The following is a 114788-nucleotide window of genomic DNA, read 5'->3' on the forward strand; positions in this document are numbered from 1 at the left end:
CGTAGGTTCCGCACTTGAGGCCCGTCCGGGTCGAGCCGCCGATAGGTTCCAAGGACACCCCGGTCTCTCGCACAGCACCATTCTGCGAGGGAACCCGTGTCCGCAAAATCGACCATCGTCCACGTCCGCGTCAAGGACGACGAGCGAGCCGCCATCGACGAGATCCAGGACTTCTACAGCGCCGACAGCGCCTCGTCGGCGATCCGCCATGCGATCGGCATGACGCACCGCTACGTCAAGAAGCAGCAAGCCAAGGGTGAGGTCGGCAAGCCTGTCCGTGAGGAGCCCAGGAGCCGTCCTGTGCGGTCGGAGACCGCACGGTGGGCGTCGATCCTGACCCAGAGCACCGCCGCAATCAACAGGCTCGGCAACAACGCGAACCAGATCGCGAGGCGGGTCAACAGCGGCGAAGCCGTAGAGCTCCAGCAGCTCGTGGCGGAACTCCGCCAGCTGGTGGCCGAGATCCAGGAGCAGGTCCATGAGCATCTGCCTGGCTGAGTCCGCGATTGGCATCCGCGGGCCGATCATGTACGTGATCGTCGGCCGCGTGAAGAAGTCCGATCAGGTGTTTCGACCTGTCGCCTTCAGGAGCGATTTCACGTTGCTGCCGCCCGGCATCGCGGCGGGAGAGGCAACGGTGGTCGCTGCGGAGGAAATGTTCGCACCATACGACAAGCGGCGTCCGCGCAAAGGAGCCTTGCTTACTCTGAGCTTCCCGCCCGACGAGTTCGACGTGAACAATCCCGAGCACCAGCAACGGGTCCTCGAACTGGCCTACGAACTCGCCAAGCGCGTCGCGCCGAACAGCCCGTGCGTGGTCGGCGTCCATGCCGACAAGGCTCACCTCCACGCGCACGTCTTCATCCTTAATCACGACATGACGACCCTGAAAGCGCTCCGCAAAGGCTTCGTCTACAGCGATGTGAAGTCGATCAACGACGAGTTGATGGAAGAGAACGGCCTGCGGGTCGCCGAGCCCGGCGAGGTGTCGAAGACCAAGGAGAGCGTCTGGCTCCGACGACGCGGGGTCGAGATCCCCGAGCACACAGGTCTCGATCACCTCGGGGTCACCGAAGAGAACTGGCAAGCCTGGGTTCGGGATGAGGTCGACCGTGTCCTCGACGACGACGGCGTCGACTCGATGGCCGTCTTCAAGAAGCAGATGCGCGCACGCGGCGTCGACGTCCGCTACAAGAAGCCGAACAAGACGAACCCGAACCACGCCGTCAGCTTCGCAGTCCTCGACGACGCGGGCCGAGTTCGCCGGTTCGAGTCGAGCGGCGGCAAGACCTACAAGATGTCACGGGCCGGCAGTGTGCTCGGCACCGACTACACCTATCAGGCGATCGAGGGGTCGATCACCGACCGACAGAAGGAGATTCAAAATGGGCCGAGCCGAGCGACAGAAGAAGTTGCGAGAGCAAGCATCGCGGCGGCCGGCACCGGAACCGGAGCTGACGCCGGTCGCGGCGGCACAGCTGTCCCTGGAGTGGATGCAGGAGCGACGGCGGTCGTCGGCACGGGCCGCGGCGGCGCAGACGTCGATGCGGCAGCGGGAGAAGGATCGGCTGCGGCAGGCGAAGCGCGACGAGGCGGCTCTGCGGGCCCAGACGGAGCAGCGGGCGAAGGAACGGGCCCAGGCGGCGCGGGAGCGGGTCGAGGAGCAGCGAGCGGCCGAGGCCGCGAAGCGGGATCGCCTGCAGGGGTGGACACTCGGGGCGCGCTGAACGCGAGCATCGAGCGGAAGGCCGCCCGACACCGCACCAAGACGGACCAGTGGATCGACACCGTTGCCGAGCGGGTCGAGGACCGTCTCGACCGCGACGTCGAGGTGGCGGCACGGCGGATCTCCCAGTCGCAGAGCGTCATGGAGGGACTCGCATGGTTGCTGGTCCTGTACATGGAGCAGCGGCAGCAGACCGCCGAACTGCGCGAGTGGGCGTCGGCGAAGCGCGACGCGATGGATGCGCCGGTCGAGCGGCCGACCAGCGGGCCGCTGGCCGCGCTGTCCGACGATGCACTGAGGTTCCTGTCGACGCACGAGGAGGGTGCAGCCCGCGGCTACGAGCAGTTCGCTGAGGAGAAGTACAGCGCCTACGTCGATCGGAAACGCGCCAGGGGCGAGGAGCCGCGGTCGATGGCCGACTACTACGGCGTTTCGTGGGGCGACGCGGTGCAGGCAGCGCGTGGAGAGGCCGCCGTCGGTGGGTCCCTACCGGTGCCAGCGCGGGACTTCCTACTCGACACCGGGCACTTCGACCGCTTCATCGCGTGGCGTGCGTCCACAGATCGCAGGGCTTGGTCGCAGCCGCTCAAGGCCGAGGACATCGCGGAGATGGAAGCGCCGGTCGCGGCGGCGGCCCAGGGGTGCCCGGAGTTCGTGCGGTACATCGCTACGCACGGTCAGCTCGACGCCTACGCGCAGCGGGCGAAGGTGCTCCGCGACGTACGACATGCCACGGACGACTTCTACGCCCGCACCGGCGACGAGGCGGCGGAGCAGCGTGCGCGTGACCAGCGGCTAGTCGGCGAGTCGGTGCCGAAGACGACGAAGACGACGACGACGGGGTTCGTCGACTAAGGCCAGTCGCGCCACATGTCCCACAAGATCGCGCGGTTCGCCACATCCTGTCGATGTTGCAGATTCTGCCGGTGGCGGCGGTCGGCAGCGGCCTGCGCCTGGCGGTATTGGCCCTGCGCTTCCTCTTGTTGGAGGAGGAAGCGCAGGGCTTCACCCACCGAGTCCGCACGATGCTGGGCGATGAGCGTCGCGACCTGGGTGATCGCGTAGCCGTTGAGGTAGTCGACAGGGTAGAACTCCGGGCCACCGATGCCGAAGTAGAACTGTCGAAACTTGGCGATTGCTCCCTGTTCGATCTGTCGAGTGTGCTGGATCTCGGCGTTGACCGGCTCATCCCAATCAAGGGTGTAGTCGGGCCTTGGCCTTCGGACGTGGGCAGTCTCCTGGCGATGTGCTTGGTGAGAATGCGAGACCCGAGCGCGCTCGCGCGGAGGTGCTCGAGCCGACCACTGATCGCCTTTGACGACCCGTTCGACGTGCCGCGGCGCGCGGTGACGCGGCCGCTCAGACGACTCGTGGGCCAAGCCCATCGGGTCGCGGCGTTGCGCAGGGCACCCTCAGCCATACCGGCGGGACCAGTGGTTGCGGGCGCGGGGTTCGGCAATGTTAGACGAGGACTGCGTGGTCGAGTTCGAGGTGCCAGCCAGTCGAACAGCTGGGCCCCGTCCGTCGCCTAACGTGGCAGCAGATCGGCTGCAGGAAGACATACCGGCGGCATGCGGTACACTTTTTCCGTGCATCTGTACTTCCTGTGACGGCTGAGTAGGCCCACCGCGCTCGTTGAGTATTCCGAGTCTGCGGCGGCCGCTCGTTCTGACCCTTCTGGGTCGCCGTCAGTTGCGTACCTATCTGCCTGTTCGTGGCCGGTGGTGCGTCGTCTCGAAGGACTTCAATGCTCACCCCGACAAACCGTCATCCGGCGCGCCAGCGCGCGCAGCTCATCGCTTCCGACGTGTCTTTAATGCGCGGAGCCACGCCCGTTCTCCATCATGTCGACCTCACCCTCACTTTCTCATCGCGTGTCGCGATCGTGGGCGAGAACGGGCGGGGGAAATCGACGCTCCTGCAGGTGCTCGCTGGCGTCCTGGCCCCGGACTCCGGAACAGTCCAGTGCATCGGCACGATCGGTGTTGCCGAGCAAGAGATGACCGCCACTGACAGTCGAACTGTTGGACAGGCGGTCACGGAGGCGATCGCCGAACCTCTGGCCGCGTTGGAGGCACTCGACGCCGCCGCTCTCGCTCTCGCGGACAACACGGACCGGGCGGAGGAGCAGTACGCGGCCGCGTTGGAACATGCCGAAGCGCTCGATGCGTGGGATGCCGAACGGCGCGTGCAGATCGCGCTCGAAGCGCTCGACGCGGAGACGGACACGACCAGGCTTCTCGCAGACCTCTCGGTGGGACAGCGTTATCGGGTACGGCTGGCGTGCCTTCTGGGCGCCGATCACGACTTTCTCCTGCTTGATGAGCCCACCAACCACCTCGACCGAAGCGGGCTCGGGTTCTTGGCCACGCAGCTCCGAGCGCGGAGCGGGGGTGTTGTCGTCGTCAGCCACGATCGTGCGCTGCTGTCCGACATCGCGGAGACCATCGTCGACCTCGACCCGACGCCGGACGATCGGCCGCGCGTGTACGGGAATGGCTATGCCGGCTACCGGGAGGGGCGCCTGGCCGAGCGGGAACGCTGGGAACAGGACTACGACCGCCAGCAGGCCGAGCATGCTCGACTGCAGGACAGTCTCAGCGCCGCGCAGAACCGATTGGTCTCGGGATGGAGACCAGAGAAGGGCACCAACAAGCATGGGCGCGCCACCCGGGCCAGCGGGCTCGTGCAGAACGTGCACCGACGCCAGGAAGCACTGGAAGCCCACGCCGTCACCGTGCCGGAACCGCCTCAGCTCTTCCGGTTCCCCGACCTCCCCACACGCACTGGGGCGGTTCTCCTCAGCGTCGATCAGGTCAGCGTCGCTGGGCGGTTGACCCGGCCAGTGTCGTTCTCACTCTCCCACCGCGGCCGTCTCGTCGTGACCGGCCCGAACGGTGCCGGCAAGTCCACACTGCTGAGCGTGGTCGGCGGTGAGCTGGCGCCGGACACGGGAGCGGTTCGAACGCCTCGGAGCACGCGCTTGGGCTTTCTCCATCAGGAGACGACCCTGCCGCCTGAGCGGAGAGCGAGCGAGGTGTACGCCACGCACGTCGGCGCGCTGGTGTCCGAAGGCACTTTGCTGGAGTCGGATGCGATCGGGCTCTCTCAGCTTGGTCTGCTGCGCCCGCGCGAGGCGGGCAAACGAGTGGGTGAGCTCTCGATGGGGCAGCAGCGCCGGCTCGATCTGGCGCTCGTGCTCGCGATGCGCCCGCATGTGCTGCTCCTGGACGAACCCACCAACCACCTTTCCATCGCGCTCGTTGACGAACTCACCGACGCGCTCGGAGCAACCACGGCGGCGGTCGTCCTGTCAACGCACGATCGGCAGCTGCTCCGTGACGTTGACGAATGGCCGAGCCTCGAACTGACTTCGATGGTCGAAGGCGAGGCCCTGGTATGAGCGAAATGAACCTCAACCGGATACGTGCCCTGCGGCCACTGGCTTCGCGGGACTATCGCCTCCTGTTCGCCGCGGTCGGCATCGAGGTCTTCGGCACCGGGATGTGGACCATCGTGATGGTCTTCCAAGTGCTCGCGCTCGATGACAGCCCGCTCGCGCTCTCAGCGGTCGCAACAGGGATGAGCTTGGGCCTGTTCACCTTCTCGATCCTTGGTGGCGTTGTCGCCGATCGGTTCTCCAAACGCCGCATCATCATCACCGTGCAGGGATGCACCGCGGCTGTGATGATCGTGGTGGCAGTCCTGTCCCTCACCGAGACGATCGAACTGTGTCACGTCGGCGTTGCCTCATTCGCGATGGGCGCAGGAAGCGCGTTCTTCTACCCCGCCTACAGCGCGTATTTACCTCAGGTGCTTCCGCCTGAGCAGCTCCTCGCAGCGAACGGGCTCGAAGGCGCTCTCCGCCCCTCATTGGGGCAGGGCCTCGGTCCCGCCCTCGGCGGAGTCATCGTCGGCATATTCTTCCCCGCCATCGGGGCCGTCATCGTCGCAGCCTCGTACGCAATCGCGTTCATCCTCACCCTGTTCCTCAGCCGACGCGACGAGCCGACCACGGCCACGTCTCCGGAGCAGCACACGAGCGTGTGGGGCGACCTTCGAGCAGGCGTGAACTATGTGGTTCACACCCGCTGGTTGCTCTGGACCCTGATTTTCGGATCCTCGCTCGCTCTCATCATCCAGGGACCGATCGAAGTGCTGCTGCCCTTCATCACTCGCGACAGGTTCGAGGACGCCGAATCCACGTTCGGCTTCCTTCTCGCCGCATTCGGCATCGGTGGGGCTATCGGCTCACTCGTTGTGTCGTCGCTGAAACTCCCGCGTCGCTACCTCACGTTCATGATCGCCTGTTGGGGCGGCGGAACCCTCCCCCTCGCGGTCATCGGCGTCGCCGACAATCTGATCCTGATGCTCGCAGCCCTGTTCATCGTCGGCGCAGCGACCGGAGCCGGTGTCGTCATCTGGGGAACCCTGCTGCAACGCTTGGTGCCGCTCGACATGATCGGCCGAGTCGCGAGCCTCGACTTCTTCGTCTCGATAACCTTCATGCCGGTCTCGATCGCGGTCGCAGGACCGCTCTCGCTGCTCGTACCCATCCCGGTGATTTTCACCATCGCCGGCATCGCTCCACCCGTACTTGCGCTGATCGCGTTGCTGGCAGGACGTATGCGCGAAAGCGAGATAGAACGCCTTCTGGACGAACGGTGAGAGGCGACTGTCGACATGCCCAACGCTTCCGTCCGGGCGGGCTTCACCTGCCCGGACTTGACCACATTCTGCCGACTCGACGAGCTTGACCTCGTCGTCACCGGCCAACGCCTCGAGCCCGGCCGAGCGGTGCTGGCCTGCCGGGTTCTCACATCGGACGAGTGGTGTCGGCGCTGCGGCGCCGAAGGGACTCCTCGTGACACCGTCGTCCGGCGTCTTGCACATGAGCCGCTGGGCTGGCGACCCACCGTCCTCGAGGTCGCGGTGCGTCGCTACCGCTGCATTGGCTGCGGGCACGTCTGGCGCCAAGACACTACCCGGGCGGCCGAGCCGCGGGCGAGGCTCTCGCGCCGCGGGCTGCGGTGGGCACTCGAAGCGCTGGTCGTGCAGCACCTGACGATCGCCCGGATCGCCGAGGCGCTCGACGTCGCGTGGGACACCGCCAACGACGCCGTTCTCGCCGAGGGCAAGCGTGTTCTTATCGATGACGAGCACCGTCTCAACGGTGTGAAGGTCGTCGGGGTCGACGAGCACGCCTGGAGGCACACCCGGCGCGGTGACAAGTACGTCACCGTGATTGTCGACCTCACTCCGGTCCGTGACGGCACTGGGCCTGCGCGGCTGCTCGACATGGTCGAAGGCCGTTCCAAGCAGGCGTTCAAGACCTGGCTGACTGAGCGTGACGAGGCCTGGCGTGAGGGGATCGAGGTGATCGCGATGGACGGGTTCACCGGCTTCAAGACCGCTGCGGTTGAGGAACTCCCGGACGTAGTGACCGTGATGGATCCGTTCCACGTCACGCGCCTGGCTGGCGAGGCGCTCGATGAGTGTCGCCGCCGGGTGCAGCAGTCCATCCACGGCCACCGCGGCCGCAAGGACGACCCTCTCTACTCCGCACGGCGGACCCTGGCCACCGGCGCTGGCCTGCTCACCGACAAGCAGATCGACCGACTACAGCGACTGTTCGACCCCGCCATCCACGGCGATGCCCATGTCGAGGTCGAGGCGACCTGGGGCATCTACCAGCGCATGATCGCCGCCTACCGCCATGAAGACCGCCGCTGCGGCCGCCAGCTGATGACCGCGCTGATCGACTCCGTCAGCACCGGCGTCCCGCCGGCCCTGGTCGAGGTCGCCAAACTCGGACGGACGTTGAAGAAGCGGGCCGACGACGTGCTCGCCTACTTCGACCGGCCCGGCACTAGCAACGGACCGACCGAGGCCATCAACGGACGACTCGAGCACCTCCGAGGCTCCGCACTCGGGTTCCGCAACCTCACCAATTACATCGCCAGGTCCCTGCTCGAGGCCGGCGGATTCAGACCACGACTACACCCTCGATTGGGATGAGCCCGTTGACCGCCGCCACGCGGTCTTCGGCCTTCTTGCGCGAACCCGGGACCAGCTTGTTGTACTCACTGACCTCGTCGCGCTGGCGAGTCAGATAGTTGAGTCTCGCCGTGCATTGGGACAGCTGGTTGACGTGCTGTGAGAGTCGCTGGAGCGTTGCGACGTAGTCGGCGCGAGTCCAGTTCACGTTCACGAGAGCCCCCTGTGTTAGTGCTGACGGCTATCAATCTAGCTGGCAGCACCGACAACTCAGGGTCCCGTGCGGTTAGCCGGGTCGTTTATCCGGCTGACTTCGCTCCCACGCATCGACGGTCTCGGCGGTCCATCCGCGCACTGGGCGCTTCGAGTCGGCGCCAATGATCACGTCGGGCTCGGGGAACTGCCCTCGCCGCACCCGCGTCCGCAGCCGCTCCAGCGGCATGTCGAGGCGGTCGGCCACCTCGGCGATGGACAGGGCATCAAGTGTCATGCGTTTGATCGTACAGCCCGAAACCGGGTTGAATCACGACCAAAACGCCTGGTCAGCTTGACATGTGACCCGGTTCCGGGTCATACTGGAGGCATAGCGTATACCGCTCGAATGAAGTCGACGGACAGGAAATGTCGGACCCGGCCGGTATACAGGCATACGGCCGATACGCGAACGACCATCGAGGGGAACGACATGACGCAGCCACCGAATGACCCGACGGATCTGTATGGGGTGATCGCTGGGATTAACCCGTCGATGTCGCCGGAGGCTCTCTACGGCAGGCTGAACGGCCAGATCCTGTTGCTCGACGATATGCAGACGAAGGGCCAGTCGGTCAATCCGAACTACCGCGCGCGGGTCGCACTCGCACGCGACGTGCTCGGAACCGCAGGCCCCAAGCAGCAGTACGACGCGGCACGCGCGTCTGGTGGCAGACCGACCGACGATGAGCTGGTCGCCATGGTCGGCACCCGTGCGTCGATGCGCGCAACACACAAGCAGTCGACCTGGAAGAGCCCCGGCATGATCGTCGGCTACGCGATCTTCGGCGTCATCGCGGTGGTCCTCGTCCTGGTGCTTGCGACGTCGTGCGGCGACGACGGCGAGCCAGCAGCGACGAGGGGTACGGCGAGCACCGCAGCAGGCGCGACCAGCACGGGGTCGGGCGACGGCAAGACGTACACGCTCGACGACATGCGTGACGGGCGCGCCACGTGGAAGACTGTGCGGACGATCGAACTCGGCGACGTCAATCCGATCGGGGCGACGTTCACAGGCGCCAACGACACGGCGACGAACGGCTGGCAGGGTAGCCAGTCCAAGATCATCGCGATGCCTGACGGCACTGTGGCACTGCTGTGGCAGCGCCACACGCCCACGGACGCTCTCGACCCTCACTGGCTGCAGCTTCGCATCGACGGCGACGACGTCACTGTCGTGGACCAGTCGGCGAACGCGACGACAGTGATGGGTCCGGGCGGCAAGGTGATCGGCAAGGCCGCGACCGGTATCGAGGGTGAGCAGATCGGCGCGGGCGTCACGGCAGTCACTACGACGGACGGTCGAATCTTCGGATTCGCTGACACGCGGCCGGGCAAGCTCTTCGAACTCAAGGGCGTGGCCAAGTAACGGACTGGCCCTCGATCAACGAACAGAACCCCGGGAACCGATGTTCCCGGGGTTCTTTCATGTCTGTGCGATTCGCTCCCGACTATTGCCACATAATGCCTGATCCGGTACGATAAACACCGTCAGTCACCATCGTCGGCCGTCCCCCGCACACGGGATCGCCTCCGACCAGCGGACCGGGCCAGGTGCCCCGGACCCCGCCCGGAGCGTCCGCGGGCTCCCCGACACCGGTGCGTATGAGGTCCCTGATCACAGGGGTATCAGCGGCAAACACACTCCTCGCCGAGGTTCTTTGGCGAGGAGTTTTTCATGTCTCATGACATTCCCCCACCGCCCGGCTCTGCGCCGGACGACGCGCGCCTGAGGGGTGCGCTGTCGCCGGCCGAGGCGGGTCGGTACATCGGTGACTTCAAGGTCACGACCTTGGAGCGCTGGCGCAAGCGCGGCATCGGTCCCGCATACGTGCAGGTCAACGGCAAGTCGATCGTGTATCGAGTGTCTGATCTCGACGAGTGGTTGGCGGCCAACGTCGTGCGCCCGGGCGAGTCCGGCGGTGCAGTATGAACACCCGGACCCGCACCCGCACTCGCGTGGGCGCCCTGATCGCTGCTGTGGCCGTTGCAGGCGGCGTCGTATTTGGCGCTGGGCCGGCCTCCGCCGCCCCGCCCGACTCGCTGGTGTCCAAGGTCGGCAAGGGCTTTGCCGAGCTCGTGGACCAGGAGATTTCCTCGTTGTGCATGGGCAAGGAGGACACCGGCCGCGAAGACGACACCTCGAACTCGACCACCACCCCTGCTCCCAGCACGTCGCCGGCACCCGACGTCCCCTCCGCCGGCTGCGACACCAACGACACCGAACTCCAGAAGGCTGCGGAGAAGTGCCTGCCGTCCGGTGGCAAGACCAAGGCCACCGCCGAGGAGGTCTCGGCGGACAAGGACGAGTTCCTCAAGTGCATGGCCGAAGAGGGCTTCGGCGAGACTGAGAAGGAAGAGGAAGCCGACACCGAGACCAAGGACGCCGTCCAGGACCTGTCCCTGGCGCGTGCTGGTGAATCGCTGAGCGCCTTCTATGTGAACGGCCTGTCCCCGGACGGCGGCGATGATGACCGTGGTGGCGACGAGGCGCCTGCGACTGAGTCGCAGGCCCCCACCACGACGGACGACGCCGAGGCTACAGGGCTGGCGGCATGGGCGTCGTTGCTGTCGTCGGGCGCGACCGCCGGTGGTTTCATCGCGGCCCCGAACAAGGAGAAGGGCGAGTCGTCGTCGTGGATCTTCGGTGCCGGCGACGCACGGAACGACGCGACTCTGGATGTGAGGTCGCTGGATCGTTCGACGGCGGCAGACGCCGCTGACAAGGGAGCCGAACAGTACATTTTGTATGGCGCGACCCTCAATGCGCTCGGCCTCGACTCGTCGGCGGCCAAGGACGAGGGATCGTCGGGCTTCCGCTACATGAGTGGCACGGCGCTCATGGCGGCGTACACCGCCGCCGGTGCCGTCGATGCCGTGTTCGACGCTGTGCTGGGCGTCCTCCAGAAGCTGAATCCCTTCAGCTGGATGGCCGATGCGTTGCGCGACGCCGGCACACCGGCTTCGTACACCGAGGGCATGAAAGGCAACGCGTCGTACAGCGACGACAGCGGCACCCTCGACGAGATCAAGGACTTCTTGTCGAAGTTCTTCGTGCTGCTGCTCGATTTCAGCTGGACCGTGACGGTTCCCGGCCTCATCGGCTTCACGGTCATCGCCCTGCTCTTGAGCAGGAAGAAGAGCCCCGGTTCCCGACTCAAGACGTTGGGCATCCGCGTCGCCTTCGTTGCGATCGGTCTCCCCCTGATCGGCGGCCTGTACACCGGCATCCTGAGCGGTCTGGCTGGCGGCGCGGACAACGCTGCGTCGTCGAACGCGACCAAGGTGGCCTTGTCGACGGTCGTCGATTTCCAAGCGTGGGCGGATCAGCGTCTCGGCCTGCCCGAGACCGCGCCTGACCTGGTCTGGGACCGCGCGATCGACGGGCCGACTGCTCGAACGGTGGCCGACGGTCGACGCGCCGCATTGGCGATCAACGCGCAGATCAGGCCGGAGTGGAAGAAGTTCGGTCCGAAGTCGGGCGATGAGGACGTCGAGTGGAACGAGAGCATGATGGATTCGGAGCTCGCCGCTCCGAATCCGCAGGAGAGCCGCAATCCGTTCGGATCGACGTTGGACCTGCTCAAGAGGTACACCAGCGGTGAGCAGATCTCGGCCGGCGCATACGAGACCGGCGTGAAGCGCGGCCTCACCGAGGCAGCGGCGAACGGTCGTGGCGCGACGGTGCTCAAGTGGGTCACTGATCTCACGGACCCGTCGAAGTTGTCGAAGATGACGGCCGAGGATGTGTCCAAGATGCAGAACCCGCTGATCGGGGTCCTCCCCGACCGCGGACTGGCCGGCGAGCCGGGCGCGAACGCCCTCGACATGAAGTTCAAGAGCGGCACCGATGCGTATTGCCCCTCGTGGAAGGTCGTCGCCGATGGGTGGGACGGCAAGGCCGATCCGCTGACCGGGTGCAACATGAGCCCGATGTCGATGTTCAACTACTTGAACACGAGTTGGGATGGCAGCACCGGCGTGAAGCTCTTCTCGCCGCGCGATTCGTCGTCGGCGTACGCCCGTGACCAGCACATGTCGGCGAACTTGCACGGCGGCGGAGCGATGACGTTCGTCTACTGGTTCTCGGCGATGACTCTGCTCGTATCGTTCGCCTTGATCGGCTTCCTCTACGCCTTCGGCCTGATGACGGCCATGGTTCGCAGGGTCGTGACGATCCTCGGCGCCGCGCCGTTTGCGCTCCTCGGCTTCACCGGCGGCATCGCCAAGGTCATCGTCGCGGCGACCAGCGCCCTCGTCGAGATCATCGGCACGCTCGTCATTTACAGGCTGATGACGATGCTCATGATGATCGTCCCGACGCTCCTCGAACGCCCGCTCTCGGCGCGTGCGAGCGACGTCGACGGCGACGAGGCGGTGGGCTTGGCCGGCGCCGGCATGGGCCTGGCGATCGAAGCGTTCGACAACCCGAAGACGGCGGTCATGGTGATCGCCTTGGTCGCGTCGATCGGCGTCATCATCTTCACGATGGTCGCGGTGAAGGTCCGGTCGCACCTGATCGCGGGCTTCGACGCCGCGATGTCGCGGGTGCTCAACAAGTTCCTGGAGACTGACGTGAGCAGCGGAGCCGACGCGCAGCCTGGTGCGCTGCGTCAGGGTCTGACCCGCGGCGCCGGCATGGCTGCGACCAGCGCGATCATGCGCGGCGGCAGCGGTGGAGGTGACGAGACCGGTGGTGCTCCTGGTGGAGAAGGCGGCGAGGGTGGCGTCGAGCAGGGAACCGGTGAGGGCGTACCTGGTGCTGGGGACGGCTCGATGAGCGTGGATGCCGACGGCGGCCTGCTGGACCGCGCCGGCAACCCGGTCAAGAACGCCGACGGGTCGGCGGCCACGGCCGCCGGATTCCTCGGCGGCGACGGTCCGCTCACCGACGGCAGCGGAGGCGAGATCATCGGCGCCAGTGGTTCCCCGCTGACGGCCGACGACGTGACCGGCTTCGGGCCCGGCGGCGAGCTGCTGGGAGCCGACGGTGCGCCGATCACCGACGGCAACGGCAACCCGCTGACCAACGCCAACGCGGCGAAGGCCGCCGGCGACCTCGCTGGTCAGAAGGCGATGGCCGACCGGGTGATGGCCAACGGCCTGTCGAACCAGGAGGGTTCGGCCGGCGTGCCGGTCGGGGCCCTGGGCAACTTCGGCGGGGTCTCTCCGACGGCGGCACCGGTGGAGACCTCGGCGGCTCCGCGGCCGGGCAACCTGCGGGCGGACGGCGACGGCGACTCCGGTGTCGTGCGTCAGGCGGCCAGCATGGCCGCCGTCCAGGCAGCGCAGCAACGGCTGTCGGGCGCGGGACGTGGTCAGGGCACCTTGGCACGGACCGTGCGGGAGTCGATGAGCGGCAAGAGCGCCGGCGGCCAGAGCGGCGGCGGAGGCACCGGCATGACCGGCCTGCCGCGAGCGCAGCGACCGGCCGGCTCGGGCCTGGGCACCACGGCGATCACCGCCGCGACCGCGGGCATGATGCCGAAGCGAGGCGGTGGTAGCGGCGACTGACTCGCCGGACTAGGAAAAGAAACCCCCTCACCTGGACAATTCCAGGTGAGGGGGTTTCTGCTATCAGTCGGCAGGAAGGACGTAGACCGGCACCACACCCAACTCGTCGAGCAGGTCCGGCCAGCCAATGCCGTTGTAGGACGGGAACACTTCGTCGAGCTGCTGGCCGGCGCTCAGCGCCCGCCAGTCGGCGTCGTCCTCGCGCTCGGCGAAATGACGTTGCACCCGCTCGATCGTCGCGATGCGCAGGCCGCCGGACGCGGCGGTGTAGCCGACCCGGCAGCCCTGTGAGGCCGCATCGTTGGCGATGTCGTCGTGCCACGCCTCGGGGACGAGGTCGACGGCCAGGTCGAGCGGTGTCAGGTCGGTCATCACAGGCTCCTGAAGATGTGCAGATTGCCGTCGGCGTCCCGCTCAGTCATGTAGTCGTACGCGAGGTCTCGGGCCCAGGCGCGCATGTCGAAGTACGCCTGGAGGCTCTCGGGCACATCGGACAGTAGGCCGATGTCCTCGGCAAGGTCCTCGGCGAAGTCCTGGAAGCTGTCCCAGCCGGACCCGCAGTACGCCTCCTCGAAGTCGGACAGGACAGGGAAGTCGGTGTCACCCTCGGCGATGTAGCTGCCGCTACGGACCCAGGCGCACAGGGCCGGCCACTGCTCGGCACCGACCCCCTCGTAGATCTCGCCCCACTTCGCGGCTTCGGTCGGGTCCATCTCACGGCGCACCGGCCAGTCCCCGTCCAGATCGAGAACGTAAAGCTCGTCATCGTCGTCATACGGCACGCCGGTGCCCTTGTGCAGGTCGGCGACGGTAACGCTGCCCGCGTCGGTCGCGTCGTACCACTCGCCGATCAGGCGCGGCACGCCGTCGTGCGACCCGTTGTACGCGGCGAGGGAGCCGATCCAAACGCGAGGGCGGTCGGGTTCGGTGATGGCGACAGAAGGCTTCATGCCCATGGGAGTGCCCTTTCGAGTGCGTCGGAGTTGATCGATTCACCTGTGACGAGTCGGTGTTGCTCGCAGGCGTTTTCGAGTTGGCTCGGCTCGACGAGGAAGGTCCAACACCTCGCCCCACCGTCGCCGTCGGTGAGCATTACGCGGGCACCGTCGGGGATCTCGACACCAATGTCGCCCAGCAACTCGCGGGCGACTTCAGCGGCTTGGGTCGGTGTGTAGAGGTGGTCGACATCGCTCGGCACCAGGCCGTTTGCGCTGTTGTATGCCTCGGCGGCAGCCTCGCGGCTCATGCCGCGGGCTCCCGGCGATAGCCGGCCGGCGGTGATGTGTCGCTCGATCCAGGGATCGCAGAGAATAGTGGTCATGACGGGCCCTCCCTCGGTGTGATCGTTCGAGGTGGAGGCCGTCGACGGCTCTGCCGGCGTGCTACCCGTAGGAATCGACTTTCAGGCCGATGAGGTGCTCGAAGTCGATTGGCGCACTGAGGATCTCGACTTCATACGCAGCAGGAACGTTCGCGTATTGCGACCCCTCGCCGGTGTACTGCCACAAGTGGTCGTAGCACCAGTCGTCGGCGTACTCGTCATCGCGGGGCGCAGGCACGGTGACGTCGTAGACGTGGGTGAAGGTCGCATCCGGGTACGAGTTCGTGACCCGGATCTTCACAGCGATCTCGGTCGTGGCGGCACGGGCGAGCATCCGGGCGAGGTCCAGCGCCGTCGCCGGGGTAAAAGCCATGATATCGGCACTGTCGCTCATCACGGAGACGATCGGCTCGGCGCCGTCGCGGACGTCGTCGGTGCGTGTGACGACAACCTTCGCACCGGACCTGGTTGTGGTGCTTGTTGCGGGGGACGCATTGGGAGTGGACATGTGAGAAGCCTCCTCGACGGTGATCGGTCGAGGAGGCTCTCGTGGACGGCTGCGCCGTCAATGACTGCCAGGCGGCTTAGTTCAGATCCGGCAACGCCATGAACTCGACGGATGTCAGCACCGGCACATTAAGCTCCCGAGCCTTGGACTGCACAGCTTCGTCATCGGAGACGACAACCCACGTCGGACCGAACAGCTTGTCCGCGTTCTTGCTCTCTCCGTCGAGTGCGCACGCGATGATCAACGGGTCGGCATTGCCCTGGTTCGCGTAGAGGTTCAAGAGCTTGCTGTCTTCGCTCGGCACGGTAGCCAACACCGTGACCAGCTGCCTCAGCACGCCCGGGCTCGTTCGGTACTCCCGCTTCGCCAGTATCGGGTAGTCGGGGTAGTCGCGGGCCTCGTGCAGCACCTCGGTCGGGATGTGGCACCGCGCGGTGAAGAAGGTTCCTGCTCGAATCTCAGCGGTCAGCTTCGTCAGGACGTTGTTGTCGATGAGGTACTGCGGGTCGTCGTCCACTACCCGACCTCTGCTCTCAACTCGCCGAGCTGAGCCGGTTTCAGCATTCCGCAGCACACGACCCGGCAGAAGTGCGCCGGCTTGACCTTGCCGGCGTCGAGAGCATCGAGCATGCGGCTCACCAGTTCGCGTCCGGCGTACTTCTTCACGGCTCTCGGCGGGAGCGGGCTCCGGCCCCCACGCTTCGATCGATTCGCGTGGCGCTGCCGCAGCTCAGTCAGGTGCGCATCAGCGGTCTCGAAGTCCAGCAGTTTCAAGTGCAGTGCACGAACGGTGATCGCGCTCGGGGTGACTTTCAACAGCGTCGCGGCGGCCTCGATCTCGTCGAGGGTCGCCAGGGGCAGCAGCCTCATCTCGTCGACGGGCATCAGCATCTGCTCGACGATCTGGTACTCGCGGCCAGGAGCGGCCCCGGTTACCGTCGAGCTGTACTTGACCGGCATGAACTTCTTGTGCGCGATCAGGACCGTCAGCAGTGCGAGGGTGAAGACCTGTCGGCCATAGAGTTCCTCCGCGTCCGGCTCGTTCGCCAAGAAGATGTAAGGCACCTTCTTGTCCTTGATCGCCATACCACTGAACTTCACCTTGAGCCGCTGAGGCATATAGTTCTGCACGCTGCGTGCCACCAGGATCTGGTTGGACTCCAGCAGTTCGATCAGTAGGTCCAGTGCGGCCTCCTTGTTCTTGGCGGCCAGGACGTCGACGCGCGTCAACCCGACCGCCTCCATGAGCGTGGCGGCGTCCTCTTCGACCGTTGTTCCCGGCCGTCCGAGCAACCCGACCAACTTGTTCTGGGTCAAGGTGGTGTCGTGCTGCTTCAGCAGCGCCTGCTTGCGTAGCAGGTCCTTGACAATGAGTTCGATCCGGCGAAGCTCGACTGTCTCCCGAGAGTTCACGGAGAACGTGTCCTTGCTGATCCCCTCCAGGAGCTTCCTCGTCTTGGTCGCGACCTGGGCGCGAACGAGATCGATCGGAGCGAAGAACAACGAGTACGGGATCTCTCCCTTGCGCGCGAGCCACACGAGCTTCTCGAACTTGATCGACCCTTTGTCCAGCGCGCGCTGGTAGTCCACGTACTCACTGGCGACTGAGTTCTCCAGCAGCACGACGAAGACGTCGTGGTCGATCGGAACACTGTCCCCGTCGATGAGGACGTTGATGTTCACGCGGTCTGCCCTCTGGTGGCACTGTCCCCGGCGAGCGCCTTGTGCACTGTGCCGACCGACACCGCGACGCCACGGGCGATCTCGCGCACGGACTCGCCCTTCTCCCGTCGAGCGAGGATGGCCGCGCGCTTGTCGTCGTCGAGGACCGTCGGTCGGCCGCCGACCTTGCCGCGGCGCCGTGCCGCCTCCAGACCGTTCTTCGTCTTTCGGCTGATGTCTCGGCGGCGGTCCTCGGCGAGGGCGAGCGCCAGGTCCAGAACGAGACTGCGCTCGGTGTGCTCGCCGGCTGCGATGCCGTCGAGGACCTTCACGCCGACGCCGCGCTCGAAAAGCGCGTTGAGCGTGATGAGGCCCTCCAGCAGATTGCGGCCGAGGCGGTCGACCTCCTGCACGGTGAGCAGGTCGTCGGCGCGGACGTACTCCAGCGCTGCCTCCAGGCCGGGGCGGTCGTCGACGGAGAGCTTGCCCGAGACCTTCTCCTCGAAGACCTTGATGCAGATGGGGTCGAGCGCGTCGTGCTGACGACGAGTCTCCTGCTTGTCGGTGCTGACGCGCACCAGTCCTACGAGCGCCACGAGGCCTCCTTGTTCAACAATGGTGTTCACACAGTCGCCCTGCCGTTGATCCCAGCCTACCGTAAATGAACGGGTTGTTGAACAGTGATCGGACGCCGGGCGCGGCGAATCACGTTGGCGTTGCCGAGCGTTCACGATGTTCGCGCAACGACCGTTTGTTGAACGGTCGTTTGCCGATGTCTACGGGCCGGTCAAGTGGTCGGTGTCATTTGCCGCCAGCAACGCGGATTTCGGCAAGTACCGCTTGTTCTGCACGAACGCCGACCCTCGCCCGGTCTTCCGGTGCAGAATCGGCGCGGACCGCTTGAGTGTGTCGGGCGAGTCCTTAGTCGAGAGAAGGAAGACTTGGTGCTGGTCGCCAGCGTCCCAGCCGTTGGCGAGGCCGTAACCCATCGCTCGGGCCACATGTTTGTCTACGGAATCCGAGGATTTCTTCAACGCTTGCTGCTCGTCTGGCGTCCACCTGGTGGGGACGACGATGTCGAGGATCTTGGGAAAGAAGGGGTCGATCTTCTTGTCGTGGTAGAAGCCCATGTACTCGACAGGGGCGAATGATCTACCAGCGGGGCAGACGTAGGCGGCAACGTGTTCGTACATCGCGACGGCCATATCCGCGCTCGCGCCCACGATGACGACGTCATCGCGGGGTGATACGGGTCGGGTGGCGGCAATCTTCGAAACGCTCTCGATGCTCTCCAGCCACGTCCTCGCGGCCGGGTCTATCCACTCGACGAGGGACAGTAGCTTCTTCAGTTCTATGGCTGGGTCGAAGTCAAGAAGAGAGTCCTGGTGCGCGCACCGATTGCGGAGTCTGTGCATGTCTGCGACCGCTTTGTGCACGGCCGGTCTCGTTCCTGGGGATTTTGGGAATGCGTTATGTAGGCAGGTTCGCCAGAGCTCGTCGTTCTCTGCCCCCTTGTCGAGCAGGTTGAGCCAGAAACCGAGCGTTAGTTCAGAGATGATCGAGTCCGGGCTGGCGATCTTGGTTTCGCTTTGGCGACGCTTCTTGGCGGCTTCGACAACCGTTGGCAATTCTTGCTGCCACGGGTAGCTGAGGGGGTGGGTCTTCTCCAACTGAGTCATCATCGCGTTTCGGAGAAGGACTTCAGTGTGGTGGAAGCACTCAACCAGTGCAGACGCGACGTGCGCGTTCCATTCGTAGAGCGACCACGCCAAATCCTCGTCGTCGTCGCAAGCGGCCAAGAACGGTTTGAATCGAGCAGTTGAGACCCAGGACACTTTACGGAGCATGCCGCCGATGTTATCGTTAGATCCATGCCGCCTCTGACTGCATAGTCAAGCGGTGGGGTCCGGAAGTTGCCTCTGTCGCAGACACGCATGCCGGACCCCTTCTGGTTCTGCGTCACGGCTGGCTCACGACCGCGACGATCCCGAAGTTTGTCGCGGTGCCCGGATAGTCTGCGGGCATGACGAACTACAGCAGACCTCCGACCGACGAGCAGATCGTCGAGACGTTCAACGAGTGGGTGCGTGAGCGGGCCGACGCCGGGGTCATGCTCGCGCAGTCCGTGACGTCGGTGTCGTTCGCCGATGGCCGGTTGACGGTGGTTCTCGATCCGGCGAAGTCGAGTGCTCAGTACTGGGCGCTGTTGGAGTGCTCGCCGTACGACAACCACGCAGAGTTGTTCGGCGTACCCGCAGCATTCGATGACGAGGATGGAATCTGGCTGCGCGGACGGGTGGCCGAGGTCGAGGTCGTCGATGTCGACGGACGCCCGCTGGGCACGCTTACCACAGCTGAACTGAACGACAAGGCGGTCGGGCGGTAGCTGTCTGGCGATAGAGAACGAGACCCCGTCGGCCGATGGCGGGGTCTGTTGCTGTCTGGATCAGTTCTTGTCGCACCGCTTGATCCAGGCGGCCGCGTGGTCGACAGCGTCGTTCAGACTGTCGGCGGAGCCGGCGCCGTCGAACAGCGGCGGGTCGCTCTGCACGAGCCAGTGGGCGCGGCCGGTGGTGATGTTGACGTCGATGGTGACGATGAGCTGTGGGTGGCGCCCGCGATGGACCCACCCTGGAGCTTCAGGACAGACGAAGACGACGATCTCCCCACAACCGCGCTGGGTTGGGAGTGCTTCATCTCCGAGTTGTCGCACCTGACCGCCGGACGACGGTCACTCCTCGGAGGCGGGGCGTGGGAGTCCAAGCGAGGCACGCTCGGCGCCAAGATGGAGCGTGTGGCCTGGTCCCGCTTGCAGCAGGTGCTGAAGTACGGCAAGTGAGTAGGTGGCGTCCGGGTCGAGAGGCCCGGACGCCACCACGCTGCTGAGGCGACCGGATCTCTCACGCGCGGTATGTACGTTAGAGGTACCTTCAAATGCGACTCCCTGCGTACAGGCTTTACGTACGCTCTCTGGCCCAGGTGGCGGCGATGGCCGCCGGGTGTACGGTCACCGACCGGCTTGCGGACAGTGCGGGTCGGTCGAATTGTCGGACCTCGGTCATATGGTTGAAGCATGAGCGAGAAGAAGCCTTACAAGGTGCCGAGCACAGGCATGGAGTACAACGAGTTCGCCGGGTCGCTCGGGCCCTACGGCAACGGCAACCCGATCAACACCGAGCTGCACGTGCGGTACGGGGTCCGGGGCGGGCGGTACTACGACTGGACGATCGAGGTGGTCGGGCGCGAGGGCGACGTCGACTCGTTCCGAGAGACCGGCGAGCGCCCGGTGCGGTACGTGATGGACTCGTTCTCGGTGGAGGACGGCGCAGTCGTGCACCGTGTGCGGACCGGCGGCGGACCTGACGACTTCGAGACGACCGTGGCCAGGAAGCTCTACGCCGGTGACGGCGCGCTGGTGGACACCGGGTACGACTTCTTCTTGAAGCAGCTGGCGGACACCTGGGAGCAGCGGCACGAGGTGCGTGACCCGCGCACGGTGGCCACGTTCGGGTTCGCGGCCCAGAACCGCAACCCGGAGTTCCGCGACGGCGATCACTCGTGGGTGCGCAACACCATCGTGTGCATCGACGACGACTCGGCCGACGATGTGGTGGTCGAGCGCCTCAAGCACTACTTCCCCGACGGCGGGACCGTGGGCGTGCACCTGCGCAGCGCCAGCCGGATGAAGTTCCTGAAGGTCGGGCGCGGGGTGGACGCTGAGGAGAACTCGTTCGAGCTGGACGACGACGAGGCGGGGTCGTTGAAGGCGACCGGCTACGCCTCGATGGGGATGATGGTCGACACGATCTACCGCGGGGACGACTGGATCGACGACACGTTCATGTCGTGAGCCGGGGACCGCGAGCTACTGCGCCTGCTGGGCGTCGGCGTACTGGTCGCGCAGCGAGTCCAGCACGGGGCCGGTCGGGCTCCCGATGTGCCAGGTGATCCAGCCGTTCGAGGAGAGCACCTGCGCCGTCTCGTCGCGACTGCTGTTGAGGGCGGTCTGAGCGGCTTTGCTGACCGAGCTGTAGGCGACGCCGCCGACGACGATCTCGCCCTGTGTGGACACGGTGCCGGTCGCGGTGGTGCCGGCCTGGCTCAGGTGCAGTTCAGTGCCCGCGCTGATCAGCCCGGCGGCCACCAGCTCGGGCAGCTTGGCCTTCTTGGTGCGGCGCCCGCGCCGCGGGGAGGTGGCCGGCGGCACGGCGGTATCGGCAGCCGCGTCGGCAGGCCCCTCGGCGTCCTCGTCCTCGTCGGGCAGGTCTGCGGGCTTGTGCACGTCGAGCCCTGCCAGTCGGACCGCCGACAGGATGGAGCCGAGCAGCTCGTCCAGGCTGAGCTCCATGTGCCGAGGCAGGGTGTCATCGCGGTCTTCCTTGCCGCGGTGGACGGTGATTCCGGGTATCGCGGCCAGCTCGGCGGCCAGGCGGCCTTCCAGGTAGCCGACGTCGGCACTGGTGAAACCGTGGCTGGTGTCCCGTTTGACCACTAAAGCGCGCTGCCAGTCGATCTGAGGGTCGCTGTTGTGCGTGCTGATCCGTCCGCGGAGCTTGACCGATTTGCCGACATAGACGATGCCCGAGCCGTCGGTGGTCATCAGGACGTAGACGCCGGGCACGGTCCAGTCGTCCGTCGGGAGGTTCTGCCAGTCCCGGCGGTGGAAGTAGCCCACGCGCAATGCGTGGGTGGTGAAGTCGGCGACGACCGGGGCGGTGGTTGACGCGGGGATCTGGACGTTGACCGCGATGACCTGAGCGCTCACGAAGGGCTTCCCGTCTCGACGGTGTCCCACAGACCGATCTGCTCGTGGGCGTGGCGATGCTCGCGCTCCTCGGGCGTCAGGGCGTAGTCCAGGCTCGCGGACTCGAAGCGCTTGAACTGGTAGATCGCGTGGTTGAGGTGCTGGGTGTTGAAGAGCCCGATGTCGTTGAGCGTCTTGAAGTCTTCGACGGTCAGGCCAGTGACGCGTTCGAACAGCGTTGAGTCGAGGGACTCGATGACGTCCTTGAGGGCTTCCTCGCGGTAGTCGGTGACGTACATGAAAACCGGGATCTTGGCGAGGAACTTCTGCAGCTTCTCGCGGATCTCCTTGCGCCGGTTGGCGGTCTCGGTCTGCTTCTTCTTCTGGTCCGGGTCCAGCTTGCCGCCCTGGTCGCGCTTGGCCTTCTTGAGGTCCTTGGTATTGGTGATGACCTGCTCAGCGTTGTCTACCAGCGCTCGGAAGTCCTCGATGTTCTCCAGGGTCTCGATCAGGTCCGGACGGTCGAGCACCGCGGCCAGGGTGCGTTCGTTTACGTCGACGAGCAACGGCGAGTTCCATCGACTCGCCAGAGCCGTGGCCCCGACGCCGGCGGTGGCCCAGTCGAGCACGGCGCTGGCATCGAGCGGGCGCATGGAGCCGCCGGAGAAGCCGTAGATCGGCAGGTAATTGATCAGCTCGCCGATCGCCTGCGACGGAGTGGTGTCGCCGGTCGCCGCCAGCTTGCTGCCGTACTCGGCGACCAGGCTCAGCGCGCGGTTGGGGTCGAACTCGAAGACGTAGCAAGTCGGCTTCAGCACATCGATGCCACCCTCGGGGTCGCGATAGGCCCAGGGTGACTGCACACGGAATGCGGCCTGGAAGTAGGACTCGGGGCTCTTGAGCGAGCGCAGCATGAGGATCGCGCCCCACTCGCGCACGGTCACGCCGGTCATCAGCTTGCCGCAGGACAGCGTGATCGAGCCGACGCCGTCGCCACGCTTGACGTCGGCGATCGCGCGCTCGACCGGCGGCAGCGCCGCGGCGCCCAGGCCGGCCTTGTTGCCTGCCGCGACGACGATCTCGAACTGGGAGAAGTACGGGTGGGCAACGAGCATGTCGGCCATCGCGAAGCACGCGGCGACGTTCGGCAGGTACCAGACAGAGTGCTTGATCGCGTCCTTGAAGCGGTACGACTCGTACGGGAATGGCGGCTTGTCTTGGACCTGCACCTGGAGCTTCATCTGGTCGCTGAGCTTGCCGCGAAGCATCTCGAGGAACTCGGCGACCTCGTCGGGCCGATCGAAGACCGACTCGCTGCCGACCTTCTTAGCGGCGAAGGTGGCGTTGAGGCTAAACCCATCGAACTCCCCGTCCTCGGCGTACTCGGCGGCGCCGGTACCCATGTCGTATGCGTACATCTCCATGCCCGGCAGCGACAGGTAGGGGTTCGGAAGATCGGGGTCGGCCCAGTGCGCCTTCTCGCGCTGCTCGTCGACGTAGGTCCAGTTGAAGATCGCGTCCTCAGTGAACTCGCCGTCGGTGATCGCCCGGAACGGAGTGCCCGACAGGTACAGGTAGTGGCCCGCGGTGACGTCGAGCTCGTCGTCGATCTCCTCGGTGGTGACTTCGTCTTCGGGTTCCTCCGCGCTGGTCTCGGCGTCGGCCTTGGTCTCGCCGGTGGCCTCGTACAACGAGCGCGCCGAGTCGCGCCACGCGCCGAAGTGGTACTCGTCGAGAATGATCGCGTCCCAGTCGATGAGGTGGATGACCTCGTTGCGGACCTTGATGTTGCCGTTGGCGTCGCGTCCGCCCAGGTCCTGGAGGGAGGCGAACCACACCACTGGCCCGTCGTAGTCGGCGGCGGCGTAGCGATCGGCCTCGTCGGTGGTCTTGTCGATGTACAGCCACCCGTCGAAGTCGACGTGCGAGAGCAGGTCATCATGCCAGGCGGTGGCGACCGCGGGCTTGAAGGTCAGCACCAGAACGCGCTTCCAGCCCATCTCCTTGGCCAGCTGGTAGGTCGCGAAGGTCTTGCCGAACCGCATCTTCGCGTTCCAGAGGAACTTCTGGGCCCGGCCGTCGGCGTGGTCGCGGAAGTAGGCAGAGGTCACCTCGACCGCGGCGCGCTGCTCCGGGCGCATGGCGAAGGTCTGGTTGCGCCTGGCCTGGAAGGCGATGCCGGAGCGCACGACGGCGATGGCGGCCTTCACCTCGTCGAGGGTGGCCTCGAACCATTCGCCTCCGGTGCGGGTGATACCGGCGGCGACCAGCGCAGCATGCACGTCGTGGTCGGAGAACTCGGTGCCGTCAACGCGGACCGCGGGCTCGTCGAGGAGGATATCCACGCCCTTGAGACCGGGGTAAGCGGTGTTGAGCTGCTGCCTGATCCGGGCCCGGGCCGTAGTCTTGGTGGTCTCGCCGACCTTGATGAGGCCGTGGCCGGCCACCAGCGCCGATCCCTCGGCGCGCTCCCAGGGCTCGTCGTCCTTGCCAACGACGGTGTAGGCGTAGATGCGGTTGGTCATGCACCGGCCCCGTTGTCGAGCGGGCGGACCATACTCTCGACGAAGGCGATCTCCTCATCGGTCAGGCCGTACTTGGTGTAGAGATCGGCGTCTGTCCAGATTCGGTCCCAGGTCTGAGTCGGAACGAACCCGTACACCTTGCTCGTCACGTGCTGAGATGCCTTGCGGAGCTGGATCAGGAATCGAGGCAAGCGGCAAGCCAGGTACGAAAGCACGCTATCGGCCTCGCCCTCGGTGCGGAGGGGAGCGATGCAGAGGTAGGTCTCGGATGAGACAGAATCGGGTTCGCCCTTGAACGGGGTGCTGATGACGCGGTGTGGGTAGGTGTCCTTGTTGCCCGTGCCGGGCGCGGCGTAGCTTACATAGACCTTCCAGACATCAATGAGGTTATTGCCGGAGGTGATCTCGTCGCGATGGACGAAGCCGGTTCCACCGTTCCGGTAGAGCTTGACGTCCCCCGGTTTCTCTCTGGAGTGACCTTTGAATGTGGTGTCGAACCCGAATCGCTTTCGGGGACCGACCAGCTTCGCGAAAGACCGGACCTCAGGCAAGGACAGCGTGTCGGTCTGTCCGGTTTCGATCTGCATGACCTTCTTGAGGATGGAGACGCCCTCGTTGAATCGGATGAATACATCGGCACCGGGCTCAACTAGCGGCCTAGTGGCCGTCGAGACCGGCCAGTCCTTGTACCGGGTGGTTACCGTGCATGCACCGGGATGATCGCGGTCCCACAAGAAGAACGAGACGCCACCTTTCAGCCCGATTCCAGGGAACGGATCAGATGCGCTCAGGTAGTCGGTGAGAGATCGGATGCGTCCGTCGTTCAGGAAGGTGTCCCGGAACTTATCGAGGCCCTTCCCACCGGAGAACCAGCGCGAGGGGATGATCATGGTGATGTAGCGAGGGTTCAGGCGTACAGCAGACTGCACGAAGAGGTGGTACAGGTTCGTGGCGCTCTTACCGTGCCCACCGTCTTCGAGGTGGTAGGGCGGATTGCCGACGATGACGTCGAACTTCATGTTGGCCATCTCCTGCGTGGGGTAGGCGTCGTGGATGAACGAGTAGGCGTACTTCTCGCGTGAAGCGCCGCGGTCAAGGCTCTTGGGCGCACGGCAGATCCTGCACTTGTCGTCGCTGTCGAAGTCGTGCTCGGCCGGGACAAACGGGATGTTGCCTGCGGGGTCGTCGAAGCGGACAACGCTGTAGTCTCCGGAGGCGTCTGCGGCGCAGTACACGCTGCGGCGCGCGATGATGCCCGTCATCTCGGTGACCGAGGTGCCGAACAGCATGTTTCGGAAGATGTGCTCGCGGCGGGCGACGAAGTCCGGCTCCCAGTCGGCAAGACCGTTCATCAGCCGCACTGCGATCTCGCGCAAGAAGACGCCCGACTTGCTGAACGGGTCGAGCCAGCGGCATTCCGGGTTGCTCCAGACCTCGCCGGGCAAGAGGTCCAGCATCGCGTTGACCAGCTTCGGCGGGGTCGGGACCTCGTCATTGGACAGCTGGGCCAGGCAGTCGAGGATGTCGGGAATGTGCTGGCGACTGGGTACGACGCTCATGCACTGATCCGTTTGGGCTCGGTGACAACAGGCTCAGGATTGGCCAGCAACAGCGCGTAATGGACCGGCTTGCTGTCGACCTTCGGCACGGCGAACAGGTCGAGTTGGTCCTGCTCTGCGGCGACGGTCGACCACTCGCGAGTGAAGGTTCCGTTGGGGCTGGCGTGGTAGTCAACCCATTCGATGGTGTCCAGGTCCGTCAGGGTATCGGCAAGAACGACGTTGGTGCGCAGGATGGCCTCGACGGCGCCGACGAAGCCAGCGGTCGCCTCACAGGTGTTCAGGTCGTTGTCCAGGTGCGAGATGATGACACTGCGCAGCCGGTCTTTCGACTCGGCGACGTTCTCTGCGTCGATGTCGATTGCATAGATCGACGCCAGTGCGCGCAGGATTCGGTGCTCGTACTGCTGGCCGGTCTGGTAGCGCTCGCGCGTGACGAAGGCAAGCTTGCGGACCAGGATTTCTTCGAGGAAGTTGCCGGACCCCGCCGCGGGCTCGAAGAACTTTCGGTCGGTGTTGCGCGGGTCCTCGGCGTTGGGAAACATGTCGGGGACCAGATCGAGCATGGCGTTGACTTCGCGCGAGTGGGTGTAGACCTCGGCGAGGTCGCGAACTCGTTGGCGCGTCTTGATCTGCATGGCCTCATCTTTCCAGGTGCGGGTGACAATCCGGGATAGGCTCGGTCAAGAGTCCCCTTCAGCCGAGGGCTTCGCGCTGGATCTGCTCCAGCCGTGCAGCGACAGCCGGGTCAAGCTCATCGACGGCGGCGACGGCCAGCTCGGCCTGTGCAAGCGCGTTGATCGCGTTGCCGATCGGCTGCGTCCGCTCGAACAGCTCGTCGATCTCGGCCTCGGTCATCTGCTCGTCGTCGTCCACGCCTACCAGTAGATCGTGGACGGCACCAAGCAGGCGGCAGAATCAGAGAACGGTCCTGCCGAAGCACCCGACTGAAGCGAAGCCCTACCCGAGCAGTCGGCGGCGCATGATGTCGGCGTGCTTGGCGGAGAGCCGGGGTAGCCCACGAATGGATTGCTGGGCTGAGCGTCCCTAGCCGTCCCTCCAATCGCATTAGAGGGTTCATTAAAGGGTTCAGGCCCCTACCGGATTCTGCCGGTAGGGGCCTGACCTGCTGTTATTGTGCGCCATCAGGGACTCGAACCCCGAACCCGCTGATTAAGAGTCAGCTGCTCTGCCAATTGAGCTAATGGCGCTTGGCCTTGCGAGAAGAAACATTAACAGGCATGCCGCCGAGATAAAAATCGGCTGGTCAGCGCCGTTTCCGCGCTTCCGCAAGCGACCGGAGACGTCAGTGCTTGACGACCTTGCGGACCACCAGCACCACCACGAGGCCGCCGGCACCGATCAGGCCGAACTTCACCGGGGGCCGGTTCAGGAAGGCGAGCACCTTGGTCTTGGCGTCGTTGGCCAGGTGCTGCGGGTTCGCCCGCTCGGCGAGCTGGTCCAGGGTCGTCGCCAGTTCCTCGCGCGCCTGCGCGATCTGCTGCTCGATCTTGTCGGTGTCGTCGGCCACGCGGTCCTCCACGGTTCGTGTCGTTCACCCGCCCATGGCGGGATCGCTGCATCGATGTCACTCACGGGCTGCGCACCCGCGATGTGTCGAGAGTACCCAGCGCGGCTGCTCCGTGGTCGTCGTGGCACGGCTGGAGCGCCGCGCGACGACGGCGCCGACCCTCTCGATGCGCCGGTCGACATCGATAGGCTGCGCGGAGTGCACGCGCACGGCCGGCGCCCTACCACCGTGCGACGCTCCGTCACCGGGGTGCGGTGAGGGGCTCGGGCGTCTGATCCGGCGCCGGCATCGGCGCCGGCGCGAGCCGGTTCTGATATTCGTCGAGCACGCGGTACCCGTGGTAGTACGTCACCAGCATGAGCGCCCACACGCTCATCGCGATGCTGTAGAAGAGCGTGTGGTCGGCGTCGTCGCCGGGAATCCGGATGAAGTCGTACGACACGGCGATGAGGGCGCCGAGAACAGTCGCCACCGACACCCAGACGCCGTGGCGGCGCTCGCCGATGCGGAACAGGCGAGCGGCGACGTACAGCATGAACACCGCGACGCCGAGGTTCGCGACGGTGTAGAACGCGGTCCAGCTCAGACTGACCGGACGGACGTCGAGGGTGCGGTCGAGGCCGACTGCGACGCCCGCGAGAATGGCGATGGCCTCGACGATCCAGGTGGGACGGTATCGGTGAGTGACGGCCATCATGCCGAGGACGAAGATCACCGTCATGCCGAACGACCGGGAGAAGGCGTCGAAGAAGATCATCAGGTGGTAGCTGAGGCTGTCGTGCGACACGCCGGTCGCGGCCAGCAGCAGCACGTTGGTGCCGGACACCGCGATCACGATCCACTCGAAGCCGAGCAGAAAGTTGTGATGGCGTCGCAGCAGCCGAACGCCGTAGACGTAGCCGGCGCCCAGCATTGCGAGGTTGGCGATCAACACCAACGTCATATGGATCATGGACATGGCGGGTTCCTTCGGTGGTGAGGAGTCAGGCGAGGGCGGAGGCGATGGCGTCGGCGACTCGGTCGACGGCGGCGCGGGCCGTGGGACTGATCCGGGTCATCGAGAGGTAGCCGTGCACCAGGCCGCTCTCGCGCATCACGCGAGTCGGGACTCCGGCGTCGATCAGCCGGCCGGCGTAGGCGAGCGCCTCGTCGCGGAGCGGATCGAAACCGGCGACGGTGATCAGCGTGGCGGGTGCGCCCGTCAGGTCGTCGAGGTGGATCGGCGACACCCGCGGATCGGTCATCGCGGAGGCGTCGGGTACGTAGTGTCCACCCAGCCACGCGATCTGCTTGGCCGACAGCGCCGGATTGGTGGCGAACTCCTCCCGCGACGGGTACTCGCCCTCGGCGTCGACGACCGGATACATCAACACCTGCAGTCGGGGGCGGACCTGCGCCGCGCGGAGCTCGTTGCTCGCGACGGCGCAGAGATTGCCGCCCGCGCTGTCGCCCAGCAGCGCCATCCGTGCCGGGTCGACTCCCCACTCCTCGGCGTGGGCGACGGCGAATCGCCAGGCTTCGAGCGTGTCGTCGATCGCTGCCGGAAACGGTGCGTCCGGCGCGAGCCGGTATTCCAGGGACAGCACGGCGACGCCGGCACGGTCGGCGATGAGCCGAACCGGTGCGTCGTACCCTTCGCGGCTGCCGAGGACGAAGCCGCCTCCGTGTACGAACACGACCAGACCCGGCGAGCGTTCCGCAGGCCGGTACAGGCTGGCGTGAATCCCGCTCGGAAGGACGACGTCGTCGACGGTCATCGTCGGGGCGTCGTCAGCGAACACCACGCAGTCGGTGTCCATCGAGGCGCGGGCGTCGGCGACGCTGCCGTCGCTGAAATCGGGTGCCGAGGCGGATGCCTTCATGAGCACCGCGATCTCCGGGGCCATGATGTCGCCGTCGGAGTTCACGACCGGCGGGACGACGCGGTTCAGCAGTGACGGGCGAACGCGGCCGATCGTCGTGAACAGGACGCGCTGCATGCGTTCGGCACCCGTCAGCGCGCGGGCCGGCATCGTTGCGGAAGCGGAAGCGGTGCCGATCATCGCCGGACCTCTTCGGTCGCGGGAGCCGCGGTCAGCTCACGTTCCAGGCGTGAACTGAAGTGGAGAGCGTCGGTGATCACCGGGCCGCGGAACATCTTCCGGTCCTCGAGGAACACCTGCTTCATCTGCCACGGCATCTCGTCGCCCTGACGCGGAAGCGTGTGCTTGGCGCGCAGCATGTAGCCGGCGTCGAGGTCGATGACCGGGCGGGTGCCGGTGCCGTCGGGGGCCTCGGCGACGGCGGTGTCGTATCCGTGGGTGTCCATGTGACGCAGCAGCTCGATGAAGCTCTTGCCGAGCAGTCCGATCTTCAGCGTCCACGACGATTTGGTGTAGCCGAGAGCCATCACCCAGTTCGGCACGCCTGACAGCATCATTCCGCGGTAGACCACCGACTCGGAGAGGTCGATGGTCTTTCCGTCGACGGACACGTCGATGCCGCCGAACAGCCTCATGTTGAGGCCCGTCGCGGTGACGATCAGATCGGCGTCCAGGTGCTCGCCCGATTCCAGCTCGATGCCGGTCTCGGTGAAGCGCCGGACGCGATCGGTGACCACGTCGGCGTCGCCTCTGCTGATCGAGGAGAAGAAGTCGCCGTCGGGGGCAAGGCAGAGACGCTGGTCCCACGGCTCGTACGGCGGGTTGAAGTGCTTGTCGACGTCGAAGCCCTTGGGCAGTTCCTGCTGATTGACCCAGCGGATGAACCGGCGGGACGCCTTCGGGAAGGTGGTGAGGGCCTTGACCAGTGCCCAGTCGCTCCACACGTTCTTCCACCGGGTGGCGAGGTAGCCGCGGCGTTCGCCGAGCAGCTTGGTCAGCTTCAGGTTCAGCGAGTCCACGCGCGGCAACGTCAGGATGTACGTCGGAGTCCGCTGCAACATGGTGACGTGCGACGCTGCGCCGTCGCCGAGGAGCATCGACGGGATGAGGGTGATCGCGGTGGCGCCGCTGCCGATCACCACGACCTTCTTGCCGGAGTAGTCGTAGTCCTCGGGCCAGTGCTGCGGGTGAATGATGTCGCCCCGGAAGTCCGCACGCCCTTCGAACTCGGGAGTGAAGCCCTGGTCGTATCGGTAGTAGCCGGTGGCGCCGAAGACCCAGCCGGCCTTGATGACCTCGTGCCGGACGGTGCCGTCGGGGTCGGTGACGTCGACCGACAGCACCCACTGCGCGTCGTCGCTCATCCACGCCGCCGAGGTGACCTGGTGCCGGTACCGGACGATCTCGTCCAGCCCGTACTCGTCGACCGTCTCCTTCAGATAGTCGAGGATGAGCGGAGCGTCGGCGATCGCCTTCTCGTCCTTCCAGCTCTTGAACTCGTAGGCGAACGTGTGCAGATCGGAGTCGGAACGGATTCCGGGGTAGCGGAACAGATCCCAAGTTCCGCCGACGGAGTCGCGGCCTTCCAGGAGCGCGACCGTCTTCTTCGGGAACTCCTGCGTGACGTAGACGGCCGCGCCGATTCCCGAGATGCCGCCGCCGATGATGACGACGTCGAAATACTCCGGCTGGGTTGCTGAGCTGCTCATCTTCTCTTCTCTCATTCCGCGCCGGGACCGGCGCCTGGAAGGTGGATGTGACTGTGTGATGCGGCCCAGCCTGCCGAAATCGCTGTAACGCACGCCACATCGAATCTCAGCGTCTTGCCTGGCGGGAGTGTGGAAACCTCACACACTTCGCCGGCGAAGGATCCGGCGCCGCAGCCGCGAATCGCCCGGACCTGCGGCGAAGGTGCGATGTGCACCGCCTGCGGGCGACAGACGTACAAACGTGCGGATAGGCAGCGGGTCACGAGATGCCGATAGTGAGAGCTGCGCCACAGCACATCGATCCGGATTCCTGGGCACTCCGTTCTCTGAGTGGTCGGCGAACCCGGATCCTGACAGATTGGAAATCCCATGACCAGCGTCGAAACAGCCATCCAGCGAGTCCCGAGCTCGACGTCCGCGGCCGACATCCTCGCGATCGTCGCCCGCGACGGCGGCGTCGTCATCGAAGGACTGCTCTCCGCAGAGCAGGTCGCGCGTTTCAACTCCGAGATCGATCCGTCGCTCGCGGCGCTCGCCCCGGGCAGCACCCACGAGAACGAGCTCGTCCAGGAGTTCCACGGCGTGAACACGAAGCGCCTGACCAACCTGGTGAATCGCAGCGACGTGTTCCGCGACGAGATCATCGACCTCGACCTGGTGCACGAACTGTGTGATGCGCGATTCCTGGGGGAGTCGGGCACCTACTGGATGACGACCGCTCAGGTGATCGAGATCGGGCCGGGCAACCGCGCCCAGATGCTCCACCGCGATCTCGAGAACTGGTATCCCTTCGTCGGAATGGGCCCTGCCGGACCGGAGATCACACTCAACTTCCTCATCGCTCTCACCGACTTCACCGAGGAGAACGGTGCGACGCGGGTGATTCCGGGCAGCCATCTCTGGCCCGACTTCGAGGACCGCGGCGCTCCGGAGAAGACGATTCCCGCCACCATGAAGGCTGGCGACGCCCTGTTCATCAGCGGCAAGACCGTTCACGGGGGCGGAGCGAACGTCACGACGGACGAGTATCGGCGCGCGGTGTCGTTCGCCTTCAACCCCGGCTACCTGGTCGGGGAGGAGGCCTACCCGTTCCTGGTGTCCCGGGAGACCGCGGCCAAGCTCCCCGAGCGCGTCCAGCGGATCCTCGGCTTCCGCTCGCAGTACCCGCTCGGTTCACCGGGCCTCTGGCAGGTCGACTACTCCGAGCTCGCCGACTACCTCGGCCTCTAGCCCGGGTACCGCATGACACCGGTCTTGCCGGAACCGCCGAGGGCCGTCGCCGACGCGAGGAGACTGGCAGGTATGACGAGTCCGGATCAGCCGTGGCCCGAACCCTCCGAGTCGGTGGCACGGCTGATCCGGGGTCTGGCCGAGGATCTGCTCGCACGGTCGGACGAGGTGATCGCCGATGTCACTGCGGCGTCCGTCGAAGATCCGCGGTACCGGGTGATCGCCGACGATCCGGTGCTCGCCGAAGCCGATGCCCGTCTGGTCGTCTCGCTCCTCAAGCACTGGCTGACCTCCAACATCGCCCACCCCGGCCGGAGAGTGCCGGTCCTCGGCGGGAGTGAGATGCGGACGTTCGCGCGGGACGTGGTGCTGCGCGGTCTCGTCGTCGACGACGTCGGGGCGTGGAGATCGGCGGAGCGAGTCTGCTGGAAGTGGTGGCTCGCGGCCTGTTTCGAGGCCACCGACGATCCTGCGCAGCTCCGCGAACTCGTGGAGGTCTCGGGGAACACTCTGACCACGGCGACCGACGACGCGATGGTCGAGCTCGGCGACTACGTGCAGCGGACCCGGGAGGAGCTGGCGGCCGGATCTCAGTTGCAGCGGTACGCGACCGTCGAGCTGTTGCTGCAGGGGGCGGACATCGCCGTCTCCCGGGCGGAGGCGCAGCTCGGCTACGCACTCACCGGTTCGCATGTCGGTGTGGTGGTCTGGGTCGACTCCGAGGAGGACGTTGGCCTGCTCGAACGCGCTGCCGAACAGGTGATGAGGGCGTGCGGGGCCGATCGCCGGCTCACCGTGGTCGCGGGGACGGTGGCGCTGTGGCTGTGGATTCCGGCGGCCGCCACACCGGCGGTCTCGACACTCGCGGATCGGCTGCGTGGTCAGCGGCGCGTTCGGGTGGCTCTCGGACGACCGGCGAAAGACGTCGCAGGCTTCCGGCGTACCCATATGGATGCCGCTGCGGCGCAACGTCTTCTGGCCCGCCTCGACTCGCAGCTGTCCATCGTTCGCTACGAGGACGTTCAACTCGTCGACCTGATCACTGCCGATGTCGCCGCGGCGGATCGTTTCGTGGCCGACGTACTCGGCGATTTCCTCGACGCGAGTCCGGTGCTTCATCAGACGGTGCTCGTCTACGTCGAGGAAGGGCTCAACCGGACCAGCACGGCCGAGAAGTTGTACACCCATCGCAACACCATCGACCGGCGCCTGGCCCGCGTCGATGAGCTCTTGCCGAAGCCGTTCTCGGCCAATCCCACTGAAGTGGCGGCGGCACTGACATTGCTGCTGGTGCGCCGAGGGCCGGCGTGACCCGCGATCGGTGACTCCGCACATACTCTCGACGACTGAGACGGCACTCGGAGTGTTGACAGTGATTACTTCCGGTCCGTAGCGTGATGTTATCACCGCATACATTACGAAGGGCGAGCATGCAGACGATTCTGGGAGCCAACGGGCAGATCGCGGTCGAGCTGGCGCGCGATCTCGCACGGAACCACACCACCGACCTCCGGCTGGTCAGTCGCACGCCGAAGAAGGTGAACGAGACCGACGAGACCGTCAGTGCGAACCTCCTCGACGCCGAGGGGACGGCCGCGGCGGTCGCCGGCAGTGAGATCGTCTACTTCACCGCGGGTCTGCCGGGGAAGACGGAGCTGTGGGAACGCGACTTCCCCGTCATGCTGCGGAATGCGCTGGATGCCGCGCGGGCCGCGGGCTCGAAGTTCGCCTATTTCGACAACACCTACATGTATCCGCAGGACGATCGTGTGCAGACCGAGAACACCCGGTTCCAGCCCGTCGGCCGCAAGGGCCGCGTCCGCGCCCAGATGGCGTCGATGGTGCTCGACGAGATGGCCCGCGGCGACATCGAGGTCCTGATCGGCCGCGCGCCCGAGTTCTACGGCCCGGGACGGACCCAGAGCTTCACCAACTCGCTCATCATCGACCGGATGAAGGCCGGGAAGCGGCCGGTCGTCCCGGTCAGCGCCGACCGTCGCCGCACGCTCATCTGGACTCCGGACGCCAGCCGGGCGCTGGCGGTTCTCGGCAACACCGACGACGCCTTCGGGCAGACCTGGCACCTGCCGGTCGACGCCGACCGGCCCACCTATCAGCAGTTGGTGCACCTCGCCGCGGAGGTCTTCGGCACCGGCGACGGGTACACCGTCGCGCCCGGCTGGCTGCTGACCGCCGCCGGTGTGGTGCGGCCGGAGTTGCGGGTGATCCGTGAACTCCTTCCGCGCTACGCGCACGACAACGTCTTCGACTCCTCGAAGTTCGAGGCACGTTTCCAGGACTTCGCGATCACCACTTTCGCGGAGGGGCTGAGCGTCATCCGCGCGTCGTAGCCGAGCGGTTCCTGCGGCCGGAGACTCGGCATCGCATCGGGACGGGGCAGGGAGCGTCCGCGCTGCCTACCCTGGCGGTCGTGCTGATCTGGATCAACGGACCGTTCGGGGTGGGGAAGACGCAGGCGGCGTTCGAGCTGCGCCGGCGGCTGCCGGGAAGCATCGTCTGCGATCCCGAACTCGTCGGCTACGGACTCAACCGCATGCTGCCGGCCGAATTGCGCGGCGACTTCCAGGACTTCCCGGCGTGGCGGCAGGGCGTCTACGAGGCGCTCGACCGGGTGCTGACGCATCGCCGCGGCGTCGTCATCGTGCCGATGACGATCATCGAACCGGGTCGTCTCGCCGAGATCGTCGGCCGGCTTCGCGGTGCCGGGCACGACGTCCGGCACTTCTCGCTACTCGCCGAGCCGGAGACGGTCCGGGCTCGTCTCCGGTCCCGCCGCCTGCCGTTTCGCGGGCCCGACCGGTTCGCCCTCGACAGGCTCGATCTGTGCCTGGAACGACTCTCCGGACCCGGGTTCGCCGAGCAGATCCGCACGGACGGCCTCACCGTGCCGCGGGTCGCGGAGCGGATCGCCGAGCGCGCCGGACTCCTCCTGACGTCGAACGACGACGCGCCGCTCCGCGGCCGGGTACGACGAATGCTGGTGTCGATCCGGCACATCCGGATCGGCTGACAGTGCGCCGCGGGGCCGGACCACTAAGGGCATCCTGTGTTTGGGTACCCTAATCAAAGTAGTTCTGCTCGGCCGTCGTCGCCCGTTCCGCACCGGAGGATTGTGTACTCGCATGTCTGCTGAACCGATAGTCCTGACCGCGCACGACACGCCGCTCGGCGCGGGGACGCTGACCGACGCGCAGACCGCGCTCTGGTTCGGGCAGCAGCAGGTGCCCGGATCGGTCGCCTACCAGTGCGCCGAGCGGATCGATATCGCCGGTGAGCTGGACCCCGCGCTGTTCGCGGAGGTCCTCGCGGGGTGCCTCGCACGGATACCGGCGCTGCAGGCGCGGTACGCGGTCGGCGGCGACGGCCGGCCGGCGGCGGAGCCGGTCACCCGCGCCCACGACCTGCCGTTGATCGACGTCAGCGGCGAGGGCGACCCCGACGCCGCGTGCGATCGGGAGATCGCCGCCTTCATGGACCTGCCGCCCGCGGGCGACGGCTCGGCGGTGATCGCCGATGACCGGCTCAGCGGCCAGGTGCTGATCCGGCTGTCGCCCACCCGCCATGTCTGGGCCCAGCGGATCCACCACCTCTGCGTCGACGGCTACTCGTTCGCGGCGCTGCTGCGCTGGGTCGCCGCGTCGTACACGTCCGCCGCGGCCGGCGAGGGCTCGCCGGTCGATCCGCCGTTCGTGCCCGCGGACACCGGTACGACGGCCGATGCCGCGGCGGACGCCGCGTTCTGGCACGACTACTGCGCCGGTGCGGCCCGGCCGCCGAGCCTGACCGACCTGCCACCCGCCGTCGCCCACGACCGTCCGCATCGCACCTCCCGCCGGCTGGGGCCGCGGTCGGTGAACGGCCGTCACGGCTGGACCGAGACCACCCTCGCCGCCGTCGCGATGTACACCGCGACGCTGTCGGCCGATCCGAACGTGGTCCTCGGCATGCCGTGGGCGGCACGGCGTCTCGGTGCGCCGCCGACCATGGAGCCGACCGTCAACATCTTGCTGCTGCGGCTGACCGTGTCACCGCTGCCGACGGTCGGGGAGTTCCTCGACGCCGTCACCGCCGAGATCGGCGTCGTGCGCCCGCACGCGGGCTACCGGGCCGAGCAGCTGCGGCGCGACCTCGGGGCGGTCGGCACCGACGCGGTGGTCTACGGGCCGGTGGTGAACGTCAAGTTCTTCACGCCCGAGCTCGCCTTCGGCGGCGCGACCGGCCGCGTCGGCAACATCGCGATGGGACCGGTCGACGATCTCACCTTCACCGCCTCGCCCCAGCCGGACGGCGGCGTGGTGCTCGAGGTGGAGGCCAATCCGGCGCGGTACACGGCGCAGACGGCGGCGCGCCACGCCGATCGCGTCGCCGCCCTGATGGATCACCTCACCACGGCGGATCCGCGGACCCGGCTGGGCTCGCTGCCGGTCGCCGACGCCGGCGACGTGACCGCGCAGATCGTCACCTACAACCAGACCGGTCACCCCGTCGAGGACGCGACCCTGGCCGGACTGCTCGCCGACGCGGGGCGGCAGCACTCCAGCCGCACCGCCCTGGTGTGGACGGCCGCCGGTGGCGAGCAGCGGACGCTGACGTACGCGCAGCTGCGTGCCGCCGTCGACGATCTCGCCGCGATGCTCATCGATCTCGGTGCCGGGCCCGACGCGGTGGTGGCGCTGCGGATGGATCGCTGCCCGGAGATGGTGATCGCGATCCACGCGGTGATCGCGGCCGGCGCCGCCTATCTGCCGATCGACCCGGAGACCCCGGACGCGCGCATCGCATCGATCCTGTCCGACGCCCGGCCGGTCGCCGAACTCTCCGCGGCCGACCCCGGTCACGCCGACTGGCGTCACGACGGCCTCTCGCTCACCGTCAGCGCGCGAGACGGCGCCCGCAGCGGTGCGCCGGGTAGCGCCCCGGGCGGCCGCAACGCCGCGTACCTCATCTTCACCTCCGGCTCCACCGGCACCCCCAAGGGCACCATCATCGAGCACGCGAGCATCGTCAACCGGCTGCGGTGGATGGACGACGTCTTCGCGCTGACCACGCACGACCGGGTGCTGCAGAAGACGCCGTACTCCTTCGACGTGTCGGTCTGGGAGTTCTTCTGGCCGCTGATCGCCGGTGCCGCGCTGGTCGTCGCACCGGCGGGTGCGCACCGCGACTCGGCCGCGCTGGCGGCCGAGATCACCCGGCACGGCGTCACCGTCTGCCACTTCGTGCCGTCGGCCCTGGCCGCGTTCCTGCACGAGCCCGCGGCCGCCGCCACCGACTCGCTGCGGCTCGTCGTCTGCTCGGGGGAGGCCCTGGCACCGGAGACGCTGACCGCCGCCGGCCGTATCCTGCCGCGCAGCGCCGCCACCGGCGTCAACATCGTCGCCAACCTCTACGGGCCTACCGAGGCCGCGGTCGACATCACCTGGTGGCGGCCGGGGCCGGACTGGGACGGCGCGAGCGTGCCGATCGGCCTGCCCGTCTACAACAGCGCGGTCTACGTGCTCGACGACGCCCTGCGCCCGCTGCCGATCGGCAGCGTCGGCGAGCTGTATCTGGCCGGTGTCCAGCTGGCCCGCGGGTATCTGAAACGCAGCGGGCTGACCGCGACGCGCTTCGTCGCCGATCCGTTCGCGCCGGGTGAGCGCATGTACGCGACCGGCGATCTGGCCCGCCGCGAGGCGGACGGTGCCATCACCTACATCGGCCGCGTCGACGATCAGGTGAAGATCCGCGGCCGGCGCATCGAACTCGGCGAGGTCGGCGCGGCGCTGAGCGACGCGGCCGGCGTCGCGCACGGCATCGCGATCGCCCGCGGCAGCGGGTCGTCGGCGACGCTGCTGGGTTACGTGGTGCCCGAACCGGGGACCACGGTCGACCTGTTCGAGCTGCGGGCCGTGCTGTCGCGGCGGCTGCCGTCGTACATGGTCCCCGACGCGCTCGTGGTGATCGACGAGATCCCGATGACCCGCAACGGCAAACTCGATCGCAAGCGGCTGCCCGATCCGGTGCTCGGCGGCGCTGAGATCGCGCCGCCGGAGTCTCCGCTGGAGATCGCCCTGGCCGCGGTCTTCGCCGAGGTCCTCGAGCGCGACGCGGTGTCGGTGACCGACAGCTTCTTCGACCTGGGCGGCAACTCGCTGTCGGCCGCACGACTGGCCGCCCGCATCCGGGAGGTGACCGGGCGCGATGCGGCCGTCGCCGACCTGTTCGCCGCCCCGTCGGTCACCGCCCTCGCGCGGCGCCTCGACGGAGGCGACGGCGCCGATCCCTTCGGGCGGCTCCTCACCCTGCGCGCCGCCGACCCGGGCAGCGGGCGCGCGCCGCTGTTCTGCGTCCACCCGGCCGGCGGCCTGGGCTGGTGCTACGCCGGGCTGCTCGGCGCCCTCGACCGATCGATCGGCGTCTACGCCCTCCAGGCGGACGGTCTGCGTGGTGAGCCGCTGCCGGTCAGCCTCGCCGAGGTCGCGCGAACCTATCTGGACGCGATCGAGGAGGCGGTGCCCGACGGGCCGATCCAGCTGCTCGGCTGGTCGGTCGGCGGCGTCATCGCCCACGAGATGGCGGTCGCCGCCGCGGCGCGCGGCCGCGCGGTGACCGGGCTGTACCTGATGGACGCCTACCCGAGCGAGCAGTGGGCCGCCCAGCCGCCGCCGTCGGACGCCGAGGTGCGGCGCGCCTTCCTCATCATGGCCGGTGTCGAGAAGGAGGCCATCGACTCCGACGCCGACCTGCTCGACGCACTCCGCGGGGAACACACCGCGTTCGGGGCGCTGACCGCCGCGCAGGTGCGGGCGATCGCCGACGTCGTGGCGCATTTCGCGAGCCTCATGCGCGAGCACACCACCGGCGAGTTCGGTGGGGACGCGACGCTGTTCCGGGCCACCGAGGGGGCCGAGGACTTCCTCGACCCGCGGGGCTGGTCCGCCCATGTCGGCGGCACCCTGACCCGCCACGACCTCGCGACGACACATCCCGGGATGGTCCGCCAGCCCGCACTGGGGAGTATCGCCGCGGCGATCGACGGCAGCGGGGTGACGCATGTCTGACACCGACCCGCGGCGGCCCGGACCGGAAGAACCCGGGCCGGAAGAACTCCGGGCGCTGGTGCTGGACCCGTCGGCCGCCCTCCCGCACGACGTGCTCGTCGGCGCCGCGACCCCGGTGATCACCGATCACCCCGGCGACCCGGACCGCCAGCGCATCCTCTTCCTCTGGCAGCCGACCGGCGGCGACCCGGATCCGGCCGGGGTGTACGTCTGGGTCAACCGGCTCACCGACAAGAATCACGCCGACGCCGGCCTGATGCGCCGCAAGCCGGGGACGCGGCTGTGGTTCACCGAGATCACGGCCCCGCGCGGCACGATGGCCGGGTACCGGATCTATCCGTTCGCCGCGGATTCGCCGGGCGTCGTCGACGGGCGGATCGTGTACTCGCGCGAGGTGGTGCGGGGCGCGCGGATCGACACCCGGAACACCGAGTTCCGCGCCGGCTCGCCGTTCGGTTCGGTGCTGCGGTGCGCCGGCGCGCCCCCTCTCGGCGACTGGGTCGATCCGGTCGCGGCGCCGGGCGTCACCGAGACCCTGACGCTGACCGCCGACGGCCGGGTGCTCCGCTGCCCGTTGAGCGTTCCCGGCCGCCCGGCCGACGGCGCCCCCGTCGACCTGCTCGTGGTGTTCGACGCGGAGAAGTGGTTCGGCCGCTACCGGCTGCCCGCGGTGCTCGCCCGCGCCGCGAGCGCCGGCCGGGTGGCGCGCCGGTTCGCGGTGGTCGGCATCGAGTCGCCCGCGGCACCGGGCGACCGGCTCGCGGTGCTGGGCGGCAACCGTGCCGTCCTCGACGCCGTGGCCACCGAGCTGATACCGCGGGTGCGCGCCCAGCTGCCGGGACCGCCGTCGCGCGTGATCGTCGCGGGGCAGAGTCTCGGCGGCCTCGCGGCGCTCAGTCTCGCGGCCTGGCATCCGGGCGTCGTCGAGGAGGTGCTGGCCTACTCGCCGTCGGTGTGGTGCCGGCCGGGTCTGACCGCCCGCCCGGCGCAGGTCCACGACCGGCAGGAATGGATTCACGACCAGCTCCGCGCCGCCACCGGCCGGTTGCCGCGGCTGCGACTGGCGGTGGGGGAGTTCGAGGAGGAACTCGAGCCCACGGTGCGTGCGGCGGCGGACACGGCGGTGGCGCACGGCTTCGCGACGGAACTGCGGACCTACCCGGGTGGTCACGACGACTGCTGGTGGGCGGCGTATCTGCTCGACGATCTGATGTGACCTGACCGACACCTTCCGATTTGTCCGCTCCGCGGACCTGCAAGTTAGGATTGCCTAATGAAATACTCAGGTACTCGTGCTCGCTCCCGCGCCGTTCGCCGCGGGCTCGCCCCCGCCGCCGTCGTCGGCACCGCTCTCGCCGTCGGTCTCGCGGCCGCCCCGCCGGCGTTCGCCGCCCCGGCCCGGTCGGGCCTGCCCGCCGGCTGGACGGTGACGCAGTCGACCATTCCGGCCGGGGTGACCGACGGCGCCCAGCTCGCCATCGACTCCGGGCGCCGGCTGGTCTACATCGCCGACGGCGACGACTACAAGTACAAGGAGCCGACGACCGGTCAGGTCCTGACCTACCCGCACCCGCTCGACCCGAAGGTCTCGGTGGTGAACGTCGACAGCCGCAAGGTGGTGCGCGGGATCAGCTACGCCAAGCTGCCCACCGCTCCCTACCGGCTCGGCCCGGCCGTGATCCAGATGCAGCAGATCCCGACCGGTCTGGCGGTGGACACCACGCGCGGCCTGGTGATGACCACCAACTCGGAGACCTCGGCGTCGACCATCGTGAATCAGGCCGCGCGGGTCGCCACGCCCCGTGACATGGTCTCCGCGAAGCTCGCGCATCCGATGGGCATCGCCGCCGACAGCGCGACCGGGCAGGCCTACATCGCCAACGTGGGTCTCGACTCGGTGGCCGTGATCGACAGCAAGACCCGCAAGCAGAAGGGCTCCATCACCGGCCTGTTCCGGCCGTCGATGCTCGCCGTCGACTCCGCCCGCCACCGCCTGTACATCGGCAACGCCGACACGCAGACCAAGAAGCGCAACTTCCTGACCGTGGTCGACACCACCACCAACCGGGTGATCACCAAGATCCCGACCGCGCCGAACTCCCGCCCGACCGTCGATCCGGCGACCGGCAACGTGTACGCGGTCAGTTTCCAGACCGGCGAGATCGCGGTGATCGACGGCGGCAGCTACGCGGTCACCACGCGCATCGCGACCAAGACCTCGCCGAACAACCTGGCGATCGACGCGCAGCGCCGGATCGGCTACACCTCGAATCTGTTCCGCAAGTCGATCACCGTCATCGACCTGACCAAGAACACGGTCATCGGCACCATCCCCACCAAGGCGGCGACCCACACGATCGCCGTCGACCAGCGCACCGGCACCGCGTTCGCGTCGCAGTTCCAGAGCCCGAACTTGACGGTGGTCCGTGCCGCGCGTAAGTGATCTGGAGTATGCCGACGCTCAGTGACGAAGCCCTGTCCCGACTCCGCGGCATCCGCCGGGACATTCATGCCCATCCCGAGCTCGCCTTCGCCGAGGTCCGCACCGCGGCGCTCGTCGCCGGCCGGCTGCGCGACCTCGGCCTGGAGGTGACCGAGGGCATCGGCGGCACCGGGGTGGTCGGCGTGGTGCGCGGCCGGGCCGGCGGACCGGTGATCGGCCTGCGGGCCGACATGGATGCGCTGCCGATCGTCGAGGCCGGGGACCGGCCGTACCGGTCCACCGTCGAGGGCGTGATGCACGCCTGCGGGCACGACGGTCACGTCACCATGCTGCTCGGGGCCGCCGAACTGCTGGCCGCCGGCCCGGCTCTCGACGGGACCGTGGTGCTGGTGTTCCAGCCCGCCGAGGAGGGCGCGGCCGGTGCGCCGGCGATGATCGACGACGGTGTGCTGGAACGCTTCGGCATCCAGGAGATCTACGGGATCCACAACATCCCGGGCATCGCCGAGGGCCACTTCGGAGTCCGGCCCGGCGTGCAGCTCGCCTCGTTCGACGATCTCGACATCATCGTGTCCGCGGCGGGCGCCCACGCCATGGCACCCCACGCCACCGGCGACGTGATCGTGGCGGGTTCGGCGCTGGTGACCGCGCTGCAGACGATCGTCTCCCGGCGCCTCGATCCGCTGGTGCCCGCGGTCGTGTCGATCACCCAGTTCACCGCGGGGGAGACCAACAACGTGCTGCCGACCACGGCCCGGCTGCGCGGCACCGCCCGGTGTCTGTCCGCGCAGGCCCGCGATCGGATCGAGGAGCTGGTCACCGGCATGTGCGCCTCCGTCGCGGCCGCGCACGGGGTGACGATCGACCTGCGCTACGAGCGGCGCTACCCGTGCACCGTCAACGATCCGGACTGCGCGGCCCGCGCGGCCCGGGTGGCCGCCGAGGTGGCCGGCGCGTCGCGGGTCGACCCGCGCACGCCCGGCATCCTCGCCGCCGAGGACTTCTCGTTCTTCCTGGAGCGGATCCCCGGCGCGTACGCGTTCCTCGGGAACGGGCCGATCACCCCGGATCGCGGTCCGGTTCACAACGACAGCTACGACTTCAACGACGACATCATCGGCGTCGGCGCGGAATACCTGGCCGCGGTGGCGGTGGCCGCCATCGCCGATCGCCACCTGTGACCGATCTCAGCAGCACCGTCATCCACATCGGGCCCGCGCTGGGGGTCGCGCTGGTGCTGCTCACCGTCGTCGCCGCCGTGGTCAACCGGCTGTCCGGCAGCGGGGAGGGGGCCGCCACCGTGTGGTCGGTGGCCCGGGCGGTGGTTCAGCTCGGCATCCTGGCGGCGCTGATCGCCCTGGTGATGCACCGGCTCTGGGCATCGGCGCTGTTCATGGTCGTCATGGGCGTGGTGGCCGGCACCACGTCGGCCCGCCGGATCGCCCGGCACGACCGGCGCGACGTACGACGACGGGTCCGCGAGACCGCATGCTGCGTGGTGGCCGTCGCGGTGCCCGCGCTGGTGATCGTCGCGGTCCTGATCCCGGCGGGCGTGCTGCCGCCGAACGGGCTGGCCGTGATCCCGACCGCGGGCATCATGTTCGGCGGCGCGATGAACACCGCGTCGCTGGCCGGGCGGCGCGCCCTGGACGAGTTGCGGCTCCGGGCGGGGGAGGTGGAAGCGGCGCTGTCGCTCGGCTTCTCACCGCGCGACGCCCGTTCGGAGATCTGCCGGCCGGCCGCGGCCAGCGCCCTGATGCCCGCTCTCGACCAGACCAAGTCCGTCGGGCTGGTGACGATCCCCGGTTCGTTCGTCGGCATGATCCTGGGCGGCGCGTCGCCGCTGGTGGCCGGCATCATGCAGCTGTTCGTGCTGATCGGGATCCTCGCGGTGAGTTCGATCGCGATGGCGCTGACCGTCGAGTTCGTCGCTCGCGGCGAACTGGCCTGACGCGAAAGCCCCGGATCGCGCGGGTGCGCGGTCCGGGGCTTTCGGCGGTGGGTCGTTACTTCTTGGTCACCGAGACGATGGTCAGCTTGCCGCCCTGGTGGTTGGTGCTGAACACGGTGCCGGTCTTCTGATCGACCACCAGCGAGTGCTCCGCGGCACCGGTGCGCAGCGTGGTGATGACGGCGCCGGTGTCGGCGTTCAGCACGGTGATGGTCTTGCGCTGCAGGTTGGCCGTGTAGACCAGGCGGCGCTGCCCGTCGATCGCGAGCTTGTCCGGGGTGGTGCCGGTGACGATGGTCTTGACGACGGTCAGCGAGTTCGGGTCGATGACCACGATCTTGCCGGTGTCGAAGCTCGCCGCGAAGACCTTGCCGGTGGCCGGGTCGACCTGCGGGCGGGTGTTGGACGGAGTCGGGATCTTCTTGATCACGGCGTTGGTCCGGGTGTCGACGACCGTCAGGTAGTTGGTCTTCTTGGCGTTGTAGTCGGCGTTGCCGACGTACAGCCGGTTCCGGCTGGTGTCGATGTCCAGGAACGACGGCATGTAGATGTTGCTGATCTTGGCGACCTCGCGGCGCTTGACCGTGTCGATCACCGACACGTAGTTCTTGGCGTTCATCGCGACGTAGGCGAGCTGGCTGCGCTCGTCGACGGCGACGCCCATCGGGTGCGCCTGCGGGAAGCTCAGCAGGTTCGAGGCGTTGGTGGTGGTCGCGTTCTGGCTGACGATGGTCACGCCGTTCGCGTGCGACGCGGTGCTCACGATGCGGCTGTGGGCGTTGTCGACGCCGATCCCGTCGGGCACCTGCGGGGTCGGGACCACCGGTGCCGGGCCGAACGGCATGAGGCCCCACGGCATGGGGGCGTAGTCGATCTTGCCGACCGGCTTGCGCTTGGTGATGCTGAACTTGGACACACCCGGCTGCAGTGCGCGGAAATCGAAGCTGACGTTCGAGCCGCCCTTGGTCTGCATGGTGAAGAACGAATCGGTGATGAAGAGCTTGCGGGTCTTATCGTTGATGGCCAGCTCGGCGCCGGACTTCACGCCGGCGGGGGCGGAGGAGACGCGGAAGTTCCAGTCGCCGCCGGGGGCCGCGTTGGCCTGGGGAGCGACGCTCACGGCGGGCGCGAGCACGGCCAGCAGGCCGGCGCCGGCCACCGCGAGAGTGGTGCGCTTGACGGGACGGGGACGTCGTGAGACCGGCACTGGAAGAGACATGAACCAGAGATTAGCATAGCCTTATCTACCCGATCGGGCTCGCGTTCGGCGTTCGGCCGCCGGTATGGCACGCGCGGGCCGCGCGGTCGTGAAGCATCTCTCACCCGGACGGTATGAATCGGTCGAATCGGCCGTGACCTGTACTGATGCGAATGACATGCCGGTGATTCGCCACGGCGCGCGTCTGGCGGGATGGCCGCGGCGTCCTGTATCCTCGCCGGTGAGGGGGTGTACAGCGCCGTGTCCGTCCCTCATCGCGGGGACGTGCAAATGCGCGCAGGTATCCCTACAATAGACCTAACCGGGACACCGGTCCGCTTAGGTGGGCGTCGAGGATCGTTCGACGCTGGCAGGTTCAGTTTGGAGCATCATGGGGTTCAGTCGTCTGCGACGTCGTCGCACTTTCCGCACGGCCGCCGTGCTGGGCACGCTCGCCGCGTCCGCGGTCGCGCTCACCGCATGCAGCAGCTACAGCGACAAGGTGCACGCGTCGGGTGAGTTCGCCGACATGATCAGGCCGGCCATCTCGGTGACCGACCAGGGCGGCGCTCCGCTCGCCAAGGACGCGGTCGGCGTGCAGCCCGGCAAGAAGGTCGTCGTCAAGGCCACCGAGGGTGCGCTGAGCGATGTCACCATCACCAGCTCCAGCGGCACCCGGGTGAAGGGCGCGCTGAGCGAGGACGGCGGCACCTGGACCAGCGCCGAGGACTTCGGGTACGACAAGAAGTACACCGTGAAGGCCGCGGCCGTCGGCGTCGGCGGCAAGACGTCGACCAGCCAGACGTTCACCACGCAGGCCCCGGACAAGCTGACGCAGGCGTACATCTCGCCCAACGAGAAGACGGTCGGCGTCGCGACCACGATCGGCGTGCGCTTCGACGAGTCGATCCCGGACCGCAAGGCGGCCCAGGACGCCATCAAGATCACCACCGACCCGCAGGTGCAGGGCGCGTTCTACTGGATCAGCGACACCGAGGTCCGCTGGCGGCCGGAGCACTTCTGGAAGCCGGGCACCAAGGTCAAGGTCGAGGTGAACACCTACGGCATCGACCTGGGCGACGGCATGTTCGGCCAGGAGAACGTCTCGCAGAGCTTCACCATCGGCCGCGCCATGGAGCTGTACGCCGACGACCACACCAAGGAGGTCGTCGTGAAGAAGAACGGCCAGGTGATCCGCACCATGCCGACGTCGATGGGCAAGGACTCCACGCCCACCAACAACGGCATCTACATCATCGGCGACCGCCTGGACAGCATCATCATGGACTCGTCCACCTACGGTGTGCCGAGCAACTCGCCCGAGGGCTACCGCACGCCGGTCGACTTCGCCACCCAGATGTCCTACAGCGGCATCTACCTGCACTCGGCTCCCTGGTCGGTGTGGGCGCAGGGCAACACCAACACCAGCCACGGCTGCCTCAACCTGAGCCCGGCCGATGCGCAGTGGGTGGTGCAGAACACCCTGCGCGGCGATCCGGTCACCGTGAAGAACACGGTCGGCGACACCCTCCCGGGCACCGACGGTCTGGGTGACTGGAACATCCCGTGGTCGACGTGGTCGAAGGGCAACGCCTGACCGGCCCCGGCCGCACGACGAAATGATCCGACCGCTCCCGACACCCGGGGGCGGTCGGATCTTTACATCGGCCGTTGTTAGTATCGCGGAGACCGCATACACGCATGAGTTAGGTGGCAACACGCAATGGTTAAGCCGTCCTGGGAGACCGAGGAACTGAGCGCGCTCCGCGAGATGACGCGCGCTTTCATGGAGAAGGAGGTCACCCCGAACGTCGAACGCTACCGGGAGCAGCACCACGTCGACCGCGACCTGTGGAACAAGGCCGGTGAGATCGGCCTGCTGTGCATGTCCATCCCGGAGGAGTACGGCGGTGGTGGAGGCACCTTCGCCCACGAGGCCGTGCTGATCGAGGAGCAGGCCCGCACGGCCGACACCTCGTGGGGTGTCAGCCTGCACAACGGGATCGTCGCGCACTATGTCCTCGCCTACGGCACGGAGGAGCAGAAGCGGGCGTGGCTGCCCAAGCTGGCGTCCGGCGAGTGGGTCGGGGCCATCGCGATGACCGAGCCGGGCACCGGGTCGGATCTGCAGAACGTCAAGACCAAGGCGGTCAAGGACGGCGACGACTACGTCATCACCGGGAACAAGACCTTCATCACCAACGGCGGACAGGCCGACTTCGTCATCGTCGTGGTCAAGACCGACGCCGGCGAGGGCGCCAAGGGTATCTCGCTGATCGGTGTCGAGACCGAGCGCGAGGGCTTCAGCCGCGGCCGCATCCTGGACAAGATCGGCATGAAGGGCCAGGACACCGCGGAGCTCAACTTCGACGGTGTGCGCGTGCCGCAGTCGAATCTGCTCGGCGACGCCGAGGGTCTCGGCTTCATCCAGCTCATGCAGCAGCTTCCGCAGGAGCGGCTGATCATCGCCGTGGGTGCGGTGGCCGGCATGGAGGTCGCGCTGGCGAAGACGCTGGAATACACCAAGGACCGCACCGCCTTCGGACGGCCGATCTTCGGCTTCCAGAACACCAAGTTCAAGCTGGCCGAGGTCGCCACCGAGGCGCACATCGCACGCGTCTTCGTCGACGACTGCATGGAGAAGCATCTCCGCGGCGAGCTGGACATCCCGACCGTCGCGATGGCCAAGTGGTGGACCACCGAGAAGGCCATGGAGATCGCCGACACCTGTCTCCAGCTCTTCGGCGGCTACGGCTACATGAACGAGTACCCGATCGCCCGGATGTGGGCCGATGCCCGCGTCCAGATGATCTACGGCGGCACCAACGAGATCATGAAGGAGATCATCTCGCGGTCGCTGTGAGCGCCTGAACGACGACGGCCCGCCCGCTCCGATCCGGAGCAGGCGGGCCGTTCGCGTTCGCGGCGGAGGTCAGACGTCGCCGCGGCGCAGCAGCCGGCCCTTCGGGGTGGTCAGGTCGACCTTCTCGCCGCGCAGCCAGGTGCCGGTCACCACGCCGGCGAGCGCCCGGCCGTCGTACGGGCTCACCGGATTCTTGTGGTGCAGCCGGTGCACGTCGACGACGTACGCGGACTCCGGCTCGAAGATCGCGAAGTCGGCGTCGTAGCCGAGAGCGATCCGGCCCTTGCTCTTCAGCCCGGCCAGATCGGCCGGGCGGGCGGCCATCCATTCCAGCACCTGGGGGAGGCCGATGCCGCGCTGGCGAGCCTCCGACCAGATGAGCGACAGTCCGAGCTGCAGCGAGGCGACGCCGCCCCAGGCGACGCCGAAGTCGCCGTTCTCCACGTCCTTCAGGTCCGCGGTCGACGGCGAGTGGTCGCTCACGATGCAATCGATGACACCGTCGAGCAGTCCCTGCCAGAGCAATTCGCGGTTGGCCGCCTCCCGGATCGGCGGGCAGCACTTGAACGCGGTGCCGCCGGCCGGAACCTCCTCGGCGAGCAGCGTCAGGTAGTGCGGGCAGGTCTCGACGGTGATGCGGACCCCGTCGCGCTTGGCCGTGGCCAGCATCGGCAGGGCGTCCGACGACGACAGGTGCAGCACGTGCGCGCGGGCGCCGGTCCAGCGGGCCCGCTCGATGACCTCGGCGATCGCCACGTTCTCGGCGCCGCGCGGCCGCGAGGCGAGGAACCGCGCGTACTGGTCGCCCTCGGCGGTCGGGGCGTGGTCGATGGCGCGGGAGTCCTCGGCGTGCACGATCATCAGCGAGTCGTAGGTGACCAGCTTGCGCATGTCCGCCTCCATCTCGTCGGCGGTCAAGTGCGGGAACTCGTCGACGCCGGAGTGGAGCAGGAAGCATTTGAAGCCGAAGACGCCGTCGTCGTGCAGGGCGCGCAGATCGCCTTCGTTGCCCGGGATCGCGCCGCCCCAGAAGCCCACGTCGATGTGGGTCTTGCCGCGGGCGCTGGCGCGCTTGATCTCGAGGGCCTCGACCGTCGTGGTCGGCGGGATCGAGTTCAGCGGCATGTCGATCAGTGTCGTGACGCCGCCGGCGGCCGCGGCGCGGGTGGCCGATTCGAAGCCCTCCCACTCGGTGCGGCCGGGCTCGTTGACGTGCACGTGGGTGTCGACCAGGCCGGGGATCATCACCTGGTCGTCGTTCAGCGTGATCACCTCGTCACCGGCGAGGCCGCTGCCCAGCGGCTCGATGGCGACCACCCGGCCGTCGCGGATGCCGATCTCCCGGTCGACGATGCCCGCGGTGGTCAGGATTCGGCGGCCGCGGACGACCAGATCGAAGGGGAGGGCGGTGGGCTGGGCGGCCGCGCCGGGGGTGTCGGTCATCACTCGGACTCCTTGATCATCGGTGATCGGGTGGACCCGAGATTACCCCAGTAATTCCTCATCGTGGAACTATTCGCGCTGGGAGTGGAACTCGATGCGTGACGAATTCACCGAAACTGTTGACATGTGACTGGTCGGTAGGGATAACTTGGTCCAACAACGGAAACGTAGTTCCGCTACATGGAATATTCAGAGGTGGTCGCGGCGGCCACCCCGTCCCCCGGGAAGTGCACCCATGAGTCTGCAGACCCCCACGCATCACGATGACGGCGTGCACGCCGCGGCGGACGCGCTGATCCCGCCCGATGCGATCGAGGTGCCGCCGGGCGCCAGCGCGGAGCTGTACAACGTCGATCTGGCGCCGACGCAGCGCGCGGGCCGCCGGTGGAGCGGCTACAACATCTTCACGCTGTGGGCCAATGACGTGCACAGCCTGGGCAACTACGGTTTCGCGATCGGCCTGTTCGCCCTCGGCCTGGGCGGCTGGCAGATTCTGGTGGCACTGGTCCTCGGCGGCCTGTTCCTGTTCGTCCTGCTGAGCCTCTCCGGCTTCATGGGCGAGAAGACGGGCGTCCCGTTCCCGGTGATGAGCCGCATCTCGTTCGGTATCCGGGGCGCGCAGATCCCCGCCGTGATCCGCGGCGGTGTCGCGATCGCCTGGTTCGGTATCCAGACCTACCTGGCCTCGGTGGTCCTGCGGGTCATGCTGGTCGCCATGTTCGGCGGCCTGGCCGGCCTCGACAAGAACGACGTCCTCGGACTGTCGACGCTCGGCTGGCTCTCGTTCGTGGGGCTCTGGGTGATTCAGGTGATCATCGTCAGCTACGGCATGGAGATGGTCCGCAAGTACGAGGCCTTCGCCGGTCCGGTCATCCTGGTCACGATGGTGGCCCTGGCCGTCTGGATGCTCGGCCGGGCCGACTGGTCGATCGCCTGGACCACGCCCGATTCGCTGACCGGCGGCGACATGTGGCTCAAGATCGTCGGCGGCGCGAGCCTGTGGGTCGCCATCTACGGCACCTTCGTCCTGAACTTCTGCGACTTCACCCGCAACGCGGTGTCCAAGAAGTCGATCATCCGCGGCAACTTCTGGGGCATCCCGCTGAACATGCTGCTCTTCGGCGGCATCGTGGTGGTCCTCGCCGGCGGGCAGTACAAGATCAACGGCACCGTGATCGAGTCGGTGTCCGACATCGTCGAGGCCGTCCCGAACACCGCGCTGCTGGTGCTCGCCTGCCTGGCCCTGCTGATCCTGACCGTCGCGGTGAACCTGATGGCGAACTTCGTCGCCCCGATCTACGCGCTGAACAACCTGTTCCCCAAGCACCTCAACTTCCGCCGCGCCGCGCTGAGCTCGGCGGTCATCGGCCTGGTGATCCTGCCCTGGAATCTGTACAACTCGCCGGCGGTGATCGACTACTTCCTCGGTGGCCTCGGTGCGCTGCTCGGCCCACTGTTCGGCATCATCATGGCCGACTACTGGCTGGTGCGCCGCAGCCGCGTCGACGTCCCGGCGCTGTACACCGACGCGCCGGACGGCGCCTATCACTACCGGGCCGGCTTCAACCTGCGCGCGGTCGGCGCGCTGATCCCGACCGCGGCCTTCGCGCTGGTGATGGCCTTCGTCCCGGCGTTCGGCGCGGTGTCGAACTTCTCCTGGTTCATCGGGGCCGGACTGGGCGCGCTGGTGTACCTTCTGGTCGCCGACCGGCAGGGACCGTTCGCCGATGTCTCCGGCGAGCCGATCGCCGTCCCGAGCACGCACTGACACCCCAACCGCCCGAGAACGGAAGCTGAAGAACATGCGCATTCTGGTCGCCAACGTCAACACCACCGCGTCGATGACCGAGGCCATCGCCGCCTCGGCCGCCGCCGTCGCGTCGCCGGGCACCGAGATCGTCGGCCTCACCCCGCGCTTCGGGGCCGACTCGTGCGAGGGCAACTTCGAGTCCTATCTCGCCGCGGTCGCGGTGATGGACGCGATCACCTCCTACGACGGGCCCTACGACGCGGTGATCCAGGCCGGCTACGGCGAACACGGCCGAGAGGGTCTTCAGGAACTGCTCGACGTCCCCGTCGTGGACATCACCGAGGCCGCCGCATCGACCGCGATGTACCTCGGGCACAGGTATTCGGTGGTGACCACGCTGGACCGCACCGTGCCGCTGATCGAGGACCGGCTGCTGCTCGCGGGTCTCGACCGGCGTTGCGCGTCGGTGCGGGCCTCCGGCCTGGGGGTGCTGGAACTGGAGTCCGATCCGCAGCGAGCGGTGCGCGCGATCGTGGAGCAGTCGCGGGCGGCGGTCGAGCACGACCGCGCCGAGGTGATCTGCCTGGGCTGCGGCGGGATGGCCGGACTCGAGGAGCAGGTGCGGGCGGCGACCGGGGTGCCCATCGTCGACGGTGTCCGGGCCGCGGTGACGATCGCCGAGGGCCTGGTCCGGATGGGACTGTCCACGTCGAAGGTGCGGACCTACGCACCGCCGCGGGAGAAGACGGTCACCGGCTGGCCGTTCCGGGTCTGACGTCGCCGGGGCAGACCGGATCCATCGAGGTACGGAATCGTCTGCGGCGGCGCCCCTTCCGGGACGCCGCCGCCGATCGTCGTGCCTCCGGTCAGAGCCGGATCTGCCGGTTGACGTCCTTGTACAGCAGGTAGCGGAAGTTCGACGGCCCGCCGGCGTAGCAGGCCTGCGGGCAGAAGGCGCGCAGGGACATGTAGTCGCCGGCCTCCACCTCCACCCAGTCGTCGTTGAGGCGGTACACGGCCTTGCCCTCCAGGACGTAGAGGCCGTGCTCCATCACGTGCGTCTCGGCGAACGGGATCACCGCCCCGGGCTCGAAGGTCACCACGTTGACGTGCATGTCGTAGGCGAGGTCGTTCGGATCGAGCATCCGGGTGGTCCGCCACTTGCCGTCGGTGCCGGGCATCGCGGTCGGCTCGATGGCGCGCTCGTTGCCGAAGCGCGGCGACGGGACGTGTCCGGCGAGCGGTTCGTAGCGCTTGCGGATCCAGTGGAAGTTCGCCGTCCCGGTTCCGGCGTTGTGCGCGCTCCATTCCTGGCCGGCCGGCAGATAGGCGAAGCCGCCGGCGGTCAGGACCTCGGTGGCCTCGCCCGCGGTCACGGTCAGTTCACCGGCCGTGACGAAGAGGAAGCCCTCCACCTCCGGCTGCGGTTCGGGGGCGTCGGAGCCGCCGCCGGGGGACACCTCGACCACGGACTGGGCGAAGGTGGTGGCGCCGCCGGCGACCGGACGGTTGATCACCCACGCGCGGGTACCGGTCCACTCCGGGAACACCGAGGTGACGATGTCGCTGTACACCCCGCGCGGAATCACCGTGTAGGCCTCGGTGACCACGGCGCGGTCGGTGAGCAGATCGGTCTGCGGCGGCAGACCGCCTGCCGGGGTGTAGTACGGGGCGGATTCGGGGGTCATCGTGATCCTTCTGGGGTCGGGCTGGTCGGGGACGGGTCTGGGCGGCGCAGGCTCAGGCCAGGGGTGTGGTGACGCGGCCGAGCGCGATCTCGCGGACGGTCGCCGGCGGCAGGTCGGTGGCGGCGGCCACCTCGTCGTCGGTGAGGGCGCCGCAGGTCCGGCCGCGGTCGAGGAACGCCGCCAGGGCCCGGGCGGTGGCGGGCTCGTCGAGCACCGTGGAGTCCAGGCGGTGCATGTAGCTGCGCAGGCGGCCGGCCGCGGCGGCGAAACCGTCCCGGTAGAACGCGTAGGTCGCGAGGTAGCGGGTCACCAGCTGCGCCGGGTGCAGGTCCCAGCCCTGGTAGATGCCGCGCTCGAGGTGACGGCGGACGAGCCGGGCGTGCAGCGCCCACGCGCGGGTGACGGATTCGGCGTCCCCGGCCGGGAGGATGTTGGTGGAACCGTCGGACAGGTGGACGCCGGTGCCGGCGACCGCGACCTGCATGACGGCCTTCGCGTGATCGGCCGCCGGATGCTCCATCGACTGGTACGCCGCCGCGATACCCAGCGAGGCCGAGTAGTCGTACGTGCCGTAGTGCAGGGAACTGATCCGGCCCGGCGCCGCGTGGATCATCCGGGCGACGGTCGCCGTGCCGTCCGGGCCCAGCACCGCCTGTGGCGTCTCGACCTGCACCTCGAAACGGAGCCGGCCCTCCGGGAGATGGTGGATGCGCTCGAGTTCGGCGACCACCGCGGCCATCGCCTCGACCTGTGCGACCGAGGTGACCTTGGGCAGGGTGAGGACGAGGCCGTCCGGTAGCGGCCCCCGGGCGGCGAGGCCGCCGATGAACAGGTCGAGGGTGCGCAGTCCGCGCGGCCGGACCGGCGCCTCGAAGCACTTGAACCGGATACCGGCGAAGGGCGGTGCCGACCCGGTGCCGAGCGCCTCGGTCAGCGACTCGACGGTGGCGGCGACGTCGGCGTCCTCCTGCGCATCCGGCCGTCGTCCGTAGCCGTCCTCGAAGTCGATGCGCAGGTCCTCGATCGGCTCGTCGCGGAGTTTGCGGGCCACCAGATCGGCGAGCCGGTGTGCCTGCTCGTCGCCGGTGGTCACGGTGGCCCGGGCGATCGCGGCGAGACCACCGTGGGTCTGCGCCGCCGCCAGGGCCGCCGCGCCCCAGCGCGCGGGCAGATCGGCGGTGTAGCGGTCGGCGGGGATGTAGACGGTGTGCACCGGCTGACGACGGCCGTCGTCGCCCGGGTACCGGCGGGCGAGGGCGTCGTCGGCGGGTGCGAGGCGGCGCTGCACCTCGCCGAGGAAGTCGTCGCCGAGTCGGCCGGGCGGACTGGTCACGGAAGCTCCCTCGGATCGTCGTTAGCGGAAGATCAATTCCACGATGTGGAGTTTACAGATTCCCGCCGGTACGGCACAACGATTCGGCTGTTCCGGCGGTCGCGCGGCGTCGTCGGGGTGATTCCGCATCGCGGACGGTATCGTGGTCGACAACAGAGAGGCCCACGATGGTGCAGAAGACGGGCGGCGTCCAGTCGGTGGAACGCGCTTTCGAACTCATGGAGCTGATCGGCCGGGCCGGGGGCGAGTGCTCGCTCAGCCACCTGTCCGCCGAATCCCCGCTGCCGCCGCCGACCATCCACCGGCTGCTGCGGACCCTGGTCGGCATCGGCTACGTGCGCCAGCTGCCGAACCGCCGCTACGCCCTGGGCCCGCGGCTGATCCGGCTGGGTGAGGTCGCCAACCGCCAGCTCGGTGCCGTGGCCGTGCCGGTGCTCGCCGAACTCGTCGAGCAACTGACCGAGACCGCGAGCCTGGCCGTACTCGACGGCGACATGGTGATCTACACCGCGCAGGTGCCGTCGCCGCACAGCATGCGGACCAACACCGAGGTCGGGCGCCGGATCGCCCTGCACACGACCGCCGTCGGCAAGGCGGTGCTCGCCGAGCTCGACGACGCGCGCATCGTGAAACTGGTGACGCAGGGGGGACTGGCCCCGGCGACCGAACACAGCGTGACCTCGCTGTCCGGCGTGTTCGCCGCCGTCGAGCAGGTGCGTGCCGAGGGCTTCGCGATCGACGCGGAGGAGCAGGAGATCGGCGTGCGCGGTATCGCGATGGCGGTGCCCGGTGCCCCGACGCCGATGGCCGTGGGCATCTCCGGACCGCTCGCGCGGGTCGACGACGCCTTCCAGCGGCGCGCGGTCGCCGCCCTCACGGTGGCCACCGGCACCATCTCCGAAGCACTCATCGGGTCCCGCGACCGCTGACCGCGACCCGGCCGTGCATCGCGTGCCAGGTTCCGCGGAGACGCCACCGTCGGGCTATGCGATGAGTCACAATTGGACCGCGTCACGCCGGGCCGCGCGATGACGACGAATGCGAAGCGGGACAGCGGTGAATCGGAGGACGAACTTTGAGCACGATCGTGCTGGCGGATGCGCGGACGGACTGTGAGCGGCAGGCGATCAACGAGTGGGCCGCGGCCAGCCACCCCGGCGCGCGGATCCTCGGTCTCGGACAACTCGATCTGGAACGGCTGCTGCCGGACACCGAACTGATCCCCGCGAAAGTGGTCTGGCTGCCCCCGGTGCGGCGCGGCGAGCGGCGGGTGTCGCTGGCCGATGCGGTGGTGCTGTCGAACCCGCGCCGTCCCCCGGCGTTCCGGCAACCGGCGATCCGCAAACGCTTTCCGGACCGGGTGCGGGTGGTGGAAGGCGAGTCGGCCACACTCGGTGAGCTGCGTGAACGCTACGGCGAGCAGCAGGCCGAGGGCGAGTCGTTCCAGGCCTTCGTCGGGATGCGTGCGGCGCTGGCCGCCGAGCGCGCCGAACTGCAGCTCGTCGGGGACCGCTACAAGGTGCCGCGCCTGGTCGCCGAGCAGATCAGCTCGTCGGCCCGCTTCCAGACCGCGATCACCGAGCTGGCCACTCAGCTCGGCCGGCCGGCCGCGTCGGTCGCCCAGGAGGCGACCGACAAGATGAGTTCGTTCGTCGCCACCCAGAGCCGGCTGATGCGCGACGTCTTCACCTCCACCTTCCGTGGGCTGTACGAGCGGGCGTGGACGGTCTCGGCCGATCTCGACGGCCTGGGCCGGCTGCGCGAACTCAACAAGTCGTCGTCGCTCATCTTCCTGCCCTCGCATCGCTCGTACGTCGACACCATGGTGCTGGGCAGCGTGCTCGACGAGCACGACTTCCCGCCGAACCTGGTGCTCGGCGGCAACAATCTGGCGTTCTGGCCGATGGGGCCGATCGCGCAGCGGGCCGGCACCATCTTCATCCGCCGCCAGTTCGGGTCCGATCCGGTCTACAAGCTCGCGATGCGCTCCTATCTCTCGTTCATCGTGGAGAAGCGGTTCAACCTGGAGTGGTACATCGAGGGCGGCCGCAGCCGCACCGGCAAGCTGCGCCCGCCGATGCTCGGCCTGCTCGCCTATGTGGCCGACGCGGTGGAGAACCTCGACGGCGCCGACGCGACGATCGTGCCGACGTCCATCGTCTACGACCAGCTCCCGGAGATCGCGGTGATGGCCAAGGAGTCGGCGGGCGGCACCAAACGGCCCGAGGACCTCAAATGGCTGCTCCGCTACGCGCGCGGACAGCGTGTGCACCGCGGTCAGGCGCATGTCCGGTTCGGCGAGCCCTTCTCGCTGCGCGCCGCGCTCGACGCCGCCGGCGACGGCCGGGCCCGGTTGGAGAAGGTCGCGTTCAAGGTGATGGACGAGATCAACGCCGCCACCCCGATCTCGGCGACCTCGCTGGCCGGATTCGCGTTGCTCGGCGCCGCCGACCGCGCCTATACGGCCACCGAGGTCGAGGTGATCCTCGCGCCGCTGCTGACCTACATCGACGACCGCGGGCTTCCGGGGCCGGACCCGATGCTCTGCCGCGGCCTCGGCCTGCTGCGGACGCTCGGCGAGCTCACCGATGCGGGCGTGCTGACCGCGTTCGACGGCGGGCCAGAACAGGTCTGGTCCATCGCCCCGGACAATCACGCGATCGCCGCCTACTACCGCAACGGGGCCCTGCATCACTTCGTCGACCGCGCGATCGTCGAGCTGGCGATGCTGGCCGTCGCCGACGGCACCGTACGTCCGGACGGGCTCAGCCCCGGTGGCGTCGTCGACTACGGCGCGCTGCTGACCGTGTCGCAGGCGGAGGCGCTGCGGCTGCGTGACCTGCTGAAATTCGAATTCTTCTTCCCGGCCAAGGAGGAGTTCCTGCACCGGCTCGGTGCCGAACTCGACCTGATCTCGTCCGAGTGGCGGGATGTGGAACCGTCTCGCGAATGGGTGTACGACGTGCTCTTCGCGAACGCCGGGAAACTGCTGGCGCGGCGGACCCTGCAGACCTTCTTCGACGCCCAGCTGGTGGTCGCCACGCATCTGACCACCCTCGGCCACGACTCGCTCGACAAGGAGACCGTATTGATCGACTGCCTCGGTCTGGGCCGGCAACTCTCCCTGCAGGGGGTGATCCTGAGTAAGGATTCGGTGTCGAAGGACATGTACGACGCGGCCTACCGTCTGGCGGAGAATCGCGGCGCGATCGGCGACGGGCCGGTCGACGAGCAGGTGGCGGCCCGGACGGCGTGGCTCGCCGAGGTGGAGGAGCTGCGTGTCCGGCTGGCCAGGATCGCGGCGATTGAGGCCGAACAGGCGAATGCGCCGGTGACCGCCGGGCAGGAGCCGCGATGAGCCCGCTCTCCGAACGACTCGCCCAGATCCGTTCGGCCCCGGCCGGGGACCGGGTGTGCGCGTTCTTCGACTACGACGGCACGCTGATCGACGGCTTCTCGGCCGCGGACATCCTGCGCGAGCGGGTCCGCACGCTCGATTTCACCGCCGGTGAGCTGCGCGACGGCCTGATGATCGCGCTCCGCGGCTGCTACTCCGAGCAGGACTACGCCGAGGTGCTCAAGGCCACCCGGCCGGCGTTCGAGGGCAAGACCTACGACGAGCTGATGGCCGAGGGCCGCAAGCTGTTCAAGAACGTCACCGCCGCCAAGCTGCGGCCGCAGATGTGGCAGATCATCCGGGCGCACCGGGCGCGCGGACACCGGATCGTGATCGCCTCGTCGGCGACGCGTTTCCAGATCGAGCCGATCGCCGCCGAGATCGGTGCCGACCGGGCGCTCGCGACCGACATCGAGGTGGTGGACGGCATCGTGACCGGCCGGGTGCTCGGCCGTCCGCTGTGGGGTCCGGGCAAGGCGGCCGCGGTGCGCCGCCTGGCCCGCGAATGGGATCTGGACCTGGCGTCGTCGTTCGCGTACAGCGACGGCAACGAGGACGTGCCCTACCTGGAGTCGGTCGGCAATCCGGCGGCCGTCTCGCCGCAGCAGGGGCTGCGCGGGGTGGCCGAGGAGCGCGGCTGGCCGATTCTGGACCTGCGCAATCCCACCTACAACACGGTGGGGAAGGCGGTGCGGACCGCCGCGTTCTACGGGTCGTTCCTCGGCGGCGCCGCGGTGGGCTTCGGCAAGTCGCTGGTCTCCTCCGACCGCACCGGCGCCATGCAGTCGGCCGTCTCCGCCGGGCTCGACGTCGGATTCGCGCTCGCCGGGGTCGACGTGGACGTGCTCTCCGGACGGGAGTACCTGACCGCGGCGCGGCCATGCGTGTTCGTCTTCAACCATCAGTCCAAGCTCGACCTGCCGGTGATGATCCATCTGGTGCGCGGCGACGCGACCGGGGTGGCGAAGAAGGAGGTCGGGCAGCTGCCGGTGTTCGGGCAGATCCTCGACGCCGGCGGCGTGGTGTTCATCGACCGCGCCGATGCGGGCAAGGCCATCGAGCAGCTCGCGCCGGTCGTCGAGAAGATCCGCGACGAGAAGGTGTCGCTGGTGGTGGCGCCGGAGGGCACCCGCTCGGCGACGCCGCGGATCGGGCCGTTCAAGAAGGGGCCGTTCCACATCGCGATGCAGGCCGGGGTGCCGGTGGTGCCGGTGGTGCTGCGGAATGCGGGCGAGGTGATGTGGCGCGGTTCGCAGCTGATCCAGCCGGGCGTCGTGGAGGTGCGCGTGCTGCCGCCGATCGACACCTCGTCGTGGCAGCCGGACACGGTCGCCGAGCATGCCGAGCAGGTGCGGGAACAATTCCTGCAGGCGCTGGCCGACTGGCCGGTGACCGCGTTCGACGACGGGCGGCTGACCCGGACGATGGGAGTGTTCGAGTGGCAGGAGTCCGGCGATGACGAGTGAGCAGACGGGCGGTTCCGTCGACAAACCGATCGACTGGGGCACCGACACGCGGATGAGTCCGGTCGACACCGTGATGTGGCGCGGCGACGCCGATCGCAATCTCCGGTCGACCATCAGCATGCTCGAGCTGTGGGACTGCACCCCGGACTGGGACCGTCTGGTGGCCGCGCACGAGTGGGGGAGCCGGATGGCGCCGCGCTTCCGGCAGCGGGTGATCGAGGCGCCGCTGCAGGCCGGGCCGCCCAGCTGGGCGGTGGACCCGGACTTCGACCTGCACTACCACCTGCGGCGGATCCGGGTCGGCGGCGACGGCTCGATGCGCGAGCTGCTGGCCACCTGCGAACAGCTCGCGATGACGCCGCTCGATCCGCGGCGGCCCCCGTGGGAGGGCTACCTGATCGAGGGACTGCCCGACGGAAAGTCGGCGTACTTCCTCAAGGCCCACCACGCGCTGACCGACGGCCTGGGGGCGATCATCGCGCTCGCCCAGCTGCATTCGCCGACCCGCGACCCGATTCCCGGCAAACCGCAGCCGCCGGCCCCGGAGGTCCACGAGCCGTCGGCCCTCGACGTGCTCGGCACGCAACTGGTGGAGGAGGCGCGACGGGTCCCGCGGCTGGCGGGCATCGCCTTGGAGGGGGTGCTGTCGTTGCGGAATCCGAAGAGGGCGCTCTCGAATGTGCTCCGGTACGGGCGGTCGGTGCCGCGCGTCGCCGGACTGGTGAGCCCGCCCGGATCCCCGCTGCTGGCCGGACGCAGCGGGTCGTGGCGGTTCGCGGCGTTCGAGGTGCCGTTCGGAAGTCTCAAGGCGGCATCCGCGGCGACCCACGCCTCCATCAACGACATCTACCTGGGCGGCCTGGTCGGGGCGTTCCGCAAGTACCACGAGCGCAACGGCACCATGGTCGACGCGATCCCGGTGGCCATCCCGATCTCGGTCCGCGAAGACGGTGATCGGGGCGGCGGCAACCGGATCGCGGTGGGCCGGCTCGCCGGCCCGGTCGGCATCGACGACCCCTTCGAGCGGGTACTGACGTGTCGTGAGCAGGTGCGGGCGGCACGCAACGAACCGGCGGTCGACGTCTTCAACACCGCCGGGCCGGTCCTGGCGTGGATGCCCGGACAACTCCTGGCGCAGTTCAGCGGCACCACGGCCGGCAACGACCTGCAGGCCAGCAACGTCCCCGGCATCCCCTGGGACACCTACGTGGCCGGCGCCAAGGTGGAGCGGATGTTCCCGTTCGGCCCGCTGCCCGGCTGCGCCGTGATGGCCACGATGATCACCCACAACGGCGTCGCCTGCCTGGGACTGAACTTCGACGCCGCCGCGATCACCGATCCGGAACTGTTCGCCGAGTGCATGGTGGAGGGCTTCGACGAGGTGATCGACCTGGCGGGCGACGACGCCGCGTCCCTGCCCCGGATGACCCACCTGGCCTGACCCCGGCATCCTGTGCCTGATGGTCGAGCGAGGTACATGCTGGGTCGAGCGAGGTACATGCTGGGTCGAGCGAGGTACATGCTGGTCGAGCGAGGTACATGCTGGTCGAGCGAGGTACATGCTGGTCGAGCGAGGTACATGCTGGTCGAGCGAGGTACATGCTGGTCGAGCGGAGTCGAGACCACTCGCTCGTTCGGGTGTGGATCTCGACTCCGCTCGATCATCGTGGAGCTCGCTCGTTTGTGGCGCTCGATCATCGTGGAGCTCGACCGTCCGGCGCCGCCGACCTTCAGGGGTTGCCGTAGGCGGCGAGGAATTCGGTCAGCATCCGCGCGGTCACCGGGCGCGGCAGGGACTCGATGGCGGCGATGATCGCCGGGGTGTCCAGGGCGTCGGCGGTGGACGAGGGGTCGGTGTGCGGATCGATGCCCGCGCCGATCAGCGCGCTTTCGACGGCGGCGGACGACAGGCCGAGGACGTCGTCGACGCTGACCGCGCCGGAGGCGAGGGCGCCCGACAGCGCGGCGAGCGCCTCCGGCGGCGTGGCCGGGGGAAGACCGCGGGCGTCGTCCGCGGCCTCGCGGAGCGCGGTGACGAGTTCGGGCAGGACCCGTGCGGTCACCGGGGTGACGGTCAGGTGGGTGCTGGCGGGCAGGACCGTGCCGTCGGCCTTGGTGTACCGCGGCTGAGCCTGGAGGGTGAAGCCCCGCTCGGCGACGGCGGCCGCCCACCGATGTGGATCGATCGGCGCGGTGGCGGCCTCGTCGGCGACGACGGCGAACACCGGTCCGGCCGGCTCGCCGGTCACGCGCAGCCCGTCGATCTCGCCGACCGCGGTGCGGAGCGCGGTCACCGCCGTGGCGATCCGGGCCACCAGACCGGCGAAGCCGTCGGGCCCGAGATACTCGGCGATGGCCCAGGCCGCGGCGAGCCCGGCCGCCGACCGGGAGCCGAGGAGTGTCGGGTTGACGACCGGATAGCCGGGCCAGTCGGTGGTGGCGAAGAATCCGGCGCGGTGCCGGTCACGATCGGCGTGCAGGATCACCGACGCGCCCTTGGGCGCGTAGCCGTACTTGTGCAGATCGGCCGAGATACTGCTGACGCCAGGTACGCGGAAGTCCCACGCGGGCAACGCTTCCGGCCACCAGGCGAGGGCGAAACCGCCGAGACAGGCGTCGACGTGCAGCGGCAGTCCGCGGCCGAGAGCGAGTTCGCCGAGTTCGGCGATCGGGTCGAGGGCTCCGGTCGGGTAGTTGGGTGCCGAGGCCACCAGCAGGAAGGTGTCGTCGTCGATCGCGGCCGACATCGCGGCGGGGGTCACCCGGGTGGTGACCGGGTCGACCGGTACGCGGATCGCACGGATGCCCAGAAGCCGTGCGGCCTTGTCGAACGCGGCATGCGCGGTCGACGGCAGCACGATCGAACCGGTCCCGGGCGGGAGTCCGGCGTGATCGCGCGCCGCCTTCACCGCGAGAATGCAGCTCTCGGTCCCGCCCGAGGTGACCGAGCCGACCGCCGACGGACCGTGAAAGGCGGTGCGCGCGAACGAGATCAGATCGCGTTCCAGGGCGGCGACCGATCCGAACACCGTCGGGTCCAGGCCGTTGACCGGCTGCACCAGTGCCGCCGCCTGGGCGGCCAGGGCGTCGAGCTCGGCGAGCCCGGAGTCGTAGACGTAGGAGAGGACGTGGCCGCCGTGGGTGGGGGCATCGGTGGCGCGGCGCCGGGCGAGTTCGGCGAGGACGTCGTCGGGGGTACGGCGGCTGGTCATGCGGGGGCGCTTTCTTCGGTGGTGTCGTCGCCGTAGCGGGACAGGACGGCGAGACTGATCGCGATCAGGACGGCGGGCAGCGCGGCGAAGCCGAGGATGATGCCGATCTCGGCGCTGCGTGGCTGGACGGCGGTCTCGCCGGAGGTCGAGGAGACGAACCCGGTGGCGGCGAGAACCAGCAGGTACAGGCCCGGTCCGACGGCCAGGCCGAGGGTTTCGGCGGCCGTCCAGAGTCCGGACAGCGCACCACCGGTGTCCCGGCCGTGGATCCGGGAATGCTCGTCGATCACGTCGGGCAGCATGGCGAGCGGAAAGGTCTGCATCCCGGCGTAGCCGACGCCGCAGATCGCGACCGGTGCGAGCACCCAGATCCCGGGGACCGGCACGGCGAGCGCGATCGACAGCGCGGCGAGCATGAACAAGGTCGAGGCGAGCACGAGGGCGCGTCGTTTGCCGTGGCGCTTACCGATCCTGACCCAGAACGGCATGACGAGGATCGCGGGTGCGACCAGTGCGGCGAACAGCAGGGTGAGGGCGGACTTGTCGTCGATGACGTAGGTGGCGAGGTACTGCGCACCGGCGAGCATCACCGCTGACGCCAGCGCCTGAATCACGAACACCGACACCAGGATCCGGTAGTGGCGGTGGTCCCGCAGCGCGTGGAAGGCGTCGCGGGCGCGGGATCCCGACCGGGCGCCCGCGGTACGCGGCGGTGGGGCGGCCCGGGCCGCGAGACCGGTCGCGGCGGCCATGCCGAGACCGATGATCGCGGCTGTCGCGGCCGCCATGCCCGCGTAGCCGCCGGCGCCGCCGCCGAGCGCGTCCCGGATCGCCGGGGCGCCGGCACCGACCACCAGAATGGTGATCGCGAGGACCGTGATGCGGTCGGAGATCAGCCGGGTGCGCTCGTGATAGTCGGGTGTCAGCTCGGCGGGCAGGGCGATGTACGGGACCTGGAAGCAGGCGTAGGCGAGCGCCGTCAGCGAGAAGAAGATCAGCACCCAGAGTGCGGCCAGGGCCGGGGCGGTGCCGGAGGGTACGCAGAAGGTGAGTACGAAGAGCGGCACGATCGTCGCCGCACCGATCCACATCAGGCGGGTGCGTCGTCCATGGCGCGCGAGATCGTGGTCGCTGCGGGCGCCGATCAGCGGGTTCACCGCCACATCGATCGCTTTCGGGATCACCACGACGATCGACGCGAGGAGCGCGCCGACGCCGAGCGAGTCGGTCAGGTAGTAGGCGAGGACCAGCCCGGGCAGGACGCCGAAGGCGCCGGTGCCGACGCTGCCGGCCGCGTAGCCGAGGGAGACGCGGCGCGCCAGGCTCGCGTCGTTCACCGGCTGCCCGCCGTCGGGAATTCGGACCTCATACCCGGGGACAGTAGCGAATCGGGCGCGCGAAGGTGCGGGGAGCCTCCAACTTCGATACAATTACGTATTGAATGGCATCCGGAGGGCGTCGGGGGTCCGCCGGATGCCGTGCACCACCCGCGCGATCGGCACTAGTCTCGTAAGGCATGGGTCAACCGGAATCCGAGGCTCAGCCGCTCGTGACGCACGACGTGCGTGCGATGATCGAACGCCAGCGGCTCTGCTACGTCGCCACCGCCAGTGCCGACGGCGAGCCGAATCTCAGTCCGAAGGGTTCGCTGAAGGTGATCGACGACGGCCACGTCGCGTTCGCCGACATGGCCTCGCCCCGGACCATCGCGAATCTCCGGGAGAACCCACGGCTGGAGATCAACGTGGTCGATCCCTTTCTGCGGCGCGGCTACCGGATTCGCGGGACGGCCGTGGTGACCGACGACTCCGCGCTGCTTGCGACCGTCGGCGCCGGCCTCGGCGCCGAACACCCGGTGAAGCGGGCGGTGCTGGTGACCGTCGCCGAGGTCCGGCCGGTGGACAGTCCCGTCTACCTCTTCCTCGATGCCGATCCGGAGGACGTCCGGCGCGACTGGGAGCGCAACTACGGCTACCGGCGGATCGCGGAGGGCTGAGCACGTGGCCGTTCATGGCCGGGATGACCGGCCGGCCTCGGGTCGCATGATGGTGGCCTGCTGTTCTGTGGTCGCTGGGGAGCCACGGAACAGCAGGCCGGCTTCCCGGGGCGGACGGCGGCCCGGGCGTCGCTCCCGGCGACCGGCCGGGAATAAGCGGACCGCGGTACGGTTACACCTGTCATGAAGAACATCGGATTCCTTTCATTCGGGCACTGGTCCACCGGGGCCGGTTCGCAGACCCGGAGTGCGGCGGACACGCTGCTGCAGTCCATCGACCTTGCGGTCGCCGCCGAGGAGATCGGCGTCGACGGCGCCTACTTCCGCGTGCACCACTTCGCACGACAGCTCGCCTCGCCGTATCCGCTCCTCGCGGCCATCGGCGCGCGGACGTCGCGCATCGAGATCGGCACCGGCGTGATCGACATGCGCTACGAGAACCCGCTGTACGCCGCGGAGGAGGCCGCCGCCGCGGACCTGATCTCCGGCGGGCGGCTGCAACTCGGCATCTCGCGCGGATCACCCGAGCAGGTGATCGACGGCTACAAGTACTTCGGTTACGTGCCCGGCGAGGGCCAGACCGACGCCGACATGGCGCGGGACCACACCGGGGTGTTCCTGACCGCGATCGAGGGCAGCCGGTTCGCCGAACCCAATCCGCGGCCGATGTTCCCGAATCCGCCGGGCCCCCTCGGCATCGAGCCGCAGTCGCCGGGCCTGCGCGAGCGTATCTGGTGGGGATCGGGGACCCGGGCGACGGCCGAATGGACCGCGCGCCAGGGGATGAACCTGATGAGCTCGACCTTGCTGACCGAGGACACCGGGATCCCGTTCCACCGGCTGCAGGCCGAACAGATCCACCGCTTCCGCGAGGAGTGGGCGGCGCAGGACTGGGGCTGGGAGCCTCGGGTCTCGGTGAGCCGCAGTATCTTCGCGCTGGTCGACGACCGCGATCGGGCCTACTTCGGGATCCGGCGCGGCGACGACCAGGACCAGGTGGGCTATCTCGACGGGGGAGCCGCACGGTTCGGCCGGTCGTACGCGGCCGAGCCCGACCAGCTCGTCGAACAACTCCGTGAAGACGAGGCGATCGCCGCGGCCGACACGCTGCTGCTCACCGTGCCCAACCAGCTCGGCGTGGACTACAACGTGCATGTGCTGGAGTCGATCCTGACTTACGTGGCCCCGGAGCTCGGCTGGCGCTGAGCCCGCGACTCCGCCCCGGAACCACCGGCCGCGCCCGCTCGCAGTCGGCTAGGGTTCCGCGGATGGGGTCGATGAAGGACTGGGCGCAGCGGCAGAACGACGACACCGACCGGAGGACGCGGCCCGTACGCATCGAGATGATGGTCTCGAAGTGGCCCACGTGGCCGCAGGTCGCCCGGCCCGTCGGGAAGCGGCTCGGGTGGTCGGTCGGGCTCGCGGCGGCCGTGCTGTGCCTCATCTGGGGGATCGCCGCGGCGACGGCCCCGCGGGACGGCAGCCCCCAGTGCGCGGGGAAGGCGATGCGCCGCGGCGACGTGTGCGAGTCGTTGAAGGGCGACGTGGTCGTCGACACGCGAAGCTACGACCAGATGACGGGGACCTTCGAGAAGCACCCGGTGGCGTGGGGATTCACGCTGGTGGTGCTCGTCTTCGCGCTGCTGGTGATCGTTCCCGTGATCTCCGAACGCGTGCGGGGACGCACGCCGACCCCGGCCGAGGCCGCCGAGTTCGTGTCGCGCTACCACTCCGCGCGTGCCGAACTGGCGGCCGGCGTCGCTCGAGCACCTCATGATCCGGAGGCCGCGAAATGTCTCGCGGCGCTCGACGCCGGAGCGGCCGCGGTCGCGCGTCGCAACCGGTTCCAGATCGTGGGCCGGGCGGCAGTGGTCGAAATCTAGTGTCGCGTGACAACTAGTACGGGATGCCGCGATTCCAGCCCGGCTTCACCACGAGCAGGTCGTCGTTGCGTCGGTTGCGGGAGTCGTCGAGAAAAGACTGCGCGCTCGACGGATCGGCGAGGAACGTGTCGTACTGCGCCGGTGTGAGGCGGTAGTACTCCGCGTAGTCGACGACGCCGATCGTCACCGGGATGGCGAGGCAGTGGTCACCGGACTCCACGTCGGTGCCGAGGGAGAACCGGAGTTCCCGGCAGAAGGACGTCGTCTGGAACCGCATCGCGTCAGCCTAATCCGTGCACAGGCCGGGCCGTCGGCGGTGGAGCGCCGATCTCCTCGATGTCGTGGGCGCCACAGGGTGCCTTGGTCAGGGTGGCGTGCTCGATGCGTGTGATGAGAAACCAGCGCATCGCATTCCGCAGATGACACCAGCCGATGAGATACCAGCGCCCGTTCGTGGCGGCGAAGATCACCGGTTCCACATCGCGGGTGGTCGTGTCGCCCTCCCGCGAGGTGTAGCGGATGCGGACGATCCGCTGCTCCGCCATCGCTTCTTCGAGTGCTGACTTCACGACCCTCGAGGGAGCCGGCTCCCCGTCGACCCAGATGCGGCGCGCGAGCCGATCCGCCTTCTCACGTGTGCGAGGGTCGAGAACATCCATGATCTTCCGGATACCGGCCGAGGCCAGGTCAGCGTAGGGCGCGTCGGGCGCGGCCGAGATCGCGGCGAGAAGAGCCACCGCTTGCGCTGGGCTCAGGCTGATGGGCGGGAGGTTGGAGACCGCGGACACGCCGTATCCACCGCCCGGTCCGGGGCGCGACCAGATCGGCGTCCCACTGTTCTCCAGCGCATCGAGGTCTCGCTTGATCGTGCGTACAGACACGCCGAAATCCGCTGCCAACCGTTCCGCGGTGCGTCCATGCGCACCGCTCCGCCGCAGCGCCTCCGACAGCGCATGGAGCCGTTCCGCTCGCTTCATTCTTCAATCTCCCTCAAACCATGTCAGAAATAGTGACATGCCGTTGTCCGGGGGCACGGGAAGGATGGCGGAATGACGACGAACACGAGCGGTCCCGGCCTCCCTCTGATCCCCGGCCTCCTGCTGATCCCCGGCCACTGGCTGGGTGCGTGGGCCTGGGATCAGGTGTTGGAACAACTGACCGAGCTGGGCTGCGGAGCGACGGCGCTGACCCTGCCCGGTCTCGACCGGAACGACCCCGATCGCGCTTCCCGGACACTCGATGACCAGGTGGCGGCGATCGAGCAGGCCATCGCCGCGAATGCCGGGCCCGTGGTCATCGTGGCCCACAGCGGGGCCAACGCGCCGGTGAGCGTCGTGCTGGATCGGCACCCCGAGCGAGTGCGCCGGGTGGTGTGGGTGGACAGCGGCCCGGCCGCCTCGGGAACGGCGTTCGCCCCGGACTTTCCCGAGGGGACGGAGGGACTCCCGCTGCCGCCCTTCGAGGTGCTCCGAGAGCAGGCGAGCACCGAGGGGCTCGGCGCCGGCGCGCTTGAGCGCTTCCGTGCCCGGGCTCTCCCGGAACCGGGCCCGGTACTGCGCCAGCGTGTGGAACTCGCGAATGAAGAGCGCTACGACGTGCCCACCACGTTCGTGTGCTGCTCGATGCCGAGCGCGCAGCTGCGCGAACTGGTCAGGGCCGGTCACCCCATGTTCGCCGAGGCCGGCAGCTTCAGGAACGTCGACTACATCGACCTCCCGACGGGCCACTGGCCGATGTGGAGCCGCCCCGCCGATCTCGCCCGGATTCTCGCCACCATCTCCGCCGACGGCTGACCCGACCCGGGCCGCGTTCAGCGGAAGGGTTCAGAGGAAGAACGTCGCACTCTCGAACAGGATCTTCCCGTCGCGGACGTGGTAGGTCTCCGTGCCGCGGCGTCCGCCGCCGAGCTACACGACGAGGTAGGCGTACTCGCCGTCGGCGATGAGGGAGCCGTGATGCCTGTCACGACCATCGTGCGGGCGGAGTGAGACGGCGAATATTCGGATTCCTGCACAGCGGACGACGCTCCGGCCGGGCGGATCCGCGCCGAACCCTCGCTGGCGCCGGGTTTGCGGACTTAGAATTCCGGGTATGGCTACGTCCTGGCCGCTCATCGAGCGCGAGCACGAGTTCGCCTCCATCCGCAACGCTCTGAGTGGCGCCGACGGCGGAATCATCCTGACCGGCGAGGCGGGCGTCGGAAAGACGACCCTGGCGCGCCACGCCGTGACCGAACTCGGTCTCCGGGTCCGCTGGGTCGCGGGCACCGAGTCCGCGCGCAGCATCCCGATGGGCGTCTTCGCGCACCTCGTCGGGGCGGGAGCGTCGAACGACCCCGTCTCGTATCTCTCGACCGCCCGCGAATCGCTGCTCGCCGACGGGCCGGTGGTGGTGGGCGTCGACGACGCCCACCTGCTCGACACCCTGTCCGCGACACTGCTGCACCAGCTCGCGATCGACCGGGCCGTGCGCATCATCGCCACCGTCCGCAGCGGCGAGACGGTCCCCGACGCGGTCACCTCCATGTGGAAGGACGGGCATCTCGCGCGGATCACGCTCGTCCCGTTCACCAAACAGCAGAGTGTCGACCTGGTGGAGAGCGTCCTCGGTGGTCAGCTCGAGGGTCTTTCGGCCGAACGCATGTGGACCGCATCCGGCGGCAACGCCCTGTTCCTGCGCCACCTGGTGCAGGGCGCCCTCGAATCCGGGGCGCTGCGGCAGGTCGAAGGCGTGTGGCAACTGCGCGGGCGCGCCGGGATCACCTCCGAACTCGCATCCCTCCTCGAGGACCGCGTCGACAGGTTCGACGACGACGTGCTCGCGGTCCTCAAACTGCTCGCCGTCTGCGAACCCCTCGACCTCGACCTGCTCAGCGACCAGACGGGGGCGGAAGCGGTGGAGGAGGCCGAACAAGGTGGCCTGATCCGCATCACCCAGGACAGCGGTTCGCTCACCGTGTCGTACGCGCATCCGCTGCTCGGCGAGGTGATCCGCCGCCGGCTGGGGCTGGCGTCGTCGCGGCGGCTGCGCGGCCGGCTGGTCCGGGCCCTCTCGGCGCGGACCGCCCTGACCGCGGCGCAGCGTATCCGCCTCGCGCAGCTGGCCCTGGAGAGCGACGAGCACGTGGACCGGGCGGTACTGCTCCGCGCCGCGCAGGACAGCCTGACGCTGGCCGACGTCACCGGCGGGGAACGTTTCGCCCTGGCCGCGCTCGACGCCGGCAACGGGCTGGCGGCCGCGGACCTGCTGGCACGGGCGCTGATGTGGCAGGGCAAGGCCCGCGAGTCCGACGAGGTGCTGAACGCCTTCGATCCCGCCGAGCTGACTCAGCCGGAAGTGGTGCGGTGGGGTATGCAGCGGATCGGCAACCTGTTCTGGAGCGTCGGCGACACCGAGGGTGCCGCCCGGGTCCTCGAGCAGGTCCGCGAGTCGATCACCGAGCCGGCGCTGGAGCAGATCGCCGACGGCATCGGTTCGGCGTGCGCCGCCTTCGAGAACGACCTGCCGCGCGCCCTGATCCTGGCCGACCGCGTCCTGAACGCGAAGAACCTGCTGCCGTGGGCCGAGGAGTGGGCGGTCTTCGGCGGGGGCCTCGCGCGGGCGCTGGGCGGCCGCGGCAGCGAGGTGGCGGCGCTCGCCGCGCGCGGCCGTATCGCCGAGGCCCGGACCGACGGAGTGCTGCGGTTCCCGGCCGGCTACGGCGAGATCCTGGCGCTCACCCTCACCGGCCGGTTCGACGACGCCGACCGGGCCGCCGCCCGGTACGACCAGCTCGCCGCCGCCGGCCAGTATCTCGCCTGGGCGCTGGCCGGCACGCACGTCTCGACGGTCGCCCTCGCCCGCGGCGACCTGCCCGCGGTCACCTCGAGACTGGAACAGAGCCTGGCCGCGCTCGCCGGGCAGCGCCGCGTGTCGTGGGTGTTCCCGGCCCGATACGTGCTGGCCCAGGCCTACGCCGGGCTCGGGCAGGCCGCCGAGGCCGATGCGGTGCTCCTCGCCGCCGAGGACGCCTACGGGCCCAACGTCGCCGTCTGCCGCCCGCAACTGCTGCTGGCGCGGGCCTGTCAGCTGGCCGCGGCCGGCGCGGTGACTCCGGCGATCGCCGGTGCGCGGGAGGCGGCGCATGCGGCGCGGGACACCGAGCAGTACGCGGTCGAAGCGCTCGCCCTGCACACCGCCGCCCGGTTCGGCGCCACCGCGCCCGAGGTGGCCGAGCGGCTCGCGGCGCTGGCCGCCCGGATCGACGGTGAACTCGCCCCGGTCTACGCGCGGCACGCCGCCGCGGTCGCGGCGGGCGACGGTGCCGACCTCGACGCGGCCGCCCGCGACTTCGAGCGGATCGGTGCGCTGATGTCCGCCGCGGATGCGGCTGCGGCGGCGGCCACCGCGCATGACCGGGCGGGGCACCGGACCGCGATGGCGGCGTCGTCGGCGGCCGCGGCCCGCCTGTCGGTGGCCTGCGGCGGCCTCCGGACTCCGGCGGTCGTGGCGGCCGCGCAGCCGCTGCCGCTCACCGTGCGTGAGCGCGAGATCGCCAGTCTGGTCGCGGTCGGACTGACCAACCGGGAGATCGCCGATCGGCTGGTGGTCTCGGTCCGCACCGTCGAGGGTCACATCTATCGCGCGTGCCAGAAGTTCGACGTCGCCGACCGCGCCGGACTCGCCGACCTGGTCACCGGCCGGAGTGAGGCGGACGGATCCCGGTGAACGATCTGCGCATCGAGGACGACGGCGAGGTCTTCCTGGTCGTGATGAACCGGCCCGACCGGCACAACGCGGTCGACGGCCCGATGGCGGCCGAACTCGCCGCGGCCTTCCGCGCGTTCGAAGACTCCGCGGCGGCGGTGGCCGTGCTCGCCGGTGACGGGCCGTCGTTCTGCGCGGGCGCCGACCTCAAGGCGGTGGGCACCGAGCGGGGCAATCGGGTGGACCGATCGGGTGACGGTCCGATGGGGCCGACCCGGCTCGACCTGGACAAGCCGGTGATCGCGGCGCTGTCCGGGCACGCCGTCGCCGGCGGTCTGGAGCTGGCGCTGTGGGCCGACCTGCGGGTGGCCGACGAAGAGACGGTGCTGGGCGTGTTCTGCCGCCGGTGGGGTGTTCCGCTCATCGACGGCGGCACCGTCCGGCTGCCGCGGCTCATCGGACACAGCCGCGCGATGGATCTGATCCTCACCGGTCGTCCCGTCGGCGCCGCCGAGGCGCTCGATTTCGGGCTCGTCAACCGCGTCGTGCCGGCGGGGACGGCGCGCGAAGCGGCGGTCGCGCTGGCCCGGGAGATCGCTCGGATGCCGCAGACCTGCCTCCGGGGCGATCGCCGGTCGGCCCGCGATCAGTGGTCCCGCGACGAGCCCGCGGCACTGGCCGCCGAGTTCGAGATCGGCCTGACCTCGTTGCGCGCCGACGGTGTCACCGGTGCCGGCCGGTTCGCCGCCGGTCACGGCCGCGGCGGCTCGTTCGACGACATCTGACGCCGTCCGCCGGTCGCGCTGCGAAACCTCGTGGCGCCGGTCGAGCCTGTCGAAACCTGCTGTGCCGGTTGAGCCTGTCGAAACCTAACGCAGCAGATCGGCGTGGTGGCGGGCGGCGACGTCGGGGTGGGCGCGCAGCCGCGCCTTGAGGATGTTCTCGCCGAAGGTGCCGGAGATCGGATTGGCCGGATCGTCGGTGACACCGCGCGCCTGCGCGGCGAGCTTCGGCGGCAGGGTGATCCGCGGCATGGCCGATGACAGCGCCGGATTGAAGAAGAACGGCACCGACAGCCGCTCGGTCCCCGGGGGCGGCGACTGCACCCGGTGCATGGTCGCCTTCAGATAGCCGTCGGTGGCGTACTCCATCAGCTCGCCGATGTTGACCACGAACGCGTCGTCGATCGGCGGTGCGTCGATCCAGCCGCCGTCGCGGCGCACCTGGAGACCGCCCTTGCCCGGCTCCACCAGGAGCAGTGTCAGCACGCCCGGATCCTTGTGGGCGCCGACGCCCTGCCGGTCGGCCTCGGCATCGCGGCCGGGGTAGCGGACCAGCTTGATCAGGGTCGACGGCCGCTGCGCGAACGCCGGATCGAACACGTCGGCGGGGGCGCCGAGGCTCAGTGCCCACTCCCGCATGAGGCGCAGGCCGAGGGCGCCGCACCGCTCCTGCCAGTCGGTGAGGATCGCCCGGAAGTCCGGGACGCCGGACGGCCACAGATTGGGGCCGTCGAGGCGCAGATACGACGGCTCGGTCCCGAGCGACGGGTATTCGGCCGCGAGGTCGATCTGCTCGCGCCAGTCGATCGCGCCCTGCGTGTACTCGCCGCCGAACCGGGTGTAGCCGCGAAACTGCGGGCTCGCCAGCATCTCGACGGCGAACTTGTCGGCGTCGGGCAGAGCGAAGAAGGCCCGCGCGGTGTCGAACAGGCGGTCGCGGACGTCGCGCCCGATGCCGTGGCCGACGAGGTAGAAGAACCCGACCTCGTGGGTGGCGGTGCGCAGCGCGTCGCGGAACGCCGCGCGATCGGACTCGTCACCGCTCAGCAGCGACATGTCGACGATGGGCAGTTCGGTCAGCACACCGGTCATCGTGATTCCTCTCGTACTCCAGACCCTTCCACGGTAAGCCTTCGCGCACTAGAGTCCAATATAGATACAAGACGTACGCGAGGAGTCTGTCATGTCCCGAGCCCCCGGAAGTCCGCGGCGCCGTCGCGCCGCCGATCTCGTCGCCGAGGCGAACCGGGAGGTGCCGCCTTTGCCGCTCGCCGAGGCGGCCGCACTGCTCGGCGGCGAGTCGGCCGTGTTCGTCGACATCCGGGAACCTCAGGAGTGGGCGCGCGAGGGGGTGATTCCCGGCGCGTACCGGGCGCCACGCGGAATGCTGGAGTTCTGGGTCGACCCGGAGAGCCCGTACTACCGGCCGGCACTGGACGACGGCCGCCGTCTGGTGCTCTACTGCGGATCGGCCTGGCGGTCGGCGCTGGCGGCCGCGAGTCTGCACCGCATGGGCGTGGACGTGACGCACGTGGACGGCGGATTCAGCGCCTGGCGCGCCGCCGGTCTCCCCGTCGAACCGTACGTGCGATAGCCGGCGGTCACCGCAGGAAGGCCGACGCCGAGGAGGCCAGGTCGAGCAGCGGCTGCGGGAACACCCCGACGAACGCGGTGACGGCGGCGCACACGCCGATCGGCACGGTGGTCAGCGCGCTCGGGGTCAGCACCTCCGGCGCGTCATCCGGTGACGGCGCGAAGAACATCGAGACGATCACCCGCACATAGAAGTACGCGGCCACGGCGCTGCACAACACGCCCACGATCACCAGGGCCCACGCGCCGGTCGCTCCGGCCGCCGCGAAGACCGCGAACTTCCCGATGAATCCGCTGGTCAGTGGGATCCCGGCGAACGACAGCAGAAACAGCGACAGCAGTACCCCGACCAGTGGCCGCCGGCGTCCGAGGCCGGCCCAGGCGTCCAGCCGGGACTCCTCCACGCCGGTCTCATCGCGCACCACCGACAGCAGCGCGAAGCCGCCGAACGCCGCGAACGCGTACGCGGCGACGTAGAACAGGGTCGACGAGATCCCGGCCTCGGTCAGCGTGATCGCACCGACCAGGGCGAAGCCGACGTGCCCGACCGACGAGTAGGCGAGCATCCGTTTGATGTCCTGCTGTGTCACCGCCATCAGCGTGGCGATCACCATCGTCGCGATCGCCACCGCCCACAGCGCGGGCCGCCAGTCGTCGGCCAGCCCGGCGAAGCCGACGTGCAGCACCCGCAGCAGTGCGCCGAAGGCGGCGACCTTGGTGGCCGACGCCATCAGCGCGGTCACCGGCGTCGGGGCGCCCTGATACACGTCCGGCACCCACGACCCGAACGGCACCGCCCCCACCTTGAACAGCAGTCCCACGCTCACCCCCACCACGGCGATCAGCGCGAGGGTGTGATCGGCGGACCCGCCGGCGGCGTCCTGGGCCCCGCTCCCGGCGGCCAGCGAATGTCCGATCATGCCGAGGTTCAGCGACCCGGTGGCGCCGTAGGCGAACGCCGAACCGAACAGGAAGATCGCCGACGCGAACGCGCCGAGCAGAAAGTACTTGAGCGCGGCCTCCTGGGACAGCAGACGACGACGCCGTGCCAGCCCGCAGAGCAGATACAGCGGCAGGGAGAGCACCTCGAGCGCGACGAACATGGTGAGCAGGTCGCCGCACGCGCCGAACAGCATCATGCCGCCGACGGCGAACAGGGTGAGCGGGAAGACCTCGGTGGTGACCGCGTGGGCGCGGGCGGCGAGCAGCTCGTCGGGAGAGTCCGGAATCGTCGCCGCGGACGGGGTGAACGCGTCCGCGGGCAGATCCGCATCGGCGCCGCCACCGCTGACGACGGCCATCCGCCTGCCCGCGGCCGTGCGGACTTCGACCGGTGCCCAGACCCGGTCGAGCCGCCGTTCGGCCATGAACGCGACCGCGGCGAGGGACACCAGCAGGATGGTGCCCTGCAAGAACAGCGTGGGGCCGTCGATCACGACCGCCCCCGACATGGTCGCGGCCGCGTCTGTGGGCATCCCGGTCGCCAGGATCACCACGCGGACGAAGGCGATGACCAGCGCGGCGATCGCGAGCGACACCTGGATGCGGTGCCGCGCCCGGGCGACGGTCGCGGCCGGTGCGCCGGTCACCCCGGGGGCGACGGCCAGTACCGCCTCGACCAGCACACTCAGCACGGCCACCCCGAACACGACGAGCATCGGTGAGAGCAGCGCGTAGTCGATGGCGGGGGCGTCGATCGCCAGCGGAACAGTGGTCATCGCGGTCCTCCGGCGACACTCGGGTGCGGATCGACGGTGACGACGCTGCTGTGGCCGACCGCCGGATCGACGAAGTTCAGGATCAGCCCGGGGAAGAAGCCGAGTACCAGCAGCGCGGCGATCAGCGGTGCCACCACCGCTTTCTGCCGCACGCTGAGATCGCGGATCGGCCGGCTCGCCCCGCCACCGGCACCGGCCGACGGACCGCCGAACACCCGCTGATAGGTCCACAGGATGTACAGCGCGGACAGCACCAGGGCGAGTGCTGCCAGGATCGCCGCCACCGGATAGCGCACATAGGTGCCGATCAGCACCAGGAACTCGCTGACGAACGGCGCCAGCCCCGGCAGCGAGAGGGTCGCGAGACCGGCGATCAGGAACACCCCGGCCAGCACGGGCGCGGCCCGCTGGATGCCGCCGAAGTCGGCGATCAGCGCGCTGCCGCGCTGCGTCACCAGGAAGCCCGCCACCAGGAACAGCGCCGCGGTCGAGATCCCGTGATTCACCATGTACAGCGTCGACCCGGTCTGTCCCTGCGCGGTGAGCGCGAAGATCCCCAGCACGATGAACCCGAAGTGGGAGATCGACGTGTACGAGATCAGCCGCATCAGATCGGTCTGCGCGATCGCCAGCACGGCACCGTAGAGGATCGACACCACCGCGAGCGACGACACCAGGGGGGCGAAGGTCACCGAGGCGTCCGGGAACATCCCGAGGCAGAAGCGGAGCATCGCGAAGGTGCCGACCTTGTCCATCACCGCCATCATCATCACTGCGCTCGCCGGGGTCGCGGCGACGGCGGCGTCGGGCAGCCAGCTGTGCAGCGGCCACAGCGGAGCCTTGACCGCGAAGGCGAACAGGAAGCCCAGGAACAGCAGATTCAGCATCATCGGCGACGCTTCGAGGTCCCCCCGCGCGGCCATCTCGCTGATCGCGGTGAACGAGAACGTGCCCGGACCGCTGCGCGCGGTCACCACGTACAGGCCGATCACGGCGGCGAGCATCACCAGACCGCCGAGCAGGTTGTAGAGCAGGAACCGGACCGCGGCGCGGGACCGGAACCGCTCGCCGGCCGCCGACCGGTCAGTGCCGTAGCCGCCGATCAGGAAGTACATCGGGATCAGCATCGCCTCGAACACGATGTAGAAGAGCAGCACGTCGGTGGCGACGAAGCTGATCAGCACCAGTGCCTCGACGGCCAGCAGCAGGGCGACGTAGGTCGCCGCGCCGCGGGCGGTGGTCCGGCCGCTGATGTCGGCGTCACGCCAGCCGGCGAGCAGCAGCAGCGGCGTGAGGCAGGCGGTGAGCAGGATCAGGGCCAGCCCGATGCCGTCGAGCGAGAGCGAATAGCGCGTGCCGATCGCCGGGATCCAGCTGACGTCCTCGGTGAACTGGAAGCGGCCGCCCCCGGCCGAGAAGCGGATCGCGATGACGATGGCCCACCACGCGGTGACCACGCCCGCGCCGAGGCCGATGGCCTTGGCGGTGGTGGGCCGGTCGGCCGGCGCCAGCATCACCAGGACCGAGGCGAGCGCCGGGATCGCCCAGAGAACGGTCAGCCAGGGAACGGTCACAGCGCGCTCACCACCCAGGTGAGGATGCCGATCAGCACCGTTCCGGTCAGGATCGACGCCGCGTACGACCGGACGTACCCGGTCTGCCACCGCCGCGTCACGGTCGAGAGCCCACCGACACCGGCGCCGACCGCGGTCGGGACCTGTGCGAAGCCGTCGTTCTCGATGGCGGCCAGTCCCGCCGTCGCCAACCGTCCCGGGCCCTCGAAGACGGTCTCGTTGAACGCGTCGCCGTAGAGGTCGCGGCGGGCCGCGACGGTCAGGCCGGAGACGTCGTCGGGGGCGGTCACCGGGACCGGTCGTGTGCCGTACTGCCGCCAGGCGATCGCGCCGCCGGCGAGCACCGTCGCCAGCACGATCAGCGTGACCGCCCAGCTCGGCAGCGGGCCCTCGTGATGCGCGGCCTCACCGACGACCGGCGCCAGCCAGTGCGCCACGGTGCCGCCGATCGTGAGTGCCCCGCCGGCGGCCAGCGAGCCGATCGCCAGCAGGATCATCGGCCAGGTCATCGATCGCGGCGCTTCGTGCGGGTGCAGCGGGGACTCGCCGCGCGGCGACCACCGGCGCTCGCCGAAGAAGGTCATCGCCATCACCCGGGTCATGTAGTAGGAGGTCAGCCCGGCCCCGAGCAGCGCGACCACGAACAGGATCGGGCCGCGCGCACCCCCGGCCCCGAAGGCGGCCTCGATGATGCCGTCCTTGGAGAAGAATCCGGAGAACGGCGGGATGCCGATCAGCGCCAGGTACCCGAAGCCGAAGGTGACGAAGGTGACGGGCATGAGTCTCGCGAGCCCGCCGTACCGGCGCATGTCGGTCTCGTCGTTCATCGCGTGCATCACCGACCCGGCGCCGAGGAACAGTCCGGCCTTGAAGAAGCCGTGCGCCACCAGGTGCACGATCGCGACCGCGTAGCCGGCCGGGCCGAGTCCCGCGGCCATCACCATGTATCCGATCTGGCTCATGGTCGACGCGGCGAGCGCCTTCTTGATGTCGTCCTTCGCGCAGCCGATGATCGCCCCGAACAGCAGGGTCACCGCGCCGACCACGAGGACGGCGGTCTGCGCGCCGGGTGCGAGGTCGAACAGCGGCGCCGACCGGGTGATCAGGTAGACGCCCGCGGTCACCATCGTGGCCGCGTGGATCAGCGCCGACACCGGGGTGGGGCCCTCCATCGCGTCGAGCAGCCAGGCTTGCAGCGGCACCTGCGCGGACTTCGCGCAGGCCCCGAGGAGCAAGAGCAGGCAGATCGCGGTGAGCGTGCCCTCCCCGGCGCCCGGTGCCGCGCCGAAGACGCCCGCGAAGCCCACCGTGCCGAAGGTGGTGAACATGATCATCAGGGCGATCGCGAAGCCCACGTCGCCCACGCGGTTGATCACGAACGCCTTCTTCGCGGCCGTCGCCGCGGTCGGCTTGTACTGCCAGAAGCCGATCAGCAGGTACGACGCCAGGCCGACGCCCTCCCAGCCCAGGTAGACGCCCAGATAGCTCTCCGCCAGGACCAGCACCAGCATGGCCGCCAGGAACAGGTTGAGGTAGGCGAAGAATCGCCGCCGGTCCGGATCGGACGCCATGTAGCCGATCGAGTAGACGTGGATCAGGGTGCCGACGACGGTGATCAGCAGCACGAAACACATCGACAGCTGATCAAGCCGCAGCGCCGCCTCCACGTGGAAGCGCCCGGCGTGGATCCAGGTCCAGCCGCCCGAGACCGCGGCGCGCGCGGGCCCTTCGCGCCCGATCATCGCGATCCACGACGCGACCGCGATCACGGCGGCGGCGCCGGCGAGCAGCGTCGCCAGCAGGTGTCCCCACCGGTCGGTGCGGCGGCCGCCGAGCAGCAGGATCAGCGCGCCAGCGGCGGGCAGGCCGGGGAGCAGCCAGAGCAGATTCCCCCAGAGTCCGGTGGTCATCGCGTCACCGCCTCAGCAGATCGGCGTCGTCGACCGAGGCCGACCGGCGGGTGCGGAAGAGCGTCATGATGATCGCGAGGCCGACCACCACCTCGGCGGCGGCGACCACCATCGTGAAGAAGGCGATCACCTGTCCGTCCAGGCTGGCGTGCATGCGCGCGAAGGTGACGAAGGCCAGGTTGGCGGCGTTCAGCATCAGTTCCACGCACATGAAGACGACGAGAGCGTTGCGGCGCAGCAGCACCCCGGACGCGCCGATCGCGAAGAGGATCGCCGACAGGTACAGGTAGTTCGCGGGGTTCATCGGCCCTCCTTGATCGGCCGGTTCCGTCCCAACGCTTCCTGAGTCGCCGACGACGTGCCGACCGCTCCCTGAGCCGCCGACGACGTGCCGAACGCTCCCTGAGCGGCCGGCGACGTGCCGAACGCTCCCTGAGCCGCCGACGAAGGAGGCGTGTCGAAGGGACCGAGGTCCCGCGGGGTGAGCAGCGCGTTCACCGACAGCGCCGACGGCGAGCCGTCGGGTTCACGGGCCGGGATGTCGACCGCGTTGTGCCGGGCGAAGACCCCGGGCGGTGGCAGCGGCGTGACGTGGCCGCCGCGGGCGAAGCGCGCGATCGACAGCTCGCGCTGACCGCGCTTGGGGCCGAACCGCTGGCGGTGGGCCAGCACCATGGCGCCGAGTGTCGCGGTGATCAGCAGCGCGCCGGTGAGTTCGAACGCCCACAGGTACTTGACGAAGATCAGTTCGGCGAGGGCCCGGATGTTCTCGTTGCCGCCGCCGGGCGCGGTGCCGTGGCTGTAGTCGGGGGCGCCGCGGAACGGCGTGAGGACCGCGGTGCCGAGGGCCGCGACCAGCAGGATCGCGAAACCGATCCCGAGGCCGGCGGCCAGATAGCGCTGCCCCCGGATGGTCTCGACGAGCGAGTCCGACGAGTCCACGCCGATCAGCATCAGCACGAACAGGAACAGCATCATCACCGCGCCGGTGTAGACCACCACCTGCACCACGCCGAGGAACAGCGCACCCTGCAGCACGTAGAACACCGCGAGGATGATCATCGTCATCGCCAGGAAGACCGCCGAATAGACGGCCTTCGGCGACAGGATCACGCCGAGCGCACCGATCACCACGATCACCGCCAGCACCCAGAAGGTGACGGCCTCGCCGGTGGTGGTGCGGGTCAGTTCCGACGCGAGTACGGCGGTCATCCGGTGACCTCGCCGCGGTAGTAGTTCTCCGGCCGCGTGCCGGGCGCCATGTCGTGCGGCGGGGGCGTCATGCCGTCTTCCAGCGGCGCCAGCAGCTGATCCTTCTCGTAGATCAGGCCGGCGCGGCTGGGGCCGGCGAGTTCGTAGTCGCCGGTCATGGTGAGCGCACGCGTCGGGCAGGCTTCGATGCACAGGCCGCAGCCGATGCAGCGCAGGTAGTTGATCTGGTAGACGCGGCCGTAGCGCTCGCCGGGGGAGTAGCGCTCCTCGTCGGTGTTATCGGCGCCCTCGACCAGGATGGCGTCGGCCGGACATGCCCACGCACACAGCTCGCAGCCGATGCATTTCTCCAGTCCGTCCGGATAGCGATTCAGCTGGTGGCGGCCGTGGTAGCGAGGGGCGGGCGGTTCCTTCTGCTCCGGGTACTGCTCGGTGATCGGGGCGCGGAACATGCCGGCGAACGTGGAGGCGAAGCCGGCGACGGCATCGGGCATGTCAGGCATCGGCGGACTCCTTCGGCAGAACCTGGCCGGGCAGTGGCGGTACCGGGAAGCCCCCGGCGAACGGATCGAAGGGCTTGTCGTGGGCGCCTTCCGGGCCGGTCGAAGCGGCAGACGAATCGATCGACCGACCTCCCACCACCGCGAACACCGCCTTGAGCAGCGCCGCGGTCACGACCAGTCCGGCGGCGGCGTAGATCAGGCCGGCGCTCCACGCGGCCCAGCCTCGGGTGGCCTCGGTGATCACCGCGACCACCAGCACCCAGGCGAGGGCGAACGGGATCAGCACCTTCCAGCCGAGCGTCATGAACTGGTCGTAGCGCAGGCGCGGGAGCGTGGTCCGCAGCCAGATGAACACGAACAGGAACACCCACACCTTGATCACGAACCACAGCAGCGGCCACCATCCGCTGTTCGCGCCGGACCACAGGCTCACCGGCCACGGCACCTGCCAGCCGCCGAGGAACAGCGTCGCGGCCAGCGCCGACACCGTCGCCATGTTGATGTACTCGGCCAGCATGAACATCGCGAACTTCAGCGACGAGTACTCGGTGTGGAAGCCGCCGACCAACTCGCCCTCGGCCTCGGGCAGGTCGAACGGGGCGCGGTTGGTCTCGCCGACCATGGAGATCGCGTAGATCACGAACGACGGCAGCAGCACCAGTACGTACCAGCGCCCGGATTGCCCGGCGACGATCCCGGACGTCGACATGGTGGCCGACAGCAGGAAGACCGCGGCGAAGGTCAGGCCCATCGCGATCTCATACGAGATCACCTGCGCCGTCGACCGCAGGCCGCCGAGCAGCGGATAGGTCGACGACGACGCCCAGCCCGCCAGCACGATGCCGTACACCCCGATCGAGGTGACGGCCAGGATGTAGAGCACGCCGACCGGCAGGTCGGTCAGCTGCAGCGGGGTCCGGTGACCGAACACCGAGACCATCGGCCCCATCGGGATCACCGCGAACGCCATGATCGCCGGCACCACCGAGATGATCGGTGCCAGCACATACAGGACCTTGTCGACGCCGATCGGGGTGAGCCCCTCCTTCAGGGCGAGCTTCACGCCGTCGGCCAGGCTTTGCAGCGCACCGTGCCAGCCGACCCGGTTCGGCCCGAGCCGCCGCTGCATGCGGGCCATCACCTTGCGCTCGGCGAGGATCGCGACCAGCACCGTCACCACCAGGAACGCGAAGATCGCGACGGCCTTGACGAGCATCAGCCACCACGGATCGCGCCCGAAGTCGGCGAGCGTGGGGAACCGGGCTGGCGCGGTCATCGGCCGCTCCGCACGGTCACTCGATCGCCGGGCGAGGCCGCCAGCCGGGCGTGCAGGCCCTGCCCGGGCGCGTTCATCGGAACCCAGATCACGTCGTCGGGCATGTCGGTGACCGCCAGCGGCAGGGTCAGCTCGCCGCGCCGCGTGGCGACGGTCACCGGGTCGCCGTCGCCGATGCCGAGCCGCTCCGCCGCCGCGGCGGCGAGGCGCACGACGGGGCGGCGTGCGGTCTGCGCGAGGTAGGGCTCGCCGTCCTGAAGGCGGCCGTCGTCGAGGAGCATCCGCCAGGACGCGAGAGTGAACTCGTCGCCGGGGGTCGTTTCGACACGGGCGGGCTGCTCAGTAGCTCGTTGAGCCGGACGAGCCGCTAGGCGAGTCCGAGTCGAAACGCCCGTCTCGAACGAAGGTTGCTCGTCGCTGGGGGTCGTTTCGACACGGTTCGTCACTTCGTTCCTCACCGGCTCAACGGGCTGTTGGGAAGTCGGTGTCGAAACGACCCCCTCGAACGACGCGCGCTCGCCGTCCCACGGCCCGATGCGCGCGAACTCGCGATGAATCGCGTCGGCGCTGTCGCAGTTCAGGTCCGTCCCGAGTTCGGCGGCCAGCAGGTGGAGCACGCGGTGGTCGGACAGCGGGAGGGTGCCGCGGTCGGGCGGCGGGAGAGCGGTGGAGAACGGTCGCGGACGACCCTCCCAGTCCACGAAGGTGCCGGTCTTCTCGGCGACCGCGGCCACCGGGAAGACGACGTCGGCGTACTCGGTCACCGCGGAGGGCCGCTGCTCCAGGCTCACCACGAACGACCGGGCGAACGCGTCGTGGGCCGCCGCCGGGTCGGGCAGGTCGCCGGGGTCCACCGCGCCGGTCAGCACCGCGCCGAGGTCGCCGTTCCCGAGGGCCGCGAGCATTCCGGCGGTGTCCCGGCCGGGCACCTCGCTGGGCACCGTACCCCAGACCTGCCCGAGGTCGCGGCGGGCGGTCGCCGACGAGACCGGCCGGCCCGCGGGCAGCAGATTCGGTGCGGCTCCGACGTCCAGGCCGCCGCGCTCGCCGGCGCGCCGGGGGATCCAGGCCAGCCGCGCGCCGGTGCCGTCGGCGACGGTGGCCGCCGCGGTGAGGGCGCCGGGTGCGGCGGCGAGTCGTTCACCGGTCAGCAGTACCGCCCCCGGCGTGGCGAGCAGCTCGGCCACCTCCGGCGACGCCAGCGCGTCGGCCTCGGCCCCGGGGACGCACGAGATCAGGTCGGCGGACAGCTTCGCCGATCCGGGACTGCGCCAGGAGGCGATGGTCACGACGCGGCAGTGATGGCGGCGCACCGCCTTCCGCAGCCGCAGGAAGACGGCCGCGCTCTCCTCCTCCGGTTCCAGTCCGGCCAGGACCACCACCGGTGCCTTCTCCAATTCGGCGTAGGTGACGCCGATTCCGGTACCGGCGACGCGTGCCGCCAGGAACGCGGTCTCCTCCGCCGAGTGATCCCGCACCCGCATGTCGACGTCGTTGGTGCCGAGCACCACGCGGGCGAACTTGCCGTAGGCGTAGGCGTCCTCGACCGTCGCCCGTCCACCGAGCAGCACCCCGGCCGGTGTTCCGGACAGGCCGCGGGCGGCGACGGCCAGCGCGTGCGGCCACGACGCCGGCGCGAGCACGCCGTCGTCGCCGCGGACCAGCGGGACGGTGAGCCGGTCGGGGAGCTGGGCGTAGGCGAACGCCCAGCGGCCCTTGTCGCAGTTCCACTCCTCGTTGACCTCGGGATCGTCGCCGGCCAGGCGGCGCAGCACCTTCCCGCGCCGGTGATCGGTGCGCAGCGCGCACCCGCCCGCGCAGTGTTCGCAGACGCTCGGTGACGAGATCAGGTCGAAGGGCCGCGCGCGGAAGCGGTACGCGGCACCGGTCAGGGCGCCCACCGGGCAGATCTGCACCGTGTTGCCCGAGAAATACGATTCGAAAGGCTCCTCCGCTGTGTCATCTGGGCCCGCTCGCTCCGCTCCCGGCGCCCGGTAAGCGAACACCTGTTGCAGCGCACCGCGATCGGCGAGCTCGATCAGCGGATCCCCGGCGATCTCGGTGGAGAACCGGGTGCACCGGGCACACAGGACACACCGCTCCCGGTCGAGCAGCACCTCCGGCGACAGCGCCACCGGCTTGGTGTAGGTGCGCTTGACGCCGTCGAACCTCGACGTGGGCCGGCCCGCCGACATGGCCTGGTTCTGCAGCGGGCACTCGCCGCCCTTGTCGCAGGTCGGGCAGTCGAGCGGGTGATTGATGAGCAGGAGTTCCATCACGCCGCTCTGCGCGCGGGCCGCGTCGGCCGAGGTGTGCTGGGTGCGGACCACCATCTGATCGGTCGCCGTGATGGTGCACGATGCCATCGGTTTGCGCTGTCCCTCCACCTCGACCAGGCATTGCCGGCAGGCCCCGGCGGGCGGCAGCAGCGGGTGATCGCAGAAACGGGGGATCTCGACGCCGATCAGTTCGGCGGCGCGGATCACCAGGGTGCCCTTGGGGACGGTCACCTCTACGTCGTCGATGGTGAGGGTCACCATGTTCTCGTCGGGTGGTCTCGACTCCGCTCGACCGTCTTGAGCGTGGACCGCGGTCATGATCTCGACTCCGCTCGATCGGCGTGGAACACGGTGGACTTCGACGGGTCGAAGGGGCAGCCGCCCGGGTGGCCGTCGTGGGGGAAGTGCGCGAGGTATTCGTCGCGGAAGTACTTCAGTGAGCTGAGGATCGGGCTGCCCGCGGCGTCACCGAGGGCGCAGAAGCTCTTTCCGACGACGCTGTCGGTGATGTCGGTCAGCGTGGTCAGATCCTCCTCGGTGGCGTCGCCCGATTCGAGCCGCCGCATCAGCTGCACCAGCCAGTAGGTGCCCTCGCGGCACGGAGTGCATTTGCCGCACGACTCGTGCGCGTAGAACTCGGTCCACCGGGTGACGGCGCGGACCACGCACGTCGTCTCGTCGAAGATCTGCAGGGCCTTGGTGCCGAGCATCGATCCGGCCTCGGCGACTCCCTCGTAGTCGAGGGGGACGTCGAGGTGTTCCGGGGTGAAGATCGGCGTCGACGATCCGCCCGGTGTCCAGAACTTCAGCGTGTGCCCGGCGCGGACCCCGCCCGCGCGTTCCAGGAGTTCACGGAGGGTGATCCCCAGCGGTGCCTCGTACTGCCCGGGCCGGGCGACGTGCCCGGACAGCGAGTACAGGGTGAAGCCGGGGGAGCGCTCGGTGCCCATCGACCGGAACCAGTCGGTGCCGTTGCGCAGGATCGACGGCACCGACGCGATCGACTCGACGTTGTTGACGACGGTCGGGCTCGCGTACAGCCCGGCGACGGCGGGGAACGGCGGCCGCAGCCGCGGCTGGCCGCGGCGGCCCTCCAGCGAGTCGAGCAGTGCGGTCTCCTCACCGCAGATGTAGGCGCCGGCACCGGCGTGCACCACCAGGTCGAGGTCCAGACTCGAGCCGAGCACCCGGCGCCCGAGCAGACCGGCCGCATACGCTTCGTCGACCGCCTCGCGCAGCCGCCGGATCACCGGAGCCACCTCGCCGCGGACGTAGATGAACGCGTGCCGTGCGCGGATCGCGTAGGCGGCGATCGCGACGCCCTCGATCAGGGTGTGCGGGGACGCCAGCATCAGCGGCATGTCCTTGCAGGTGCCGGGCTCGGACTCGTCGGCGTTGACCACCAGATAGTGGGCGTCGGACGTGTCGCGCTCACCCTGCGGGATGAAGCTCCACTTCATCCCGACCGGGAAGCCCGCGCCGCCGCGGCCACGCAGCCCGGAGGCCTTCACCAGCTCGATCACGTCGTCCGGGGCCACCGCGAGGGCCGCCTTCAGCCCCGTGTAGCCGCCGCGACGCAGATAGCTCGCGAGCGTCCACGACTGTCGATCGGACCAGAAACGGGACAGCACGGGGGCCTGCGCGGGCTCACCCCCGGCGGGCAGGTCGACAGTGATCATGATGCGCCCTCCCCTTCGACAAGCTCAGGGGGCCGGCTGGGCGGGGCGCCGGCGAGGAGCCGCTCGTTCTCCCGGAAGGTGCACAGCGAATCCGCGCCGCGGCTGGGGCACACCGGCCTCCCGGCGCGCAGGTCATCGACCAGCGCGGCCGCGGACTCCGGGGTCTGGTCGTCGAAGAACTCCCAGTTGACCATCACCACCGGCGCGAAGTCGCAGGCGGCGTTGCATTCGACGCGCTGCAGGGTCACCGCGCCGTCGTCCGTCGTCTCGCCGGGTGCGACACCGAGCCGGTCGGTGAGTTCGGCGAGGATCGCGTCGCCGCCCATCACCGCGCACAGCGTCGTCGTGCAGACACCGACCAGATGGGTGCCGGTGGGCGTGCGCCGGTACATCGAGTAGAAGGTCGCGACCGACGCGACCTGGGCGGGGGTGAGCTCGAGCAGGCCGGCGCAGAACCGGACGCCGGCGCGCGTGACGTAGCCGTCGTGCGCCTGGACCAGGTGCAGCAGCGGCAGCAGCGCGGACCGCGCCTGCGGGTACCGGGCGATGATCGGGGCGGCGTCGGCGCGCAGCGCGGCCTCGTCGCCGGGCGAATACCGCTCCGGGCCGGTGAACTCGATCGGCGGTTGCGGCGTCCCGGTGCGGAACGGCGTGAGTTCGAGCAGGACGGGATCGGTCATCGGTCCACCCCTCCCATCACGGGATCGATACTGGCCACGGCGGTGATCACGTCGGCCACCAGACCGCCTTCGCACATCGCCGCCACGGCCTGCAGATTGGTGAACGACGGATCGCGGAAGTGCACCCGATACGGGCGGGTGCCGCCGTCGGAGACCACGTGCACGCCGAGCTCGCCGCGCGGCGCCTCGATCGCGGTGTAGCTCTGCCCGGCCGGCACGCGCATGCCCTCGGTGACGAGCTTGAAGTGATGGATCAGCGACTCCATCGAGACCCCCATGATCTCGGCGATGTGGGCCGGCGAGTTGCCCAGCCCGTCGGGGCCGACGGCCAGATCGGCAGGCCAGGCCAGACCGGCGTCGGCCACCATCACCGGGCCCGGTTCCAGCGCGTCGAGCACCTGCCGGACGATCCTGATGGACTCGTACATCTCCCGCACCCGGATCAGGTAGCGCCCGTACGAGTCGCAGCCGTCGTCGGTGACGACGTCGAACTCGTAGTTCTGATAGCCGCAGTAGGGGGCCGCGCGGCGCAGGTCGTGCGGGAGTCCGGTGGACCGCAGGACCGGCCCGGTGATGCCGAGCGCCATGCAGCCGGTGAGATCGAGGTAGCCGACTCCCTGTGTGCGGGCCTTCCAGATGTGGTTCTCGGTGAGAAGGGCCTCCACCTCGGCGATCTCGCGCGGCAGCGCGTCGAGCACCTCGGCGATGTGCTGCTCGCAGCCCTCGGGCAGATCGGCGGCGACCCCGCCCGGCCGGATGAAGGCGTGATTCATCCGCAGGCCGGTGATCTCCTCGAACAGGTCGAGAATGGTCTCCCGTGCGCCGAAACCGAGGAACATCGGCGTCACCGCGCCGAGTTCCATCCCGCCGGTGGCGAGGGCGACCAGGTGGGAACTGATCCGATTGAGTTCCATCAGCAGCACCCGGATCGCGCTGGCGCGGGCCGGGATCTGATCGGTGATGCCGAGCAGCTTCTCGACTCCGAGGCAGTAGGCGGTCTCGTTGAAGAACGGCGAGAGATAGTCCATCCGGGTCACGAAGGCGACGCCCTGGGTCCAGGTGCGGAACTCCAGATTCTTCTCGATCCCGGTGTGCAGGTAGCCGATGCCGCAGCGGGCCTCGGTGACGGTCTCGCCCTCGATCTCCAGGATCAGCCGCAGCACGCCGTGCGTGGACGGATGCTGCGGGCCCATGTTCACGACGATCCGCTCGTCGGGCGAACCCCCGTCGGCCTCGCGACGCTCGGCGAGGGTCGCGACCAGGTCGTCCCAGTCGCGGCCGGCGACGATGAACTCCTGCTCCTTGAGCTTGTCGAAAGGAACGCGCATCAGCGGTAACTCCTGCGCTGGTCCGGCGGCGGTACGGTGGCGCCCTTGTACTCCACCGGGATGCCGCCGAGCGGATAGTCCTTGCGCTGCGGGTGTCCCTCCCAGTCGTCGGGCATCTCGATCCTGGTCAGCGACGGATGACCCTCGAACACGATCCCGAAGAAGTCGTAGGTCTCGCGTTCGTGCCAGTCGTCGGTCGGGTACACCGCGACCAGGCTGGGCAGCCGCGGGTCGGCGTCCGGGGCGGTGGTCTCCAGCCGCAACAGCCGGTTGTGGGTGATCGAGCGCAGCGGGTACACCGCGTGCAGTTCGCGGCCGGTCTCGTCCGGGTAGTGCACGCCGTTCACCCCGAGGCACAGCTCGAAGCGCAGCGCTTCGTCGTCGCGCAGGGTCGCGGCGACGGGCAGGAGTGCGCGCCGGTCGACCATCACGGTCAGTTCCCCGCGGTCGACGACCACTCGCTCGATCGCGGCCTCCGAGTCGATGCCCCGCACGGCCAGTCCCTCGATCAGCGCGTCGACGGCCTCATCGAACCAGCCGCCGTAGGGGCGCTCCGCGGCGCCGGGCAGCACGATCGGTGTCACCAGCCCGCCGAAGCCGGAGGTGTCGCCGCTGCCGGCCGGACCGAAGAGGCCGCGCGCCACTCCGATCACCTCGCCGCCGTGGCGGCCGCCGGGGGTCAGTTCGCCGGTCATCGCAGCAGCCCCCGCAGCTCGATGGTGGCCGGTGCCGACAGCGCCGCGCGCTCGGCGGCACGCACCGCCTCCTCGCGGTGCACGCCCAGCGGCTCGGCGGCGATCTGCTCGTGCAACGCCAGGATCGCGTTCATCAGCATCTCCGGCCGCGGCGGGCAGCCGGGAAGGTAGATGTCGACGGGCACCACGTGGTCGACGCCCTGGACGATCGCGTAGTTGTTGAACATGCCGCCGGACGACGCGCAGACGCCCATCGCGAGCACCCACTTCGGTTCGGCCATCTGGTCGTAGATCTGGCGCAGCACCGGCGCCATCTTCTGGCTCACCCGTCCGGCCACGATCATCAGATCGGCCTGGCGGGGCGAGGCGCGGAAGGCCTCCATCCCGAAACGGGCGAGGTCGTAGCGGCCGGACGTGGTCGCCATCATCTCGATGGCACAGCAGGCGAGCCCGAAGGTGGCCGGCCACAGCGATCCCTTGCGCATGTAGCCGGCGAGTTTCTCGACGGTGCTCAGCAGAAATCCGCCGGGCAACTGCTCTTCGATCCCCATCGGTGGGAGCTCCCTTCCGTATCGATCGTGCGAGGGCTGTTCGTGATCGACTCACCGCGTGCGTGTCAGTCCCAGCTCAGCCCTCCGCGGCGCCACTCGTAGGCGTAGGCGACCGAGACGTTGACGATGAACAGGGCGACGGCGATCAGCCCGAACCAGCCGAGGCTGTCGGCGGCGACCGCCCACGGGTAGAGGAAGACGATCTCGATGTCGAAGATGATGAACAGCATCGCCGTCAGGTAGTACTTCACCGGGAATCGCTGCACCAGGCCGGCCGTGGGCGGAAGGGGTTCTATGCCGCATTCGTACGCTTCGAGCTTCGCGCGGTTGCGGCGGCGCGGTCCGACGATCGACGCGATCACCACTGAGACTACGGCGAAGGCGAGTGCGATGCCGCCGAGGACCAGAATCGGCGCGTACGCGTTCACCTGCCTCAGCCTCCTTGTGCTGCAAGGTCTTTCGCTCCGGTCTGGGGTGACGGGGAGGAGCGATGGTCACCCTTGTGATGTAAAACACACACTAGTCACGGGTGGCGCCGCCGTGGGGGATTCTCCGGCTATTGCGTGGTGGCGCGCCGCGACAGGAGGCCGGTGACGATGCGGGGGAGTTCGATCGGGTCGACGGGCGACGACGCGCTCGCATCGGCGCGCGACCAATCGGCCAGCCACCGGTCCGCGGCCCGCGCGATCAGCACCAGCAGCGGCGGGCACGGCGAGTATTCGTCGCGCAGTTGCTTGGCGAGCCCGAGGCCGCCCACGGGCGTGGCCTCGCCGTCGAGGATCGCCAGATCGACGGTCCCGGTGTCGAACTCGCGCAGCACCATCGGCGCGGTCGCGACTTCCACGTACTCGAGTTCGGGCAGGTCGGGATGCAGCCGGGTGCCGAGGGCCGTCCGCACCTGCTGCCGGGTCCCGGCGTCGTCGGAATACACCAGGACGCGGACGACGACGCCGTCGCCACGCGGATCGGAAGAACCGTTGCGCGGGCTCATGTTTCCCGACCCTAGTGACGTCGAGACGCGGCCGGGGTCGTTTCGGTGCGGACGTTCGGTCAGGGCTGCGGTTGATCCAGGGCGGCGAGGGCCTGGCGGGCGGCCTCGAGTTCCCGGCTGAGTTCTTCCACGCGGCGCTGAGCCTCCTCGCGGGCGGCGTGCAGCAGTGCGGTGACCGCACCCGCGGCGGTCTCGTCGCCGAGTTCGCGGACGGCGGCATCCACCGCTTCGGGGGCCAGCGGCCGGGAACGCTGAGGCTTGCGCGCTCCGCGCGTCACCAGGACCGACCACTCGTTCTCGGGTGAGCCGTAGATCGTGACGGTCACCGACTTGACCGACGACGCCCGGGCCGCGGCGCGTTTGGCGGCGGGAGCCCGCTTCGGCGAGGTCGGTGTGGCCGGCGAGGCCGGAGCCTTCGGCTCCGGCGCCGGGGCGGGTGCGGTGGCGGGCGCCGCCGCGGTCTTCGCTGTCCGCCGCGGCTTCGTCGGCGGGGGTTCGGGGGCGTTCTTCGTCATCCGGAGTTCCTCGGCCTCGTAGGGGAGTTCGTCGTCCACGCCGCGGGGCCGGACCACGACGGTGGTGCCGTCCACCGAGATCACCCGCGCGGAGGCGCCGGGCGCCAGGCCCAGGCTCGGTGTGCCTTCGCGCAGGTACACGGTGGCGCGGCGGCCCTCGGCGACGGCCACGGCCAGGGCGGACAGATTCTCGGCGGTCAGCGAGTCGGCGGCCGGGCGGCGTCGCGGGGGCATGGCCGGTCCTCTCTGTCGGGGCAGGTCATCGGGATCGTTGAGAACACATGATACCGAACTGATGTGCGAAAGACGAGACTCGGGTCACGGCCGATCGGTGCCGGTCAGCAGGGCTGCGATGTCGGTCTCGCCGCGCGCGGCGTAGGCCTCGGCGACCGCTGCCGCGGCGGTGTCGGGGGGAAGCCCGGCGGCGACGGCGAGCGCGGCGAGGGCGACCGCGGCGTCGTCGGTGGCCGGGGCGCCGATCCGGGCGAGGGCGTCGTGCATCGGGTCCGTCGCCGCGCGGACCGGCTCCACCTCGAAGCGGCCGTCGTCGGTGAAGACGAGCAGCATCTCGGCGGATTCGTCCAGGCCGAGGGCGGTGACGAAACGGCGGATGCTGCCGATGGTCGGTTGCAGCGCGGTCCACGACACCGACTGCTCGCCGTCGGCGGAGTCGAGGTGCCGGACCTCGCCGTGCGCAAGACCCAACGCCGTCGCCATCGCGACCGGCAGCGGAGCGCCGCTACCGCGCAGGTGTTCGCGATTCACCGCGACCCGCAGTTTCCAGGCGTCGCCCACGCGATACAGCGACCGGGTCTGCGCGGGCGACTTCCGCGGCGCCGCGGCATCCGCGGCGGCCGTGACGATGCCCGCCTCCGTGCGGAACGGCGGGGCGGCGGCGTAGGCGACGATCGACGCCGCCTTCACGTCGTAGGCGACGGCGAGGGTGTCGACCAGGTCGGCGAGGGGTGCGCTGCCACCGGATTCGGTGAGCCGCCGGGCGATGGCGACCCGGATGCTCTCGTATCCGTCGCCGCCCCACTCTCTCAGGCCCCACTGCGTGCGGCTGACGCGCTGGAAGCGATCGTCGCCGGTCATCTGGTTCACCAGCGAGCGGACCGACCGCTCGACATGGAATTCGGCGACCAGTTCCTCGGGGGTCATCGGCGCGGCGTGGATCCGCAGGATCGCGGCGGCGTAGTCCTCCACCGACGACGTCCGCGTCAGGATGTGGCCGCGGTACACCGCGTAGCCGGCCGCGCCCGCCCAGTCGGCGTACCACGACGGGGTGGCGGTCCCGGCCGCGCCGGTCACCGCGTCGAGCGCATCGAGCCGGACGACGCCGTACCGATCGGCTTGTTCCTCGAGGATCGTCCTGGTCGTCTCCCGCGCGGCGTCGAGCGTCGGGGTGGCGGCCCAGCCGTCGTCGATCTGGAAGGGCACACCGATCCCGGTGAGCACCCGCCACAGCGGCGCCCCGGTGACCGGGACCGTCTCGCCGATCGCCGGCAGGGTGGCGAGGAGCTCGTCGAGCGGGCGGACGGTGCCGATGGCGCGCAGCGCCGCGGCCAGCATGAACTGCGCCTCGGTGCTGTTCTCCATCCAGTCGTACAGCTCATCGAGGGCGCGGGCCTCGTACTGCCGCACGCGTTCCCGGGAGACGCCGAAGCGTTCGCCGAGCGACTCCAGCCGGATGCGTGGCCGGGTCAGGCGGCGCTCGGCGAACACCACGCGATCGCGTTCGGCGAGTTCGCCGATGCGCGTGTCGAGCTGGGCGGCGACGCCCTCGGGTTCGTCGCCGGTGAGCGCGAGGTCGTCGCCGGTCAGCCGATCGAGACGGCGGCGGGCGTCGTGCACGACGGTCGGCGCGTGGTCGGGCAGGCCCGCCAGCACGGGAGTGCGCCGCTGTCCGGCCACCACGTGCCAGCGGGCGATGATCGCGAGATCGTCGAGCAGTGCGGCGACGGGGTCGTCCGGGCCGGTGTCGGGCCGTCCGGCGGCCTCGACCGACAGGGCCACCAGCTTGCTGAGCAGCGGCGTCACCGAACCGGTGCCCATGCCCCGGCTGTCGAGGATCTCGGCGGCGGTGACCGGCCGGATCCGGTCGGTGGTGAAGGTCGACGACGACAGCAGCCAGTTGGCCGCGCGGGTCGGCAGGTCGGGATCGGGGATCAGATCCACGCCGCCGGGCAGCATCGGCAGCAGATCGCCCAGGGCGATCTCCGGCAGCGTCTCGATGATCAGAACGGCGATGAGGTCGCTGTGCGCCTGCCGGATCTGGGCATCGGCGGTGGTGGGATCGTCGTCGATCCAGAAGAACTCGGGGTCGGCGCCGCGGCTGGCCAGCCAGGGTGCGAGGTCGGACCACGTCGCCGGATTCGGCTCCCCGGACGGGGAACCGGCGGCAGGGGAGTCCATGCGCATGCCGATCAGTCTTCCCCACCGGCGGGTTGCGGGCCGGGAGGTACCGGTGTTCCGTGTCGCGCGGGTGGGCCCGGCGGGGAGGCGGCGGCGCCTACAGTGAACTGCCATGCGGGGACCTTCGATGCCTGCGGTGCCGGATGCGCCGGGCCGCTCCACCCTGGCCGGCCGGGTGGACGACGCCGTGCGCACGCTGACGCCGGGCTATTTCGCGCTCGTGATGGCGACCGGGATCATCTCGCTCGGCCTGCACGGCACCGGCGCGACGATGGGTTCGGCGGTGCTGCTGTGGATCGCGGTGGCCGCCTACGCGGTGCTGGTGGTGATGAACGTCGTCCGGGGTCTGCGGTACCCGCAGGCCCTGCGCGCCGACTTCGCGGACCCGGCCCGGTCGTTCGGCTTCTTCACCTTCGTCGCCGCGACCTGCGTGCTCGGCAGCCGCCTGACGGCCGAGGGGCTGCGGGTGATCCCGCTCGCGCTGCTGCTCACCGGGGCGATGGCCTGGATCGTTCTCGGCTACACGGTGCCGTGGATGGCCGTGCGCGGGCAGGCCGAGGGTATCCCGGCTCTGGGTATCGCGAACGGGACGTGGTTCATCTGGGCCGTCGCCAGCCAGTCCGTCGCCGTGCTCGCCGCGATGCTGGAACCGACGGTCGTCACCGGCCGGACCTCGCTGGCCCTGCTCGCCGTGTTCTCGTGGTCGGTGGGGGTGTTCCTGTACTGCGCCGTGGGTGTCCTGCTCATGGTGCGTCTGCTGGCGCACCCGTTCGCGCCGGACGACATGACCCCGCCGTACTGGGTCGCGATGGGTGCCACCGCCATCACCGTCGTGGCCGGGGCCCGGATCGTGATGATGGCCGACGCGCCCATGGTCGACGCGACGCGCGGCCTGATCGCCGGCGCCGCGGTGTTCTTCTGGGCGTTCGGCACCTGGCTGATCCCGCCGCTGATCGCCGCCGGGTACTGGAAGCATGTGCGGCGGCGTGTCCCGCTCCGCTACGAGGCGACGCTGTGGAGCATCATCTTCCCGCTCGGCATGTACGGCGTGGGGTCGCGTTTCCTCGGCGAGATCGACCACCTGCCGATGGTGCACGCGATCGGTGTCGGCGAGAGCTGGTTCGCGCTCGCGGCGTGGCTCGCGACCTTCGTGGCGATGGTCGTGCACGGGTGGCGGACCGTCGTCCGTCCGGGCTGATCCGCGCCGCTATCGCTCCGGGGGCCGGGCGATCATCGGGATCGTGGGCTCGTCGTCGGTGCCGCGTTCCGGTTCGTCGTGCGGGTGGTCGCGTGGGTTGTCGAAGGCGACGTCGATGATCTCGAAGCCCTTGGCGCGCTGGGCCTGGGCCGATCGGGTGTAGGCGCGGACGTCGCCGCGCTGCAGGTCGACGTCGTCGGTGAATTCGGTGAGCAGGGCGCGCGGGTACAGCTTGTCGACGCGGACCGCGTTGATCTCCAGGGAGAACACCAGCAGGATCGCGGCGAGGTAGATGAACGCGAGCAGGCCGAGGACCACCGCGAAGACGCCGTTGATCTGCTGCGTCCGGGCGATGACGCGTTCGACGTAGACGCCGCCGAAGTGCTGCAACACCTGCCAGCCGGCCGCCGCGACCACGGCACCGGGCAGCACGTCGGTGACGCTGAGCGGGCGCGCGGTGCCGAACCGGAACGCGAAGACGAACAGGATCAGCATCAGCAGGGCGGAGCCGATCTGGGTGAGCAGCGCACCGAGGTCGCCGCCGACGTGGAGCGCGGCCACGGCGATGCTCACGCCCACCAGCAGCACCAGCGTCAGCCCGACCGTGAAGAGCAGGACGAAGCCGCGGACGCGGACGAGGATCGGATTCGGGCGGCTGTTGCGCGGCACCATCCACACCACGTTCATCGCGTTCTGCGAGGCCACGGCGACACCGAGCCCACCGTAGAGGGCGCCGGACAGACCGATGATCACGGCGACGGTGCCCCCGCTGAGTGCGGACGGATCGCTCAGCTGCTCGCCGACCACCGGGATCTGTTCCAGCACCGAGCTGACGATCCGGTCGCGCAGACCCTCGTTGTGCTCGAGGATCATGCCGAGGACGGTCGTGAACACCAGCAGCAGCGGGAACAGCGAGACGAAGCCGTAGTAGGTGATCAGCGCCGCGAGGTATCCGCCCTGGTCGTCGAAAAACTTGTAGAGCACGGCCAGGGGATACCCGGCCTTGGGGTGCCGACGCTGGAAGTCGTCGATGCGGGAGACGAACGACACCGGTCATCCCTTCTCGACGTGGCCGCGGCTTTCTCGAATGAAAGCGTAGGGCAGATCCGGCCGGACGACCGGGTGGTGGGCGTGCGCGTCCGGAATCGGGGTTTCCGGGCGTGACCGGCTGGTGCCGGAACGTTCGCGCCGACTGCCGCGGATGGGCGGGCCATGGGGAGTGTCCTGCGGCGGGTTCCGGCGCTGGAAGTCGTGCTTCGGCCGGGTCGACGCCGCTGGCCTTCTTCTCTGACGCCGCCGGATCTGGACCATGCTGGCGTTACCTGAACCGCGCCGTCCAGGTTCGCCAGTGCCGTCCAGGTTCGCCAGTGGATGTGACATGCGACACCTATTACGCTCGACGTCATGAACGCACGGAAGTACACGTCGCTGACGGACACGCAGGCGGTCGCCGGGGCGCCGCCGGGCTGGTCGGTGACTGACGGCGCGCTGTCGGCCGGGTATCGCACCGGGTCGATGATCGTGGGGCTCGACCTGGTGAATCAGGTGGTGATCGCGGCCGAAGCCGGCGACCATCACCCGGACGTGAAGCTCACCTACGGCGCCGTCACCTTCACGCTCATGACGCACGCCACCGGTGGCTTGACGACCGCCGACGTCGCGCTGGCCCAGACGATCGCGGAGTTCGCCGCCGCGCGGGGTCTGGTGCCAGAGATACGGTCCGGCCCCGACCCGCTGAACAGCGGATCGGGGCCGGATTCCCTTCGGGGTGAGTGACGGGACTCGAACCCGCGACAGCCAGGATCACAACCTGGTGCTCTACCAACTGAACTACACTCACCATTTCGGTGTCGTTCACATCGCCCGGGGGCGTTGCTCGCGAACCGGATTCATACTCTAGCCGCAATCCGGGGTGAAACTCCAATCGGTTTGCGGCCTCAGAGTTCAGGCAGGTCCGAGCTGTTCGGCGGCCGCGGCGACGGTGTCCGCGTCGGGGCCGGGCTCGGGGACGAAGGCCACCTGCCGGTAGTACCGGAGTTCGCGGATCGACTCGCGGATGTCGGCGAGCGCGCGGTGGGCCAGGCCCTTCTCCGGCTGCCCGAAGTAGATGGCGGGGAACCAGCGGCGGCACAGCTCCTTGATCGAGCTGACGTCGATCATCCGGTAGTGCAGGAACGCGTTGAGTTCGGGCATGTCGCGGGCGATGAAGCCGCGATCGGTGGCGATCGAGTTCCCGGCGAGCGGTACGCCACCGCCCGGGATGTGCTCGCGCAGGTAGTCGAGCACCCGCTGCTCGGCCTCGGCGAGGGTGACCGTCGAGGCGCGCACCTCCTCGGTCAGGCCGGACGCGGCGTGCATCTTCACCACCACCGGCGGCATCGCCGCCAGCGCGGCGTCGTCGGCGTGGATCACCACGTCCACGCCGTCGCCGAGGATGTTCAGGTCGCTGTCGGTGACCAGCGCGGCGATCTCGATGAGTTTGTCCGAACCGGTGTCCAGGCCGGTCATCTCGCAGTCGATCCAGACGAGTTTGTCTTCCACGGACACTCACCCTACGTCGCGCCGGTCGCCGCCCGGCGGGCGACGCCGGTGCTTTCGGTCGCGCGGGGCCCGGGGCGGTGCCACGATAAGCGGTGTGACGATGCACACAGACCCCGCCGCCGGGGGTTCGCGCCCCGCGCAGACGATCGCGTATCCCAGCCCCACGTCCCGGACGCGGCACGCGCCGCTCGGAGACCCGACGGTCGTCGTGCTCTTCGGCGCCACCGGCGACCTCTCCCGCCGGAAGCTGCTCTGCGGGATCGGGCACCTGGTCGGCCTGGACTTCACCCCGGACATCGAGGTGATCGGGACCAGTCTGGAAGACCTGGACGACGAGCAGTTCCGCACATTCGCGCGCGAATCGATCGAGGCGGTCGGCGCCCGGAAACTGACAGACGAGCAGTGGGAGGCGTTCGCGCCGCGGCTGTTCTACGTGCCGACCACCGCGGGACCGGCCGCGCTGGCGGCGAAGGTGGCCGAGAGCGAGGCCCGGCTCGGCGGCGATGTCCGGCTCCTGCACTACCTGTCGGTGCCGCCGAAGGCCGCGCCGACGGTGATCGAGACGCTGCGTAGCGCGGAGCTGGTCGACCGGGCACGCGTGATCATGGAGAAGCCGTTCGGCGAGAATCTGGAGACCGCGGTCGCGCTGAACGCGGAACTGCACGAGACCTTCGACGAGGATCAGATATTCCGGATCGATCACTTCTCGGCAAGGAGGCCGCCCAGAACATTCTGGCGTTCCGCTTCGCGAACGGTCTCTTCGAGCCGATCTGGAACCGCAACTTCATCGACCACATCCAGATCGATGTTCCGGAGAAGCTCGGCCTGGACGCGCGGGCCGCGTCTACGAGCCGACCGGTGCGTACAAGGACATGGTGGTGACGCATCTCTTCCAGGTGATGGCCTTCGTCGCCATGGAACCGCCGACCGCGCTGGAGCCGCGGGCCATCTCCGAGGAGAAGAACAAGGTGTTCCGGTCGCTGGAGCCGGTGCTCCCGGCGCACGTGGTGCGCGGCCAGTACGCCGGCTATCGCGACGAGGTGGGCGTCGACCCGGAGTCGGACACCGAGACCTTCATCGCCCTGCGGGCCCACATCGACAACTGGCGCTGGGCGGGCGTGCCGTTCTACCTGCGGACCGGGAAACGGATGGCCGAGGGGCAGCGCATCATCTCGATCGCCTTCAAGGAGGCCCCGAAGTCGATGTTCCCGGCCGGATCGGGCATCGGCACCGAGGGCCCCGACCATCTCACCTTCGACCTGGCCGACGAGGCCAGGGTGTCGCTGTCGTTCTACGGCAAACGCCCCGGTCCCGGCATGCGCCTGGACAAGCTGTCGATGCAGTTCTCGGCCGACGAGACCGAACGCACCGGGGACATCCTCGAGGCCTACGAACGTCTCATCCTCGACGCCATGCACGGCGACCACACGCTGTTCACCACCGCGGAGGGCATCGAATCACTGTGGGAGCGGTCGATCCCGATGATGGAGAATCCGCCGACGGTCAAGCCGTACGCACCCGGGTCGTGGGGCCCGAACCAGATCCATCAACTCATCGCACCGCACGCGTGGCGCCTGCCGTTCGAGCGCGGCTGGCGTCAGAAGCGCGAGTAGTCCGCTACTCGCCTTCGCCGAGCTTGGCGTAGAAGGTGCCGACGATCGGCGCGACGATCGCGCGGGGCGTGTACCCGCCGGCGATCGACATGGCCTTCGACAGGGTGCCCGGTACGACTCGCATCTTGTTGCGTGCCAGTGCGTCCAGGCTCATCTCGGCGACACGCTGACTGGAGTGCCACAGGAAGTCGGGCACCATCTTGTCGACGATGGACGCTTCCTCGGCGCTCGGGGTCTGCGTCCGCACCGGTCCGGGGGCCAGCAGCGTCACGTGGACGCCCTGGCCGCCGACCTCACCCCGCAACGACTCGCTGAAGGTGTTCACGAACGCCTTGGTCGCGGCGTAGGTGGCGTTGTTCGGGATCGGCATGTTGCCGGCCGCCGAGCCGACCATCAGGATCCCGCCGGAGCGGCGCTCCACCATCTGCGGGAGCACCGCGAGGGTGAGGTCGTGCACCGCGTTGACGTTGAGCAGCACCTGCGCCCGCTCGTAGTCGGGGTCCAGCTCGGAGACCGGCCCGAACGTGGCGATACCGGCGTTGTTGCACAGGATCGAGACCTCGCGCGCGGCCAGTTCGTCGCAGAGCCGGCGCGTCGCCTCGGCATCGGACAGGTCGACGGCGCGGACCTCGACCTCCACCCCGCAGCGTTCGCGCAGCTCGGCGGCGAGCGCGTCGAGGATCTCGCCGCGGCGGGCGACGAGGATCAGCGAGTGCCCCCGATCGGCGAGGACGCAGGCCAGCGCCATGCCGATACCGGAGGAGGCGCCGGTGACGACGGCGCGGGCGGACGGATTCGGTGCGGGAAGAGCCATGGACGACATCCTAGGGTGCCCGCCCCGGCCGGCCGAACCGCGCAGCGACGAGCCGCAGCGCCGAGCCGCGGTGGCGAGGCATAGGAAACAGGCGCGGAGACGACGTCCGGAACAGGTAGCCGATCCGGGAATGTCGAGTAGTCGATCCTGGCGACCCGCGGCCCGCGACGGCGGAAGATGAAAGACCCCGGGTCCGGCGTCGAGGAGGATCACATGTCTGGAATCTCGCTCAATCCCGCCGCGCGGTGGCGGTCCGTCGTTCTCTGGGCCGCGTTCCTGCTCGGTCTCGCCGGCCTCATCGCGATGGCCGAGACCGATCGCCTCATCGGGCGGAGTACCGCGACCGGGCAGACGGTCACCCTCGGCCAGATCGAAGGACTGGGCGCGTGGGGCCGGCGGTCGGCCTGGGAAGCGTGGACCTCGGGTAGCGGCGGCGCGGCCGGGCTGGCCGCCGGTCTCGTCAGATGGCACGTGCTGTTCGACGCCGTGTTCACGGTCGGCTATCTGATCCTGCTGGTGGCGCTGATCGCCGGTGTCAATGCGAAAGGCCAGATCACCCGGTGGATCGCGCTGGGCGCGATCACCGTCGGCGAAGCCGTCGAGGCCATCGCGTTGCTGGTGATCGCCGCCCGACTGCACGACAGCGACCCGCGGGTGTCCGGGGCGGCGACCGTGCTGGCGTCGGCGAGCTACCTCAAGTGGGCCGGCTGGGCGGTGATGGTGGTCTCCTTCGCCGTCTCGCCGACGTTCTGGGGGCTGGTCCGAAAGACGTTCCGCGGTTATGTGGAGGCCCTCTGGATTCAGCGATTGTCGCTGGTGGTGGTCGTCGTGCTGGGAGTCCTCGCGCTGGTTCCGGCGAAGGACACCCTCGACCAGATCCCCGATGCGCAGCGCCGCTGGGTCGACGACTTCACCGCCGCCTTGCCGGCGAGGGAAGCGTGGGGTGATCTCGCCATCATCACCGTCGTGGCGCTCGTCGCCGTCGGTGCGCTGTGCGCCATCGGGTACTACCGGACCAAGCTCGTGCGATGGCTGTGGCTCTCGGACGACGCGGGGGAGCCGAGGGAGCCGGCGTGGCTGTGGTGGTGGCTGCCGCTGCCGGCCGCGGTGCTGATCGCCGGTGCGGTGCTGCGGGGTTCCGGCCACGGGGCCCTCGTCGATCCCGACATGATGGCGCTGTTCGTGGTCCTGCTGAGCTCGGTGCCGTTCGCCTCGGCGGTGGCCCGCGAAGCGGCGGTGCGAAAACACGCGCCGGAGCCGCGGTCGCGGGCGGCGACGTGGGACGGTGCGGCGGCCGGGATCGGTGGCCTGGCCTTGATGCTGTGGGCGCTGATCCAGTCGTCGGCCGGCGGTTCCCCGATGATCTGGGCACTCGTCGCGGTGCCGGTCGGCGCAGCGGTCCTCGCCGCGATACTGGTGTGGCGGCCGCCGCCGATCGCCCAGGAACCGGCGGACCTGCTCGCCGACGATCGGGACGACCCGTCTCTGCGGGTGAAGCGCGTCGACCTGGTGGGACGCGCCTGCGTCGTCCTTTACATCGCGGTGCTCTGCCTCGGCGCGGTCCGCGCGTTCACCGCGCCGATCGTGGCGGCGTGGGTGACACCCGACGGCGCGGACGATCCGTTCGGCGGCTTCCCCGTCCGCTACGTGGTGCCGTGGGCGGCGAGCTGGCTGTGTCTGCTGGTGCTCGCCGGCCTGGCGGCGTACTTCGTGCGGGTCCGGGACGACGCCGCGTCGTCCGTACCGGCGGGTGCGCCGCAGCGGTTGGGCACGTGGGCCAAGATCGTCATCTGGTGCGGCTCGATCGGGGTCCTGCTCACCTTCGTGCTGGCTCCGCTCGGCTTCTCCGGATGGCTGGGCGTGGTCGCGACCCTCACCCTCGCGCTGACCGCGCTGATGGTGTTCTTCGGCATGATGATCCTGCTGCTGCAGAGCCGCGCCGCGCCGGAACTGTTCCGCGCCGCCAAGATGCAGGCGGCACCGGTGCTGACCTTCGCGCTGGTGGTGATCGCGGTGCCGAGCCTGCTCGGCGGCGATCCCGACCTCCATCGCATCCAGGCCGGTGCCGGACGGTGGGATGACCGGCTCACCGTCGCGAAGGCCTTCGACGTCTGGCTGGCCGCCGGTGAGGAGTGTGCGCGTGTGCCGGCGCCCGGGGAGCGGCCCGTGCGGCCGCTGGTGCTGATCGCCGCCAGCGGCGGCGGCATCCGTGCCGCGGTGTGGACCGCGAACTCGGTGGCCACGCTGTCCGGGCGGGAGGATCGACCGGGGCACGTCGTCCGCGACGACTGCCAGTCGAGTGCGGTGTTCGCCTCGTCCGGCGCCAGCGGCGGATCGGTGGGACTCTCCGTCGTGCAGTCGTCGAATCAGGTGGGCCGCACCGCGCCGGGCGACTACCGCGCCGGGGCGAAGGCGCTGACGAATCCGGATCCGCTGGCGGCCGGGGCGGCGGGGCTGCTGGTCGGCGACGTCTTCGCGTCGACGACGGGTCTGCGCACCAACGCCTCCGGACGATGGCAGGACCGCGCCGCGCTCATCGAACAGTCGTGGACCGAGCAGGTCCCGTCGCTGGGGACGACCTTCCCGTGGCGGCCGCCCGCGCTGCCGCCGTCGACCGGCTATCTCATGCTCAACTCGACCATCGTCAACGGTCCCTGCCGGGCGCTGATCAGCCAGCTGTCGACGAGTCCCGACGGGGAGCGGGCCGCGGACGTCCCGGCGCAGGTCTGCAACACCGACGACGCCGAGCTGCCGGGCAGTATCGACTTCTACGACCGCTTCCGGAACTGTCCTCCGGAACTGAGCTGGGCGACCGCCGCCATGCTGTCGGCGCGCTTCCCGTTCGTCACACCCGCGGGCCGGATGATGCGGCCGCAGCCGAGCGGGAAAGGTGCCGACCCGTGCGACCACAACTCCTGGCAGTTCATCGACGGCGGCTACGTCGACGGCGAGGGCCTGGGCACGCTCTCCGACATCGCACCCGAACTCACCGCACTCATCCGTGACCACAACGGGAAGGTCGCGGCCGGTACCGCCGGACCGCGCCAGGGCTACTACGTCGTCCCGATCGTCCTCTACCTCGACGACGTCCCCGAGTCGCCGGCCCCGGCCCCGGCACGCTCGAAGCCGGAGGCCCTGGTCCCCGCGTACGGCGCCGGCGGCAGCAAGGCGCTGACCACGACACCCGCCTGGATCCGGCGCCTGGATCGCACGTTCGACGACGCCTGCGCGCCGTCGGCCGCCGCCACCGCGCCGTCGCCCTGTACGCGGCTGCGCGACGCCCTCCGGGCCGCGGCGGGCGGCAGCAGCGCGGTGACCGGGTCGGTGATCACCCTGGCGCCGCCGCTGATCCCCGCCCCGGAGGTTCCGCTCGGCTGGACGCTGTCCACACAGAGTTACGAGTACCTCGAGCGGAGTTCGGGAACCGCGCTGTGCGGCCGGACCGATCCGGGGCGGGCCGGCCACGTCAGTGCGGGGCTCGCCCCGCTCGCGGCGGCGCTGTGCCCGCCGGGCTGAGCGTCGCCGCGCGGGCGGTGCCGGATCACGGGAGTCCGGCGGCCACCTCGGTGCCCTGCCGGATCGCGCGCTTGGCGTCCAGCTCCGACGCGAGGTCGGCGCCGCCGATCACGTGGGTGGTGATCCCGGCCTCGGTCAGCGGGTCCACCAGATCGCGGACCGACTCCTGACCGGCACAGACGACGACGTTGTCGACCTCCAGCACGCGCTTGCCGGTCTCGTTGCCCTCCTTGTCGTGCAGGGTGAGGTGCAGGCCGTCGTCGTCGATCTTGTCGTAGCTGGCGCCGGAGATCTGCTCGACGCCCTTCATCTTGACGGTGGCGCGGTGCACCCAGCCGGAGGTCTTGCCGAGGGTCTTGCCCTGGCTGCCGGGCTTGCGCTGCACCATGTACACCTGCCGGGCGGCCGGGACCGGCCGCGGCCGGGTGAGGAAGCCGGGGGTGTCGAGGTCCTCGGTGACGCCCCACTCCTGCTCCCACTCCTTGAGATTGAGCGTGGGGGAGTCGTCGACGGTGAGGAACTCGGTGACGTCGAAGCCGATGCCGCCGGCGCCCATCACGGCGACCCGCTTGCCGACCTCGCGGCGGCCCAGCACGGCGTCGGCGTAGCTCATCACCATCGGATGGTCGATGCCCTCGATGTCCGGGACACGCGGGGTCACACCGGTCGCGACGACCACCTGGTCGAAGCCGCCGTCGATGATCTCCTGCGCGCTCACCCGGGTGCCGAGGTGCACGGTCACGTTGTTGATGTCGAGTTGCCGGGTGTAGTACCGGATGGTCTCGTTGAACTCCTCCTTGCCGGGGATCCGGGCGGCGATGGAGAACTGGCCTCCGATCGAGTCACCGGCCTCGAACAGGTCGACGCGGTGCCCGCGCTGCGCGGCCGACACCGCCGCCGACAGCCCGGCGGGACCGGCGCCGATCACCGCGACCCGCTCGGCCCGGCGCGTCTGCCCGAGCGTCAGCGTGGTCTCCCGGCCGGCCCGCGGGTTCAGCAGGCAGCTCACCTTCTTGCCGACGAACGCGTGGTCGAGGCACGCCTGGTTGCAGCCGATGCAGGTGTTGATCTCGTCGGCACGACCGGCCGCCGCCTTGTTCGCGAAGTCCGGGTCGGCCAGCAGCGGCCGCGCCATCGACACGGCGTCGACCCGGCCGCGTTCCAGGATCTCCTCGGCGAAGTCGGGGGTGTTGATGCGGTTCGACGCGATCAGCGGGATGTCGACGACATCGCGCAGCCGCTCGGTGAACTTCACGAACGCGCCGCGCGGCACCGAGGTGACGATGGTCGGGACCTGCGCCTCGTGCCAGCCGATGTCGGTGTTGATGGCGTCGACGCCCTCGGCCTCCACCTTCTGGGCCAGCAGCGCGATCTCGTCGAACGTCTGCCCGCCCTTGACGAAGTCGGCGACGGATTGGCGCAGGATGACCGGGAAGTCGCGCGGGACCTGCCTCCGGACCTCCTTGACGATCTCGACCAGGAACCGCTGCCGGTTCTCGGTGGAGCCGCCCCACTTGTCGGTGCGGTCGTTGGTGTGCGGGCAGAGGAACTGGTTGATCAGGTAGCCCTCGCCGCCCATCAGCTCGACGGCGTCGTATCCGGCGCGGCGGGCCAGCTTGGCGGCCTCGCCGAAGGTGCGGATCACGTGCCGGATCATCTGGTCGTTCATCTTGTAGTGCTTGAACGGGTGGATGGGCGACGGTTCGCTGCCGGCCGCCACCTTCAGCGGCGTGTACCCGTACCGTCCGGCGTGGATGATCTGCAGCGCGATCTTGCCGCCCTCGGCGTGCACCGCCTTGGTGAACTCGCGATGCCGCAGCACGTCGGCGTGATTGGTCATCTTGCCGGCGAACGGCAGCAGCAGGCCGGTGCGCGTCGGCGCGAAACCGCCGGTGATGATCAGCCCGACGCCGCCGCGCGCCCGCTCGGCGTAATACGCGGCGAGCTTCGGGGTGTCCCAGATCCGGTCTTCCAGGCCGGTGTGCATCGAACCCATGACGATGCGGTTGCGCAGCGTGGTGCCGCCGATCCGCAGGGGCTCGAAGAGCCTGGGGTAGTGGGCGTTCGGGGCTGTCGTGGGGGCTGCCATGACGGGGCCTTTCTTTCTAGGAGGGCGTTTCGACTCGATCTCGCCTAGCGGCTCGATCGGCTCAACGGGCGGGGGTCGACTCGGTCTTGTGGGGGTTTGATCGGCTCAACGGGCGGGGGTGGGTTTCGGCTCGGTCTTGGGGTGGCTCGTTCGGCTCGGCGGGCGGGTGACCAGCGAGTTCGCGGCGGAGGGCGGCGAGGGTCTCGTCGCACCAGTCGAGGGTGGCCTGCGAGGCCCGGATGCCGCCGCGGAGCACCAGGTACTGGTGCAGTTTGCGGCCGGTCAGGGCGTCGGGGTCGGGGTAGTAGTCGCGCTCGAAGCCGAGGTAGAGCTCCAGCATCGCGGCGGTCTCGTCGCGGTGCGCCTGGAGTTCGGCGATGACGGCGCCGAGGTCGCCGAACTCGGCGGCCCGGAGTTTGACGCCGAGGTCGCTCCGCAGCGGCATGGCCGGCGTCGGACTGGCGACCCAGTCGGCGAGCAGATCGCGCCCGGCGTCGGACAGCGTGTACACCTTCTTGTCCGGGCGCCCGTCCTGGGCGACGTCGGTGTAGCTGACCAGGCCGTCGGCGTGGAGCTTCTTGAGGGTCCGGTAGATCTGCTGGTGCGTGGCCGACCAGAAGTAGCCGATCGACCGCTGGAACTGTTGGCTGATCTCGTAACCGGTCCCGGGCCGTTCCGCCAGGGAGACGAGAATCGCGTGGTCCAGTGCCATGTCGCCACTCTATCCATGCATCACCGCTCTATGCAACAGTGTGACTATGAACCAAGGTGAATATGCGTCGGCGGAAGGCGACTCGGGGACCAATGGCACGAGCGGTGCGGACCGGATGCTGATAAGACTGTGGCTGTGAGTGAATTCCGACGTATCGCCCTGCCGGGGAACGGCCCAGAAGACGTCGTGTGCCTGCCCGACGGGCGGGTGGTCGCCGGTCTGGACGACGGCCGGCTGGTCTCCGTCGATCCGGCGACCGACGCGGTGGAGGTCCTCGCCGACACGGCCGGCCACCTGCTCGGACTCGAAGCGCTGGCCGACGGCTCCCTCGTCCTCTGCGACCACGACCGGGGGATCCTCCGGCTCGCGGGCGGCCGCGGGCGGCCCGAGGTGCTGGTCGACACGGTCGACGGCCGCCCGTTGCACTTCGCGAGCAATGTGGTCGCGGCACGCGACGGCACGCTCTACTTCACCGCGTCCTCGCAGCGGTTCACCATCGACCACTGGCGCAGTGACATCATCGAGCACTCCGGCAGCGGCCGGCTGATCCGCCGCACGCCGGACGGTGTGGTCGAGGTGCTGCGCGACGATTTCCAGTTCGCGAACGGCCTGGTCCTCGCGCCCGACGAGTCGTACGTGCTGGTGGCCGAGACCGGTGCCTCGCGCATCACCAAGCTGTGGCTGACCGGCGACACCGTCGGTGAGATCGAGGTGCTGATCGACGGCCTCCCGGGCTATCCGGACAACATGTCGATCGGCAGCGACGGGCTGATCTGGTGTGCCCTGGCGTCGCCGCGCAATCCGATGCTGGAGGGCATCTTCAAACTGCCGCTGCGTGCCCGCCGGGTCCTGGCCCGGGTGCCCGAACGTCTCGGGCCGTCACCGGAGGACGTGGTCTGGGTGATCGCCTTCGACTTCGACGGGACCCTCGTGCACGACATCCGGCCGGACGGCATCGACTACACCTTCGTCACGAGTGTCGCCGAGCGCGACGGGGTGCTCTACTTCGGCACCATCGTCGACAACGCGCTCGGCGTGCTCACCCTCGACTGATCCCGGATCCGGCCGTCGGCCAGCCGGAGGATCCGGTCGGCGATCGCCGTGAGGCGTGGGTCGTGGGTGATCAACAGGGTGGTCTTGCCCGCCGTCAGCCGCCGCAGCGGGGCGACGAGGGTGTCGACCGATTCGTCGTCGAGCGCGGCCGAGGGCTCGTCGAGCACCAGGATCGGGGTGTCGCGGAGGATGGCGCGGGCGATGCAGATGCGCTGCCGCTGGCCCCCGGACAGTTCCAGTCCCTCGCTGTGCAGGACGGTGTCGTAGCCGGCGGGCAACGCGCTGATGAACTCGTGCGCACCGGAGTCGCGGGCGGCCGCGACGATCTGATCCGGCGACGCGTCGCGCCGCCCGTAGGCGATGTTCTCCGCGATGGTCCCCGGAACGATGGCCGGGGTCTGCGGGAGCAGCGTCACGTGCTCGCGGACCGAGTCGCCGGTGACGGCGGCGAGATCGTGGCCGTCGAGCAGGACCCGGCCGGACGACGGCTGTTCGAGTTTCGTCAGCAGCGCGGCGAGCGACGACTTCCCGGTGCCGCTGGGGCCGATCAGGACGGTCAGGCGCCCCGGTTCCAGGGTCAGGTCGACGTCGTCGAGCACGACGCGCGGTCCGCGCCGGAAGGTGACGCCCTCCATCGTCAGCGCGGTGCCGGGCACCTCGACGGCGGTCGCCTCGGGATGATCGGCCAGGTGCGGATCCTCGTCGAGCAGTTCGGCGATCCGGTCGGCGCTGACCGCGGTGGAGGCGAGGGTGAGGCGCAGTTCGGCCAGCTGCTGGAATTTCGGGTACAGCATGGCGAGGTAGCCGGTCAGCGCCAGCAGCTGGCCGACGGTCAGGTGTCCCTGCCGGACCTGCCATACCCCGGTCAGCGTGACCAGCAGCGTCACGACCACCTCGGCGCCGCCCATCACGGCGCCGAAGCCGGCCTCCAGCCGGGTCTCGCCGATACGGGCGCGCGCCCAGCGTCGTCCGTGCCGGTGCAGCCGATCGGCCTCCCGCGGCCGCTGGTTGTAGGCGACGGCGGTCTCGTGCGCGGCGAGCGCGGTGGTGATGGCATCGGCGATGTCGCTGTTGGCCTCTCGCTCGTCCCGCGAGACGCGGAGCTGCGCCCGGCTGAACAGCGCGGACAACAGCCACAACGCGGGAGCCGCGCCGAGGGCGACACCGGCCACGACCGGATTCATCAGGAAGGCCGCGACCACCAGCCCGACGATGTTGACGACGGCGACGACGAAGCCGAGCAGGCCCGACGCGATGAGATGCTCGAGCGCTTCCAGATCGGCGGACAGCCGGACCACCAGGTCACCGAGACCGCGCCGGCGGTGCGCGACCGGCGACAGTCGTTGCAGATGGGCGAACACCCGGGTGCGCAGGCGCAGGACCGTGCGCTCGGAGGCGGCGGTGGCGATCAGCGCGCCGGCGTAGTCGGCCAGCGACGACGCGGCGGTCAGCCCCAGCCAGACGGCGGCGAGCCCGGCGAACTGCTGCCAGGTGCTGGCGTCCAGCGCGCCGTCGACCAGGTCGGACAGGACGAAGATGCCGACCGCGTCGGACGCGGCGGCGGCGAGCAGCAGGATGCCCGCGTAGATCAGCCGGCCGCGTTCGGCCCGGATCTCGGGCCGGAAGCGGCCGATGGCGGCCAGGGGAGACATGGATCCTCTTCTGGGAGGTGGGGAGCGGGCGCTGTCAGTCGGGAATCAGATCAGTCGGGAATCAGATCCACTGCCAGATCCAGCGGTGATGACGGCGATCCCACACGCGCTGACGACGGCGGCGGCGCGGCGGGGTGTGCTGCGGGGCGCGTCCGTGGTTCGGGGCGGTGGGATGCGGTTCCGGGTGACCCATGAGGTACTCCTTTTCAGCGAGTAATTCTTGCTGTCCGGTAACGGCTTTCGTTCTCCGGTGAGATTCAAGTTACGAGGCGAGCCTGATGTTGGGCTTCCGGTAACCTGGCCGTCTTCTGTCAGTGATGAATGCCCGGGTAGGCGGGCACTATCGGCGTGGAATCAGCTCCACTGCCACACCCAGCGGTGGTTGCGGCGGTCCCACACGCGCCGGCGGGTACGGCGGCGCGGCGGGGTGTGCTGCTGCGGCCGCTGCTGGTCGCCTCGGTTGGGGGTGTTGTTGTGCGGTGCCGGGTTGGCCATGACACTCTCCTTCTCAGCGTGTGAATCTTGCTGTCCGGTAACGGCTTTCGTTCTCCGGTGAGATTCAAGTTACGAGCGGAGCCTGATGTTGCACTGCCGGTGGCCTGGCCGTTTCCTAGCAGTGGCGAATGCCCATTTCAGATCAGGTGTGACAGGCGTTGACCCAGGCGCGATCGCCGTCAGCATATGTCTCGTGCTTCCAGATCGGGACGTTTGTCTTGATCTCGTCGATCACTCGCTCGCAGACGGCGAACGCGTCGCCCCGGTGCGGCGCGGCGACCGCGACGACGACGGCGATCTCGCCGATGGCGAGGTCGCCCACCCGATGTTGCGCGGCGACGCGGATGTCGCCGGCGCGATGGCGCGCCAGGACCGCTTGCAGAAAGCGGTCGGCTTCGGGGTGCGCCTCGTACCGGAGGGCGGCGACGGCCCGGCCGCCGTGATGGTCGCGGACCACGCCGCTGAAGGTCACCAGTGCGCCGTCGGCGTCGGTCAGGACCCGCTGTTCGCAGTCCCGCGGATCGAGCGGCCGGGACAGGATGTCACTCACGATGCCCCCGTCCGGCGGCCAGCTCGACCAGGTGGTCCAGGATCGGCCCGAGGACGTCGAGCCCGTCGGCCACCCCGCCGGGGGACCCGGGCAGATTCACCACGAAGGTGCCGCCCGCGAAACCGGCCAGCCCGCGGCTCAGCGAGGCGAGCGGCGTGGCGCCGCGGCCGCGGTCCCGGATCGCCTCGGCGATACCGGGCACCTCGGTGGTCAGGACCGCGGCGGTCGCCTCGGGCACCAGGTCGTCGGCGGTGGGGCCGGTGCCGCCGGTCGTGACGATCACCGCGGGGGCCGCGGCGAGGGCGGCGCGCAGCGCACCGTCGATGTCGACATCGGCCACCACCGTCACGCCGTCGACGTCGAATCCGCGGGCGGCGAGCCACTCGGCGATCACCGGCCCGGTCCGGTCCGTGCGCTCGCCGGCCGCGATCCGGGTGGAGGAGACCAGCACCGCGGCCCGGGTGGTCGGGTGCAGCGGGGGCCGTCCGGCCGGCGGAGCCGGAACGGGAACGGGAACGGGCGGGGTGTCGTCCCGCGTCCAATGGCCGCGCCGGCCGCCGGTCTTCTCGCGCAGCCGGACGCCGGTCAGCTCGGCGGCCGGGTCGAGGGCTTTCACCATGTCGTGCAGGGTCAGGCCGGCGACGGTGACGGCGGTGAGCGCCTCCATCTCGACGCCGGTCCGCCCGGTGGTGGTGGCGGTCGCGGTGATGGCGACGGACTCGGGCTCCAGCACGAAGTCGACGGCCACCTTCGACAGCGGCAGCGGATGGCAGAGCGGGATCAGCTCGCTGGTCCGTTTGGCGCCCTGGATCCCGGCGATCCGCGCGGTGGCGAGCACATCACCCTTGGCGACGCCGCCGCCCCGCACGGCGTCGATCACCGCGGCGGTGGTGCGGAAGCGGCCCTCGGCGACGGCGGTGCGGACGGTGACGGCCTTCGCCGAGACGTCGACCATCGCGGCGGTGCCGTCGGCGCGCAGGTGTGTCAGTCCGCCCGGGCCGGCGGGCTCGGGGGAGCCGGTCAGGTCAGCGGCCACGTCGTCACCTCCCGGCCGGCCGCGACACGGGTCTCGACCGCGTCGATCTCGATGAGATGAGTGGCGTGCGCGGCGGTCACCGCCAGATGGCTGCCGGGGCCGCCGAGAGGCAGGACGGTGCCTTCGGGGGTGCGCACGCCCCGCAGGAACTGGGTCTTGCCCGGAATGGACTCGACCTGGCGGGCCAGTCGTGCCTTGCCGCGCGGCAGGGCGGGCAGGCCGGCCAGGTCGCGCAGGATGTCGCGCAGCAGCACCTCGAACGAGACCAGGACGCTCACCGGGTTGCCCGGGAAGCAGATCACCGGGACGCCCTCCCAGGTCGCGAGGCCCTGTGGACCGCCCGGCTGCATGGCCGTCGGGCCGAACCAGCCGTGCCCGCCGAGGGTCTGCCGGACCGGCTCGCGCTCGCCCATGGAGATGCCGCCCGAGGTCAGCACCAGATCGGCGTCGAGGCAGGCGGCGGTGAGCACGGTGGGGAAGTCGCCGTCGTCTCCGGCGGAGGCGACGAACACCACCTGGCCGCCGTGCTCGGTGGCGAGCGATTGCAGGACGAGGGAGTTGGATTCGAAGACCTGGCCGCCGACCGGTTCGGTGCCCGGCCGGATCAGTTCGCTGCCGGTGGAGATCACCGCCACCGCGGGACGCCGCCACACGGTCACGGTGCGCACGCCGCTGGCCGCCAGCGCCCCGAGATGGCGGGGGCCCAGCCGGGTGCCGGCCGGCACCACCCGGTCCCCGGCGCCGACGTCGGTGCCCGACGCCCGCACGAAGTCACCGGCGGTGGGGGCGGCCCGGAACGTCACCTGGCCGTCGGCCTCGGCCGACTGCTCCACCGGGATCACCGCATCGGCGCCGTCCGGGAGCGGTGCACCCGTCATGATCGCCATCGCGGAGCCGGGCTTCAGCTGCGGCCGGGAGGTGTCGCCGGCGAAGATCCGCCCGCTGACCGGCAGCGGGCGGCCGGTGGTGATCTCGGCGGCCCGGACCGCGAAGCCGTCCATCGCGGAGTTGTCGAACAGGGGAAGTGCGTACGGCGCGTTGAGATCTCGCGCCGTCACCCGCCGCAATGCCGAGGAGACGGGGATGGTCTCGGTGCGGCCGGCGAGGCCGGCCAGATGGTCGGCCATCGCGGCGCGATGCTCGGCGACGGGTCTGCGATTCACGGCTCCCAGCCTATCCCGCGCACCGCGCCCGGCCGCCGCTTCCCGCGCCGCTCACGCCCGATTGAGAGCAGCCGATTCCTGCTAACGTGGCAGTGTGTCGATTGCGGAGGTCCGGGCCGGTTCGGTGCTGGTCGACGCGCTCGGCCGCCGCGCCCGTGACCTGCGCATCTCGCTGACCCAGGCCTGCAATCTGCGGTGCCGCTACTGCATGCCGGCCGAGGGGCTGCCGATCATGCCGCGCTCGGAGCTGCTGTCGGCGGACGAGGTCGCGACCCTGGTCGACGTGGCGGTCGACCAGCTCGGCATCGACGAACTCCGGCTCACCGGCGGCGAGCCGCTGCTGCGCCGGGATCTGGAAGTCCTGATCGCGCAGATCCGCGCACGACACCCCGGTCTGCCGATCGCCCTCACCACCAACGGGCTCGGCCTGATCCACCGGGCGGCGGGCCTGGCCGCGGCCGGACTGTCCCGGATCAACATCTCGCTCGACACCGTCGACCGCGACCTGTTCGCCCGGATCACCCGCCGGGACCGGCTGCCCGATGTGATCGCCGGGATCGACGCCGCCCGCGCGGCCGGCCTCACGCCGGTGAAGATCAACGCGGTCGCGCTGAGCGAGACCCTGCCGGGCGCCCCGGACCTGCTCGCCTGGTGTCTCGATCGGGGCCTGGAACTCCGCTTCATCGAGGCCATGCCGCTCGACGCCGACGGCGGCTGGACCAAAGACGCCTATGTGACGGCCGGGCAGGTCCTCGAATCCCTCGGCACGCGGTTCGCGCTGACGCCGATCGGCCGGGTGGACCCGGGTGCTCCCGCCGAACGCTGGTGTGTGGACGGCGGTCCCGGCACCGTCGGGGTGATCGCCTCGATGACCCGGTCGTTCTGCGGGGCCTGCGACCGCACCCGGATCACCGCCGAGGGGCGCGTGCGCCCGTGCCTGTTCTCCGACGACGAGATCGATCTGCGCGCGATCCTGCGTTCGGGCGGCGACGCCGCGGACCTGGCCGCCGCCTGGCGGGAGGTCACCTGGCGCAAGTCGCCCGGTCATCTGCCGGCCGACGTGCTGACCCATCCGCGCCGGTCGATGGGGGCGATCGGTGGCTGAGACCGTCACCGTCACCTATTTCGCGGGCCTCGCCGAGGCCACCGGCTGCCACCGCGAACGGCTCGACGTCGCCGAGGCCACCGTCGACGGCCTGCGTGCGGCCGTCGCCCGGCGGCACGGGCGTGACGCCGGAGCACTCGCCGCGGCCAGTTCGGTGCTCGACGGCGACGAACTGCTGCGCGACCCGGCGGCGCCGATCGGGGCCGTCGTGGATCTGCTGCCGCCCTTCGCCGGTGGATGACAGCGCGAGGCGATAGGTTTGCCTTTCGGAACACCCACGCCGCGATCGAGCGCTCCGCCCGCGCGGCATGCCCGTCGACGCAGAAGGTGAATCATGAAGTGGAGAAGGCTTGTCGGGGTGACCGTCGCGATGGCGGCGACGGTGGCCGTGGCGGCTTCGGCGACGGCGTGCAGCTCGGACGGCGGGAAGTCCGGTGACGCCAAGACGATCCGGGTGATGGCCGCGGCGTCGCTGGTCGACGTGATGAAGCCGCTGAACTCGGCGTACGGCGACGAGCACGACGGTGCCAAGGTGCAGCTCGACACCGGCGCGTCGTCGGCGCTGGTGCAGAAGCTCAAGTCCGGCGCCAAGGCGGACGTGCTGATCACCGCCGACACCGAGACGATGGACAAGGCCGTCAAGGACGGACTGGCCAAGGACCCGGTCGTGATCGCCACCAACAAGCTGGTGATCGTGGTGCCGAAGGGCAACCCGGGCAAGGTGACCGGGCTCGACTTCTTCACCAAGGAAGGCAACCGCGCGGTGATCTGCGCCAGCGAGGTCCCGTGCGGCCGCGCCGCGGAGCGGGCGATCGCCGCGATCGGCGGCACGCCGCACCCGATCAGCCGGGCCGTGGACGTGCGCAACGCGCTCGGGACGGTGACCAGCGGTGAGGCCGACGCCGCCCTCGTCTACGCCACCGATGCGGCGTCCGCGGGCGACAAGGTGGAGACCATCGAGATCCCCAACGCGCCGGTGGTGCAGTACCCGGCGTCGGCGCTGACCGACGCGGGCAAGGACTACGTCGACCTGCTGACCTCGGACAAGGGCAAGAAGATCCTGGCCGACGCCGGCTTCGGCGCCCCGTGACGGAACGCCGCACGGCCATCGCGGCGTGAGCGGCCACCGGCCGAACACCGGGCTCCCGGCACCGATCGCCGGTGTCGGGATCCTGGGTGCGGTGGTGATCGTCGCACCGCTGGTCGCGCTCGCCTGGGCCGCGCCGTGGGGCCGGATGTGGTCGCTCCTCACCGCGTCGGACGCCATGGCGGCCCTCGGGCTGTCGGTGGGCGCCGGGATTCTGGCGACCGCACTGGCGATGCTGCTCGGAGTGCCGCTCGCGGCGGTGCTGGCCTCCGACGCGATCCGGCCCACCCGGCTGGTGCGCCTGCTGGTGATCGTGCCGATGGTGATGCCGCCGGTCGTCGTCGGCACGGCGCTGCTCACCCTGCTGGGCCGGCGCGGTCTGCTGGGCCGGTACCTCGACGCGTGGTTCGACTGGACCCCGACGTACACCTTCTGGGCGGTGGTGATCGCGCAGCTCGTGGTCGCGATGCCGTTCCTCGTGGTCAGCGTCGAGGCGTCGCTGCGCACCCGCAACATCGACGCCGAGGAATGCGCCTACACCCTCGGCGCCGGCCGGCTCACCACGTTCTGGCGGGTGACCCTGCCGGAGATCCGCGGCGGTATCGCCGCCGGTGCGGTGATGTGCTTCGCCCGCGCGCTCGGGGAATTCGGCGCCACGATCACGTTCGCGGGTAACGTCCAGGGCGTCACCCAGACCATGCCGCTGGCGATCTACCTCGATCTGCAGCGCGACGACGACGCCGCCATCGCGATGGCGGTCGGTCTGGTGGTACTCAGCATCCTGGTGCTGGTCGTGATGCGCGGCCGCTGGATGCCCGCGCTGTCGTCGCCGCACTGACTCGCCGCGCCTTCTCACAGCCGTCGTATCCGCCCGGAGAGGACTTGCTTACCTCCGGGAGATTCGCGCGCCGCCGGACCGGAAACATGGCGTTCGTACGGTCGCTCTACCCGGACACGCCGGGCCCGAGCGCAAGGAGGAACCCATGCCGCGCAAGCGACCTCACACGATCACCGACTGGGACCCGGAGGATGTCGCCGCCTGGGACGCCGGCGGCGCGGCCATCGCCCGGCGCAATCTGATCTGGTCCGTGGTGGCCGAGCACGTCGGCTTCTCGGTGTGGTCGCTCTGGTCGGTGATGGTGCTGTTCATGCCGTCCGACGTCTACGGCATCTCGCTCGGCGACAAGTTCCTGATCGGCGCCGTCGCCACGCTGACCGGTGCGCTGCTGCGCTTCCCGTACACCATGGCCACCACCCGTTTCGGGGGCCGCAACTGGACGGTGTTCTCGGCGTTCGTGCTGCTGATCCCGGTGACCGCCACCATCGTGCTGCTGGCCCATCCGGGACAGCCGCTGTGGATGTACCTGGTGTGCGCCGCGCTGACCGGTCTCGGCGGCGGCAACTTCGCGTCGTCGATGACCAACATCAACGCGTTCTATCCGCAGCGGCTCAAGGGCTGGGCGCTCGGGCTGAACGCCGGTGGCGGCAATCTGGGCGTGCCCGCGGTGCAGTTGCTCGGTCTGCTGGTGATCGCGTGGGCGGGCAACCGGCAGCCGTACTGGGTGTGCGCGTTCTACCTGGTGGCGCTGGTGATCGCCGGAATCGGTGCGGCACTGTACATGGACAACCTGGAGGGTCCCGGGGTCGATCTCGGCGCGATGCGCGCGGCGCTGGTCAACCGGCACACCTGGACCGTCTCGCTGCTGTACATCGGCACCTTCGGTTCGTTCATCGGCTTCTCGTTCGCCTTCGGCCAGATGCTCGCGCTCTCGTTCCGCGACCAGGGGCAGTCGGCGGCGCAGGCCAGCCTGCACGCCGCGCAGATCGCCTTCCTCGGACCGCTGCTCGGCTCGATCAGCCGCGTCTACGGAGGAAAGCTGGCCGACCGCTTCGGCGGCAGCCGGGTGACCTTCGCGGTGTTCCTCGGCATGATCGCCGGCGCCGCGGTGC

Annotated in this window: 97 protein-coding genes, 2 tRNA genes and 4 pseudogenes (1 of these 103 running past the window's edge); 45 read left to right on the forward strand and 58 right to left on the reverse strand. The window is 69.3% G+C overall.

Annotation, left to right across the window (positions count from 1 at the left end; translation table 11 throughout):
• Positions 1-96: 96 nt before the first annotated feature.
• On the forward strand, positions 97-498 hold the full coding sequence (mobC, locus tag ACSEEN_RS00380) for a plasmid mobilization relaxosome protein MobC (protein WP_440711941.1): 402 nt from the start codon (positions 97-99) through the stop codon (positions 496-498).
• The gene (locus ACSEEN_RS00385) at positions 479-2581 is read left to right on the forward strand and encodes a relaxase/mobilization nuclease domain-containing protein (RefSeq protein ID WP_440711942.1); all 2103 of its coding nucleotides are present in this window, start codon (positions 479-481) and stop codon (positions 2579-2581) included. The genes mobC and ACSEEN_RS00385 overlap by 20 nt, the downstream gene beginning before the upstream one ends.
• A 352-nt stretch (positions 2582-2933) precedes the next feature.
• On the opposite strand, the pseudogene ACSEEN_RS00390 reads toward ACSEEN_RS00385, so the two are convergent.
• A pseudogene (locus ACSEEN_RS00390) lies at positions 2934-3068 on the reverse strand (ISL3 family transposase); the annotation flags it as partial.
• 405 nt (positions 3069-3473) lie between these two features.
• On the opposite strand from ACSEEN_RS00390, the gene ACSEEN_RS00395 reads away from it, so the two are divergent.
• Genes ACSEEN_RS00395 through ACSEEN_RS00405 form a run of 3 tightly spaced genes read left to right on the forward strand, consistent with a single transcriptional unit; the run spans position 3474 to position 7744 of the window.
• On the forward strand, positions 3474-5129 hold the full coding sequence (locus ACSEEN_RS00395; RefSeq protein WP_246997545.1) for an ABC-F family ATP-binding cassette domain-containing protein: 1656 nt from the start codon (positions 3474-3476) through the stop codon (positions 5127-5129).
• Positions 5126-6394, forward strand: a complete 1269-nt coding sequence (locus ACSEEN_RS00400; RefSeq protein ID WP_132064188.1) for an MFS transporter — start codon at positions 5126-5128, stop codon at positions 6392-6394. The genes ACSEEN_RS00395 and ACSEEN_RS00400 overlap by 4 nt, the downstream gene beginning before the upstream one ends.
• A gap of 15 nt (positions 6395-6409) precedes the next feature.
• Positions 6410-7744, forward strand: a complete 1335-nt coding sequence (locus ACSEEN_RS00405; protein ID WP_246997549.1) for an ISL3 family transposase — start codon at positions 6410-6412, stop codon at positions 7742-7744.
• On the opposite strand, the gene ACSEEN_RS00410 is transcribed toward ACSEEN_RS00405, so the two are convergent.
• Both ACSEEN_RS00410 and ACSEEN_RS00415 read right to left on the reverse strand, forming a co-directional pair.
• Positions 7713-7937 (reverse strand): hypothetical protein, encoded by a 225-nt coding sequence (locus ACSEEN_RS00410; protein WP_440711943.1) that lies wholly within the window; start codon positions 7935-7937, stop codon positions 7713-7715. The genes ACSEEN_RS00405 and ACSEEN_RS00410 overlap by 32 nt on opposite strands.
• A gap of 72 nt (positions 7938-8009) precedes the next feature.
• Positions 8010-8213, reverse strand: coding sequence for an XRE family transcriptional regulator (locus tag ACSEEN_RS00415; protein WP_440711944.1), 204 nt, complete (start codon positions 8211-8213; stop codon positions 8010-8012).
• A 195-nt stretch (positions 8214-8408) separates the two neighbouring features.
• Between ACSEEN_RS00415 and ACSEEN_RS00420 the strand changes: the two genes are divergently transcribed.
• The 3 genes from ACSEEN_RS00420 to ACSEEN_RS00430 all read left to right on the forward strand — a co-directional run bounded on the left by ACSEEN_RS00420 (position 8409) and on the right by ACSEEN_RS00430 (position 13489).
• Positions 8409-9344, forward strand: a complete 936-nt coding sequence (locus ACSEEN_RS00420; protein WP_440711945.1) for a hypothetical protein — start codon at positions 8409-8411, stop codon at positions 9342-9344.
• Between the two features lie 309 nt (positions 9345-9653).
• Positions 9654-9908, forward strand: a complete 255-nt coding sequence (locus ACSEEN_RS00425) for a helix-turn-helix transcriptional regulator (RefSeq protein WP_440711946.1) — start codon at positions 9654-9656, stop codon at positions 9906-9908.
• Positions 9905-13489, forward strand: a complete 3585-nt coding sequence (locus tag ACSEEN_RS00430; protein WP_440711947.1) for a hypothetical protein — start codon at positions 9905-9907, stop codon at positions 13487-13489. Before ACSEEN_RS00425 ends, ACSEEN_RS00430 begins: the two co-directional genes overlap by 4 nt.
• Positions 13490-13552: 63 nt before the next feature.
• Here the strand turns inward: ACSEEN_RS00430 and ACSEEN_RS00435 are convergent, their stop codons facing one another.
• From ACSEEN_RS00435 to ACSEEN_RS00470, 8 genes are all read right to left on the reverse strand, one after another.
• On the reverse strand, positions 13553-13861 hold the full coding sequence (locus tag ACSEEN_RS00435) for a hypothetical protein (protein WP_440711948.1): 309 nt from the start codon (positions 13859-13861) through the stop codon (positions 13553-13555).
• Complete coding sequence (locus ACSEEN_RS00440) at positions 13861-14439, reverse strand: antirestriction protein ArdA (RefSeq protein WP_440711949.1); 579 nt, start codon at positions 14437-14439, stop codon at positions 13861-13863. The genes ACSEEN_RS00435 and ACSEEN_RS00440 overlap by 1 nt, the downstream gene beginning before the upstream one ends.
• Positions 14436-14810 (reverse strand): hypothetical protein, encoded by a 375-nt coding sequence (locus ACSEEN_RS00445; protein WP_340410638.1) that lies wholly within the window; start codon positions 14808-14810, stop codon positions 14436-14438. The genes ACSEEN_RS00440 and ACSEEN_RS00445 overlap by 4 nt, the downstream gene beginning before the upstream one ends.
• 61 nt (positions 14811-14871) lie before the next feature.
• The gene (locus ACSEEN_RS00450) at positions 14872-15318 is read right to left on the reverse strand and encodes a hypothetical protein (protein WP_440711950.1); all 447 of its coding nucleotides are present in this window, start codon (positions 15316-15318) and stop codon (positions 14872-14874) included.
• Between the two features lie 76 nt (positions 15319-15394).
• Positions 15395-15835 (reverse strand): hypothetical protein, encoded by a 441-nt coding sequence (locus ACSEEN_RS00455; protein ID WP_440711951.1) that lies wholly within the window; start codon positions 15833-15835, stop codon positions 15395-15397.
• Positions 15835-17001: a hypothetical protein gene (locus ACSEEN_RS00460; RefSeq protein WP_440711952.1), complete on the reverse strand. Its 1167-nt coding sequence runs from the start codon at positions 16999-17001 to the stop codon at positions 15835-15837. Before ACSEEN_RS00460 ends, ACSEEN_RS00455 begins: the two co-directional genes overlap by 1 nt.
• Positions 16998-17576 (reverse strand): recombinase family protein, encoded by a 579-nt coding sequence (locus ACSEEN_RS00465; protein WP_440711953.1) that lies wholly within the window; start codon positions 17574-17576, stop codon positions 16998-17000. The genes ACSEEN_RS00460 and ACSEEN_RS00465 overlap by 4 nt, the downstream gene beginning before the upstream one ends.
• Before the next feature lie 180 nt (positions 17577-17756).
• Entirely contained in the window at positions 17757-18827 is a 1071-nt protein-coding gene (locus tag ACSEEN_RS00470; RefSeq protein ID WP_440711954.1) for a hypothetical protein, read from the reverse strand.
• Between the two features lie 176 nt (positions 18828-19003).
• Here ACSEEN_RS00470 and ACSEEN_RS00475 point away from each other — a divergent pair, with 176 nt between their 5' ends.
• The 3 genes from ACSEEN_RS00475 (at position 19004) to ACSEEN_RS00485 (ending at position 20830) form a co-directional block, all read left to right on the forward strand.
• The gene (locus ACSEEN_RS00475; protein ID WP_440711955.1) at positions 19004-19366 is read left to right on the forward strand and encodes a hypothetical protein; all 363 of its coding nucleotides are present in this window, start codon (positions 19004-19006) and stop codon (positions 19364-19366) included.
• A 96-nt stretch (positions 19367-19462) separates the two neighbouring features.
• Complete coding sequence (locus tag ACSEEN_RS00480; RefSeq protein ID WP_440711956.1) at positions 19463-19819, forward strand: hypothetical protein; 357 nt, start codon at positions 19463-19465, stop codon at positions 19817-19819.
• A gap of 234 nt (positions 19820-20053) precedes the next feature.
• Positions 20054-20830 carry a hypothetical protein gene (locus tag ACSEEN_RS00485; protein ID WP_440711957.1) on the forward strand — a complete coding sequence of 259 codons (777 nt, stop codon included), beginning with the start codon at positions 20054-20056 and terminating at the stop codon, positions 20828-20830.
• Positions 20831-20845: 15 nt separating this feature from the next.
• Here the strand turns inward: ACSEEN_RS00485 and ACSEEN_RS00490 are convergent, their stop codons facing one another.
• The 10 genes from ACSEEN_RS00490 to ACSEEN_RS00535 form a co-directional block, all read right to left on the reverse strand.
• Positions 20846-21745: a restriction system modified-DNA reader domain-containing protein gene (locus ACSEEN_RS00490; protein WP_440711958.1), complete on the reverse strand. Its 900-nt coding sequence runs from the start codon at positions 21743-21745 to the stop codon at positions 20846-20848.
• Positions 21742-24249, reverse strand: coding sequence for a GIY-YIG nuclease family protein (locus ACSEEN_RS00495; protein ID WP_440711959.1), 2508 nt, complete (start codon positions 24247-24249; stop codon positions 21742-21744). Before ACSEEN_RS00495 ends, ACSEEN_RS00490 begins: the two co-directional genes overlap by 4 nt.
• Complete coding sequence (locus ACSEEN_RS00500; RefSeq protein WP_440711960.1) at positions 24246-25808, reverse strand: Eco57I restriction-modification methylase domain-containing protein; 1563 nt, start codon at positions 25806-25808, stop codon at positions 24246-24248. The genes ACSEEN_RS00495 and ACSEEN_RS00500 overlap by 4 nt, the downstream gene beginning before the upstream one ends.
• Positions 25805-26446 (reverse strand): type III restriction endonuclease subunit M, encoded by a 642-nt coding sequence (locus tag ACSEEN_RS00505; protein ID WP_440711961.1) that lies wholly within the window; start codon positions 26444-26446, stop codon positions 25805-25807. The genes ACSEEN_RS00500 and ACSEEN_RS00505 overlap by 4 nt, the downstream gene beginning before the upstream one ends.
• Positions 26447-26504: 58 nt before the next feature.
• Complete coding sequence (locus tag ACSEEN_RS00510; RefSeq protein WP_440711962.1) at positions 26505-26684, reverse strand: hypothetical protein; 180 nt, start codon at positions 26682-26684, stop codon at positions 26505-26507.
• Positions 26685-26946: 262 nt separating this feature from the next.
• Positions 26947-27019, reverse strand: a tRNA-Lys gene (locus ACSEEN_RS00515).
• Between the two features lie 95 nt (positions 27020-27114).
• Entirely contained in the window at positions 27115-27339 is a 225-nt protein-coding gene (locus ACSEEN_RS00520; RefSeq protein ID WP_440711963.1) for a DUF3618 domain-containing protein, read from the reverse strand.
• A 241-nt stretch (positions 27340-27580) separates the two neighbouring features.
• On the reverse strand, positions 27581-28297 hold the full coding sequence (locus ACSEEN_RS00525) for a hypothetical protein (protein WP_440711964.1): 717 nt from the start codon (positions 28295-28297) through the stop codon (positions 27581-27583).
• 25 nt (positions 28298-28322) lie between these two features.
• On the reverse strand, positions 28323-29381 hold the full coding sequence (locus ACSEEN_RS00530) for an alpha/beta hydrolase (RefSeq protein ID WP_440711965.1): 1059 nt from the start codon (positions 29379-29381) through the stop codon (positions 28323-28325).
• On the reverse strand, positions 29378-30910 hold the full coding sequence (locus tag ACSEEN_RS00535) for a flavin-containing monooxygenase (protein WP_440711966.1): 1533 nt from the start codon (positions 30908-30910) through the stop codon (positions 29378-29380). Before ACSEEN_RS00535 ends, ACSEEN_RS00530 begins: the two co-directional genes overlap by 4 nt.
• A gap of 369 nt (positions 30911-31279) precedes the next feature.
• On the opposite strand from ACSEEN_RS00535, the gene ACSEEN_RS00540 reads away from it, so the two are divergent.
• The 9 genes from ACSEEN_RS00540 to ACSEEN_RS00580 all read left to right on the forward strand — a co-directional run bounded on the left by ACSEEN_RS00540 (position 31280) and on the right by ACSEEN_RS00580 (position 43598).
• A complete protein-coding gene (locus ACSEEN_RS00540) occupies positions 31280-32140 on the forward strand; it encodes a phytanoyl-CoA dioxygenase family protein (RefSeq protein WP_440711967.1) in 861 nt (286 codons plus the stop codon).
• A gap of 72 nt (positions 32141-32212) precedes the next feature.
• Positions 32213-33451: a PucR family transcriptional regulator gene (locus tag ACSEEN_RS00545; protein WP_298446610.1), complete on the forward strand. Its 1239-nt coding sequence runs from the start codon at positions 32213-32215 to the stop codon at positions 33449-33451.
• Positions 33452-33570: 119 nt separating this feature from the next.
• Entirely contained in the window at positions 33571-34491 is a 921-nt protein-coding gene (locus ACSEEN_RS00550) for an NAD-dependent epimerase/dehydratase family protein (protein ID WP_440711968.1), read from the forward strand.
• An 80-nt stretch (positions 34492-34571) separates the two neighbouring features.
• Positions 34572-35171: an AAA family ATPase gene (locus ACSEEN_RS00555; protein ID WP_440711969.1), complete on the forward strand. Its 600-nt coding sequence runs from the start codon at positions 34572-34574 to the stop codon at positions 35169-35171.
• 112 nt (positions 35172-35283) lie between these two features.
• Positions 35284-39204, forward strand: a complete 3921-nt coding sequence (locus ACSEEN_RS00560; protein ID WP_440711970.1) for a non-ribosomal peptide synthetase — start codon at positions 35284-35286, stop codon at positions 39202-39204.
• Positions 39197-40420, forward strand: coding sequence for an alpha/beta hydrolase-fold protein (locus ACSEEN_RS00565; protein WP_440711971.1), 1224 nt, complete (start codon positions 39197-39199; stop codon positions 40418-40420). Before ACSEEN_RS00560 ends, ACSEEN_RS00565 begins: the two co-directional genes overlap by 8 nt.
• Before the next feature lie 57 nt (positions 40421-40477).
• Positions 40478-41647, forward strand: a complete 1170-nt coding sequence (locus tag ACSEEN_RS00570; RefSeq protein WP_440711972.1) for a YncE family protein — start codon at positions 40478-40480, stop codon at positions 41645-41647.
• Positions 41648-41655: 8 nt separating this feature from the next.
• Positions 41656-42828: an amidohydrolase gene (locus ACSEEN_RS00575; RefSeq protein ID WP_371308057.1), complete on the forward strand. Its 1173-nt coding sequence runs from the start codon at positions 41656-41658 to the stop codon at positions 42826-42828.
• Positions 42825-43598: an ABC transporter permease gene (locus ACSEEN_RS00580; RefSeq protein WP_247867257.1), complete on the forward strand. Its 774-nt coding sequence runs from the start codon at positions 42825-42827 to the stop codon at positions 43596-43598. Before ACSEEN_RS00575 ends, ACSEEN_RS00580 begins: the two co-directional genes overlap by 4 nt.
• A 55-nt stretch (positions 43599-43653) precedes the next feature.
• On the opposite strand, the gene ACSEEN_RS00585 is transcribed toward ACSEEN_RS00580, so the two are convergent.
• Positions 43654-44817, reverse strand: a complete 1164-nt coding sequence (locus tag ACSEEN_RS00585; RefSeq protein WP_440711973.1) for a YncE family protein — start codon at positions 44815-44817, stop codon at positions 43654-43656.
• Between the two features lie 370 nt (positions 44818-45187).
• On the opposite strand from ACSEEN_RS00585, the gene ACSEEN_RS00590 reads away from it, so the two are divergent.
• Positions 45188-46393: a L,D-transpeptidase gene (locus ACSEEN_RS00590; protein WP_440711974.1), complete on the forward strand. Its 1206-nt coding sequence runs from the start codon at positions 45188-45190 to the stop codon at positions 46391-46393.
• A 126-nt stretch (positions 46394-46519) separates the two neighbouring features.
• The gene (locus ACSEEN_RS00595) at positions 46520-47659 is read left to right on the forward strand and encodes an acyl-CoA dehydrogenase family protein (protein ID WP_440711975.1); all 1140 of its coding nucleotides are present in this window, start codon (positions 46520-46522) and stop codon (positions 47657-47659) included.
• A 69-nt stretch (positions 47660-47728) separates the two neighbouring features.
• Here the strand turns inward: ACSEEN_RS00595 and allB are convergent, their stop codons facing one another.
• Complete coding sequence (allB, locus tag ACSEEN_RS00600) at positions 47729-49102, reverse strand: allantoinase AllB (protein ID WP_371308054.1); 1374 nt, start codon at positions 49100-49102, stop codon at positions 47729-47731.
• A 235-nt stretch (positions 49103-49337) separates the two neighbouring features.
• On the opposite strand from allB, the gene ACSEEN_RS00605 reads away from it, so the two are divergent.
• Positions 49338-50870, forward strand: a complete 1533-nt coding sequence (locus tag ACSEEN_RS00605; RefSeq protein WP_440711976.1) for an NCS1 family nucleobase:cation symporter-1 — start codon at positions 49338-49340, stop codon at positions 50868-50870.
• A gap of 34 nt (positions 50871-50904) precedes the next feature.
• On the forward strand, positions 50905-51627 hold the full coding sequence (locus ACSEEN_RS00610) for an aspartate/glutamate racemase family protein (protein ID WP_247867273.1): 723 nt from the start codon (positions 50905-50907) through the stop codon (positions 51625-51627).
• 91 nt (positions 51628-51718) lie between these two features.
• Here the strand turns inward: ACSEEN_RS00610 and ACSEEN_RS00615 are convergent, their stop codons facing one another.
• Together ACSEEN_RS00615 and ACSEEN_RS00620 are read right to left on the reverse strand one after the other, a co-directional pair.
• Complete coding sequence (locus tag ACSEEN_RS00615) at positions 51719-52540, reverse strand: bifunctional allantoicase/(S)-ureidoglycine aminohydrolase (protein ID WP_247867278.1); 822 nt, start codon at positions 52538-52540, stop codon at positions 51719-51721.
• A 52-nt stretch (positions 52541-52592) separates the two neighbouring features.
• Entirely contained in the window at positions 52593-53873 is a 1281-nt protein-coding gene (locus tag ACSEEN_RS00620) for a DUF6986 family protein (protein ID WP_440711977.1), read from the reverse strand.
• Positions 53874-54040: 167 nt separating this feature from the next.
• Between ACSEEN_RS00620 and ACSEEN_RS00625 the strand changes: the two genes are divergently transcribed.
• The 4 genes from ACSEEN_RS00625 (at position 54041) to ACSEEN_RS00640 (ending at position 60177) form a co-directional block, all read left to right on the forward strand.
• Entirely contained in the window at positions 54041-54802 is a 762-nt protein-coding gene (locus ACSEEN_RS00625; protein WP_298446599.1) for an IclR family transcriptional regulator, read from the forward strand.
• Between the two features lie 146 nt (positions 54803-54948).
• On the forward strand, positions 54949-57231 hold the full coding sequence (locus ACSEEN_RS00630) for a glycerol-3-phosphate 1-O-acyltransferase (protein ID WP_247867282.1): 2283 nt from the start codon (positions 54949-54951) through the stop codon (positions 57229-57231).
• Positions 57228-58736, forward strand: a complete 1509-nt coding sequence (locus ACSEEN_RS00635; protein ID WP_247867284.1) for an HAD-IB family hydrolase — start codon at positions 57228-57230, stop codon at positions 58734-58736. Before ACSEEN_RS00630 ends, ACSEEN_RS00635 begins: the two co-directional genes overlap by 4 nt.
• Positions 58726-60177: a wax ester/triacylglycerol synthase domain-containing protein gene (locus ACSEEN_RS00640; RefSeq protein ID WP_440711978.1), complete on the forward strand. Its 1452-nt coding sequence runs from the start codon at positions 58726-58728 to the stop codon at positions 60175-60177. Before ACSEEN_RS00635 ends, ACSEEN_RS00640 begins: the two co-directional genes overlap by 11 nt.
• 289 nt (positions 60178-60466) lie before the next feature.
• On the opposite strand, the gene ACSEEN_RS00645 is transcribed toward ACSEEN_RS00640, so the two are convergent.
• Together ACSEEN_RS00645 and ACSEEN_RS00650 are read right to left on the reverse strand one after the other, a co-directional pair.
• Positions 60467-61948 (reverse strand): pyridoxal phosphate-dependent decarboxylase family protein, encoded by a 1482-nt coding sequence (locus ACSEEN_RS00645; protein WP_440711979.1) that lies wholly within the window; start codon positions 61946-61948, stop codon positions 60467-60469.
• A complete protein-coding gene (locus ACSEEN_RS00650; protein ID WP_440711980.1) occupies positions 61945-63285 on the reverse strand; it encodes an MFS transporter in 1341 nt (446 codons plus the stop codon). The genes ACSEEN_RS00645 and ACSEEN_RS00650 overlap by 4 nt, the downstream gene beginning before the upstream one ends.
• A 179-nt stretch (positions 63286-63464) precedes the next feature.
• On the opposite strand from ACSEEN_RS00650, the gene ACSEEN_RS00655 reads away from it, so the two are divergent.
• The 3 genes from ACSEEN_RS00655 (at position 63465) to ACSEEN_RS00665 (ending at position 65827) form a co-directional block, all read left to right on the forward strand.
• On the forward strand, positions 63465-63944 hold the full coding sequence (locus ACSEEN_RS00655; RefSeq protein ID WP_440711981.1) for a pyridoxamine 5'-phosphate oxidase family protein: 480 nt from the start codon (positions 63465-63467) through the stop codon (positions 63942-63944).
• A 183-nt stretch (positions 63945-64127) separates the two neighbouring features.
• A complete protein-coding gene (locus ACSEEN_RS00660) occupies positions 64128-65150 on the forward strand; it encodes an LLM class flavin-dependent oxidoreductase (RefSeq protein WP_440711982.1) in 1023 nt (340 codons plus the stop codon).
• A 62-nt stretch (positions 65151-65212) separates the two neighbouring features.
• Entirely contained in the window at positions 65213-65827 is a 615-nt protein-coding gene (locus ACSEEN_RS00665) for a hypothetical protein (RefSeq protein ID WP_440711983.1), read from the forward strand.
• A 13-nt stretch (positions 65828-65840) separates the two neighbouring features.
• Here ACSEEN_RS00665 and ACSEEN_RS00670 read toward each other — a convergent pair whose 3' ends face one another.
• Both ACSEEN_RS00670 and ACSEEN_RS00675 read right to left on the reverse strand, forming a co-directional pair.
• Positions 65841-66104: a hypothetical protein gene (locus tag ACSEEN_RS00670; protein WP_440711984.1), complete on the reverse strand. Its 264-nt coding sequence runs from the start codon at positions 66102-66104 to the stop codon at positions 65841-65843.
• A gap of 4 nt (positions 66105-66108) precedes the next feature.
• A complete protein-coding gene (locus tag ACSEEN_RS00675) occupies positions 66109-66804 on the reverse strand; it encodes a helix-turn-helix transcriptional regulator (RefSeq protein ID WP_440711985.1) in 696 nt (231 codons plus the stop codon).
• 72 nt (positions 66805-66876) lie between these two features.
• Between ACSEEN_RS00675 and ACSEEN_RS00680 the strand changes: the two genes are divergently transcribed.
• From ACSEEN_RS00680 to ACSEEN_RS00690, 3 genes are all read left to right on the forward strand, one after another.
• On the forward strand, positions 66877-67620 hold the full coding sequence (locus ACSEEN_RS00680) for an alpha/beta fold hydrolase (RefSeq protein WP_440711986.1): 744 nt from the start codon (positions 66877-66879) through the stop codon (positions 67618-67620).
• A gap of 298 nt (positions 67621-67918) precedes the next feature.
• Complete coding sequence (locus ACSEEN_RS00685; protein WP_440711987.1) at positions 67919-70534, forward strand: helix-turn-helix transcriptional regulator; 2616 nt, start codon at positions 67919-67921, stop codon at positions 70532-70534.
• On the forward strand, positions 70531-71298 hold the full coding sequence (locus ACSEEN_RS00690; protein ID WP_440711988.1) for a crotonase/enoyl-CoA hydratase family protein: 768 nt from the start codon (positions 70531-70533) through the stop codon (positions 71296-71298). The genes ACSEEN_RS00685 and ACSEEN_RS00690 overlap by 4 nt, the downstream gene beginning before the upstream one ends.
• Before the next feature lie 84 nt (positions 71299-71382).
• Here the strand turns inward: ACSEEN_RS00690 and ACSEEN_RS00695 are convergent, their stop codons facing one another.
• Positions 71383-72387, reverse strand: coding sequence for an isopenicillin N synthase family dioxygenase (locus ACSEEN_RS00695; protein ID WP_440711989.1), 1005 nt, complete (start codon positions 72385-72387; stop codon positions 71383-71385).
• A gap of 91 nt (positions 72388-72478) precedes the next feature.
• Here ACSEEN_RS00695 and ACSEEN_RS00700 point away from each other — a divergent pair, with 91 nt between their 5' ends.
• Positions 72479-72889 carry a rhodanese-like domain-containing protein gene (locus ACSEEN_RS00700; RefSeq protein ID WP_371308034.1) on the forward strand — a complete coding sequence of 137 codons (411 nt, stop codon included), beginning with the start codon at positions 72479-72481 and terminating at the stop codon, positions 72887-72889.
• A gap of 7 nt (positions 72890-72896) precedes the next feature.
• On the opposite strand, the gene nuoN is transcribed toward ACSEEN_RS00700, so the two are convergent.
• From nuoN to ACSEEN_RS00780, 16 genes and pseudogenes are all read right to left on the reverse strand, one after another.
• On the reverse strand, positions 72897-74606 hold the full coding sequence (gene nuoN, locus ACSEEN_RS00705; RefSeq protein WP_440711990.1) for an NADH-quinone oxidoreductase subunit NuoN: 1710 nt from the start codon (positions 74604-74606) through the stop codon (positions 72897-72899).
• Entirely contained in the window at positions 74603-76180 is a 1578-nt protein-coding gene (locus tag ACSEEN_RS00710) for an NADH-quinone oxidoreductase subunit M (RefSeq protein WP_371308032.1), read from the reverse strand. The genes nuoN and ACSEEN_RS00710 overlap by 4 nt, the downstream gene beginning before the upstream one ends.
• Complete coding sequence (nuoL, locus tag ACSEEN_RS00715; RefSeq protein ID WP_440711991.1) at positions 76177-78090, reverse strand: NADH-quinone oxidoreductase subunit L; 1914 nt, start codon at positions 78088-78090, stop codon at positions 76177-76179. Before nuoL ends, ACSEEN_RS00710 begins: the two co-directional genes overlap by 4 nt.
• A 4-nt stretch (positions 78091-78094) precedes the next feature.
• On the reverse strand, positions 78095-78394 hold the full coding sequence (nuoK, locus tag ACSEEN_RS00720) for an NADH-quinone oxidoreductase subunit NuoK (RefSeq protein WP_247867328.1): 300 nt from the start codon (positions 78392-78394) through the stop codon (positions 78095-78097).
• Complete coding sequence (locus tag ACSEEN_RS00725; RefSeq protein WP_371308029.1) at positions 78391-79302, reverse strand: NADH-quinone oxidoreductase subunit J; 912 nt, start codon at positions 79300-79302, stop codon at positions 78391-78393. The genes nuoK and ACSEEN_RS00725 overlap by 4 nt, the downstream gene beginning before the upstream one ends.
• The gene (gene nuoI, locus ACSEEN_RS00730; protein WP_298444795.1) at positions 79299-79805 is read right to left on the reverse strand and encodes an NADH-quinone oxidoreductase subunit NuoI; all 507 of its coding nucleotides are present in this window, start codon (positions 79803-79805) and stop codon (positions 79299-79301) included. The genes ACSEEN_RS00725 and nuoI overlap by 4 nt, the downstream gene beginning before the upstream one ends.
• Positions 79798-81081, reverse strand: a complete 1284-nt coding sequence (gene nuoH, locus ACSEEN_RS00735; RefSeq protein WP_371308028.1) for an NADH-quinone oxidoreductase subunit NuoH — start codon at positions 81079-81081, stop codon at positions 79798-79800. The genes nuoI and nuoH overlap by 8 nt, the downstream gene beginning before the upstream one ends.
• The gene (locus ACSEEN_RS00740) at positions 81078-83678 is read right to left on the reverse strand and encodes an NADH-quinone oxidoreductase subunit G (RefSeq protein WP_440711992.1); all 2601 of its coding nucleotides are present in this window, start codon (positions 83676-83678) and stop codon (positions 81078-81080) included. The genes nuoH and ACSEEN_RS00740 overlap by 4 nt, the downstream gene beginning before the upstream one ends.
• Positions 83675-85719, reverse strand: a pseudogene (gene nuoF, locus ACSEEN_RS00745) (NADH-quinone oxidoreductase subunit NuoF). Before nuoF ends, ACSEEN_RS00740 begins: the two are co-directional and overlap by 4 nt.
• Positions 85716-87047 carry an NADH dehydrogenase (quinone) subunit D gene (gene nuoD / locus ACSEEN_RS00750; protein WP_298445309.1) on the reverse strand — a complete coding sequence of 444 codons (1332 nt, stop codon included), beginning with the start codon at positions 87045-87047 and terminating at the stop codon, positions 85716-85718. Before nuoD ends, nuoF begins: the two are co-directional and overlap by 4 nt.
• A complete protein-coding gene (locus ACSEEN_RS00755; RefSeq protein ID WP_298445311.1) occupies positions 87047-87742 on the reverse strand; it encodes an NADH-quinone oxidoreductase subunit C in 696 nt (231 codons plus the stop codon). Before ACSEEN_RS00755 ends, nuoD begins: the two co-directional genes overlap by 1 nt.
• Entirely contained in the window at positions 87739-88293 is a 555-nt protein-coding gene (locus ACSEEN_RS00760) for a NuoB/complex I 20 kDa subunit family protein (protein ID WP_247867341.1), read from the reverse strand. The genes ACSEEN_RS00755 and ACSEEN_RS00760 overlap by 4 nt, the downstream gene beginning before the upstream one ends.
• Before the next feature lie 65 nt (positions 88294-88358).
• Positions 88359-88721, reverse strand: coding sequence for an NADH-quinone oxidoreductase subunit A (locus tag ACSEEN_RS00765; protein WP_247867344.1), 363 nt, complete (start codon positions 88719-88721; stop codon positions 88359-88361).
• A 128-nt stretch (positions 88722-88849) separates the two neighbouring features.
• Positions 88850-89284, reverse strand: coding sequence for a DNA-binding transcriptional response regulator (locus ACSEEN_RS00770; protein WP_298445314.1), 435 nt, complete (start codon positions 89282-89284; stop codon positions 88850-88852).
• 59 nt (positions 89285-89343) lie between these two features.
• The gene (locus ACSEEN_RS00775) at positions 89344-90033 is read right to left on the reverse strand and encodes a DUF6319 family protein (protein WP_371308026.1); all 690 of its coding nucleotides are present in this window, start codon (positions 90031-90033) and stop codon (positions 89344-89346) included.
• A gap of 84 nt (positions 90034-90117) precedes the next feature.
• On the reverse strand, positions 90118-92220 hold the full coding sequence (locus tag ACSEEN_RS00780) for a sigma factor-like helix-turn-helix DNA-binding protein (protein WP_440711993.1): 2103 nt from the start codon (positions 92218-92220) through the stop codon (positions 90118-90120).
• A gap of 106 nt (positions 92221-92326) precedes the next feature.
• On the opposite strand from ACSEEN_RS00780, the gene ACSEEN_RS00785 reads away from it, so the two are divergent.
• Positions 92327-93412, forward strand: coding sequence for a tellurite resistance/C4-dicarboxylate transporter family protein (locus ACSEEN_RS00785; protein WP_440711994.1), 1086 nt, complete (start codon positions 92327-92329; stop codon positions 93410-93412).
• Between the two features lie 9 nt (positions 93413-93421).
• On the opposite strand, the gene ACSEEN_RS00790 is transcribed toward ACSEEN_RS00785, so the two are convergent.
• Positions 93422-94462, reverse strand: a complete 1041-nt coding sequence (locus ACSEEN_RS00790; protein WP_440711995.1) for a YihY/virulence factor BrkB family protein — start codon at positions 94460-94462, stop codon at positions 93422-93424.
• Positions 94463-94816: 354 nt separating this feature from the next.
• Between ACSEEN_RS00790 and ACSEEN_RS00795 the strand changes: the two genes are divergently transcribed.
• Entirely contained in the window at positions 94817-95188 is a 372-nt protein-coding gene (locus tag ACSEEN_RS00795) for a 4a-hydroxytetrahydrobiopterin dehydratase (protein WP_298442918.1), read from the forward strand.
• On the opposite strand, the gene ACSEEN_RS00800 is transcribed toward ACSEEN_RS00795, so the two are convergent.
• Both ACSEEN_RS00800 and orn read right to left on the reverse strand, forming a co-directional pair.
• Positions 95180-95252, reverse strand: a tRNA-His gene (locus ACSEEN_RS00800). The genes ACSEEN_RS00795 and ACSEEN_RS00800 overlap by 9 nt on opposite strands.
• Before the next feature lie 104 nt (positions 95253-95356).
• Positions 95357-95953 (reverse strand): oligoribonuclease, encoded by a 597-nt coding sequence (gene orn / locus ACSEEN_RS00805; RefSeq protein ID WP_371308024.1) that lies wholly within the window; start codon positions 95951-95953, stop codon positions 95357-95359.
• Positions 95954-96053: 100 nt separating this feature from the next.
• Here orn and zwf point away from each other — a divergent pair.
• Positions 96054-97566, forward strand: a pseudogene (gene zwf / locus ACSEEN_RS00810) (glucose-6-phosphate dehydrogenase).
• Between the two features lie 4 nt (positions 97567-97570).
• Here zwf and cmrA read toward each other — a convergent pair.
• Positions 97571-98380, reverse strand: a complete 810-nt coding sequence (gene cmrA / locus ACSEEN_RS00815; RefSeq protein WP_298442923.1) for a mycolate reductase — start codon at positions 98378-98380, stop codon at positions 97571-97573.
• A 213-nt stretch (positions 98381-98593) separates the two neighbouring features.
• Between cmrA and ACSEEN_RS00820 the strand changes: the two genes are divergently transcribed.
• On the forward strand, positions 98594-101896 hold the full coding sequence (locus ACSEEN_RS00820; protein WP_440711996.1) for a hypothetical protein: 3303 nt from the start codon (positions 98594-98596) through the stop codon (positions 101894-101896).
• A 25-nt stretch (positions 101897-101921) separates the two neighbouring features.
• Here ACSEEN_RS00820 and ACSEEN_RS00825 read toward each other — a convergent pair whose 3' ends face one another.
• Together ACSEEN_RS00825 and ACSEEN_RS00830 are read right to left on the reverse strand one after the other, a co-directional pair.
• Entirely contained in the window at positions 101922-103985 is a 2064-nt protein-coding gene (locus ACSEEN_RS00825; RefSeq protein WP_440711997.1) for an FAD-dependent oxidoreductase, read from the reverse strand.
• Between the two features lie 172 nt (positions 103986-104157).
• A pseudogene (locus tag ACSEEN_RS00830) lies at positions 104158-104697 on the reverse strand (PadR family transcriptional regulator); the annotation flags it as partial.
• Positions 104698-104832: 135 nt separating this feature from the next.
• On the opposite strand from ACSEEN_RS00830, the gene ACSEEN_RS00835 reads away from it, so the two are divergent.
• Positions 104833-105750 carry an SMP-30/gluconolactonase/LRE family protein gene (locus tag ACSEEN_RS00835; protein WP_247867387.1) on the forward strand — a complete coding sequence of 306 codons (918 nt, stop codon included), beginning with the start codon at positions 104833-104835 and terminating at the stop codon, positions 105748-105750.
• Here ACSEEN_RS00835 and ACSEEN_RS00840 read toward each other — a convergent pair.
• The 6 genes from ACSEEN_RS00840 to ACSEEN_RS00865 form a co-directional block, all read right to left on the reverse strand.
• Complete coding sequence (locus tag ACSEEN_RS00840) at positions 105699-107402, reverse strand: ABC transporter ATP-binding protein (protein ID WP_440711998.1); 1704 nt, start codon at positions 107400-107402, stop codon at positions 105699-105701. The genes ACSEEN_RS00835 and ACSEEN_RS00840 overlap by 52 nt on opposite strands.
• Positions 107403-107463: 61 nt before the next feature.
• Positions 107464-107595, reverse strand: coding sequence for a hypothetical protein (locus ACSEEN_RS00845; RefSeq protein WP_283255287.1), 132 nt, complete (start codon positions 107593-107595; stop codon positions 107464-107466).
• A 161-nt stretch (positions 107596-107756) separates the two neighbouring features.
• Positions 107757-107897 (reverse strand): hypothetical protein, encoded by a 141-nt coding sequence (locus ACSEEN_RS00850; RefSeq protein WP_247867389.1) that lies wholly within the window; start codon positions 107895-107897, stop codon positions 107757-107759.
• Positions 107898-108039: 142 nt separating this feature from the next.
• Complete coding sequence (locus tag ACSEEN_RS00855) at positions 108040-108447, reverse strand: molybdenum cofactor biosynthesis protein MoaE (protein ID WP_371308019.1); 408 nt, start codon at positions 108445-108447, stop codon at positions 108040-108042.
• Complete coding sequence (moaCB, locus tag ACSEEN_RS00860) at positions 108440-109483, reverse strand: bifunctional molybdenum cofactor biosynthesis protein MoaC/MoaB (RefSeq protein ID WP_440711999.1); 1044 nt, start codon at positions 109481-109483, stop codon at positions 108440-108442. Before moaCB ends, ACSEEN_RS00855 begins: the two co-directional genes overlap by 8 nt.
• Positions 109468-110646: a molybdopterin molybdotransferase MoeA gene (locus ACSEEN_RS00865; protein WP_440712000.1), complete on the reverse strand. Its 1179-nt coding sequence runs from the start codon at positions 110644-110646 to the stop codon at positions 109468-109470. Before ACSEEN_RS00865 ends, moaCB begins: the two co-directional genes overlap by 16 nt.
• A 94-nt stretch (positions 110647-110740) precedes the next feature.
• Here ACSEEN_RS00865 and moaA point away from each other — a divergent pair, with 94 nt between their 5' ends.
• From moaA to ACSEEN_RS00890, 5 genes are all read left to right on the forward strand, one after another.
• On the forward strand, positions 110741-111751 hold the full coding sequence (moaA, locus tag ACSEEN_RS00870) for a GTP 3',8-cyclase MoaA (protein ID WP_247867392.1): 1011 nt from the start codon (positions 110741-110743) through the stop codon (positions 111749-111751).
• Positions 111744-111992 carry a MoaD/ThiS family protein gene (locus ACSEEN_RS00875; RefSeq protein ID WP_440712001.1) on the forward strand — a complete coding sequence of 83 codons (249 nt, stop codon included), beginning with the start codon at positions 111744-111746 and terminating at the stop codon, positions 111990-111992. The genes moaA and ACSEEN_RS00875 overlap by 8 nt, the downstream gene beginning before the upstream one ends.
• A 93-nt stretch (positions 111993-112085) precedes the next feature.
• Complete coding sequence (gene modA / locus ACSEEN_RS00880; protein WP_440712002.1) at positions 112086-112841, forward strand: molybdate ABC transporter substrate-binding protein; 756 nt, start codon at positions 112086-112088, stop codon at positions 112839-112841.
• Positions 112842-112866: 25 nt separating this feature from the next.
• Positions 112867-113676 (forward strand): molybdate ABC transporter permease subunit, encoded by an 810-nt coding sequence (gene modB / locus ACSEEN_RS00885; protein ID WP_440712003.1) that lies wholly within the window; start codon positions 112867-112869, stop codon positions 113674-113676.
• Between the two features lie 145 nt (positions 113677-113821).
• Positions 113822-114788: the 5' portion of an MFS transporter gene (locus tag ACSEEN_RS00890; RefSeq protein WP_298444160.1), read on the forward strand. Its footprint extends 434 nt past the window's final position; the window shows 967 of its 1401 coding nt (coding positions 1-967); the start codon lies at positions 113822-113824; its stop codon lies off the right edge, out of view.

Source organism: Gordonia marina, from assembly GCF_052036135.1.
Classification (GTDB): domain Bacteria; phylum Actinomycetota; class Actinomycetes; order Mycobacteriales; family Mycobacteriaceae; genus Gordonia.

Excerpts from the sequence above, each read along its gene's own strand:
- ACSEEN_RS00385 (WP_440711942.1), top strand. The coding sequence starts at position 479 with ATGAGCATCTGCCTGGCTGAGTCCGCGATTGGCATCCGCGGGCCGATC.
- ACSEEN_RS00395 (WP_246997545.1), top strand. The coding sequence starts at position 3,474 with ATGCTCACCCCGACAAACCGTCATCCGGCGCGCCAGCGCGCGCAGCTC.
- ACSEEN_RS00400 (WP_132064188.1), top strand. The coding sequence starts at position 5,126 with ATGAGCGAAATGAACCTCAACCGGATACGTGCCCTGCGGCCACTGGCT.
- ACSEEN_RS00405 (WP_246997549.1), top strand. The coding sequence starts at position 6,410 with ATGCCCAACGCTTCCGTCCGGGCGGGCTTCACCTGCCCGGACTTGACC.
- ACSEEN_RS00415 (WP_440711944.1), bottom strand. The coding sequence starts at position 8,213 with ATGACACTTGATGCCCTGTCCATCGCCGAGGTGGCCGACCGCCTCGAC.
- ACSEEN_RS00420 (WP_440711945.1), top strand. The coding sequence starts at position 8,409 with ATGACGCAGCCACCGAATGACCCGACGGATCTGTATGGGGTGATCGCT.
- ACSEEN_RS00425 (WP_440711946.1), top strand. The coding sequence starts at position 9,654 with ATGTCTCATGACATTCCCCCACCGCCCGGCTCTGCGCCGGACGACGCG.
- ACSEEN_RS00430 (WP_440711947.1), top strand. The coding sequence starts at position 9,905 with ATGAACACCCGGACCCGCACCCGCACTCGCGTGGGCGCCCTGATCGCT.
- ACSEEN_RS00435 (WP_440711948.1), bottom strand. The coding sequence starts at position 13,861 with ATGACCGACCTGACACCGCTCGACCTGGCCGTCGACCTCGTCCCCGAG.
- ACSEEN_RS00440 (WP_440711949.1), bottom strand. The coding sequence starts at position 14,439 with ATGAAGCCTTCTGTCGCCATCACCGAACCCGACCGCCCTCGCGTTTGG.
- ACSEEN_RS00445 (WP_340410638.1), bottom strand. The coding sequence starts at position 14,810 with ATGACCACTATTCTCTGCGATCCCTGGATCGAGCGACACATCACCGCC.
- ACSEEN_RS00450 (WP_440711950.1), bottom strand. The coding sequence starts at position 15,318 with ATGTCCACTCCCAATGCGTCCCCCGCAACAAGCACCACAACCAGGTCC.
- ACSEEN_RS00470 (WP_440711954.1), bottom strand. The coding sequence starts at position 18,827 with ATGCTCCGTAAAGTGTCCTGGGTCTCAACTGCTCGATTCAAACCGTTC.
- ACSEEN_RS00475 (WP_440711955.1), top strand. The coding sequence starts at position 19,004 with ATGACGAACTACAGCAGACCTCCGACCGACGAGCAGATCGTCGAGACG.
- ACSEEN_RS00485 (WP_440711957.1), top strand. The coding sequence starts at position 20,054 with ATGAGCGAGAAGAAGCCTTACAAGGTGCCGAGCACAGGCATGGAGTAC.
- ACSEEN_RS00495 (WP_440711959.1), bottom strand. The coding sequence starts at position 24,249 with ATGACCAACCGCATCTACGCCTACACCGTCGTTGGCAAGGACGACGAG.
- ACSEEN_RS00500 (WP_440711960.1), bottom strand. The coding sequence starts at position 25,808 with ATGAGCGTCGTACCCAGTCGCCAGCACATTCCCGACATCCTCGACTGC.
- ACSEEN_RS00505 (WP_440711961.1), bottom strand. The coding sequence starts at position 26,446 with ATGCAGATCAAGACGCGCCAACGAGTTCGCGACCTCGCCGAGGTCTAC.
- ACSEEN_RS00525 (WP_440711964.1), bottom strand. The coding sequence starts at position 28,297 with ATGTCCATGATCCATATGACGTTGGTGTTGATCGCCAACCTCGCAATG.
- ACSEEN_RS00530 (WP_440711965.1), bottom strand. The coding sequence starts at position 29,381 with ATGATCGGCACCGCTTCCGCTTCCGCAACGATGCCGGCCCGCGCGCTG.
- ACSEEN_RS00535 (WP_440711966.1), bottom strand. The coding sequence starts at position 30,910 with ATGAGCAGCTCAGCAACCCAGCCGGAGTATTTCGACGTCGTCATCATC.
- ACSEEN_RS00540 (WP_440711967.1), top strand. The coding sequence starts at position 31,280 with ATGACCAGCGTCGAAACAGCCATCCAGCGAGTCCCGAGCTCGACGTCC.
- ACSEEN_RS00545 (WP_298446610.1), top strand. The coding sequence starts at position 32,213 with ATGACGAGTCCGGATCAGCCGTGGCCCGAACCCTCCGAGTCGGTGGCA.
- ACSEEN_RS00550 (WP_440711968.1), top strand. The coding sequence starts at position 33,571 with ATGCAGACGATTCTGGGAGCCAACGGGCAGATCGCGGTCGAGCTGGCG.
- ACSEEN_RS00560 (WP_440711970.1), top strand. The coding sequence starts at position 35,284 with ATGTCTGCTGAACCGATAGTCCTGACCGCGCACGACACGCCGCTCGGC.
- ACSEEN_RS00565 (WP_440711971.1), top strand. The coding sequence starts at position 39,197 with ATGTCTGACACCGACCCGCGGCGGCCCGGACCGGAAGAACCCGGGCCG.
- ACSEEN_RS00570 (WP_440711972.1), top strand. The coding sequence starts at position 40,478 with ATGAAATACTCAGGTACTCGTGCTCGCTCCCGCGCCGTTCGCCGCGGG.
- ACSEEN_RS00575 (WP_371308057.1), top strand. The coding sequence starts at position 41,656 with ATGCCGACGCTCAGTGACGAAGCCCTGTCCCGACTCCGCGGCATCCGC.
- ACSEEN_RS00585 (WP_440711973.1), bottom strand. The coding sequence starts at position 44,817 with ATGTCTCTTCCAGTGCCGGTCTCACGACGTCCCCGTCCCGTCAAGCGC.
- ACSEEN_RS00590 (WP_440711974.1), top strand. The coding sequence starts at position 45,188 with ATGGGGTTCAGTCGTCTGCGACGTCGTCGCACTTTCCGCACGGCCGCC.
- ACSEEN_RS00595 (WP_440711975.1), top strand. The coding sequence starts at position 46,520 with ATGGTTAAGCCGTCCTGGGAGACCGAGGAACTGAGCGCGCTCCGCGAG.
- allB (WP_371308054.1), bottom strand. The coding sequence starts at position 49,102 with ATGACCGACACCCCCGGCGCGGCCGCCCAGCCCACCGCCCTCCCCTTC.
- ACSEEN_RS00605 (WP_440711976.1), top strand. The coding sequence starts at position 49,338 with ATGAGTCTGCAGACCCCCACGCATCACGATGACGGCGTGCACGCCGCG.
- ACSEEN_RS00610 (WP_247867273.1), top strand. The coding sequence starts at position 50,905 with ATGCGCATTCTGGTCGCCAACGTCAACACCACCGCGTCGATGACCGAG.
- ACSEEN_RS00615 (WP_247867278.1), bottom strand. The coding sequence starts at position 52,540 with ATGACCCCCGAATCCGCCCCGTACTACACCCCGGCAGGCGGTCTGCCG.
- ACSEEN_RS00625 (WP_298446599.1), top strand. The coding sequence starts at position 54,041 with ATGGTGCAGAAGACGGGCGGCGTCCAGTCGGTGGAACGCGCTTTCGAA.
- ACSEEN_RS00635 (WP_247867284.1), top strand. The coding sequence starts at position 57,228 with ATGAGCCCGCTCTCCGAACGACTCGCCCAGATCCGTTCGGCCCCGGCC.
- ACSEEN_RS00640 (WP_440711978.1), top strand. The coding sequence starts at position 58,726 with ATGACGAGTGAGCAGACGGGCGGTTCCGTCGACAAACCGATCGACTGG.
- ACSEEN_RS00645 (WP_440711979.1), bottom strand. The coding sequence starts at position 61,948 with ATGACCAGCCGCCGTACCCCCGACGACGTCCTCGCCGAACTCGCCCGG.
- ACSEEN_RS00655 (WP_440711981.1), top strand. The coding sequence starts at position 63,465 with ATGGGTCAACCGGAATCCGAGGCTCAGCCGCTCGTGACGCACGACGTG.
- ACSEEN_RS00660 (WP_440711982.1), top strand. The coding sequence starts at position 64,128 with ATGAAGAACATCGGATTCCTTTCATTCGGGCACTGGTCCACCGGGGCC.
- ACSEEN_RS00665 (WP_440711983.1), top strand. The coding sequence starts at position 65,213 with ATGGGGTCGATGAAGGACTGGGCGCAGCGGCAGAACGACGACACCGAC.
- ACSEEN_RS00670 (WP_440711984.1), bottom strand. The coding sequence starts at position 66,104 with ATGCGGTTCCAGACGACGTCCTTCTGCCGGGAACTCCGGTTCTCCCTC.
- ACSEEN_RS00675 (WP_440711985.1), bottom strand. The coding sequence starts at position 66,804 with ATGAAGCGAGCGGAACGGCTCCATGCGCTGTCGGAGGCGCTGCGGCGG.
- ACSEEN_RS00680 (WP_440711986.1), top strand. The coding sequence starts at position 66,877 with ATGACGACGAACACGAGCGGTCCCGGCCTCCCTCTGATCCCCGGCCTC.
- ACSEEN_RS00685 (WP_440711987.1), top strand. The coding sequence starts at position 67,919 with ATGGCTACGTCCTGGCCGCTCATCGAGCGCGAGCACGAGTTCGCCTCC.
- ACSEEN_RS00695 (WP_440711989.1), bottom strand. The coding sequence starts at position 72,387 with ATGACCGGTGTGCTGACCGAACTGCCCATCGTCGACATGTCGCTGCTG.
- ACSEEN_RS00700 (WP_371308034.1), top strand. The coding sequence starts at position 72,479 with ATGTCCCGAGCCCCCGGAAGTCCGCGGCGCCGTCGCGCCGCCGATCTC.
- nuoN (WP_440711990.1), bottom strand. The coding sequence starts at position 74,606 with ATGACCACTGTTCCGCTGGCGATCGACGCCCCCGCCATCGACTACGCG.
- nuoL (WP_440711991.1), bottom strand. The coding sequence starts at position 78,090 with ATGACCACCGGACTCTGGGGGAATCTGCTCTGGCTGCTCCCCGGCCTG.
- nuoK (WP_247867328.1), bottom strand. The coding sequence starts at position 78,394 with ATGAACCCCGCGAACTACCTGTACCTGTCGGCGATCCTCTTCGCGATC.
- ACSEEN_RS00725 (WP_371308029.1), bottom strand. The coding sequence starts at position 79,302 with ATGACCGCCGTACTCGCGTCGGAACTGACCCGCACCACCACCGGCGAG.
- nuoI (WP_298444795.1), bottom strand. The coding sequence starts at position 79,805 with ATGCCTGACATGCCCGATGCCGTCGCCGGCTTCGCCTCCACGTTCGCC.
- nuoH (WP_371308028.1), bottom strand. The coding sequence starts at position 81,081 with ATGACCGCGCCAGCCCGGTTCCCCACGCTCGCCGACTTCGGGCGCGAT.
- ACSEEN_RS00740 (WP_440711992.1), bottom strand. The coding sequence starts at position 83,678 with ATGACCGCGGTCCACGCTCAAGACGGTCGAGCGGAGTCGAGACCACCC.
- nuoD (WP_298445309.1), bottom strand. The coding sequence starts at position 87,047 with ATGCGCGTTCCTTTCGACAAGCTCAAGGAGCAGGAGTTCATCGTCGCC.
- ACSEEN_RS00755 (WP_298445311.1), bottom strand. The coding sequence starts at position 87,742 with ATGACCGGCGAACTGACCCCCGGCGGCCGCCACGGCGGCGAGGTGATC.
- ACSEEN_RS00760 (WP_247867341.1), bottom strand. The coding sequence starts at position 88,293 with ATGGGGATCGAAGAGCAGTTGCCCGGCGGATTTCTGCTGAGCACCGTC.
- ACSEEN_RS00770 (WP_298445314.1), bottom strand. The coding sequence starts at position 89,284 with ATGAGCCCGCGCAACGGTTCTTCCGATCCGCGTGGCGACGGCGTCGTC.
- ACSEEN_RS00775 (WP_371308026.1), bottom strand. The coding sequence starts at position 90,033 with ATGCCCCCGCGACGCCGCCCGGCCGCCGACTCGCTGACCGCCGAGAAT.
- ACSEEN_RS00780 (WP_440711993.1), bottom strand. The coding sequence starts at position 92,220 with ATGCGCATGGACTCCCCTGCCGCCGGTTCCCCGTCCGGGGAGCCGAAT.
- ACSEEN_RS00785 (WP_440711994.1), top strand. The coding sequence starts at position 92,327 with ATGCGGGGACCTTCGATGCCTGCGGTGCCGGATGCGCCGGGCCGCTCC.
- ACSEEN_RS00795 (WP_298442918.1), top strand. The coding sequence starts at position 94,817 with ATGAACGCACGGAAGTACACGTCGCTGACGGACACGCAGGCGGTCGCC.
- cmrA (WP_298442923.1), bottom strand. The coding sequence starts at position 98,380 with ATGGCTCTTCCCGCACCGAATCCGTCCGCCCGCGCCGTCGTCACCGGC.
- ACSEEN_RS00820 (WP_440711996.1), top strand. The coding sequence starts at position 98,594 with ATGTCTGGAATCTCGCTCAATCCCGCCGCGCGGTGGCGGTCCGTCGTT.
- ACSEEN_RS00825 (WP_440711997.1), bottom strand. The coding sequence starts at position 103,985 with ATGGCAGCCCCCACGACAGCCCCGAACGCCCACTACCCCAGGCTCTTC.
- ACSEEN_RS00840 (WP_440711998.1), bottom strand. The coding sequence starts at position 107,402 with ATGTCTCCCCTGGCCGCCATCGGCCGCTTCCGGCCCGAGATCCGGGCC.
- ACSEEN_RS00845 (WP_283255287.1), bottom strand. The coding sequence starts at position 107,595 with ATGGGTCACCCGGAACCGCATCCCACCGCCCCGAACCACGGACGCGCC.
- ACSEEN_RS00850 (WP_247867389.1), bottom strand. The coding sequence starts at position 107,897 with ATGGCCAACCCGGCACCGCACAACAACACCCCCAACCGAGGCGACCAG.
- modA (WP_440712002.1), top strand. The coding sequence starts at position 112,086 with ATGAAGTGGAGAAGGCTTGTCGGGGTGACCGTCGCGATGGCGGCGACG.